Source organism: Rhizobium sp. Root274 (assembly GCF_001429245.1).
GTDB lineage: Bacteria > Pseudomonadota > Alphaproteobacteria > Rhizobiales > Rhizobiaceae > Allorhizobium.
Map to the genome: position 1 here is coordinate 57515 of NZ_LMJE01000010.1, position 85386 is coordinate 142900.

An 85386-nucleotide genomic window follows, 5' to 3' on the forward strand; every position below is an offset into this window, starting at 1 on the left:
CAGTTGGGGCACTCGTAATGATCGCACTTGGGCTTATCGAGCGGGACGGACTGGTGATCATGATGGGGCTCGCTCTCGCAGTGATTGCGCTCATAGCTTCCGCCGGCCTTGTCTTCGCTGCCATGCAGGGCGTGGGCTGGCTAATCACACCGTGAAAATATTTCGCCGACCTGTGGAATAAACCCCGGGCCTGCTCCGTATATGGGGCATGACGACGAAAGCGAACCCGTTCAACGTGATTGGCCAGCTTGCAGCTCTGCGACGCTACGCCCGTTCGCTCGTCCGCAATCCAGACGAGGCGGAAGACCTCGTGCATGACGCTCTCGTCCGCGCGCTGGAGCGCAAGTCGACCTTCCGCAGCAGCGGCAGCCTGCTCACCTGGCTGATGTCGATCCTGCACAACACCCATATCGACCGGCTCCGCAGCGACCGTGCGAGCGATCGCAGGCATGCGGCGGCAGCTGAACTCACTGACCTCGTCACACCCGCAGGCCAGGAACACTCGGTGCGCCTCGCCCAGATTCGTGACGCATTTCTCGCTTTGCCGGAAGACCAGCGCGAGGCGCTTCATCTCGTGGCCATCGAGGAGCTGTCCTATCAGGAAGCTGCCGATGTGCTGAAAATTCCCGTGGGGACACTGATGTCCCGCATCTCAAGGGCCCGGGCGCGGTTGCGCGCCATGGAGCGCGGCGATGTGGAAGGCCCGGTACCCCATCTCCGAATCGTTGGAGGATCTCCCGATGACCAGCAATGATCCCGTACTCGAAGCGGACCTGCATGCCTATGTCGATGATCAGCTCGACGTCGCCCGCCGGATCGAGGTCGAGGCCTATCTGTCGGAAAACCCCGTCACCGCTGCAAAGGTAATGGCCGATCTACGCGTTCGCGATGAACTTCGGCTGGCACTGGCCGGCCTGCCGATCACGGCACGGCAGGAAACGCGCGAGGTCGCCCGGCGGCTGGAGAATGCGCTCAACGGCCGGCGGACCCTCGAATTCGTCCGCCGCGCTGCGGCCATTCTCGTGCTGGTCGGCGCCGGATGGGCAGCCCATGGCTGGATCGCGCCGGGCGGCGTCGGTGAAGTCGTCGCCTCCGTACCACCGCCGCAATTCGTAGAGGAAGCCATCCGCGCCCACCAGACGGCGGAACTGCGCGGACAGATGAAGTCTCAAACCGAAACCCGCATCTTCAACGCTGCCGAGATCCGCTCGGCGACCGCCATTGTGCTGCCCGAGATGCCTGAGGTGTGGGCGATCCGCGATGCCCAGATCTTCCCCTCGGCCTACGGCCCGAGCGTCGAGCTCGAAGTCGAGCCGGAAGCCGGCAAGCGGCTATCGCTCTTTGCCGTGCGCCCCGGAAGCTTTTCGGTGCAGCAGGTCCTGGTGAAGCAGGACGGCGACACGCAGGCCGCCTACTGGCAGATCGGCGACGTCGCTTATGCGCTGATTTCAGAAACCACCAATCCGGAAAGGCTGGCCGAACAGGCGCGCCAGCTTGCCCGTACCCTTTACTGATCCAAGCAAGGAGGAAAGATCCATGGATCCCATCCAGAACCGCTTCGGCTACGGGGCTCAGGCCCAGTCCGCGGCACTTTTTGACGAAGGCCTTCGCCAGCACATGCTGCGCGTCTACAACTATATGGGCCTCGGCCTTGTGATCACCGGCATCGTCGCCTTCGTCGTCAGCCAGACGCCGGCGCTCTACGTGCCGATCTTCCAGACCCCGCTGAAGTGGGTGGTGATGCTGGCGCCGCTCGCCTTCGTCTTCTTCTTCTCGTTCCGCATCCAGACCATGTCGGCCTCGACCGCACAGATCGCCTTCTGGGCCTTCTGCGCCGTGATGGGCCTGTCGCTCGCATCGGTCTTTCTGGTCTTCACCGGGACATCGATCGCACGCACCTTCTTCATAACAGCCACCATGTTCGGTGCGATGAGCCTCTACGGCTACACAACGAAGCGTGACTTGTCGAAGTTCGGTTCGTTCCTGATGATGGGTCTGATCGGCGTCGTGATCGCGTCTGTCGTCAACATCTTCATGGGATCGAGCGCCCTGCAGTTCGCGATCTCCGTGATCGGCGTCTTCGTCTTCGTCGGCCTCACCGCCTGGGACACGCAGAACATCAAGGAGCAGTATGCTGAGAACATGGATCAGGAAAGCCAGCAGAAGCTCGCCGTCTTCGGCGCACTCTCGCTCTACCTGAACTTCGTCAACCTGTTCCAGCTGCTGCTGAGCCTGACCGGTCAGCGCGAAGAATAAGATAACATTGCGTCGGGAGACCGCTCCAACAGGAAACGCCCGGGTTTTCCCCCGGGCGTTTTATATTCAGGTCGGTGGCCTTGTCTCAGACGATGCCGCCCGAGCCGCCCTTGACCGCCGGACGTTCCGCCGAAACCTTGGCGCGATAACCGCTGGCCCGATAGGTTGCCACTGGATCGATGGCACCGCCCGCGCGGCGGCGGGCTTCCGCCAGGATCGGCTCGACATCGGTGCGGTAGGCGCGCTTCAGCGTCTCGGTTGCCATCAGCGCATCATTGCCATCCTGATAACCGGAAAGGGCGGCGCGATCGACCAGCAGCGCCTGAGCGTAAGCACGACGGATCTCATTGGCGCTGGAGATCAGGCTTTCGATCGGATCGGTCACGTTGTGGCTCTGATCGATCATGTGCGCGGGGTGGAAACCCTTCACCCCACGGTACTCGGCATCGACCAGTTCATTGAACACCAGGAAGAGACGGTAGGGCTCGATCGAGCCCGCATCGAGATCATCGTCGCCATATTTGCTATCGTTGAAGTGGAAGCCACCGAGCTTGCCGAACTGGATCAGACGCGCGACGATCATCTCGATATTCGTATTCGGAGCATGATGCCCAAGGTCGACAAGGCACTGCGCCTTCGGGCCCAGCGTCTGGGCGATGAGATAGTTCGTGCCCCAGTCCTGCACCACCGTCGAATAGAAGGCCGGCTCGTACATCTTGTGCTCGGAGAACAGCCGCCAGTCTTCCGGCAGCGCCTTGTAGATCTCCGCCATGGCGGCGAGGTAACGCTCGAAGCTCTTGGTGAAATTGGTCTGGCCTGGGAAGTTGGAGCCGTCTCCGACCCAGACGGTCAGCGCTTTCGAGCCAAGAGCGGCACCCAGTTCGATACATTCGATGTTGTGGTCGACAGCTTGCGCCCGCGTCGCCGCGTCGACATGGCTCAGCGAACCGTATTTGTAAGAATGCGCCTGGTCAGCCGCATCCGAAAACGTATTGGAGTTCATCGCATCAAAGCCGAGACCGAGCGTTTCGGCCTTTGCCTTGAGTTCATTCGGATCGGCCTTGTCCCAAGGTATATGCAGCGAGACCGTCGGCGTCGCGCGCGTCAACTGCTGGATCACACCGCAATCATCGAGCTTGTCGAAGATGTGCCGTGGTTCGCCCTGCCCCGGGAAACGTGCAAAGCGCGTACCGCCTGTGCCAACACCCCAGGACGGGACGGCGACGAAGAACTCCGACACCTTGTCGGTGATCGCACCGATGTCGACGCCGCCCCGCGCGAGCTTCTCGCCCAGCGCCGCATAATCGGCATCAAGCGCTGCCGCACGCCGGTCGTTCTCGGCAGCGACGATACCGGCTGCAATCCTGATATTGCTCATCTTTTCCTCCACCTCGCGCGAACGATTATGTTCCAAGCGCGTTTATCTGCAAACCCAATGACAACCGGAGTTATCATGGACGTTCTTCGCATTCTGATTGCCATTCTCCTGCCGCCGCTCGGCGTTTTCCTCCAGGTCGGCATCGGCCTGCACTTCTGGCTGAATATTCTGCTCACCCTGTTCGGCTACATCCCCGGTATCATACACGCCATCTGGGTGATCGTGCGCAAATAGGATCCCGCTGCGGCATTCGCGCCGCAGCGGCTTGGGAGATCAGCGGGTAAAGCTCTGAGCGTTCCCGGCATCCACATTGATGATGTTGCCGGTAGACTTGGCCGAGAGGTCGGAGGCGAGGAAGTATATCGCCTCCGCAATGTCTTCCGGGAAAACATTCAGCTTCAGCATCGAACGCTTGCGGTAATGCTCTTCGAGATCGTCCACTTCGATCTTCGAGGACGCCGCGCGTTGTTCGCGCCATTCGCCATTCCAGATTTTCGATCCGCGCAGGACCGCATCTGGATTGACGGTGTTGACCCGAATTCCTTCGTCCGCCCCTTCGAGCGCCAGGCAACGGGCGAGATGGATCTCGGCCGCCTTGGCAGTGCAATAGGCGGACGCATTCGGCGAGGATGCCAGTCCGTTCTTCGAGGCGACGAAGACGACGTTCCCGCCAAGCTTCTGCCGGCGGAACAGCCGGAAGGCTTCACGCGACACCAGAAAATAACCCGTGGCGAGAATGCTGATATTCTTGTCCCACATAGCAAGCGTCGTCTCTTCGACCGGAGCCGAGGACGCGATACCGGCATTCGACACCAGGATATCGACACCGCCGAACTCGACGCAGGCTTCCGAAAACGCCTTGATCACGGCATCCTCGCGCGTCACGTCGAGTTGGCATGAACGCACGACATCGCCGCCATGGCGCTTGCCGAAGTCTGTCGAAGTCTGCTCAAGAGCGCTCGCATCGATGTCCGCCAGCACCACGCATGCGCCTTCGGCGAGCAGCCGTTCCGCCGTCGCGCGACCAATTCCACCAGCACCGCCAGTGACGAAAGCCACGCGCCCGGCCAGGCTCTTCGGCTTCGGCATACGCTGCAGCTTGGCCTCTTCGAGCAGCCAGTATTCAATGTCGAAGGCTTCCTGCTCCGGCAGGCCCTGATACTCGGAAACCGTCGAGGCGCCCTTCATCACGTTGATTGCGTTGACGTAGAACTCACCGGCGATGCGGGCCGTCGCCTTGTCCTTGGCAAAGGACAGCATGCCGACGCCCGGCACCAGGAAAATCACCGGATTGGGATCGCGGATCTTGGGCGAGTTGTCGTGACGGCAAGCTTCGTAGTAGCGCGTGTAGTCAACGCGGTAGGCCTCGAGTGCGGCGTCGAGACCTGCCAGGACACCGTCCACATCCGGATTCGCCGGATCGAAGTCGACGATCAGCGGGCGGATCTTGGTCCGCAGGAAATGATCAGGGCACGACGTGCCGAGCGCACCGAGCGAACGCAGGTCCTTGGAATTGACGAATTCGAGTACCGCATCCTGGTCATCGAAATGCCCAAGCTTGCGTTCCGCCTTGCCGATGCGGCCGCGGATCTCCGGCATCAGCCGTGCCACGATCGCACGACGCTCGTCCGCTGGCAGGCTGTGGACCAAGGCACCGCCGAAAATGGTCTTGCCCGCCGTCTCCTTGGCAAACCAGGAAATCGCCTTGTTGATGATCTCGAGTGTCAGCAGATAGCAGTCCTTGGCATCATCGGCCCAGGTGAAAAGGCCGTGGCTTTCCAGCACGACGCCCTTGGCCGTGGGGTTTGCTTTGACGAAGGCCTCGAGATCCAGACCCAGCTGGAAGCCGGGGCGGCGCCAGGGCAGCCAGCCAATCTCCGAGCCGAAGATCGTTTGCGTCAGCTCCTTTGAGTTCTTCGAAGCCGCAATCGCAATGATCGCGTCCGGATGCATGTGATCGACATGCGTGAACGGCACGAACCCGTGCAAGGGCGTATCAATTGAGGCGGCACGCGGATTGAGGTTGAAGGTGCAATGCGGCAGAAAGCCGACCATGCGGTCCTCGTCATGCACACCCTTGTAGATGCCCTTCAGGGCATCCAGCTTGTACTGGTAAAGCGTGGCGAAACCGTCGAGCTTGATCGTGCCGACATCGCCGCCCGACCCTTTCACCCACAGCACCTTGATCTGCTCACCCGTGAGCGGATCGATTTCCATCACTTTGGCAGAGGTATTGCCGCCGCCGTAATTCGTGATGCGCTTGTCGGCACCCAGCAGGTTCGACCGGTAGAGTAGTTTGCCTGGCTCATCGAGCTTGGCCGCATAAGCATCGTCCCAACGGCTTTCGAGAAGGCTGGTTTGGCCCGACATGACATCCTCCCTGGTATTGACTCACGGTCCGCGCTCCGACGACCCGTCTCCTTGTTGTTGGCAGGTATCGCGCATGCCCTCGCCAATTGTCAATCAGTTTCGATCATATCTTTTCATGTTGCGGTGCAATATTATCTATTTTGATCGTTTGTGATTGACATCGTAAAAACATTGCGAATAAATCAGCCTCAGGGAGGAAGCCATGCACGAACGTGAACGCCATCGCATTATCTTGAGCGCGATCCAGGAAAAGCCTGTGGTCACAGTTCAGGATATTGCCGAATTGACGGAGGCTTCCGAGGCCACGATCCGGCGTGACATTGCATCGCTCCACGTCCAGGGAAAGCTGCGCCGAGTGCGCGGCGGCGCCGAGGCGGTGCACCCGCCACAGCTTGGCAACTTGGCTGCCCGCCCATTTCGCGTCTCCGAATCGGTCAACATCGACAAGAAACGCGCAATTGCGCGCGCCGCCGTCGAGATGTGCGCGGAAGGCGATTCCGTCATCATCAATGGCGGCACCACGACCTTCCAGATGGTGCATTTCATGTCGGCCCGCCGCCTGCAGGTCATGACGAATTCTTTCGCGATCGCCGAGCATCTGGTGAAACACTCGAAATGCACGGTGTCGATCCCCGGCGGCGCGATCTATCGCGACCAGAGCCTGATCCTCTCGCCCTTCGAGAACGACGCGATCCGCAACTTCTATGCACAGCGCATCTTCATCGGCGCGCAGGGCATCAACGCACTCGGCGTGATGGAATCGGATGCACTGGTGATCCAGAGCGAACAGAAGCTGGTGCGTCAGGCAGAAGAACTGATCGTGATGGTCGACTCCAGCAAGTTCGCCAAACGCTCCAGTCTGATCCTGTGCGCGCTCGACAAGGTCTCGACGATCATCACGGACGACGGAATTTCCGACGAGGCGGCCGCCATGGTCACCGACGCCGGCGTAAAGCTCATAACCGTGAAGCCACTGGCTTCATCGGCAAGGGAGGATACCTCGTCGGTCGCCTAGAGGAGGCGGCCGGGAGGGAGGGATACACAGTTCATCAACCTGGGAGGAAAACATGAAACTGACGAAAATCTTGCTGGCCGGCGCCGCTATCGCGCTCGCGACCATGGGCACTGCCGCACAGGCCGCCGACATGAAGATCGCGCTCGTGGTCAAGTCGCTCGGCATCGGCTTCTTCGAAGCCGCCAACAAGGGTGCGCAGGAAGCCGCCAAGGAACTCGGCGGCGTGGAAGTGATCTACACCGGCCCGACCTCGACCACGGCTGAAGGCCAGATCGAAGTCATCAACTCGCTGATCGCCCAGGGGGTCGACGCCATCGCGATCTCGGCGAATGATCCAGATGCAGTCGTCCCGGCCCTGAAGAAGGCTATGGACCGCGGCATCAAGGTCATCTCCTGGGATTCGGGCGTCGCCCCCGAAGGCCGCATCATGCATCTCAACCCCTCGTCCAACGCCCTGATCGGTAAGATGTGCCTGCAGCTTGCTGCGGACCACCTGCCTGACGGCAAGGGTGACTTCGCCATCCTGTCCGCCACCACCACCTCGACCAATCAGAACATTTGGATCGAGGAAATGAAGAAGCAACTGACGGACTTCCCCGGCCTGAACCTCGTCACGACAGTCTATGGTGACGACCTGGCCGACAAGAGCTACCGCGAAGCCAACGGCCTCCTGACCTCGCAGACCAACGTCAAGGTCATCGTCGCTCCGACCACCGTCGGCGTTCTCGCAGCTTCCCAGGCCGTCAAGGATGCCGGCAAGATCGGCGACGTCTACGTCACCGGCCTCGGCCTCCCCTCTGAAATGGCAGGCGCCATCCAGTCGGGTGCAACGAAGGAATTTGCCATCTGGAACCCGATCGACCTTGGTTACTCGGCAACCCAGATCGCCTATCGCCTCGTCAAGGGCGAAACGGATGCCGCACCCGGTTCGGAAATCGAAGCTGGCCGCATGGGCAAGATCAAGGTGGGTGACGGTGGCGAAGCTGCCATGGCCGACCCCTTCGTCTACGACAAGTCGAACATCGAAGAGTTCTCCAAGATCTTCTGATCCAGGACATCTCTCCCCCGGCGGCACGAGTCGCCGGGGACTTCATTTCATTTCGGTAAGCACATGATGACCGTTCAAGCCAGCACGCTCGCCGCGGGCGCAACTCCTGTCGGCACGCCTCTACTCGAGATGCGCGGCATCTCCCAGATCTTTCCGGGCGTGAAGGCGCTCGATCGTGTCGACATCGCCCTTTATCCGGGCAAGGTCACAGCGCTGATCGGCGAGAACGGTGCTGGCAAATCGACACTGGTGAAGATTCTGACCGGCATTTACCGCCCGAACGAGGGCGAAATCCTCATCGACGGTAAGCCCACGACCTTTGCCGATGCCCAGGATGCCATTGATGCCGGTGTGACGGCCATCCATCAGGAAACGGTCCTGTTCGACGAGTTGACCGTTGGCGAAAACATCTTCCTCGGCCATGCGCCGCGCACCCGTTTCGGCCTGATCGACTGGCGCCAAATCAACGAACGGTCCCGTGCGCTGATGAAGGCGCTGGAAAGCGACATGGACCCGACGACGAAGCTCAAGGACTTCTCGATCGCCCAGCGCCACCTCGTCGCCATCGCCCGCGCGCTCTCCGTCGATGCTCGCATCGTCATCATGGACGAACCGACGGCCGCCCTTTCCCGCAAGGAGATCGACGATCTTTTCCGCATTGTCGAAGGCCTGAAGCGCCAGGGCAAGGCGATCCTCTTCATCAGCCACAAGTTCGATGAACTCTATGAAATCGCCGATAACTACGCGGTCTTTCGCGATGGCCGCATGGTCGGCTCCGGCATCCTCAAGGACACGCCGCAGGATGAGATCGTCCGCCAGATGGTCGGCCGCGACGTGCATGACATCTTTCCCAAGACGGACGTTGCGATCGGCGGTTCGGTGCTCAAAGTCAGCGGCTACAGCCACGCGACAGAATTCCGTGACATTTCATTCGACCTTCGCAAGGGCGAAATCCTCGGCGTCTACGGCCTGATCGGCGCCGGCCGCTCCGAACTCTGCCAGTCTCTGTTCGGCATCACCCGCCCTGCCTCCGGCACCGTTCACCTCGAGGGCCGCGAGATCCGCATCGACACGCCGGCAGATGCAATCACGGCCGGCATCGTCTACGTGCCGGAAGAACGCGGTCGCCATGGTCTGGCGCTGGACCTGCCGATCTACCAGAACATGTCGCTGCCCTCGCTGGTACGTACATCCGTCTCCGGCTTCCTCAAAGCCGCCAACGAGTTGAAGCTCGCACGGCGTTATGCAGAGCGGCTCGACCTGCGCGCAGCAGCCCTCTCGGTTCCTGTCGGCACGCTCTCGGGCGGCAACCAGCAGAAGGTCGTCATTGGCAAGTGGCTGGCGACAGCCCCGAAGGTCATCATTCTCGATGAACCCACCAAGGGCATCGACATCGGCTCCAAGGCCGCCGTTCATGCCTTCATCTCCGAGCTCGCCTCCGAAGGCCTGTCGATCATCATGATCTCCTCCGAACTGCCCGAAATCCTCGGCATGTCCGACCGGGTCTTGGTCATGCGCGAGGGCCTGCAGGCGGGCATCTTTGATCGCAAAGACATGACCGCAGAACTGCTGGTCCGCGCCGCGACCGGCAATGCGTAAGGAATGACCATGCAGAACCTGCTCAAGAACCGCGAAATGCTGCTGGCCCTGATCATCGTCGGCATGATCCTCGCCTTCACCACGCGTGCGCCCAATTTGGCCTCGCCCGGCAATCTCGCGACCATCTTCAACGACACATCGATCCTGATCATCCTGGCGCTGGGCCAGATGGTAGTCATCCTGACCAAGTCGATCGATCTGTCCGTCGCCGCCAACCTCGCCTTCACCGGCATGGCGGTCGCCATGCTCGACAGCACCTATCCCGGCCTCCCGCTAGCCCTGCTCGTGGTGCTCGCCATCGGCATCGGCGCTTCGCTCGGTGCCATCAACGGTTTCCTCGTCTGGGCGCTGCGCATCCCGCCGATCGTTGTCACGCTCGGAACCCTCACAATCTATCGCGGCATGAGCTTTGTTCTGTCCGGTGGCGCCTGGGTCAATGCGCACCAGATGCAGCCGGATTTCCTCGGCGTGCCGCGCCTTCCCGTCCTCGGCCTGCCGATTCTCTCCTGGATCGCCATCGCCGTCGTCATCCTCGTCGGCTTCATCCTCGCCCGCACCCCCTTCGGGCGCTCAACCTATGCGGCTGGCGGCAATCCGGTCGCCGCCGTGTATGCCGGCATCGATGTCGGTCGCGCCCGCTTTCTCGCCTTCGTCCTGTCAGGCGCGCTCGCCGGCCTCTCCGGTTACCTCTGGGTTTCGCGCTATGCCGTTGCCTATGTCGATATCGCCTCGGGCTTCGAACTCGATAGCGTCGCGGCCTGCGTCATCGGCGGCATCTCGATCGCGGGCGGCATAGGCACCGTCATTGGCACGGTTCTGGGAGCGCTCTTCCTCGGCGTCATTAAAAACGCGCTACCGGTCATCGGCATTTCGCCCTTCGCCCAGATGGCCATCTCCGGCATCGTCATCGTGCTCGCCGTCGTCTTCAACGCCCGCGCCGAGCGCAAGAAGGGCCGCATCATCCTGCGTGATCGCGCAGCCAAGACGGAGGTGACGGCATGAGCACGTTATCCAAGCAGACACACGAAACCCGCGTCATTCCCGAGCGCCTTGAAACACCCTTTCGTCGGCTGCTCGGCAGCTGGGAAGTCCTGCTCTTTGGCGTGGCGGTCGCCATCTTCATCGCCAATTCGCTGGCCTCGCCTTACTTCCTCAACGCCTGGAACCTGTCGGACGCTACCTTCAACTTCACCGAAAAGGCCCTGATCGCCTTTGCCATGGCACTGCTGATCATTGCCGGTGAAATAGACCTGTCCGTCGCCGCCATCATCGCGCTCGCCTCGACCGCCATGGGTTATGCCGTGCAGCTGGGTGTGGGCACGCCGGGCTTGGTCGCGATCGGCATCACCGTGGGCCTCGCCTGCGGTGCCTTCAACGGCCTGCTTGTCGCTGGCCTGAAATTGCCCTCCATCGTGGTTACCATTGGCACGATGAGCCTCTTCCGCGGCATTTCCTACATTGTGCTGGGCGACCAGGCCTTCGGCAAATACCCGGCAGATTTCTCGTATTTTGGCCAGGGTTACGTCGTCTGGGTCTTCTCTTTCGAATTCGTCCTCTTCCTCGTCATGGCTGTCGTCTTCGGCATCCTTCTCCACCGGACCAATTTCGGCCGCCATGTCTATGTGATCGGCACCAATCCGCTGGCCGCGCGCTTCTCCGGCATTCCGGTCGAACGGGTGAAGTTCATCCTCTTCCTGCTGACCGGCCTGATGAGTGGGATCGCTGCAGTCTGCCTGACATCGCGCCTCGGCTCCACCCGTCCGTCGATTGCGCAGGGCTTCGAGCTTGAAGTCGTCACCATGGTCGTGCTCGGCGGCGTCTCGATCCTCGGCGGATCGGGCACCATTGCCGGCGTCGTCATCGCCGCCTTCGTCATGGGCCTCGTCACCTTCGGCCTTGGCCTGCTCAATGTGCCCGGCATTGTGATGTCGATCTTCATCGGCCTGCTGCTGATCGTCACCATCGCTTTGCCGATCGTCGCCCGCCGCCTTCGCCAGGCCAGGAGTTCCGCATGAGCACCGAACGCTACGCCTTCAAGATGAAGCTCAATCCCGGCATGGAAGCCGAGTATCGCAAGCGCCATGACGAGATCTGGCCCGAGCTTGTCACGCTCCTCCATGAGGCGGGCATCAGCGATTATTCCATCCATCTCGACCCGGAAACCAACATCCTCTTCGGCGTCCTGTCGAGACCGGCAGATCACAAGATGGCCGACCTGCCACACCATCCGGTCATGAAACGTTGGTGGGCACACATGGCCGACATCATGCAATCCAATCCGGACAATTCGCCCGTCGCCGTCGATCTGGTTCCGGTCTTCCATCTCCCATGAAGACGCAACCCCTTCGACGCATCGCCGTCATTGATATAGGCAAGACGAACGCCAAGGTCGTTCTGGTGGATGCCCTCTCCGGGCGCGAGATCGCCGTGCGCAAATGCACCAACACCGTCCTGCCGGGTCCTCCTTATCCCCATTTCGACATCGAGAGCCTCTGGGCCTTTATCATCGACACCTTGAAGGAGTTTGCAGGCAATCCCGGCTTCGACGCCTTGTCGATTACCACCCACGGCGCCTCGGGCGTGCTGTTGAACAAGCGTGGGGAGCTTGCCCTGCCTGTGCTCGATTATGAGTATCTCTATCCGCAGGAAGTTCAGGCCTCCTATGAAGCACTTCGCCCGGATTTTGCTGAAACGTCGTCTCCCTTGCTATCGGGCGGCTTGAACTGGGGCGCGCAGCTGCATTTCCAGAAAGAGCTGTTCCCTGAAGCCTTCGCCAGTGTCGCCACGATCCTCACCTATCCGCAGTACTGGTCCTATCGCCTGACGGGTGTGGCCGCAAACGAAGCGACTTCGCTCGGCTGCCATACCGATCTGTGGCTGCCCTTTGAAGGCACCTATTCGCCGCTTGTCGACCGGCTCGGCATCCGCACGCTGATGGCGCCCATCCGCTCTGCCTTCGATGCGCTCGGTGTGATCCGCCCCGAGATCTCGGCGGAACTGGGCCTCTCCGGAGCCGTGCCCGTCTATTGCGGCATTCACGATTCCAACGCCTCGCTGCTACCGCATCTGATCGGCTTCGGCACGCCCTGCACGGTGGTCTCCACCGGAACCTGGGTGATCAGCTTCGCCGTCGGCGCGAAGCCAGCACATCTGGATGCAGCACGTGACACGCTCGTCAATGTCGACGCAAACGGCAATCCCGTTCCCTCCGCCCGTTTCATGGGAGGACGCGAATGGGATTTGCTGACGCATGACCTCCCACCGACCACCGAGGACGAAGAGAGGGCGGCCCTGCGTTCAGTGCTTGATAAAGAGCTGATGATGCTGCCGAGCGTCGTCAAAGGCACGGGACCTTATCCTGGTCACACCGCACGCTGGACGAAAGAGCCGGCATCGCCCGCTGAACATCGTGTGGCCGCCAGCCTCTACGAAGCGCTGATGACACTGACTTGCCTGGATCTCATCGCCTCCGCTGGGCCGATCGTCGTGGAGGGTCCCTTCGCTGGCAATCCGGTTTATCTCGCGGCACTCCATACGCTGGCTGAGCGCGCCGTACACGCCTCTGAGGCCTCCACCGGAACCGCAATAGGCGCCGCCCTGCTCACGGGCATCCGCTTGGAGGTGCCCATGCACGAGGTCAGGGACACCATCGACGGCCTGCAGGCTTATGCCGAAACCTGGCGATGCCTGACACACACAGCGTGAAAAGCCCAAAGTTCAGCGCAATCCGGCCGCCCTGCCACAAACGTGAACGGGCCGCGTTTCCGGACATGGAACAAAATCGCACCCTTCCCTGTTGCGCCCCAAGTTATGGGAACAATTCGGAGCGGACATGCCGGGCGCGACATGGCGATACACAACTGACCTAGGCAAAAGCCGGCCGGCATATGCCTTGAGACGCAGCATTCCGCCCCGTCTGCGGCTGAGCGAAGTCCTGTCGAGATCGCGGCGGGTCAAGTGATGGATCTCAACATCTATTGCGGTCCTCCGCCCCTGCCGGACAACCTGATGCTCCAGTGGAATTTCGACCCCGTTCTTCTGAGTGTGCTGGCAGCCGGCTTTTTCATCCTCCTGATGACGAGCGAGACATCAAGAGAGCGCAATGCTGCAATTGCGGCGCTCGTGGTGGCCCTAATCGCATTCGTGTCCCCACTCTGTGCGCTGGCCTCGGCGCTGTTCTCCGTCCGGGTGCTGCATCATATCCTGCTGGTCGCGGTCATGGCGCCGCTCATCATTCTGGCTTTGCCTCGAAGAAGGCGCGGATCAACGTTGCTCCCAGCGCAACTGTCCTTTCTGGCGCATACGGGATTGATGTGGCTGTGGCATGCCCCGGGCCCGTATCTCTTTGCGCTCGGCTCACCCGCTGCCTACTGGCTGATGGAACTGTCGCTGATTGGCTCAGCCGTCTGGCTCTGGAGCGACATACTCGCGCCGGGTAGGACCGTTGGTGCAGCCCTTGCCCTGCTGCTCGGAACGACGCTGCAAATGGGCATGCTCGGCGCATTATTAACGTTCGCGCGCGATCCACTTTTCGTCGCACATCTGGAGACGACACAGCCCTATGGCATGCTGCCGCTTGCGGACCAGCAGCTCTCCGGCCTCCTGATGTGGGTTCCCGCCGCCCTTCCCTATCTGCTCGTCGCTCTGCTCGTGCTCTCCCGCCTGTTCACACCGAAAGACACTGAGAGGCGGGCGGTGCGTTCATGATTGTCATTCTGAAATTCCTGCACATCGCCGCCATTTCCATCTGGACCGCCGGACTGATCAGCCTGCCGAGCCTCTACGTCCAGCGGGCGCACGTGACGAGCGACGAATCCCTCTACCGCATGCAGCGCATGGTCCGCTTCGCCTATGTCGCAATCATCTCGCCTGCCGCCTTCATTGCAGTGTCGAGTGGTGTTGCTCTCAGTTTTCTGCGAGAGGTCTTCGCCCCATGGTTTTCGTGGAAGCTCGCCTTCGTCGCCTTGCTTGCGATGTTTCACGTCTTTTCCGGCCTGGTCATCATCCGACTGTTCCGGGAAGGCGAGATCTATCCACCCTGGCGATTCGTGATGGCGACCGCCAGCTGCTGCGCCGTTGTCACGGCCATTCTTTTCCTCGTGCTCGCCAAGGAAGCACCGGATTTCACCCTTCCGCGGGTTCTCAGTGAACCTGGCGGCCTGAAGCGCTTGCTGGATCCGATCAATCCTTGGGCGACACCATGAGGCCGATACCGTGATCGAAGATCAGCTTTCCACCATGCCAGCCGGCCACGCCCGTGAGGATGCCTGCCAGCACCGACAGCAGCAGGCCGTGTGGCAAGACTGCCGAGGGTTCCAGCAAGCGGATTCCCCAGTTTGCACCCGCGACGGAAATCAGAGTGACAGCGGCAATCGCATGCGCCCAGCTGGCGACACGCGCGCGGATGCCGGGCACGAGGATGAGCTCCGCAGTCCCGACAATACCCGCTGCGATACCGGCAACGAAAGCGGTTCCAGAGGTCCAAAGACCGACACGCAGCCAGAAGGGATCCGCCGACCACCAGTAGAAGACGTCCACAGCAAGCGTGCCGAAGACAAGGGCAATCGGAAAATGCACGCTCATTGCGTGAAGGGGATGACCGGCAACCGCAATCGCCGAGCTCGTGTCCTTCTGCTCAAGCTTCTCGATGACAGGATTCTGGCTGCTGCTCGTCTCTGCTTCGCTCATGGAACATCTCCGTTTGACACGAGAAAGCGCGATGGCGGTCGATGGTTCCCTCGCAGCGCTTTCGGTCTTTGTCTGCCACTAACCTTGGCTGGCTGTTCAGGAGATCTCTCGGCGCTCGATCCAGCCGGGCCTTACGCCGGCGCGATTGCCAATCTCTGGTGGGTCATGCTGGGAGGCGCGGCCCTGATCTTTGCGTTGGTTATGACCCTTTTCCTGCTCGTGATCTATCGCCCCGGCTTCGGCAGCAGCCTGTCTCAGAAACGCTGGATGGTCCTCGGGGGGCTGGCCCTGCCCATTCCCGTGCTCCTAGCTCTGATGGCCTACGGCATGGCGAAAGGGGAATTCCTGCTCGGCGCCTGGCAGAACGAGCCGGTCGGTGCACGCATCGAGGCACGTGGCAGCATGTGGCACTGGGACTTCCGCTATCCGGACATGGCCACAGCACCAGACAGCAGTGGCACCTTGCATATTCCGGCCGGTGTCGTGGTCGAACTGAGCGTTACCAGCACGGATGTGATCCACAGTTTCTGGATCCCGCGTCTAGCCGGCAAGATCGACGCGATACCGGGTCACACGACGCGGTTGCGGATCAAGGCTGACACTCCCGGGCGCTATGGCGGGATATGCGCCGAATACTGCGGTACCGGCCACACCAGCATGCGTTTCACCGTCGAGGCTCACCCCCAGGAAAGCTATCGGCAGCGCCTTACAGAGTTGACCATGACGACGGCAGAGGCAGAAGAATGAGCGAGACACGCTACGAAACCCGCGCCGCTGCTGCCAGCTCGCCGATCCAGCTGCATCACCAGCTTGATGCCGTCTGGGAGTCAGGATCAGGCCTGAAGCGCTTCTCCGCCGTCAACCACAACGTTATTGGCAGACGCTTCATGGTGACCGCGCTCGTCTTCTTCGCCATCGGCGGCGTCCTCGCCATGCTGATCCGCACGCAGCTTGCCTCCAGCAACAGCGCCTTCCTCGACGCCGAGCAATACGCCCAGGTTTTCACGATGCACGGCGTGATCATGATGTTCCTCTTCGCCATACCCTTCTTCGAAGGCCTGGCGATCTACCTTCTCCCCAAGATGCTCGGGGCCCGCGATCTCGCCTTCCCGCGCATGTCTGCCTACGGATACTGGTGTTACCTGTTCGGCGGCTCTTTTCTGATCGCCGCCCTCGTCTTCGGCATCGCGCCCGACGGCGGCTGGTTCATGTATACGCCCCTCTCGTCCAAGCCCTATTCGCCCGGCATCAATGCCGACGTCTGGCTTCTCGGCATCACCTTCGTCGAGATATCGGCCCTATCGGCTGCGATCGAGTTGATGGTAACGATCCTCAGGCTGAGGGCACCCGGCATGTCGCTCACGCGCATGCCGATCTTTGCCTGGTACATGCTCGTTGTCGCGGCGATGATGTTGATCGGCTTTCCGCCCCTGATCCTCGGCTCGATCCTGCTCGAAGTGGAACGCGCATTCGATCTGCCGTTCTTCGACCCGACGCGGGGCGGCGATCCGCTGCTTTGGCAGCACCTGTTCTGGCTCTTCGGCCACCCAGAGGTCTACATCATCTTCCTGCCGGCGGCAGGCGCGCTTTCCACCATCATCCCGGTCCTTAGCCGGCGCACGCTGGAAGGCTACAACCTGATCGTGGCCGCCATCGTCGCCATGGCCTTCCTCTCCTTCGGCCTCTGGGTCCACCACATGTACACCGTCGGCATACCCCATGTGGCGCTCTCCTTCTTCTCCGCCGCAAGCGCTCTGGTCGCGATCCCGACCGGCATCCAGATCTTCGCATGGCTGGCAACCTTGGCGCATGGGAGGCCTCGGCTCTCGATCCCCATGCTGCATGTCTTTGGCTTCTTCTTCGTCTTCGTGCTCGGCGGCCTGACCGGGGTCATGCTCGCCATGGTCCCCTTCGACTGGCAAGCGCATGACAGCCACTTCGTCGTCGCCCATCTGCACTATGTTCTGGTGGGTGGCTTCGTCTTCCCGATGATGGCGGCCGCCTACTACTGGCTTCCTCACATCACCGGCCGCCAGCCGGTCCAGCATTTGTCGAAGCCCGCATTCTGGCTGGTCTTTATCGGTTTCAACACGACCTTCTTCGCCATGCACCTGACAGGTCTGAGAGGCATGCCGCGCCGGGTCTTCGAATACCCTCAGGAATCGGGATGGGAGGTCCTGAACTTCGTGTCCTCAATGGGCAGCTTCGTCATGACGATTGGCTTTGCGCTGGTCGCCCTCGATCTCATCCTGCTGATCCGCTTCGGTCGCCCCTACCGTCGCGATCCCTGGCAGGCCGGAACATTAGAATGGGCAACGCCCACTCCGCCTCCGTCCTACACGTTCGGATCGTTGCCACGCATCGAGCAGCGCGCGGACGGGTTGGAACCGCAGACACTGGGACCGCACCTTGCCGCCGGACGCGGCTATCTCGGCTTCATGCGCAACGGCTGGATGGAAACCCTCGCCGTCGACATGGTGACGGGTGAGGTCGATCACGTCGTGGTCCTGCCACGTCCAACCTATCTCCCGTTCTGGACTGCAGTGGCGACGGCTCTCTTCTTTGCCAGCCTGCTTGCCAAACTCTACTGGCTGACGCCCATTGCGGTCGTGTTCGTTGTCGGGCTCTTTTTCCGATGGACACCCTCCACCGGACTGAAACAGGATATCCCGCAGCTCGACGTCGGCCTGGGATCGAGCGCGCCACATCACCAGCAGGCAGCGCAGCCGCCATCCTGGTGGGGCGTCGTCTTTGCGCTCGCAGCCAATGCGACGCTCTACACCTCCCTGCTCTTCGGCACTTTCTTCCTCTGGCTTTCCGCCCCCAACTGGCCGCCACCGGACATGGATTTCACCTTCACCGGTCGATCCGCGTTTGCGGCCGCCGGCCTGCTGGTAACAGCGGTCGGCGCGCGTATCGCGACCGGTCAGGCGGGCGGCACCCCGCTCGGCCTAGCCTTCACTCTAGGAGGATATCTGATGGCGTTGGCTGCAATGGCCACGATCCTGTTGGCTATTCCTGCACCGCAGGCGCATGCCGCATCCGCCTCGGCCTTTGCCGTCGCAGTCTATGTTGGGTTGCATGTCATAATCGGTGGGCTCTTGGCCGGCTATGGCCTGTGGCGCTGGTATGCGGGATACATATCGGAAAGCCGATCACTCGATCTGCGCATTGGCAGGCTCTGGCATGACTATACGGCTATAGCCGGACTGATCGGTCTGGCCTTCCCGTTTGCTCTACAGAGCCTGAGCCAAGTGGGAGGCAACGGATGAAACTTCATCCCTTCGCCGGCCTGCTGGCCGGCTTCGTCCTCTGGTCCGTAGCCTTCCTGCTGCTCTATGGCGTCCAGGCAACGGGTTGCAAGCTCGGCTGGCATGAAACGCCGCTCGGGCCGACCTCGCTGCTTCGAGGCATGTTATCCGCTATGGTTTTGACCACCTTAGTGCTGTTCCACCTCATGGAAAGGCACTGGCTAAAGCCAGTCGCGGGCGCGACTGAGGATGAAAGGCGGCGTCTCCTGCATATCTCACGGCTCGCCAACCTTGCCGCTGCGGCAGCCACGCTGGCCACTTTCGCGGGCATATTCTGGCTAACTCTATGCTGAGCGACCAGACCGTCAGCCAAGGGTGCGACTGCCTCAAAGAGCAACAATCAGAACAGCGAGAAAGGCAATCGATGCGCTCGTGGTTGCAATCGCCATGCACCGGCCGCTGGCATCCGTTGGACGGAGATAACGGGGAGTGCTGCTCTTCTTCACGGTCGGTCGCGACATGCTTTCTCCAGTCCGGAGCAGGTGAAGGTCCACGCAGCTCCATCACCTCCCAGTCTGGCCATATTGCGCGGCGGGTCAATATTCCTAAGTAAATCTATATGCTAAAGATACGACCGACGAGAAAACATTCGACCACCGCAGACGCTTTTGGCAAAACAATGCCGAGCAGCAGCTGCGAAGGGTATCGGAAATGGCGCCCCTGCCCTCGCATTTCCCCCTCCGACGTGACAAGACGAGGCACTGACCCACGGCGCGCGGGAGGCCCGCCGAGGAGCTTGAGCTTTGCTCGATACATGAGAATAAGCCGGCCACGCAGCTGCGATCCGAGGATCGCACAGGCGCATGACCGGCAGACTGTTTGGGAGACATCATGACCAGCACCCCTTCCACGACAAAAACGGTATCTGTGTTCGGCGCCTTTACCGGTCCTGCCGTCATGCTTCTCGGCATGCTGCTCTTTGCGCTCAATGACGCCATGGGCAAGTGGCTGGTGGCAAGCTACGGTCTTGGGCAGGTGATCCTGATCCGCAGCGTTGCCGCACTCCTCGTTCTCGCGCCGTTTCTCTGGATGGCAGGACCGAAACCGATCGTGGAAGCGGAGCGCCCCTGGCTTCAGGTCGCGCGCGTCGTTCTTTCCACCCTCGAGCTTTTCTGCTTCTACTATGCGGTCATGTATCTGCCGCTCGCGGACGTCATGACTTACTGGCTCGCTGCCCCCATCTATGTCGCTGCGGCAGCCCCTTTCCTGCTGGGGGAAAAGGTCGGGTGGCGTCGCTGGACAGCCATTGGAGTCGGCTTTGTGGGCGTTATCATCACGCTCGAGCCGTCGAGCGCCATGTTCACGGCACCGGCGCTGATCTCCATCATCGGCACCGCCGCCTTTGCCTTCATGATGCTGTCCGGAAGGAGCCTCCGCGCCACACCCGACAAGACGCTGGTCCTGTTCCAGACTGGCGGCGCCGCCTTGGCCGGCCTGGTCTTCGCCCCGCTCGACTGGACGCCGCTCACCTCGATCACCGAGATCCTGCTGCTGGGCCTGCTAGGCATCGTCGCAATGACCGCGCACATCCTGGTCAATCGAGCACTCAAGATATCGGACGCAGCGACCGTCGCGCCGCTGCAATACACCTTGCTCCTCTGGGCCGTCGTCTTCGGTTGGTGGTTCTTCGGTGAGGTCCCACGGCTCACCATGGTCGTCGGAGCGGCCCTGATCGTCGGCTCCGGACTCTTCATCTTCTTCCGCGAGCAGCAGTTGAAAAAGCGTGATCAGGTTCTTCCGGCCGTACCCGAATAGCTAGGACTAGAATACCGAAGCCCGCAACGGTTTCCCGCTGCGGGCTTCGTCTGGTGCAGCCGCCAAACTGCGACCAGGGAGGTTACTTCCGGATTTCGGCGAGTTCAGCCACGATGGAATCAACGACGTCGGCGCCGATTTCGGCCTTGTGCTTCTCGTAGACCACCATCGACTTTTCGCGGATGCGCTTCTGCTCTTCGGGCGAGAGCGTGTTGACCTCAAGGCCGGCCGCCTTGATCTTCTCCAGCGACTTCTTGTTGAGGTCGGCGATCACGCTGCGCTCGACATCGCGGCCGACGCTGGCGCATTCGCGCAGGGCCGCCTGCTCTTCCGGCGCATAGGTGTCGAAGATGGCCTTGGAGAAGAGGAACAGGAACGGCGTGTAGGCGTGGTTCGTCTCGGTCACATACTTCTGGACCTCGAAGAACTTCGAGGTGTCGATCGTCACATAGGGGTTTTCCTGCGCGTCGATCGTCTTGGTTTCCAGCGCCGAGAAGACCTCACCGAAAGCCATCGGGGTGGCGTTGGCGCCGAGGTTCTGGAAGGTGTCGAGGAAGATGTTGTTCTGCATGACGCGAACCTTCATCCCCTCGAAGTCTTCCCACTTGGTGACCGGCCGAACCGAGTTGGACAGGTTGCGGAAACCGTTTTCCCAATAGCCGAGATTGACGAGACCGACGGCGGCGAGCTTTTCGCTCATCATGTCGCCGAACTTGCCGTCGAGAACCTTGTAGGCTTCCTGGGCATTCGAGAAGAGGAACGGCAGGTCGAAGACGCCGAGTGCAGGCTCGATGCCGACCAGCGGTGAGGACGAGGTGACGACGGCTTCCTGCACGCCCGAACGGAGCGCCTGGGTCGCCTGGAGGTCGCCACCGAGTGCACCGCCCCAGAAGGCCTGCAGCTTCAGCTTGCCGCCCGACTTTTCGTCAAGGCACTTCTGCATGGCTTCGATGCCATTGCCAACGGGATGGTCGGCATTGATGCCATTCGAGACACGGATCGTGCGTTCGGTGAATTCCGCGAATGCCGGTGCGGCACCTGCGGCACAGAAGGCGAGTGCGGTTGTGGTCAGTAGAAGCTTTCTCATTGTATTTCCTCCCTTGGATAAAACGAGACGGTTGAAAAGACTTGTGTCATCGGAGCCATTGCGCCGGGACGATGACGATGTCCGGAAAGACGACCAGCAACATCAGGATCAGAACCTGGGCGAGCAGGAAGGGCGTGATACCGGTCACGACCTTGCCCAAAGGAACCCGGCCCACACCGCTGACGACATTGAGCACGACGCCGACTGGCGGCGTGATCAACCCGATGCAGCAGTTCATGATGAACATCACGCCGAAGTAGACCGGATCGATACCCGCCTGCTTGATGATCGGCATCAGCACCGGGGTAAGGATCAGAATGGTCGGCGTGAGGTCCAGAGCCGTGCCGACTACGAGAACCAGCAGCATGATGACGAACATCAACAGCATGGGACGATCGATGAGCGGCTCGATGTAACGGGTGATCTCTCCCGGAATATTGGCGGCGGTGATCAGCCAGGCCGAGACGAGCGCGGCGCAAACCAGGAACATGATGATGGACGTCGTCTTGGCAGCTTGCAGGACCACGCCGGGCAGATCCCGAGGCTTGAGTTCGCGGTAGATGACCATGCCGACGAACATGGCATAGGCAGCCGCAATGACTGCCGCTTCCGTCGGCGTGACGATACCAGCCTTGATGCCGCCAAGGATAATCACCGGCATGCCCAGCGCCCAAGCCGCACGACCGGTAGCACTGAGGCGCTCCTTGGCAGGCGCCTTGGGCAGGGGTTGAATATTGTCCTTCCGAACCACGATCTGCCAGGCGATCACCAGCCCCAGACCCATCAGAATGCCAGGCACGATGCCGGCCATGAACAGCTGCGTAATCGACACGTTCGCAGCCACACCGAAGACGATAAAGGCCATGGATGGCGGAATGACAGGTGCGATAATGCCGCCCGAAGCGATCAAACCTGCAGAGCGCGGCACGTTGTAGCCGGCTTTCGCCATCATCGGGATGAGGATCGCGGCAAGTGCCGCCGTATCGGCTGCAGCCGAGCCGGAGATCGACGCCATGATCACGGCCGCCATGATCGCCACGATGCCCAGGCCGCCGCGAATATGCCCGACGCAGGCAATGGCAAATTCAATGATACGACGTGACAGACCGCCGGAATTCATCAACTCGCCAGCCAGCACGAAGAACGGAATGGCCAGAAGCGTGAAGGTATCCGCGCCGGCAATCATGTTCTGGGCGATGATCTGACTGTTGAACATCCCCATGTACCACATGAGGGTGACGCCGCAGAACATCAGGGCAAAGGCGACCGGAACGCCGATAGCCATGACACCAAGGAGCGAAACAATAAAGACGACGAGGGTCATCAGGCGCGCTCCACCAGCTTCTCGATACCCATATGCTCACCAGCAAACATCGCGACTTCTTCATCGGTGACGCGACCGGTGAGCAGGCGGAACAACCGTTCCAACGCAATCAGGCTGCAGCCGGCGCCTGTGAAGAAGCCGATGCCGTAGACCCAGCCCATGGAGAGACCCGTAACCGGCGCACTCATGCTGGCATTGATCGGCAGCTGCTTCCATGTGCCCCAGAAGAACAGCGCGGAGACGCCGAGGATGACGAGATTGGACAGGATCATGCAAACGATCCGTCCGCGCCGTCCAAGCAAGGCAACGAGGGATTCAACGCCGAGATGGCCATATTCTCGGAAGCCTACAACTGCACCGATAAAGGTCAGCCAGACGAAGAAGTAGCGCGCCATTTCGTCCGAGACCGTGAGGCCGGAGTTAAAGGCATAGCGAAGGACGACGTTGACGAACACCATGATCGCCATGCCGCCAAGCAGCACGATGAGCAGGAATTCGAGAAAACGGTAGAAGAGATCGACAATCTTGGTCATCAGAACCTCACGCCTGGTCGAGGAGGCCACGGCGGGCCAGATTGGCAAACAGGGCGCGGGTTCCGAAGGTCCATTCGGGACAAGCATCCGTGCGATCGACCCAGTTCACCAGGCGCCCCAGTTTCGGTGTGGAGATTTCGACCCGATCGCCCACCTCATGGGTGAAGCCGAGCCCGGCACCTCGGCGATCCTTGACGGGGGCAAACATCGTGCCGAGGAACAGGACAGCCCCATCGGGATACTGGTGATTACGGTTGCGCAACTGCGCGACAAGGTTTTCCGGCGAGCGGCTGATCGCTTCCATGGGGCTTTCGCCCGTCATCTCGAAACCGTCCTTGCCCCGCACGACAAGCGCGACTCGGACCTTGCGCAGCACGTCGATCGTGAAGCTCTCATCGAAAAGGCGGATGAACGGACCGATGGCACAAGAAGCATTGTTGTCCTTCGCTTTCCCCAGAAGCAGCGCGGAACGTCCTTCGACATCGCGCAGGTTGACGTCGTTGCCGAGCGTCGCCCCCAGAATCCTGCCGTCGGAACGTACGGCCAGAACAATCTCCGGTTCCGGATTGTTCCATTGCGAAATGGGGTGGATACCGACGGTGTCACCACAGGCGACGGACGCCATTGGCTGCGCCTTGGTAAATATCTCCGCTTCAGGGCCGATCCCGACCTCCAGATACTGCGACCAGAGCCCCATCTCCTGCAGCAGCCCCTTCACCTTCGCCGCCTGCTCGGAGCCTGCGACGACACCGCGCAGGCTGTCGCCGAGAACCGGCGCAAGTTGGCCGCGAATGGCCTGAGCACGACCGGAATCGCCTTTGGCCTGTTCCTCGATGACCCGCTCCAGCATGCTGTCGGCAAAGGTGACACCGGCGGCCTTGACCGCCTGCAGATCGATGGGGGCCAGCAGACGGCCTGCTTTTCCCGACAGAAAGTCATCGAGCGAGCCCAGATCGGGAAGATCCGAAGCCTGCGCCAGACGCTTGGCGATGTCGTCGATTTCCAGAAGCCCGGATGAGGTTGCCGAAATGCCTGCCAGATCCAGCACGCGACCGGCGCGCACCAGAACCGGGCAGGGCCCAGCAGCTGCATCGGACCACACGCGACCTACGAGGATCGCGTCTGAGGCGTCCTTGGGAAGAATATCAACGGATCTCAGATTGCGCTCTACCGCCAAGACGGACCTCCTCCTCGTCCTTTGGCGAGACGACACCCCTGTCGCCTTGCCGTATTGTCAGGATGTCTGACAACTCCTCACAGATATTAATAGGGAGCGAATTCGCCCCTGTCTACCCCCGCACCGTTTCATCCCCACGTGCGGGTGGCTCGCGATGCGATACGGGTCAGAATTGCTCCAGGCTCAGTTCGATGCGGCTCGCTGCGCCATGCATGTGCAGCCGCATCGCCTCGCGCGCATCGGTCGGATTGCGGCTGGCGATCGCATCGCGCAGCCTTGTATGCTCTGCAATCGTCGCCTCAACGATTTCTTCCAGAACGGCACGAGACCGGGCCGCATTGATCGCAAGGCTGATGCGCTCGGCAATGAAGCCGATGAACATCGAAAAATACTCATTGTGGGTGGCATCCGCGACCGCCCGGTGAAAGGCAAGATCCGCATCTATGCCCTGATCCGACCACTTCTCCGCCCCCGTCATGCGGTCCAGTGCCGCATCGATGCGAGCAAGATCCGCCGGTGTATGATGAACCGCGGCAAGACCCGCCGCCTCGATTTCAAGAGGCACGCGCAGCTGGAACATGGCGCGAAAGCTGTGCGGATCGAACAACTCTCCATCCTTGATCCGGATGGGACGCAAGGAACGCTCCAAGACAAAGGCGCCGACCCCCTGCCGGGTTTCGACAAGCCCCTCGTTGCGCAATTGCGCGATGGCTTCACGAATAACCGAGCGGCTGACCCCAAGGGTTTTTGCAAGCACATGCTCGGTCGGCAGCTTGTCGCCCGGCGCTAGACGTCCCTCATTGATCTCGGCGGCAAACTGCGCTGCGATCCGCGTCGGCAGATGATCGCTTCGCTTGATCTGCCCGAGGTTGAATTGACCTATATCGATCGCCATGCCCGACTGCTCTCCGTACCACCCCGCCGGTTGTTCACGAATCTTTTGCGAAATTCAATTGGCAACCGGGATTCATGATGATCTGCGGATCAATAGCGTGCTTGATCGCATGCAGCAGATGCGCCTGTGTCTCCGGCAGACCGGAGATGAAATCCGGCTTCTTCAATCGGCCAATCCCGTGTTCGGCGCTGATCGAGCCTCCGAAACCGAGCAGAACCGCATTGATCAGTCCCTTCGCCTGATAGATTAAATGGTCCGTCTTCTCCCGCGTTAGCCCCGCTGGCGGCAGCACATTGAGATGCACATTCCCATCTCCGACATGGCCGTATGATACGCAGAGACAGTCCGGTAACGCCGCCATCACGGCGGCTTCCGCCTGCTGCACGAAATCGGCAAGCTTCGACAAGGGCACTGACACGTCGGTTCGCAGATGCGGGCCGCGCTTGGCCTGCCCCTCGTTCATGCCCTCGCGGAATGCCCAGAGATTGCGCGCCTGCGCCCGCGATCCCGCCACCACGCCGTCAAGAACCAGACCTTCCTCCATTACCCCTTGCAGGAAACGTTGCATCAGATCTTCGATATCCACGAGCCCCGACCCGGAAATCTCCATCAGCACATAGGCCGGGTAATCACCTGGCATCGGCATCGCCAGATCCGGCATTGCCTCGCGGGCAAGCGTGAAGGCGACTGGCGGCATGAACTCGAATGCCGACATCAGGTCGCAACAGTCGCGTCGCGCCCGGCGGTAGAGCGCAATTGCGTCGGACAATGCGTTCAGCCCGAGCAGCGCCGTGGCCACCTGCTCGGCCGGCGGCATGAGCTTCAACGAAACGGCCGTGATGATCCCGAGCGTGCCTTCGGCGCCGATGAACAATTGCTTGAGGTCGATGCCGCGATTGTCCTTGCGAAGCGTCGACAGCCCATCAAAGACCGAGCCATCCGGCAACACCACTTCCAGGCCGAGCACCAACTCGCGTGTCATGCCATAGCGCAAGACATTGATGCCGCCGGCATTGGTCGAAACATTGCCGCCGATCCGGCAAGATCCCTGCGCTCCCAACGCGAGCGGGAAATAGAGCCCAGCCGCCTCCACCTTGTCCTTGAACTCTGAAAGAACAATCCCCGCCTCCACCACGGCAGAGAAGTCATCCACGTCGAGACGCCGGATAGCGGTCATGCGTTCAAGGCTGATCACCACCTGACCTGCCGGATCATCCGGCGTCGCTCCAAGGACGAGGCCCGTATTGCCACCTTGCGGCACGATGGAAAGCCCGAGCGCACCAATTGCCTTGACGGCCGCAGAAACATCAGCCGTGCTTCTCGGCCGGATGACGGCGACAGCACCGGTCGTGATGTCACCATGCCAGTCGCGGCAATAGCGCTCGGTTTCTGGTCCGGACAATACGAGGTCATCGCCGAGTCGGGCCCTCAGCGCCGCTATCCGCGCATCCGCCAACCCTCCACCGGCTCCACTCACATCCCCACGCTCCATCTCATTCCTCCTGCGGACTGCCTCTCTCGATGCGCCAGCGTCAAATATTCGGTTTTCAAGCGTCAAATATAAGGTTATCAGACAACCTTACAAATGCTTTTTTCGGTAGGAGCGCTTGTGCCCGCCGTACGCTCGGCGGATGAATGGAATCGGAGGAGAAAAACATGCATATTGTGATCATCGGCGCTGCAGGAATGGTCGGCCGCAAACTGGCCCAGCGCCTCACAAGGGACGGTACGCTCGGCGGCAAACCTGTCGAAGCCATGACGCTGGTCGACGTCGTCACACCGGATGCACCTGCCGGTTTCCAAGGCCGCGTCGTGCTGGAAACGGCAGACCTGTCGGCGCCGGGAGCTGCTGAAAAGCTTGTCGCCACGCGTCCCGACGTTATATTTCACCTGGCGGCCATCGTATCGGGCGAAGCTGAACTGGATTTCGAAAAGGGCTACCAGATCAATCTTGATGGCACGCGCTACCTCTTCGAGGCGATTCGGCTAGCGCATCTTGAAGACGGCTACCGCCCCCGTGTGGTCTTCACCTCCTCGATCGCCGTTGTCGGCGCCCCCCTGCCTTTCCCCATTCCCGACGAGTTCCACACCACCCCGCTCACCAGTTACGGTACTCAGAAGGCGATCTGCGAATTGCTACTGGCTGACTACTCTCGCAAGGGCTTCTTCGACGGCATCGGCATCCGCCTGCCGACGATCTGCATTCGCCCCGGCAAACCCAATAAGGCCGCGTCCGGTTTCTTCTCCAACATCCTGCGAGAGCCTCTGATCGGCCAGGAAGCCGTGCTTCCGGTGACCGATGACGTTCGCCACTGGCATGCCTCGCCCCGCTCTGCCGTCGGCTTCCTCCTACACGGAGCAACGATCGACGTGGAGAAGGTCGGCCCCCGCCGCAACCTCTCCATGCCGGGCGTCAGCGCCACTGTCGGCGAACAGATCGAGGCGCTGCGCCGTATCGCCGGCGAGAAGACCGTGAAGCTCATTCGCCGCGAACCGGACGAGATGATCATGCGCATCTGCGCCGGCTGGGCACCCGGCTTCGAGGCCAAACGCGCCCGCGAACTCGGCTTCGTCGCTGAAAACTCTTTCGACGACATCATCCGCATTCACATTGAGGATGAATTGGGAGGCAAGCTTTGACTTTGGAAAAAAACAAGCGCATCGCCTTCCTCGGGACCGGACTGATGGGCGCGCCGATGACGCGGCGATTGCTCGCCGCCAGTTTCCCGGTCACCGTCTGGAACCGCGACATCAGCAAGGCGGAAGCACTGGTGGGCAATGGCGCAACCCTTGCCCGCACTGCCGCCGAAGCGGTCAACAATGCTGATGTCGTTATTACCATGCTCTCTGACGGCAATGCCGTCGGAGACGTCCTCTTCGCGGCAGGTGTCGATAAAGCGTTGAAGTCGGGGGCTGTCGTTGTCGACATGTCTTCGATCGCACCACCGATCGCCAAAGAGCATTCAGCCAGATTGAGCGAGCGCGGCATTTCCCATGTCGATGCGCCGGTCTCTGGCGGCGTGGTCGGTGCCGAAGCCGGAACACTGGCGATCATGGCCGGCGGCGACGTCTCAGTGATCTCGGACCTTGCCGACGTGTTTGCAGCGCTCGGCCGCGTCACCCATGTTGGTCCCTCCGGCGCGGGCCAGATCTGCAAGCTCGCCAACCAGCAGATTGTCGCCATCACCATCGGCGCAGTTGCCGAGGCCATGATGCTGGTCGAAGCCGGCGGTGCCTCGCGCGAGAAGTTCCGCGAAGCCATTCGGGGCGGATTCGCCGAAAGCCGCATCCTCGATTTGCACGGTGCCCGCATGGTCGAGCGTCGCTTCGAGCCAGGCGGCCCATCGCGCCTGCAACTGAAGGATCTCAATGCAGTGAGGGCAATGGCCGACAAGTTTTCACTTGATCTTCCGTTGACGGCAGAAGTGCGTGAAGCCTTCGAGGCTTTCGTGGACGACGGCAATGGCGAGAAAGACCACAGCGCATTGCTCCTGCATCTGGAGAAGATAAACAATCGGGAGAAAGATCACCCATGAGCGGATCAGAACAACCCAAACGCCGGCTGCGCTCGCAGGACTGGTTCGACAATCCCGATCATCTCGACATGACCGCCCTCTATCTCGAGCGCTTCATGAACTATGGCACGACGCCCGAAGAGCTTCGTTCCGGCAAACCGATCATCGGGATTGCCCAGTCAGGCAGCGACATCAATCCGTGCAACCGCCACCACCTCGACCTTGCCAAGCGCGTTCGGGACGGTATCCGCGATGCCGGCGGCATCCCGATCGAATTCCCGTCGCACCCTCTCTTCGAAAACTGCAAGCGCCCCACTGCGGCGCTCGACCGCAACCTCGCCTATCTCGGTCTGGTGGAGCTGCTTTACGGCTACCCCTTCGACGGTGTCGTGCTGACGACCGGCTGCGACAAAACCACGCCTTCGGCGCTGATGGCCGCCTCAACGGTGGACATTCCAGCGATCGTGCTCTCAGGCGGACCGATGCTTGACGGCTGGCACGACGGCGAACTCGTCGGCTCCGGCACCGTCATCTGGCGCTCGCGCCGCAAATACGCGGCCGGTGAGATCACCAAGGAAGAATTCCTCGAACGCGCACTCGATTCCGCCCCGTCCGTCGGCCATTGCAACACCATGGGTACCGCCTCCACCATGAATGCCATGGCCGAAGCCCTCGGCATGTCGCTGACCGGCTGCGCTGCGATCCCCGGCGCCTACCGCGAACGCGGCCAGATGGCCTATCGAACCGGTCGCCGGGCGGTGGAACTGGTGCTTCAGGACATCAAGCCATCGGACATTCTCACGCGCGAGGCCTTCCTCAACGCCATCCGCGTCAACTCCGCCATCGGCGGCTCGACGAATGCCCAGCCTCACCTCATGGCCATGGCAAAACATGCCGGCGTCGAACTGCTGCCGGAAGACTGGCAGGTCCATGGGTTTGACATCCCCCTGCTCGCCAATGTCCAGCCGGCCGGCGCCTATCTCGGCGAGCGTTTCCATCGGGCCGGCGGCGTGCCCGCCATCATGTGGGAACTGCTGCAGGCCGGAAAACTCAATGGCAGCTGTCCCACTGTCACCGGCAGCACGATGGCCGAGAACCTGGAGGGCAGGGAAGCGGTCGATCGCGAAGTGATCAAGCCTTACGGCGAACCGATGCGCGAGCGCGCCGGCTTCCTCGTGCTGAAGGGCAATCTGTTCGACTTCGCCATCATGAAAACAAGCGTCATCTCGGAAGGATTTCGCCTGCGGTATCTGAACGAACCGGGACGCGAAGGCATCTTCGAGGGCCGTGCTATCGTCTTTGACGGATCGGAGGATTACCACAAGCGCATCAACGACCCGTCCCTCGAGATCGATGAAAACTGCATTCTGGTCATCCGTGGCGCCGGCCCGCTCGGCTGGCCGGGATCGGCGGAAGTTGTCAACATGCAGCCACCGGACCACTTGATCCAGCGCGGCATCCTGAGCCTGCCGACCATCGGCGACGGTCGTCAGTCCGGCACCGCCGACAGCCCCTCGATCCTCAACGCTTCGCCGGAAAGTGCGGCTGGAGGCGGCCTTGCCTGGATCCGCACCGGCGATACGATCCGCATCGATCTCAACCAGGGCCGCTGCGACATGCTCGTTGCCGATGATGAGATCGCACGGCGCAAGGCCGAGGGCATCCCGGCAGTTCCAGCGGATGCCACACCCTGGCAGATGCTCTACCGCCAGACTGTCACGCAATTGGCCGACGGGGCAACAATCAAGGGAGCCGATGCCTTCCGCCAGCTCTCCAAGACGCCTCCGCGTCACAACCACTGAAGACCTTCGAAGACGCAATCGCAGCCGGGGTGAAGCCCCGTCTGCGTCAACGCGCCGGTTACCAAATTCAGCCCCCATTTCGTTTCAGATGGAACTGAGTGAGCGCCAGAACATTTTCCATCCAAGCAATCGCATGGATGGAGACTATAATGAAAACCGTGGCTTCGCTGCTGGCCGGTACGGCTCTTGCTGTGTCCACCTTGCTGGGTGGTGTCGTCTTGGCATCAGCCGTGCTGGAGCCCCGGGATGACACTCCGCACTTCGCGGGTCTCGACGTCGCCGACCTTTGGACCCTGACCCCTGTTCGGGTAGATCCGGAAAATCAGACGTATGAACGGCTTCCGCCCCGCTATGGCAGCAACGTTGTCATGGCAAGCGCGTCTGCGACGCAGCAGCCTGTCGAGCAGAAAATGGCCTCCGTCGTGCAGAACATTGACATCATTGAAACAAGCGCCGTGACAGACCACGACCAGGGTTCAGAAGCGCCCGTGCTGTCGCCAGCCCATGTCTCCTGGTGCCAGGCGCGCTATCGCTCTTACAGCACTGACGATAACAGCTATATCTCCTACCGTGGCGAGATGCGCAGCTGCGTTTCGCCCTACCTCAATGAATCTCCTGAGGAGACCGCGGAGGCAAGGGCGACACTTGTACAGGATGAAACGGGAAACACGACGCCAGTCGCGGTCAACTCCCTACACGCCAGCAACTGTCTCCAACGCTATCGATCCTATCGCGCCGAGGACAATTCCTACCAGCCCTATGGCGGCGGTCCGCGCAAGCAGTGCGAATTGCGCACCTTCTGAGGGTCTTCACAGACAAGAACCCACCCGCACGACCTGCATCGTGGCGGCTATATCCCCTTGCACTTCAGACGATATATGGCCTGAGTGGCTTACCCCAAGCAAAGTAATTGGATCACTCTGCCAGAATGAGCCCAGGCGGCGGCGTTGAGGGCTGCTGGCCCGACACGCGAGCTGTCAGATAGGTGAGCGCATTCTGAAGACCGTTCATCGTGTAGGGCTTCTCAATCGCACCGATGGCTCCGGCGAAATCATCCGGAATGCGTTTCACATTGCCGGTGACAAAGACAAACGGAATTCCTGTGGAAGCAAGATGGCGTCCGATGTCGATACCAGAGGGGCCATCGCTCAAATGGACATCAACGAAGGCAAATTGCGGCCACGTCTGATCGACGATTTCCAAGGCAGCACAGTGTGAGGCAGCAGTGCCCACCACCTCGTGACCAGCCGCTTCCACTTCCATCTCCAGCTCGAGCGCCAGCAGGGCTTCGTCCTCGACAATCATAATCTTCAAACGTCGGCGTCCTTCATTTCCTCAACCAGCATGGTTACCAGCACATCGGTGCGGTGCCCGTCGACGGTCCGCTCAACATCAGCACGTAGTTGCTTTGCACAGGCCTCCAGCATCAGCTTGCCGAAGGCTTCCTCTTCCGGATTGACGGCCACGGGCATCGTCTTGTCGGTCACCCGGATCACGAAATGCCCATTCGTCCGTTTCACCTGCAGATGAATTTCACCGCCGCCATCGCTCAATCCTCGACGGACGGCGTCCAGCACAAGCTCGTTCACAATCAAAGCAAGCGGCGAAGCCTTGACGGAAGGAACGAGCACGGGGGCGAGATCAGTGGTGACCCGAATGTCATCCCGCTTCAAGGCCCCGACCAGATCTTCGACCAGGTCCTTGGCAAAATCGGCCACATCGAACCGGCCCAGATCACTGTTCTTGAACAGCTTGCGCTGCACAGTGCTGAGAGCTTCAACGCGGTTCAACACGGAAAACAGGGTCCGCTTCACCACATCGTCTTCCGACATCCGCGCCTGCAGCTTGACGATGGAGGCGATGGTCAGAAGGTTGTTCTTGACCCTGTGATCCACCTCATGGACCAGCATGGTCTTTGCCTGAAGCGCTTCACTCAAGTCGCGTGTCCGGCGTGCCACTTCCTCTTCGGCAGAGAGCCGCGCCTGCGCGAGTTGCACCTCCTTGCTCTTGATATTGGTGAAATCGAGCTGCGACGCGAAGAAATAGATGACCTCCCCGCTTGCATCCCGCACTGGACTGACGAAGAGCGCATTCCAGAATGTACTGCCATCCTTGCGATAGTTGAGGATATCAAGCGCCACATCATGCTCGCCGGCCACGGCCTCGCGCAGCTGTGCAACCGCATCTCGATCTGTATCGGGGCCCTGGAGAAGTCGGCAGTTTCGACCGATCAACTCATCCATGCTGTAGCCCGTAAGGGTCGCAAAGGCCTTGTTGCAGAAGATGATCGGATTGTCCGGCTGGCGAGGATCGGTAATCAGCATCGGCATCCGGGTCGCCTTGAAGGCGGCGGCAAATGGATCCTCGGACGGATGCGAAGCCAAAAGCCGGTCGCCGGCGTCACGGGCATCCCGCTGAATGGAATTGTCATCAGTCATATGTAAATTCTGTCCTGAAGCGGGCTGGTGACAAAAATGATCGGCTCCCCCAAAAAGTTCCAAGCGATCAAAAAAAGTCGAAAAGTAAATCGACGTCCCCGGTTTTAGCCTCCCCCGAACTGACACACATCACGAGATGGACTTGTCTCGACCTTTCGCGTATTCGACAGAAGAGTGATGGGCACATCGTGTTCGAGGTAGAGTGACTTGACTTCCACGGACGATGAAAACCCGCTGTCTACCGGATTCCTGAAGCACGGCGGCCAGATGGCCGATCTGATCCGGGACCATGATTGGTCGGATGGCCTGGGGTCCATCGAAAGTTGGCCACCGTCTCTGCGGTCGGCCTTATCAATCTGTTTGAGCTCAACCTTCCCGACCGCGATTTACTGGGGACCCGAGCTTCGCCTTCTCTACAACGACAGCTGGGCACCTATCCCGGGCGAACGGCATCCGGACGCGCTGGGGCGCCCCGCGTCTGAGGTCTGGGCCGACATCTGGGATGTCGTTGGCCCGCAACTCGAAGAGGTGATGACCACGGGCAAAGGTCTGTCGACTTATGACCAGATGCTGCCAATGGTCCGTGCGGGCGTGCAGACGGAGACCTACTGGAACTATAGCTTCACCGCTATCCGCGACGAACACGGCGCCATAGTCGGCATCTTCAACCAGGGCAATGAGACGACGGCTGCCGTTCTCGCGCGCCGTCAGGCGCAACAGGAGATCTTCAGGCTCGGACGTATGTTCGCCCAGACCCCTGCCGCAATCGCCATCCTGGAAGGACCGACCCACGTCTTCACGCTCGTGAACGCGGCCTACGAGTTGCTGGTCCAGCGCAGCGGCCTGGTCGGCAAGACGGTTGCCGAAGCGCTGCCAGAAGTTCAAGACCAGGGCTTCATCGACCTCCTCGATACGGTTTACGCATCGGCAGAGCCCTATATCGGCCGTGCGGTGCTCATCGACTTCATCCTCGCCGACGGGCAAGTCGAGCAGAAGCATGTCGACTTCATCTTCCAGCCAATGATCAACGCCGAAGGGGAGACGCTTGGAATATTCGTCCAGGCAACAGATGTCTCCGAAGCCGCGACTGCCATGGCGGCCCTTCGCGAAAGCGAAGAGCGCTTCGAAGCAATCGTCAATTCCATCGACCAGATGATCTGGTCGACCACGCCGGACGGCCATCACGACTACTTCAATCAGCGTTGGTATGAATATACCGGGCTGAAAGAAGGCGAGACCAACGGCCTCGCCTGGGAAGACCCGTTTCATCCGGATGATCGTGCGCATGCTTGGAAAGTCTGGCAACACAGCCTTGCAACAGGCGAGCCATATCACGTCGAATACCGCCTGCGGCACCACTCCGGCGAATATCGCTGGGTGATCGGCAGAGCCCAGTGTGTGCGCGACGAAGACGGACGGATCATCCGCTGGTACGGCACCTGCACCGATATTCACGATCTGAAGATCGCAGAGGAGGCGCGCCAGTTGCTGCTGCGAGAACTGAACCACCGGGTCAAGAATCTCTTCTCGATCACCTCCGGTATGATCAACATGACGGCACGAACGGCACCGACCGTCCCGGCCATGGCGGAGACCCTTCAAGGGCGACTGCGGGCTTTGGCGAAGGCCCATGAACTGGTCCAGCCGGCGATATCGGCCGGTCCCCAGGCGCCGGAAACCGGATCGCTGGGCTCTTTGATCGAAGACATCCTGAGCCCGCATGTCGAAGATCGCTCGCGCGTTTCCTTGTCCGGACCACCTGTCGAGATCGGATTGAAGGCGTCGACCAGCCTTGCCCTGATTTTCCACGAACTGGCGACCAATGCTGCCAAATACGGTGCTTTCGCTGGCCCCGAAGGCAAGCTCGACGTTCGCTGGGCCATCATCGACCAAAACCTGCACCTCGATTGGAGCGAAGCACTCGTCGGCCGACAGATCAACGCCCCATCCAGTCTGGGTTTCGGCAGCAAACTGGCTAGAACGAGCGCGACGCAGCAGTTGGGCGGAGAAATTGCTTTCAACTGGGCACCGGATGGTCTGCAGATCAGCATGCGCGTCGCCGAAAATCGGCTCGACCGATAAGACCTGCTGAAGAAAGGATCGAGCGGCCAATCATGCGGTAGGGGCGCCGACCGCTAAAGGTTTAAGCAAAGATTTACGGCACTGTGGTTTGGTCGATCTTCAGTGGCATGTGCGAGGCGCTCCCGCCTGTATCGTGCCAGCCAAGAGAGCGACATGGATTTCGTTTCCATCCTTCTGTTCTGGGTGCTGCTTCTGGCAGCGGTGTTGAGCCGTGGCCCCTACATTTTCTATCTGCTGTTCGGCTCCATGTCCTTCGGCTCCTTTGCCGTCATTCCGCCCGCGCTGACGCAGGGCCTGAGTTTTACACCGCCGCCAATCATCGCGATGGTGATCATCTTCATCTACGCAGGCGGCAGGAACGGCCTGTCGCGGATGCTCAGCATCGCGCTTCGCCCGTCGCAATGCCTGCTCCTGACGCTGTTCTGGATCGTCGCGATCTGGGTCACCCTCTTCATGCCACGCATTTTCGCCGGCATGGTCACCATTATTCCGATGCGCCTGGAGGAGGCGACAAACGGCGTCCCGCTCTATCCAACGCCACAGAACATGTCGCAGATCCTCTATCTCTCCATTTCGGTCATGACCGTTTTTACCTGTGCGCTCGCCTTCCGGGGCCAGAATATCCGCCAGCATGTGCTGGGTGCACTCTGCCTCGGCGGGGCGATGGTTGTGGTGACAGGTCTGCTCGATCTCGCTGGCCTCGGCCCCTACCTCGATATGTTCCGCACGGCGACCTATGTCTATCTCACCGACGTGGAGATCGCCAACGTCAAGCGGGTCGTGGGCCTGATGCCGGAGGCCTCGGCCTTCGGCTCGCTGGCAGTCGCCTTTTTGACTGCAATCTATTTTCTGCGCCGCGCGATATCCCGCCCCTTCCTAAGGCTCATCGTTGCACCCTGCCTCATCGTGCTCCTCGCGCTCTTTGCACTTCTGTCCACCTCCTCGGCGGCCTATGGCGGCCTTGCTGTCTTCGGCTGCGTCGCGGCAGCCGAGTGGTTCTGGCGATTGCTGATGACCGAAAAGGGCAGCAGGGCGCGCGAGGGGCTGGTGCTGGAATTCTGGGCGATCGTCTCGGGGCTCGCTGCGGTTTATCTGCTGGCTCTGTTCAACCCGGCGGTTTTCAATCCCTTCCTCCAGCTCATCGACACCATCATCTTCCAGAAAACCTCGTCTGATTCCTTCGAAGAGCGCAGCATGTGGACTGCGGTTTCGCTGAAGGCGCTCATCGATACCTGGGGCCTGGGCGTCGGAATGGGGGGCACCCGCGCTTCCAACGGCTTGGTCGCCGTCTTCAGCAACACGGGCCTTGTGGGCGGCCTCCTGTATTACGGGTTCCTCACCCAGACCTACCTGCGCCGCGCAGCCAGAGGCGACGAAGAGGCACGGGTCATTCTCACAGCTGTCCGCTTCTACATGCCGCCGGTTTTGATCATGGGCATTCTCGCCGGAACCTCGGCGGATTTTGGCGTCATGAACGCCTGCATTTATGCGCTCAGCGCCGCGATCGCCGCAGATCGCCCGGCGCACGCGGAGAGCCGTCCCGTCACGCGGCACCGGCAACCCGTCGGCGTGCGGAGGACTGCCTGATGACGGAAACCACTGGCGCACCCCTGACAGATCGGACGATCCATGCCGGCCTGTGGACCATCGGCGCCCGGCTGGCATCCCGCGTGGTCGATTTTCTGACACTGCTGGTTCTGGCACGTTTTCTCGGGCCTGCCGATTTCGGCTTGGTCGCCACCGCCATGACGCTGATCTTCATCGTCGAGGCGGTGCTGGAGCTGCCGCTCTCCTCCGCGCTCCTGCGCCTGCCGGAGATGACAACAAGGGCCTTCGAGACGGCCTTCACCCTCGGCCTGCTACGCGGTCTGCTGGTTGCCGGCCTGATGGCAGCAATCGCCTGGCCGATTGCCCGCATCTATGGCGACGACCGCCTCGTCTTGCTTGTCTGTGCACTCGCACTCGCCCCAGCCACACGTGGCCTGATAAGTCCGCGAATGATCCTTTTCGAGAAGGCCCTGGATTTCCGTCGCAAGGGTGCGCTCGAACTCATCGGCAAAACGGTGGCTGCCACGATTGCCATCGGCACTGCTGTGACAACTGGCAGCTATTGGGCTGTCGCCGCAGGGACGGTTGCGACGCCCACGGTCATGATGATCTGCTCCTATGTCATGGCGCCGATGCGCCCACGCCTGACATTGACCGACTGGCCGCTGTTCTCGGACCTCATCGGTTGGAATTTCGTCTCCCAGACGATCACCGCCATAAACTGGCAGATCGACCGCATCCTTCTACCGAGATTCACGGATGTCGCCTCCTTCGGACGCTTTGCCGCCGCCAACGACCTCTCGCAATTGCCGCATCAGGCAGTCATTGCCCCGGCCTCTGCCCCGTTGATGGCGGCCTTCGTTTCCGCTCGTGACAATGGCCGCATTCAGCAGGCCTATCTGAGCAGCAGCAGCAGCCTGATCCTCGTGCTGATGCCGGTCTATGTCTTCATGGCCCTGCTCTCCGGCCCCGTCATCCGGGTGCTCCTCGGCCCCAATTGGGACGGTGCGGCGCCAATCCTTGCGGGGCTGGCCATCGCGAGCCTGCTCGGTCTCCCGTCCACCCCGATGCCGCCTCTGGTAATGGTTCTGAACAAATCCCGTAGCCTTGCCGTTCGATCGGTAATCGAGCTCGTTGTGCGGGTGCCCCTCTCCCTCATTGGCGTCACCTTCTTCGGCGTCGCCGGCGCAGTGGTCGCCAGGGCAGGCGGATCGATTGCCGTCAGCGTCTCATCCATGGCTCTCGTCCGTTCCGTTGCCGGCGTCAGCATTCTGGGCCAGTTGAGGGCGATGATGAGGCCCGTGGCCTCAATCCTCCCGAGCGTGCTCGTGTTGGTCCTGTGCAAACACTGGATGGACTTCGAACAGCACCTATATCTCTCGTTCTTCGCTTCGGGCCTGCTCTTTTGCGCGACTTACGCCGTTTTCGTCCTCATCTTCTGGGTCCTTGCCGGACGCCCTGGCGGCATTGAGGCCAGCGCCGTCAGAATTTTGTCGAAGCTTCTCCGGCGGAAATAGAGGGCAGCTCAGATCTCGCCAGAAATCGGCACGACCCGCTGCTTGAGAAACCGGCTGATGATGTCGGTCGCCTGGGCTCGGGCCGGTAGCGGAGTGAGGTTATGATCGGCGCCAGCAATTACATGCACCTCGACATTGGGATAGCCTCCAAGCTTGGCGGTATCGGCCCCGGCCCAACTGTAGAGATCGTGTAGGCCGGGATCCCCCTCACTGAAGATGAAAGCGACCGGTACGCGTCGGGCCGTCAGCACCTGAAGACGTTCGCGAACGATGCGGATGATGCGGTTATGCCGCGACCGGTCTCCCAGGAGCGGCGAAATCTTCCGTGCAGTAATCGCCAGAAGTGTCTTCGATACCTTGCGCAGGATGGTCGACAGCTTGAGTTCGCCCGCGAGGATCCGCTTGAACTGACGGGTGCTTCGCATGTTCTGCCGATAGGTTTCGATCGGCTCGACCGGTTCGAGAATGGCCTTTAAGATATCCTCGTCCGGCTCCCAATGCAGCTTGCGGACATTGATCATGATGGACGCTGCAACCCGCGTATCGGCCACGGCCGAAATGAGAGCCGGATAGCCACCACTGCAGCGCCCCAGAAGCACTACGCGTTCGATCCCTGCATGCGCCGCCATCCAGTCAATGGCATAACGAACGTCATCATTGGCACGCAGGGAATACATAACTGGCTGCTCCTGCCCGGGCCAGAGCGGCGTTTCCCCGATGCCGGCAAGGTCGATGCGCATCGCAGCAAACCCGCTCTGCGCAATATCGCGCGCCAGATCGACGGAGTAACGACCCCACCCGACTGAGTGATCGGCGCCAGCATTCAGAATAAGCACAGCAGTCCTGGGCACTGGCCCCTGTGCCGGTGTGCTGAAGGCAGCGAAGAACATATCCGATGGTCCGAACCGGACCAACTCTTCGGCATAACCCTCACCAACGATGCGGGCCACCGCCGGGTTGGACGCAGGCAGTGCGGGAGCATCCGAACTAAGCGGGAAGTGAGTGTCGACCCACGACACCACCTTCTCAAGCGTATCCAACGGCATGGAGCCGAAGATGGGGCTGGACACGTAGTCGGCATGGTCGACGAAATCGGTGCTGTCGATGGTAAGGCCACCGGCTAAAAACGCCTCGGCCAGTCGGGCATCGCCTGCGTTGTCTGGCCGCCTGGCCAGGAAAACCCGCTCGACGACGGGGGCAAGCGACCCCAGCGGTTTCAGCTGCCGGATCTCATTGACAGTGGCCGCCGACAGCACAAAGCCTGCCGACATGAACCCGTTAAGCGGCCCATCCGCCGAGCCCACCTTGAACTCGCCCTTCGTCATGGCCGTCCAGGCCGCAACCTCGCGCAGGTAACCACGCCCCTGCAACGCCGGCGCCAGCAGCACGAGGCTGGCGACGGGCCGTTCCTGTGCGAGTTCGGCGGCCAGAAGACCACCCAGTCCCTGTCCGACGACGAGGATCTTTTGAGCCCCAGTAAGGTGGCGCAGATGATCATAAGCAGCACGGGTTGCTTTGCACCAGGCGCCTTCGTCGTCGATCGCGGAGCTGGCATGGGCGGAATGTCCAGTCCCCGGCAGATCAAAGCGCAGGCACGGATAACCGAGCGCAGCCAGACGCTCTCCAAGGACCCGATAGGTGATCCGTGAACACAGTTCCTCGAAGCCCCAGGGCGAAATCATCAGCACCGCGATCTCGCCCGAGGCGGCGTGATACATGCCGGCCAGTCCGTCGAAGCTGACGGGACGGGCAGGCGCCGCGCTTCCTGTAACCGCCTCCGTCTTCTGGAGATCGCTGGTGCCCACGCGCATCAAGCTGCCTGCCTCGACTCCGAGGTAGCGTCTCCCACCTTGGCGCGATAGGCGCCGCTCCGCCGGCCGCTTAGATAACCTTCAATACGTCCGGTTGCGACGTGAAGGTAATACAGCGCTCTCGGGAAGTTTAGACGCAGGCAGGAAAGCGCGGCTCCGCCTGCGGACCTGACGACGGCACGCGCGAAGTATCCGAAGGAATAGCCGTGGCGGCCCAGCACATACCCCATGCCGCGGGCATAACCCCGCGCCTTTCTGCGCATGCGCGCATCGGGGCTGAAGACATTCAGTTCCGGATGATGTGCGTAGAGAGCGGGATCGTACCAGCCGCGATAACCACGCGCGAGCATGCGCAAGACGATGTCCTGCCCTTCATTCGCCTGCCAGGGCGTCGAGGCACCCACGCCGACATCTTCGTCGAAACCGGATACGCCCTCGAATGCCGAACGCGTGAAGAAAAGCATCCATTCGATCTGAGTTGAAAAGACATTGGTGGCAGTCACCGGCTGCGCCTGCTGTTCATAGCGTCCGTTGATGTCGCGGCCAGTCTCGTCGGCAGCACGGCCACAGACAATATCGCTCCCCTTTTTGGCAAACAGCGCGAGCGCATCGTCGAGGACGCGCGGCGGGTAGAGACAATCATCATCGGGGAAGCAGACATAGTCCCCCTCCGCCAGTTCGAAGCCGAGATTGCGGCCCCGGCTCGCTCCGCGAACCCCCGGCACATGCCGGTACTTGAGCGGAAAGGCGGGACTCAAGGTCTGCACCGCATTGGCCAGTACATCGTCGTCGTTCTGATCGACGATAATGAGCTCGAAGTCGCGGCAAGTCTGCGCCTCGATTGTCCGGATGAATTCCAGCACATCCGCCGGTCGCCCCAGGGTCGATATGATCAGCGAGAATTTCATCTGTGTCCCTTCCTCGAATGCTGCCGACTGGGGCGCATTCACAGATCCAGTATTTTCCGGGGATCGAGCCTGCCTGTCACGAGATCCCTGAACGCGAGGAGATTGCCCAACAACCGGCCCCGCCGATCCACCCAGGGCTCAGGACTGAAGCTTTTGATCAGGTTGGCACTGAAATTGCGTAGATTGCCGTCCCAGGTCTGGAAGAAATTCATGTTGCCCTTCCGCTGGATATAAATGCGGTTGGCGATCTGCGAATAGCCGAGGCGACGGCCGGGACTGCGGCCCGCCTTCTTGGTCCCGAGATGCACCCCGCGCAACTGCGTGGCATGCACCACAATTCCGTGAGCAGCCATCTGTCGGGAGAAATCGACATCTTCCAGCCAGGCATAGAGCGGCAGGTTCTCGTCGAAGCGGATGCCGTGGCGCCGCGCTGGCTCAAGCCGGATCGCCATGTTGCAGCCATAGCCGTTGAAGGTTGGGCTAACCGAAAAGGGGCCCTGGAAGCGGTCCCCCGCAAGAATGGCCTGCCCCTGCTCCAAGTCGAGCCCTGGCCCCAGCGCGCCATCCTCGATCACATGGCCGGTCGCGACCATGACCCGTGGATCGCCGGCAAACAGCGCTTCCACCTCGGCCAGATATGAGGCGGATGGCAGAAAATCGTCATCGAAGAACACCATGACATCGGCCTTGGACGCTGCGATCATCGCGTTGCGCTGATGCGACGAGCCCACCGATCCCTCGACGATCCGGACCGCGCCATTGCAGCCCCGAAGCCCCTCCATATCGACGTCATCGGCGCGCGCCGGGCAAATCAGAAACTCGTTCGGCTTGCGCTTCTGGTTGTTCATGAACGCAACCGTCTGCGTGAGGATGTCACGTCTCCCCGCTGTCGCGATCGCAACCGCCAGAGTGAGCCTTTCCTTGGCCATCAGCACCATTCCCCGGAGCGGCATCGCCGCTGATTGTTGTTCATTTGGCCTGGAAGCTGCAGACGATTCTATCCCGGCCATTCTTCACTCGGCTAGACGAAGCGTCCGCCGCTCGCTGCATTCCACCTCTCGATTGCAGAAGGCAGACGACCTTCCCTCGACAAACCGCTCGAGGAGAGCCAGCCGGGTATGACATCCGTCGACTTGACCAGCTTCGTCACGCGGTCCGGATGGATCCCGAGGCCCATGGCCGAAAACGGCTTCAACAAAGCGGCGGCTGCAGTCACGATTGCGCGCGGCACCATGAATGTCTTCACGGCCGGCATGGGGCCGGCACGGAAGGTCTCGACAATCTGCTCAAGCGTGTAGCGGTCGGGATAGCAGCCATTGAACAGCACGAAACGCTCCGGTCGATCGACGGCAAACTGCAGCGCCTCAAGCAAGTCATCAACGTAGAAGCACGCCTTGATCGTATCTTTGCGGCCCGGATAGACGAAAAAGCCTTTTTTCATGAGGGTGGCCATGCGCGTGAAATTGCCCCCTTCACCAGGACCGAAAATTACGGCAGGGCGGCAGATTACGAGCCTGCGGCTGTCATCTTCCTCAAGCCAGGCCATCTGGATGCGCTCGGCCATGAACTTGGACCAGCCATAGGGAGACACGGGCGCCGGCGGGGAAGTCTCGCTCTTCGTTTCCTCTCCTGGCCCATAGACGGAAATGGAACTGGTAAAGACGATCTCCTTGACACGGAGACGTCGCGCAAGCGCGGTGATTACCGTGGCGCCAAGGATATTGGTTTCGTAATACTGGTGATCCGGATGCCCAGGGGTCGTGTGAACGGCTGCAAGATTGTAGATCCGGTGGATCTGCATCCCGGGATCGAAGTTGGACAGATCTCTCACATCCGCGTTGAGATAGACAACGCCGTCCAGCCGGATGCGCGGCCGCTTGATGTCGACAGAGACGACATGATGGCCCTCGGCAGACAGCCTCGCGACCAGATGCGTTCCGATGAAACCGGAGCCTCCGAACACCAAAACATTTTTCGAGCCTTCATTTTGCATGCACTAAGCCTTCCTACATCGGAGGTCGTTTGCCGGGACACGGCCTGTTGGCAGCATGATCGCAACGCACAGCCGGCCGGCAGCGTCCGCCATAGACAAAGACTTTGAGGGCCCATTCTTGCGCGAACAAGCTGCCCGCCAGAGGGCAGACCGCATCCATCACCGTTAGGATAGAACGCCCGTTGGTATATTTTCTGTACGAATTCGGGACCGCCGGGTCCGATAATGATAAGAATGGTTAATCCTTGGTCTCGACGATGACCCCGTCAAAGCCAGAAGCAACACAAACGAAATGCCCTTCGAATACACGCGAGGTGTGGTCCGATGGCAATGGCAGACCAGCGAATGTGAGACGATGTTAACCAGTTTCATCTTTTTCTGTCGCTTCTATTCCGGAATCGTACAGAAATTACGCGATCGCCGGGATTTTAACCGAAGGCGCACGTTTTTGTTCACCGCATTTCTATAGATGCTGCTGCCTATGACTGATCGTTGTCCGCGTTCGGATGCTCAATCGCTTCCATGGAGTCTCTGTTGAAGGTCGCACTAGTTCATTACTGGCTCGTGGGAATGCGCGGAGGCGAGAAAGTCCTTGAAGCTTTCTGTGACCTCTTCCCTGACGCAGATATCTTCACGCTGGTCGCAGATCCCGAACGCCTGTCGCCGAAGATCCGGCGGCACAACATCACCACGTCATTCCTGCAGAAAATTGGCGGTCGCAAGCACTATCAGAAAATGCTGCCTCTGATGCCACATGCATTGGAATCGCTCGATCTCACGGCCTATGATCTCGTGATCTCCAGCGAAGCCGGTCCCGCCAAGGGGGTCATCACCCGCCCCGATGCACTGCACATCTGCTACTGCCATTCCCCGATGCGCTACATCTGGGATCTCTACCCGCAATACATGGCCGAATCCGGCCTGCTGGCCCGCGCGGTGCTTTTTATGGCGGCACCGGGCCTGCGGCAATGGGATGTGACGACCGCACATCGTGTCGACCACTTCATCGCCAACTCCGATTACGTCGCCAAACGCATCCGCAAATTTTACCGCCGTGAAGCGGAAGTGATCCATCCGCCGGTCGAGGTCAGCCGGTTCAAAATCTCCGACGGGCCGAAGGACTTTTACCTCTGCGCCGGCCAGATCACGCCCTACAAGAAGATCGAGCTGGCCGTTGCCGCCTGCACGCGCCTGAACCTGCCACTGGTGGTCATCGGCGATGGCGCATCCGCCAAGCTCAAGCAGTCGGCGGGCCCAACCGTCAGCTTCCTCGGCGCCGTCCCGGATGCCGAGATGGAACGCTGTTTCTCGGGCTGCCGCGCCCTCTTGTACCCCGGCGTAGAGGATTTCGGGATCGTGCCGCTGGAAGTCATGGCGAGCGGCCGACCTGTGATTGCCTTTGCGCGGGGTGGCGCTCTGGAAACCGTTGTAGAGGGAAAAACAGGCCTCTTTTTCCACGAACAGACCGTCGAAGCGCTGTGCGCAGCCCTCACACGTTTCGAGGCCGACAGCGGCAGGTTCGATCCGGCAACCGTGCGCGCGCATGCCATGAGTTTCGAGCCGGACCGCTTCCGCGCCGAGCTGAAAAAGTCCATAACAGACTGCATCAGCCGCCAGAACCAGAGGAGCGCGGTAAAGCCGCAGGTTTGGGACAAGAGCGCGTGAAACCGATTGTCTTCAATGGCAAATTCCTGACCGTCGCACCGACCGGCGTTCACCGTGTCGCAGAAGAACTCATTCAGGCCTTCGAGCGCCTGATGGTGAACCGTCAGCTTTCCGGAGAGCTTCCTGAGGTCACGGTCGCAGCCCCGACGACCGCCGAGCGCAAACCGGGACTCTCCTTGATCCGTTTCATAAGACAAGGCTTCGCCAGTGGTCTGCCGCGGGAATATCCGTGGGAGCAGATCAACCTTCCCTGGATTGCCCGCAATGCCCTGCTGATCAATCTCTGCAACATGGGTCCGATCTTCCACCCAGATTCGCTGACCATGATCCATGACGCGCAGGTGTATCTGACGCCCGCTTCCTATTCTCTGGGCTTCAGGCTCTGGTATCGTCTGATCCAGCCACTGCTTGGCCGGACCAACCGCTGCATCCTGACGGTCTCGGAATATTCCAAGGTTCAGCTGGTTCGCCACGGCATTGCCCCCGCGGAGAAAATCACAGTCATCTACAACGGCTGCGACCACGTTCTGACGCATACGCCGGCCCCTGATTTTGTCACGGAAAGGGGGCTTGAACGCGGTGGATATGTCGTGGCTCTGTCGAGCACGCAGGCGCACAAGAATATCCAGGTGCTGTTCAAGGCCTTCGCCGACCAGCGCCTTTCGCATCTGACCCTTGTTCTGTTCGGCGCGACAAGTCGTGAAACATTCGAGAACCTCGGCTTCGAAGTCCCGGCCAATGTCCGCTTTGTCGGGCGTATCAATGATGCGGAACTGTCCGCCCTCATGGTAGAGGCATTGGCCTTCGCCTGCCCCTCGACGACGGAAGGCTTCGGCCTGCCGCCGCTTGAGGCGATGATCCTCGGCTGCCCGTCCATCGTTGCGCCTTGCGGAGCGCTGCCGGAAGTGTGCGGCGATGCGGCGTTGCAGGCTGATCCCCACATGCCGGATCAATGGGTTGAGCAGGTGCTGCGCCTGGCTGACGATCAGGGCTTGCAAGCACGATTGCGCGAAAAAGGCCGGCAACGAGCGGGTCTTTTCACCTGGGATACCGCAGCCCGCAAGCTGGCCGAGGTGATCGGGCTCAAGGTGCTCGACCCATCCGTCGAGGCGTCAGCCTCGGCGACCAAATCACGGTAAACAATATCTTAAGACATCGCCCATAGGCTTCGCTCGGATCAGTGGTGATTCCGAACATTCAGCCAACCTTTGAGCGGTACGTAGCATGGTCGATAATTCGATCCCTCCGGTGGAGCGCGAAGAGACGCAGAGTTCAGGCTCGATCCCGCAGATTGACCTGGCGCATTTCTTTTCCGTGCTGCGTGGCGGCCTGCTGGGCATTATCGTCATAACCGTGCTCTTTGCCGCAGCGGCAGTGGGCTTTTCGCTGTTGCTGAAGAACTATTATGTCTCGACGGTCAGCATCCTCGTTGATCCGGAAGGCTCACGCATCGTTGAAGGCGAGATCTACGGCGACAGCCGCGCAACCGAAGCCCGGGCTTTGAATCAACAATACATTCTCACCTCCGTGCGTGTCCTGAGCGCCGTGGTGGAAGCACAGTCACTGGTCGATGACCCCGAATTCGGTGCGGCAAAGCCTTTCGAAAGCGATCGCGGCAAGCGCGCCCAGCGTGCGCTCGAAGCCTTGCAGAAGGCCATCGTCGCGGACCTGAACAAGGCGAGCTTTGTCATCGACCTGTCGGTCACGACCGGAGACGCGGCCAAATCGGCACGTCTCGCCAATGCCATTGCGGAAACCTACATCCAGACTCGAATTCAGATGAACAACGGCGTTGTTCGCCAGGCGACGACAGATCTTTCGGCACAGCTTGCGAGCCTGGAAAAGGCAGTCGAAGACGGTGACCGTGCCGTTCAGGCCTACAAGGCCGCACATAACATCGTCGATGTCGGCGGGCGCCCCACATCCGAGCAGCAGATCGCCGAAACCAACAGCGAAATCACCCGAATTTCCGGAACGATTGCCGAAAACGAAGCGCTGATGTCGGAACTGAAGCTTGCGCGTTCCAATCCGGAATACCTGCGTTATACGCCCGACACCTCCCTGACCCCGGCCATTATCGAACTACGCACTCGTTACCACGCAGCGCTGGAGCAACAATCGGTCCTGCAGTCCTCCTTTGGCGATCGCCATCCGGCGCTGCAAAGTGCGCGCGCCCGCACGCAGGCGGTATCGGCTCTTCTCAACACCCAGCTGAAGGATTTCGAGACTTCGCTGGCACGCAATGCCGAGAAACTGAAAAGCCAGCGGCAGTTGCTGCAGAAGAACCTCGCCTCCCTCAAGGCGAACCTGAATGAATCTGACGAATCGATGGTCCAGTTGCGCGAACTCGAACGCAAGCTCGCGAGCGACCGCCTCGTCTACGAATCCTTCCTGCTGCGAACACGTCAGCTTTCGGGCCAGGAGCGGACCGTCAGTGAAAATCCACAGATCATTTCTGCAGGCCAGGTGCCGTTAAGCAAGGCCGGTCCCCGCCGCTCCCTGATCGTCGCCGGTGCAACCATCCTCGGCTTCCTCGTCGGCTGCGGGATTGCGCTGGCACGCGATATGAGGACGTCACCCGAGCCACGCACGGCTTCCGTACCTTCCTCATCACCGATGGCACAGGTGGCGGCAGCGGAGATCGCAGAACCCAAGCGCCGGCGGCGGACGTTCAGGGAATGGCTGCGCCGAGAGACCCAAGACGAGCCCGCGCCCTCGGCAGACAATGACATGCCGGAGCGTGATGAACTCCCTGTTCGCATCAAGAACCGTCGCACACGGGTTACGGGCCCCGCCGCAGATGACGGTGAGCTCTACGCCGTCGCCACGCGTCAGTTGATCCGACTGACCCAGGGGAAGCCCAATCCCATGGTCGTGGTTTACGCATCCGGCCAGCACCGCGATGGCCATCGTACGACCCTGCAGCTTGCCAAGTCCGTGGCCGGCACAGGCAAGAACCTGTTGTTGGTCGACGCCGAGCGCGAGGCCAACCTCACCCGTCAAACGGCGGCCATGGGCAAGCCGGGACTGATGGACGCGATTTCTCTGCAGCGGATCGAGGGTGACTTCGTCAATCCGGACAGGACACCCGGGCTTTGGCTGATGCCGGCCGGTCGCCGGTCGCCGCGCATCTCGACGAAAGGCGTTTCGCAATCACAGACACTGGTTGACTGGCTGGAGGCTGACGGCCTGCTCTTCGATCTCGTCTTGGTCTATGCCGGTCGCTGGACCGAACAGCAGGCAACGCCTGCCATCGAGGCCGCGGCCGATACTTTTGCCGTCATCGGCAACTGGTTCAACCGTCAGGATGTAGAAGAAACGGTTTCCTCGTTGGAAGAGCACGACCTGCGTCCCACCCTTCCCATCTTCCTCGACGAGGAGATGGACAGCGTTCCCCGCGCCGGCTGAGCTTGAACGTCTGCGGCAATTGCAAGCCGAGAGGGCTTGTACATCGTCCCGTTAGGCACATCTTAAGTCTGTCTTGCGAATAACCGGGAAGTTGCAGGCAAGCCTGCGTCTGGTTGCAGACAATTATCATTATCGAGAGAAAAGACATCTATGTCTTTACGCGAAGATAATGAGCTGCTTGCGATCTGGAGCGCGGCGTTGAACGAAACGGGATTGAGCTTGGCCCTTGAAGAAAACCTGCGCGTGAGCTTTGATCGCGGCGGCAGCCACTGCCTGTGCCTGCGCCCCCTCCGCGCTTTGCCGCCGGAGGGCTGCAAGCCGTGAACCAAACGGTCGAGCGTGTCGTCATCATCAACGACTTCTCCATTGCGCGCGGTGGCGCAACGACGCTCGTCCTTCTGCTGCTCAAACTGCTCAGATCTCGCGGCATCCCGGTCACCCTGATCGTTGGGGACGACCGAGAGAACCCGCTCTTTTCCGAGCTCGGATTGGACGTGGTCCCCCTGGGCCAAAAGGAATTGCTCAAGGGCAATCTGTTGAAAACAGCGGTCAGCGGTATCGACAACGTTCCAGCGCGCAAACTTGTCGACGACTGGATTGCGCGGAACGATACGCCCGGCACCGTCTATCACGTGCACATCTGGTCGCAGATCCTATCGCCTTCGATCTTTCTGCCCTTGCGCCGCGTTGCCGAGCGCACGGTGTTTCACGCTCACGATTCCTTTCACGCCTGCCCTAACGGCGCCTATATGAACTACCCGAAGGAAACCCAGTGCATGCTGGTCCCCCTCGGCGGGCGCTGTCTTACGACGAATTGCGATCGCAGGTCTTATGCCCACAAGCTCTGGAGGTCGGCGCGTCAGGCCCGCCTTTTTGCCGCGATGGGCCAGGACATTCCCTGGGGCAGCATCTTGCTCATTCATGAAAAGATGACGGACGGCTTCCAGCGTGCCGGTTACACAACCGACATCTTGCACACCATTCGCAATCCCGCCTCACCTTTCATTGCGTCCCGCGTGCCCGCAGAAGACAACGGCAGCTATTTCTTCATCGGCCGTCTGGAGCAGGAAAAGGGACCGCAAGATGCCCTCGCCGCAGCGCGGGCTGCAGGCGTCAACCTTGAGGTCATTGGCGACGGCCCGTTGCGCGAGACGCTGATGGCGCAGTATCCGGACATGGTCTTTCACGGCTGGCGTCAGGCAGACGAGATCGGCGACCTCATCAAGACCGCCCGCGCGCTCGTGATCCCGTCCCGCCTTCCTGAGCCCTTCGGCCTTGTGGCCGTCGAAGCCGCCGCGAGCGGTATCCCCCTGATCCTGACCGAAATGGCGCTGCTCGCAGACGAAGTGGTGCTTGGCGGTATTGGTCTCACCTGCAACACGCAGGACGTCTCAAGCTTCGCCGCAACCTTGCGCACGTTCGAAGAGATGCCGCGTGAAGATCTGCGTCGGATGAGCGAGCGGGCCTATACGGGCGCAATTGCCATGGCCAACACGCCCGACGGTTGGGCAGACAAACTCCTCCACGTCTACAAAGGCCTGCTGGCGGATACCCACTGACCCTCTTGGTCAAACTCGCGTGCCATACCCTTTAGAAACCTTCAGCGCTTTCCACGCAGCGATCCGATCACACGGTCGAGCGCCACCAACAGCGTGCGCTTGGAGCGCCGAAGAACCCTGTGCCAGATCGGCAGATGCCCGTCGATCAAGAGCATGTTCATTGGGAGCGACGCCATGGGGCCTCGCACCGGACGCAGGGGCGCATCCACGGCAGTGACCTCGTAGAACAGCTCCTGGTCAGGCCACACATAGCCGTCATCCCAGGTCCAGCTGTCATGCTTCTGATAGTGCTGCTTCAAGGACAGCGCGAGGCTCTTGTCGGTCGGCAACGTAATAGAGTGCCCGAGCCGAGGCATGTTCATTTCCATGAAGGAGAGGACCCGGTCACCTGCATATCCGGTCACGACAAGCCGGAAATCGCGTTCTTTCCTCAGAGCCGACACGGCACGGTAGACCTGCACATGCTCCTCGTGGCCATACTCGCCCCAGGGATTGTGGGTGACCACCAGATCACCCTCCCCGACATGCTCGGCAATGGCGGCTGCCACAAGTTCGAAATTGCGCGCATAGCCGTCACGGTCCAGGCCACACTGAATGCCATAGGCCGTCTCGATCGGACGGTCCCAGTTCGTTGTCAGAAAGCTGCGTGATTCCCGGATGTTGAGACCCATGACGGATGTCAGAGGAAAATCCCGCAGGAGTGCAGCACGGCCCCGGCTAACGGCAGCGTCGGCCGTGTCTCCGTAACACAATACAACCTTCTTGGCGGCAGCCAGGATGGAGCTCGCCCAAAGGATCTCGTCGTCCGGGTGCGCCATGATGATGACGCAGTGATGGAAATCGCCGGGTTGCAGCATGGCGCCTGTCGTCGTTTCAGTGCCGACACACTGCCCGCCTTGACCGCCCGGCGCAACCGGAAGAGGCTATCCGGCTCTCGTTAAGGTTAAACCGCCTTCGCTGCTGCGCATGCACCGCGCAAGTCGCACGCCCCGGCGCGGTTAGGATCCCGAGCGGAAGATGCGCCACTTCGTCGGACTGAAACGAACTTTCGAACCGATGGAAACCTCGGCGGAAAGCGGCAGCTCGATCTCGATATGGTGGGCAGGCCCCTCCCCCGATGTATCAAGTTCCGCGATACGCGTTCCAGCCAGGCGCCGCTGCGCGGTCACCGTCCCTTGAATGCTCTCCGGACCATCGGACAGCACGATATCCTGGGGGCGGAAGTAGAGATGGCCAGGTCCGTCGGCTTCGCCGGCCGCGAGTGCCACTTCGGCACCCTGGAAGACAACATGTCCGTCCTTGACCGTGACCGGCAGATGCGAGGACTCGCCAATGAACGAGAAGACAAAGGACGAATTTGGCCGATCGTAAACATCGTCGGCCGTTCCGACCTGCTCCACCTTGCCCTGGCTCATAACCACGACACGGTCGGCCAGTTCCAGCGCCTCTTCCTGGTCATGCGTGACGAAGAAGGTGGTATGGCCGGTACGGTCGTGAAATTCGCGCAGCCAGCGCCGCAGATCTTTGCGCACCTTGGCGTCCAGCGCGCCGAATGGCTCGTCGAGCAGAAGAACCGACGGCTCGATGGCCATGGCACGCGCCAGCGCCACGCGCTGCCGCTGACCGCCCGACAACTGAGCGGGATAACGCTTGTCCAGACCCTCGAGCTGCACCATCGCCAGAAGATCGGCAACACGCGCCTTGATCTCCGCCTTGCTCGGCCGCGTGCCGCTCGGGCGCACTCGAAGACCAAAGGAGATGTTCTCGGCGACCGTCATGTGCTTGAACAGGGCATAGTGCTGGAACACGAAACCGACGTGACGTTCCTGCACGGACTTGAACGAGGCATCCTCGTTTCCGAAGAAGATCTGCCCTTCTGTCGGCTGTTCGAGGCCAGCAATCAGGCGCAGCAGCGTCGTTTTCCCGGAGCCGGAAGGTCCGAGCAGCGCGATGAGTTCGCCCTTCTGGACAGAAAGGGAAACATCGTGAAGCGCCGGAAACTGGCCGAACTCCTTCCTGATGTTCTTGATGGCGACTTCCATGGGACCCCTTTCAGTGCTTCCGCGTGCCGGAGAGTTCAGCACTGTACCGGATTTCGAGGATCGTCTTCAGCGCAAGGGTTACAAGCGCGAGGACGGCCAGGAGCGTCGATACGGCGAACGCCGCGACGAAGTTATATTCGTTGTAAAGAACCTCGACATGCAGAGGCATTGTTTCCGTCAAGCCGCGAATATGGCCTGAGACCACCGAGACTGCCCCGAACTCGCCCATGGCGCGCGCGTTGCAAAGCAGCACGCCATAGAGAAGGCCCCATTTGATATTGGGCAGCGTCACATACCAGAAGGTCTGCCAGCCGTTGGCACCGAGAGACAGTGCCGCCTCCTCGTCACCGGTGCCCTGCTCCTGCATCAGCGGAATAAGCTCGCGCGCAACGAAGGGAAAGGTGACGAAGATGGTGGCGAGAACAATGCCCGGGATCGCAAACAGGATTTCGATGCCATACGACTTGAGCCAGGGCCCGAGCACGCTGTTTGCGCCGAACAGAAGGACATAGACCAGCCCCGAGATGACCGGCGAGATCGAAAACGGCAGGTCGATCAACGTCGTCAGGAAGGCCTTGCCGCGAAACTCGAACTTGGCAATGGCCCAGGCCGCAGCGACCCCGAAGACCAGGTTGAGCGGAACGGCAATCACAGCGACCGTAAGAGTGAGGCGGATGGCCGAGAAAGTATCGGGTTCGGCCAGCGCTTCGAAGAAAGCCGGCACACCCTTGCGAAAGGCTTCAATGAAGACCAGGAGCAGGGGCAGCAGGAGGATGATCGCCATGAAGCCCACGGCAATCGCGATCAACACAACGCGCGCCAGAGGGGTTTCAGTCGCAGGATCGTGAAAACGCACGTGACGCTCAGCGGACATTGGCGAACCTCCGGCGGCTCCAGGCCTGAAGCAGATTGATCAGCAGAAGCATGGAGAAGGAAATGACCAGCATGATTGCGGCGATGGCGGTCGCGCCGGCGTAGTTGAATTCTTCGAGCCGGATAACGATCAAAAGCGGCGCGATTTCGGACACATAGGGAATATTGCCTGCAATGAAGATGACCGAGCCATATTCACCGACCGCACGAGCAAAGGCCAGCGCAAATCCGGTGAGGATGGCAGGCGACAGGCTGGGCAGAACAACCATGCGCACGGTCTGGAAACGGGTGGCGCCAAGCGTTGCCGCCGCCTCTTCCACTTCGCGGTCCACTTCTTCCATGACCGGTTGCACGGTGCGCACCACAAAAGGAAGTCCGATGAAGATGAGGGCCACCACGATACCGGCCGGCGTGAAGGCAATCTTGATGCCGAGAGGAGCAAAGAGTGCGCCGATCCAGCCGTTCTGCGCATAGAGAGCAGCAAGTGCGATACCAGCGACCGCCGTCGGCAAGGCAAAGGGCAGGTCGACGATGGCGTCGAGCAAGCGTCTGCCGGGAAAATCATAGCGCACCAGGACCCAGGCGACGATCACGCCGAAGATCACATTGACGATTGCCGCGATGAGTGCGGCGCCGAAGGAGATCCTAAGGGCGAGCAGCGTGCGTTCGTCGGAGAGAATATCGAGGAAGCCACCAATCCCGAGCGAACTTGCCCGCACGACAAGGGCTACAAGCGGAATGAGGATGATCAGGGTGAGGTAGGAAAGCGTATAGCCCAGCGTCAGCCCGAAGCCGGGCAGAATGCTCGGCTGGCGCCATGTTCGCTTCCTCGCTGTACTCATCAATATGCTCCCGGCCTGCTCCGCGCAGACCGCGGTGTGTCGCCATTCATAGCGAGGCTAATCGCCGAAGAAAGGAAAATCCTTCCATTCCGCGCCGTCTCAGTAGAAATTCAGGTATGTCGCGTCCATGGCGATCATGAGAGCGTGCTGCAAATGGCAGAGGAGTTCACGCAAAACAGGTGGAATGCCGCGTCTGCAGCTTGTGAAACAAACACTCAAAAACTATTTACGAACTGGGAAATGTTTGTCTATGTGCACACCGGCACGTGGCACGGGACAGCAGGCACAGACATGCTGACGAAAAAGGGCAAATACGGACTGAAGGCTTTGGTCGATCTTGCGCGACTGGGCCCGGGCGAAACTGCGTTCGTCTCCGAGATTGCAATTCGCAACAATATCCCGAAAAAATTCCTCGACACCATCCTGCTGGAACTGCGCAACACCGGCATCCTGCGGTCTAAGAAAGGCCCGAACGGCGGCTATTCGTTGTCGAAGCCGTCCGAGGACATCATGATTGGACAGGTGATCCGGGCCCTGGATGGTCCGCTCGCGCCGATCCGCTGTGCCAGTCGAACCGCTTTCGAAACCTGCGACGACTGTCAGGATCCTGAAACCTGCCAGGTGCGCGTTTCGATGACCGAAGTCCGCGATGCCATTGCCTTGATCCTCGACAACATGTCGCTATCAGAGTTCGTCGCCAAGGAAAATGCGGCGGCGGAGACGTTTGTCGCCGGCGAGTGAGCCTGTATTCGTCGGCCCGGGAGAACACCCGGATGATCGCTTCAGAATGTATCCGTTGCCCAGAAAAGCGGGCAACGGCGCGTTCGACGGTCAGAGTACCACGATGATCATCGCCACGAAGAGGATCGAGGCGACCAGAGCGGCTCTGCCAAGAAACCCATGAAGGCCCCAGCGTTTCTCTGCTTCCGGGTGGCTGACACTCTTTGGCGGATATCCAACATAAGCCATGGTCGACCTCATAGAACCGGGAAGTAGCCAAGGCCCCAGAAGGCCCGATCGGCAGCCTGGCGACGGTCGTCTTCCGCGCCCGGTTGATCATCGCCCGCGCGGCTCACCACCGTATCGCGATCATCGTCGCGAGTAGCCTCATCGCCTTGGGCGCGGCGGAATGCTTCGAAGAAATCAAACGAGAACAGGTTGAAGCCATTGGGCATGTCATGTGCCTCCTTCTTCGCGGTTACAGACACAGTTTTGCCGTAATCCCCACTCCAGTCAACACAATCTACCAAATTACTATTCTATATTCTCGGGACTTTCAGCAAATTCCGTTTCAGCTCCCACATCTTCAAAACATCCGGTGCCCGTTAAAAGATCCGGCTACGCGAAAGAAAACAGCCAGCGTCCCGGTCCATCCCCTGGCCGGCATCCGTTCAACAAAAAACCCGAATCGGAAGGTCCGATGCGGGTCCTTTAATTCACACTGCGAAGAGGTCAGCGCGGCTTGTAGATCTGGTCGAAGATGCCGCCATCGCCGAAGTGTTCAGGCTGCGCCTTTGCCCAGCCGCCAAACAGCGGATCGTCGATCGAGACAAGCTTGATCTCCGGAAGCTGCTTGAGGAGTTCCGGCTTCACCAGTTCCGGCTTTGAAGGGCGATAGAAGTGCTTGGCCGCCAGGTTCTGGCCTTCTTCCGAGTAGAGATAGGCAAGATAGGCTTCAGCCTGCTTGCGCGAGCCCTTGGCATCGACATTGGCATCGACGACCGTGACCGGCGGCTCGGCCAGAATGGAAATCGGCGGAACCACGATATCGAAGGAGTCGGGTCCGAATTCCTGACCGGCAAGATAGGCTTCGTTTTCCCAGGCAAGCAGGACGTCGCCGATCTGGCGCTGCGCAAAACTCGTCAATGCACCCCGTGCGCCTGTATCGAGAACCGGCGCCCGCTTGTAGAGCTCACCGATATAGTCCTTGATCTTCCCCTGATCGCCGCCGAACTCTTCGTTAGCCCAGGCCCATGCAGCGAGGTAGTTCCACCGCGCACCGCCCGAGGTCTTCGGGTTCGGCGTCACGATCTGGACGTCACCTTTCACCAGGTCGCCCCAGTTCTTGATGCCCTTGGGATTGCCCTTGCGAACCAGGAAGACGATGGTCGAGGTATAGGGCGAGGAATTGTTCTCCAGACGGCCACGCCAGTCGGGCTTGATCTTGCCGGTCTCCTTGACGATGGCATTGATATCGCCTTCCAGAGCAAGGGTAACGACGTCGGCATCAAGGCCGTCGATAACAGCGCGCGCCTGCTTTCCGGAACCGCCATGCGACTGCTGGACGCTCACATCCTCACCGGTCTCCGCCTTCCAGTGCTTGGCAAAGGCCGCGTTATATTCCTTGTAGAATTCGCGCGTCGGATCATAGGACACGTTGAGCAGGGTCGTCTGGGCAAAAGTCGACGTGGCGCCAGAAAGCGTCAGAGCAAGACCGAGCGCGGCCACGAGGCTCTTGGATATGAGAGACATCAGTTCCTCCGTAGTTGGACGAGAGAAAGCCTACCGAATGAATAGACTTAGTCAATTGCCTGTCTGAGAAAGGGAAAACTGGTTTCTTTTCAGCTCTCAGCTTAGCACGATCTCGGGAAACGGCAGGTCCGCTCAGGCGACCGATCTACGTAGATATTGATCCATGGAAAACCATTTCTCGCCTTACAGAACTGAACTGCGTTGCGGGCAGAAATTTTAGGGATGCCAGCACAACCAGCCGCGGCGCAAGGTGCTGAGTGGTGAATACCGGATCATGAAGACAAGGACGGGCGGACGCCCAAGGCGATCACGCCCCGCAGCATTGATGCGCCACGGAGCGATGGAAGAGACGCAGGTCTGTCGGGGAGGACCGCCTCGGTTGTCGCGAGGATCGAATAATGGCCGATGCTCAAACCGGCATGCCACGCCCGCCTCCACCGACATGAGTGATGGAGACGGGCGACGTTTCTGCTTGGGAGGGATCTTCAGGCAGCCGGTTGCTTGGTCTTGCGCAGGTAAGGCAGAACCGTATCGAAGGACCCGAAGCGCGTCAGCGCATCTTCGTTCGACACAGCCGCCGTGATGATGACATCATCCCCCTGCTTCCAGTTTGCCGGCGTTGCCACCTGGTGTTTGGCTGTCAGCTGGATCGAATCGATCGTGCGCAGGATCTCGTCGAAGTTACGACCCGTGGTCATGGGATAGGTCAGGATCAGCTTGATCTTCTTGTCCGGCCCGATCACGTAGACCGACCGCACCGTTGCGTTGTCGGCCGGGGTGCGACCTTCCGAGCTGTCGCCTGCATCTTCCGGCAGCATGTCGTAGAGCTTCGCCACCTTCAGCTCCTTGTCGCCGATCAACGGGTAGTCAACCTCGAAACCGGTTGCGACCATGATGTCCTGCTTCCATTTGGAGTGGCTCTCGACAGGATCGACAGAGATGCCGATGACCTTGACATTGCGCTTGGCAAATTCGTCTGCGAGACCGGCCATGGCACCCAGTTCCGTGGTGCAGACAGGCGTGAAATTCTTTGGGTGCGAGAACAGAACAGCCCAGCTGTCGCCGATCCAGTCGTGAAACGTGATGGTGCCCTGGGTCGTCTCCGCAGTGAAGTCAGGGGCAGTCTGGTTGATACGCAAGGTCATGGAAAATCCTCCTGAGGTTGGCAACAGTCAAACCCAAAATCGGCAACCAAGGAAGCGCGTGCATGTCAATTCCTCCCCCTGAACCGATGGATCTTTGCAGCAAAGGGGTGTCTGCGAGTTGATTTTTCCATTTGGGTCGATTGGCCAAGGGCAACCGGATAGGGAGCACCGCGAAACGCAAATGGCGGCCCATGCCAAGGCCGCCATTCAAATAGAGTGAAGGGGAGTGCTGCCCCCCCGTTGAGAGAGGATCGCTCAGATCTCGGCCGTCACTACGTCTGCTTGGGCATCCGTGCGGTCCTCGGCCGAGGGACGTTTGACCCGGAACCACACCACATAGAGCGCGGGCAGGAAGAGCAGCGTCAGCACCGTCCCGACGATGATGCCGCCCATCATGGCATAGGCCATCGGCCCCCAGAAGATCTCGCGCGAGATCGGAATGAGCGCCAGACTGGCGGCCGCAGCCGTCAGCATGATCGGCCGCATCCGGTGTTCGGTGGCTTCTTGGACAGCCTCCCAGGCATGCTTGCCGGCTTTCCGCAGGGTATCGATCTGCACCACCAGAATGACCGAGTTACGGATCAGGATCCCGATAAGCGCGAGAACCCCGAGGATGGCGACGAAGCCGAGCGGTGCACCGCTGGGCAGGAGCGCGGCGACCACACCGATCAGCCCGAGCGGCGCCACGATGATGACCATGAACAGGCGCTGGAAGCTCTGCAGCTGGAACATCAGGATGGTCGTCATCGTCAGGAGCATGAGCGGCACGACGGCAACGATCGGCGCCTGGCTCTTGGCGCTACTTTCGACCGAGCCACCTGCTTCTACCGTATAGCCGTCCGGCAGCTTTTCACTGAAGGCTGCAATCGCGGTCTTCAGCTGCTGGTCAATAGTCGCCGGCTGGGTCGCATCCACGATTGCTGCTTTCAAAGTGATCGTCGCCATACGGTCGCGACGCCAGATGATCGGCTGTTCGAGCTCGTAGTGGAAGTTGGCGATCGCAGCGAGCGGCACGGCCTCGCCGTTGCTACCGGGCAGCTGCAGATTGCGCAGCGTCTCGATCGACTCCCGCTCCGCCTTCGGCGCCCGTCCGACGACATCGACGAGATAGATGCTGTCGCGGATCTGAGTGATTGTCGAACCACCCGTGAGGTTGTTGAGTGCCGAGGCTATGTCGGAGGAGCTGACACCCAACTGACGGGCCTTGTCCTGCAGCAGATCGACCTTCACGACGCGCGCAGGCTCATTCCAGTCAGAGACGATCCGGCCGAGACGAGAATCCCTGCCAATAACGGTGCTGAGCTCCGATGCCAGGGTACGAACCTTCTGCGGATCAGGCCCCGAAACGCGATACTGGATGGGACGGCCGACCGGCGGTCCAAGTTCCATTTTTTTCACGAAGACGTCGGTGCCCGGATATTCGACGACAGCTGCTTTCGACAACGCGTCGATTAGCCGGTCGCGCGCTTCCACGTCCTTGGCAACGATGACCATTTCGCCGAAATTGTTGGAGTTCGGCTGGACGTCGAAGGAGAGCACGAAGCGCTTGGCACCCTGGCCCACATAGGACGTCCAGTGCTCGATGTCTTCGTTACCCACGAGATGCGCCTGTTCGAACGCGTCCATCTCTGCCTTGGTCTGCGCCAGCGTGTAGTTCTGCCGGGCAGTCCAGTCGACGATCAACTCGGGCCTGTCGGATGACGGAAAGAACTGCTGCTGCACGAAGCCCATGCCATAGATCGAGGCCGCAAACATCGCCATGGTCGCAAGGATCGTCAGCTTCGGCCAGGTCATGCATGTCTGCAACAGACCACCGAAGACCCGCGTGACGATCCCCTTGTGGTCGCCATGCTTCTTCATGGTCTTCGGCAGGATCAATACGCCGAGCAATGGCGCGAAAAGGACAGCGACGATCCAGGACACGATCAAGGAGACGCCAATGACGACAAAGAGAGTGAAGGTGAATTCACCGGCCGCGCTGTCATTGAGCCCGACGGGAATGAAGCTTGCAACCGTCACCAGGGTGCCGGTCAACATCGGAAACGCCGTGGAGGTCCAGACTGCCGTTGCCGCCTTGGTAAGAGGCTCACCCTCCTCAAGCTTGGACACCATCATTTCGATCGCGATCATGGCGTCGTCCACGAGCAGGCCAAGCGCGATAATCAGCGCGCCGAGCGAAATGCGCTGCAGCGAAATGCCCAGATATTCCATGAAGACGAAGGTGATGGCGAGAACGAGCGGAATGGAGACAGCAACCACCAGGCCCGCGCGCATGCCAAGGCTGATGAAGCTGACAACCAACACGATCACGATGGCTTCGAACAGTGCCTTGGTGAACCCGCCAACGGCCTCATCGACCACGACGGCCTGATCGGCCACATGATGCACGCCGATACCAACGGGCAGATCAGCAATGACCTTGTCCATCTTCTCTGTCAGAGCTTCACCGAAATGCAGAAGGTTGGCACCTGGCTTCATCCCGATCGCAAGCCCGATCGCTGGCTGGCCGTTCACACGGAACAAGGGCTGCTGCGGATCGGAGTAGCCGCGTGTGATCGTCGCTACGTCACTGAGGCGGAAAAATCGGTCGTTCACGCGCAAATTTATGTTACGCAACGCATCGTCGGACGCGAATTGACCTGAGACACGCAGATTGATGGTTTCGGCGCCGGTCCTCAGCGTACCCGAGGCGACAACCGCGTTCTGATTCTGGAGAGTTTCGAGGATCTGCTGCTGCGTGATCCCGAGAGCTGCCATCTGCTTCGTCGACAGGTCGAGATAAACAACCTCATCCTGTGCCCCGATCAGATCGACCTTGCCGACATTCGGCACGGCGAGGATCTGCTGGCGGGCCGCTTCGAGATAATCGCGCAGCTGGCGCTGCGTCAGCCCATCCGCAGTGAAGGCATAAATGTTGCCATAGACGTCACCGAAACTGTCGATGTAGGCCGGACCTTGAACACCCGACGGCAGATCTGCCGAGATGTCGTTGATCATGTTGCGGACCTTCACCCAGGTCGGCTTCACATCCGCAGCCTTGGTGTTTTCCCGCAGATTGACATAGATCGTCGTCTGGCCCGGAGTGTTGATGCTCTTGGTATAGTCGAGCGATTCCAGTTCCTGCAGCTTCTTCTCGATCCGGTCAGTCACCTGACTGGTCATTTCGTCGACCGACGCACCCGGCCAGGAGGCCTGGATCAGCATCGTCTTGATGCTGAAGTCGGGATCTTCTTCGCGACCCAGATTGATGTAGGACAAGACGCCCGCCACCATCGACAGGATCATGAAGTACCAGACGAGCGACTTGTGCTGCAGCGCCCATTCCGAAAGATTGAATGACTTGATCATAGCGAGTTCTCGTTCGAAATGCGGATGGGCTGGTTGTCGGTGAGCGAATTGACGCCGGCCGAAACAATGCGGTCTCCTCGGCTAATACCGCTGATGACGTCGAAGCCGCCGCCGGAAGATGGCTTCACCTCGACAGTCCGCTTGGAGACGATGTGCTTGTCCGCGTCGATAACCCAGACGAACGGTGTTTCCGCAGAACCACCGACAGCGCTCTGCGGCAACCACAGATGATCATCCGTGCCGGCAACCGGCGATGCGGAGACGGTGCTTCCCAAACGATAGCTGTCGGGTGGTGCGTCGAGCGCAATCTTCGTCCGACGGCTGCGGGTGGCAGCATCGGCCTGTGGCGCAGTCTCGCGCACCGTCCCGCGTACCTTCTGTGCCGGATTCGCCTGTAGCGTGATCTCGAACGGAGTACCGATCGTCGTCAGCGCGTCGTAACGGTCCGGAATATCGACGACTGCATCGCGCGCCTCCAGCCGTGCGACCGTCACCACGGTCGTTCCGGCCGAGACTACCTGTCCGACTTCGGCCGAGACTGCAGAAACCACACCATCCGTATCGGCGGTGAGCGTGGCATAGCTCAGTTGTTCGCGCACCTTGTCGAGGCTCGCCTGCAGCTGCACGACGGTCGCTTCTGCCGCTTCGCGGGACTGAACGGCCTCGTCCAACTGCTCGCGCGTGCTGGCATTCGACGCGACCAGCGTCTTCTGCCTCTGTTCGTTGACCCGTGCGAGGTCGAGTTTGGCGACGGCAGAGGCGAGGTCCGCATCCGCTTGCTTCACGCTCAGCTGCAAGGCCGTGGAATCCAGGTTTGCCAGAACCTGGCCCTTCTTCACGAGATCACCGACATTGACGTGACGCGCGGTGATGCGGCCGAGAACCTGGAAGCCGAGATCCGCGCTAAACTTGGCCTCTACGGTTCCGGTGAAGCCGGCGATGACAGCCGCGCGTGGTTCGGCCACGACAAAAAGAACCGGACGAACGGGCTCGGCGGCCTCTGGCGCCTCCTCTGAACACGAGGAGAGAACCGTAGCAATCAGCATGAGCGGGAGAATGATGGGAGCTCTCATTGAGCCGCTCCTTTCGAAATGGCGACTTTCTGTTGCTCTCTCAGAAACTGGACGCCGTCGACAACAACGAGTTCACCGGGTTCGAGACCGGATGCGAGGACGACCCGGTCAGCATCATAGCGCTCGACCTGGACCGGCTTGAGTGTCGTCGTAAGGGCATCCTTGTCGACGACCCACACGGCAGATTTGCCCTCTTTCGAGAACATCGACTGCCACGGGATTGAGATGCGATCCTGCTGCGCCATCACCACATCGGCAACAATGGCCGCACCGAGCGTCATCTCCGGCGGCGGGTTCTCGATCGAGAGCTTGACGCGCACCGTTCCAAGCGAGCGATCGAGAGTAGGACTGATTTCGCGAACCTTCGCCGGCACCGAAATCTCCGGCCGCGACAGCAGGCTGACCGTCAGGGAAATCGGATTGGCGCCGGTGCTCAAGGCGTTTTCCTGCACATTGAACACCGCATCGCGAGCGCCGTCATGAGCAAGCGTGAACACGGTGCTGGAAGCCTGGACCACCTGCCCGACTTCCACGTCACGCGCGGTGATGGTGCCGTCAGCATCGGCCTTCAGCTCTGTCTGCTCCAGAGCTTCCTGCGAAGTCTCAAGAGCAGCCTTGGCGGCATCCAGATCCTTCTGCGCCGAAAGGAATTCTTGCTGGGCGCTGTCGACTTCCTGCTGCGACAGCGCGCCCGTCTGAATGAGTGTCTTCCGCCGGTTCAACACGGAACTGGATTTGCGCAAGGTGGCTTCCTGAGCCGCAACGCCCGCCTTGGCGGATTCGATGTCTGCCAGCTGCTCTGTCGGATCCAGAGTGGCGAGCACCTGCCCCGCCTTTACCCGGTCTCCAACGCTGACGTGACGCTCGATCACCCGACCGCTGACCTTGAAGGACAGGTCGCTCTGGACCCGAGCCTTGATTTCTCCGGTTCCAGCGGCACGTATGACATCATGGTCCACCTTGGCGACTTCGACTGTCACAAGGGGAACCTCGGCTTCGGCTTTTTTCGACTGATCCTCACAAGAGGAGAGCGTGAGCATGGACAGGGTCGCCAGCAACGACACTTTCCATAATCTGCCGGTGTGGCGCAGGCCTTTGGATGGGTTGAGCATAGGGGTTTCCGAAGTGAGGTGGCAGACGGGTGGTCTTTTATTCATCATCCATTGAATATATGTCGAACAATTGGACTAAAGTCAATTCGGAGGAAATTTTACAAATGACACCAACGGAGCGACAGAGAGGACGCCCTAGAAAGGGCGACGAACACGGTACCGAGAGTATTCTGGAAGCGGCATTGGCAAGCTTTGCCGAGCATGGCTTCGACAAAACGCCGCTTCGGCTGATAGCCACCAAGGCCGGAGTCGACGTCGCATTGATATCTTACCGGTACGGCTCAAAGTTCGGACTTTGGAAAGCCGTCGTAACCTCTGTCGCCGAAGAATCGCTCCAGCAAATCGAAGACTTCTTGCGTCATGCAGAAACGCTGCCGATGGACCAGCGGCTTCAGTTCATCTGTACCAGGCTGGTCGCCAACATCTTTCAGCGGCCCGCATTTTCAAAGGTTCTGCTTTCAGAGGTTGTCGCTAATATAAGCATAGAGCGTAAAGAACTGATTAGTGGGACTCTTATGAAGCCAACACATGATCTAATCATGTCGTCGCTGCGGAAAATGGGGCTGATCAGAGATGCAGACAGCCAACCCGATCCCGGATTGTCACTCACCATGGCAATTGCGTCCACCGGCCTGATATCCTCGACTGGCGACTTTGCGACCCGGTTTACGGAAATTGGCGACGATCAGGAAAAGCTGCGCGCGCATCTCGCCAAGCTGCTCTGCCGAATTCTGAAACAGAACTGACCAGCCCCATGCGCCATTGCTGCGGAGCGCGACTGATATCGCGACCAGGCGACAACTATGGCGTCAGCTTGTGGTAACGTTTCCACATGGGGAGTTGACTGCAATGAAATGCTCCACTAGCCTGTGTGGAAACGTTACCACATTGGGAGGAAAATCGATGAAACTGGCGCGGTTCAACCGCCTTTTCGGCACGTCTGGAAACTGCTTCGACGTGGCCATCGACCACGGGATGTTCAACGAGCGCACTTTCCTCGCCGGCATCGAGAACATGCGCACGGCGATCGACATCATTGCAGCGGCGGCCCCCGACGCAATCCAGCTGCCACCGGGCACTGCCCCCATGCTGCAATCGATCCCTGGCAAGACCCGTCCAGCCCTCGTGCTGCGCACCGATATTGCCAATATCTACGGCAATCCGCTGCCAAGCGCCCTCTTCTCGGAAGTCATCGACCGCCCGGTTGAACAGGCAATCGCGCTCGATGCGGCTTGCGTGGTCGTCAACCTGCTGATGCTGCCGAACCAGCCGGAAGTCTACCGCGCCTGCGTGCGCAACGTGAACAGCCTGAAGCGTGAATGCGAGATCTACGGCATGCCACTGATGGTCGAGCCGCTGGTCATGCAGGACAATTCCAAGGGTGCCTATATGGTGGACGGCGCGATCGACAAGATCCTACCGCTGGTCCGCCAGGCTGCCGAACTGGGTGCCGACATCATCAAGGCCGATCCCTGCGACGACGTGACGGAATACCACCGCGTGATCGAGATCGCTCAGGGGCTGCCAGTCCTCGTTCGCGGCGGTGGCAGGGTCTCCGACCAGGAAATCCTCTCGCGCACCAAAGTGCTGATGGAGCAGGGGGCACGCGGCATCGTCTATGGCCGCAACGTCATCCAGCACGCCAATCCGGGCGGCATGACCCGTGCCTTGATGGCGATCGTCCATGACGGCGCAACCGCCGAGGAGGCGTCGCGCCACCTTAGCTAAGGCAGCGTGACGGGAGGAGGAAAGACATGAAGACATTTCGTTTCGGCGTCATCGGCTGTGGCCTGATGGGACGCGAATTCGCCAGCGCCGCCGCGCGCTGGATGCATCTGACGGACGCCAAGGCCCGGCCGGAGATCGTCGCGGTCTGCGACACCAATCCGGACCTGATGGCATGGTTTCAAACCCATGTCCCCTCGGTCCGCCAAGCAACCACCGATTACCGCGAACTGCTGGCCAATCCCGATGTCGACGCAATCTACTGCGCAGTTCCCCATGTCCTGCACGCAGAGTTCTACACGGACATTCTGAAGGCCGGAAAACACCTGCTGGGCGAAAAGCCCTTTGGTATGGACCGCGAGCAGAACCGGGCGATCATGGCAGTGTTCGCTGAACATCCGGAGCTTATCGTCCGCTGCTCGTCGGAAATGCCTTACTTCCCCGGCGCCCAGAAGGTGATCGCACTCGCGGCAAGCGGCGAGATGGGCGAGATCCTCGAAGTCGAGGCCGGCTTCCTGCATTCTTCCGACATTGATCCGAATAAGCCGATTAACTGGAAGCGCATGGAGCACATCAACGGCGCGTATGGCTGCATGGGCGATCTCGGCATGCATGTCTTGCACGTGCCGCTCCGCCTCGGCTGGCGGCCGGAAACCCTGCACGCAAACCTCGTGAAGCGAGTGACAGAGCGCCCGGATGGGAAGGGCAACACCGTGCCCTGCACCACCTGGGACAATGCAACGATCAGCAGCCGCGTACGCACCGCCGACCAGGATTTCCCGCTCGTCTTGAAGACCTGGCGCATTGCCCCGGGCGAATCCAACACCTGGTACATCCGCATCCTCGGCATGAAGAAGAGTGCCTTCTTCTCGACCAAGCAACCGCGTCAGTGGCAGTGGATGGACTACAACGGCAGCACACAGTCGTGGAACACCGAGGATCTCGGCTACGGCTCTGTCTTCCCCGCCATCACCGGCAAGATCTTCGAATTCGGTTTCGCCGATGCGATCCAACAGATGTGGGCGGCCTTCGTCGACGAACTGGCCGGCGGCACGGCAAACGGCTTCCCTTGCGCCAGCCCCGCTGAGGCTTCGGCCCACCATGCGGTGCTGACGGCAGCCCTGCAGTCCGGTCTCGAAAACCGCGTCGTCACCGTCGATTACGATTGAGGCGAGGCGATGAAACGCTCTGAAATCAATGAGGCCCTACGCTTCGCCATCGGAATGCTTGAGACCTGGCGTTGGTCGCTGCCGGCCTGGGGCCAGTGGACATCTGCAGACGTCGCGGCCAATCCCAAGGCGGCACACTATCTGCGCAGCCGCCAGCTGGGCTGGGACGTGACCGACTTCGGCTCCGGCCGCTTTACGGAGCAGGGTCTCGTCCTTTTCTGCCTGCGCAACGGCATCCTCGGTATGGACGGCGAACGCTGCTATGCGGAGAAACTGCTCTTCATTCAGGAGGGCCAGCTGACGCCAGCCCATCTGCACAAGGCCAAGCAGGAAGACATCATCAACCGCGCCGGTGGCGATCTTGTCATCGAGTTCTGCGCAGCCGACGCGGCGGATAAGACAACCGCCTCCGACGTCACCGTCCTCGTGGACGGGATCGAACACCAACTCGCCACCTGGGAACCGCTGATCCTCCACCCGGGCCAGAGCGTCACCATCCCGACCGGTCTCTACCACCGCTTCTATGGTGTCAAGGGAACCGGTCCCGTCCTGGTCGGCGAAGTCAGCCAGGTCAACGACGACCGGACCGACAATTACTTCCTGGAGCCGATCGGTCGCTTCGCCGATATCGAGGAGGACGAACCGCCCCTGCGGCCCCTCTGGAACGAGGGGAGCGTCTGATGAGAGCCGGGGAGGAGGTTCGCAACGGACATAACAGAGAACAGCGCGGCGGCATCGTTTGTGTCGGCAACTTCATCGTCGATCGCATTCACACCCTGTCCTATTGGCCGGAGCAAGGAAGCCTTGCCCACATCCTGCATCAGGACATGGGCGTCGGGGGCGGTGCAGCCAATGTGGTCACGGACCTTGCCTCTCTCGGCTTCCCGGGTCACCTTTCGGTCGCTGGCGCCCTGGGCGATGATCGGGACGGCGACTATGTGCGTGATCGCCATGCAGCCCTCGGTATCGACATCACTGGCCTTCGCACCCTGCCCGGTCATGCCACGGCCCATACCCATGTGATGAACGTACCGGGCCAGAGCCGCACCTTCTTCTATCATGGCGGCTCCAACGATCTGTTGACCGACGGCGCTATCGATCCCACGACCTATGCAGCAAGCGGTCACAGGATCTTTTACCTGGGTTACTTAATGCTCCTGCCGGCGCTTGACCGGAAGGACGAGCACGGTTCATCCGGCGCGGCCCGCTTACTGAAGGCTGCTCGGGAGGCGGGACTCATGACCTGCGTCGACTTCGTCTCCAGCGAAGACCCCGCCTTCGCCGAACAGGTGGCCGTCGCCTTGCCGCATTGCGACTATGTCATTGTCAACGAGACCGAGGCAGGCCGCGCAACCGGCATCACGGTTCGCGACGAGGCAGGATCACTGCTGATGTCCGAGGTGGAAACGGCAGGACAGAAACTGCTGGACGGCGGCGTCGCCAAGGGCGTTGTCATCCATGCGCCCGAGCTTTCCATCTGGTTTACCCCTGGCAACGCGCCGGTCAGAACACCGGCCTTTCCCGTTGATCCCAAAGCGATCGTCAGCCCCGTCGGCGCCGGAGATGCCTTCTGCGCCGCCGTGCTCTACGGCCTGCACGAGGGCTGGTCGATCGACACCATTTCCGCTGTCGCCCATCGCGCAGCGGTCCATTGTCTCGGCGGCGCGACTGCCACCGACGGCATACCCGACATGTCGGTCCTGCTCGCCGAAATCGGCGACAGCGTTCCGGCAGCCGGATAGCAGCCCGATCCCGGCGAGGAGGCCGTGATCACCCATCGAAACCTTAGGGAGGAAAGACCATGAAGAAGATCATTATCGCAGCAACGCTCGGTCTCGCGGCCAGCACAGGCATCGCCACAGCCGAAGACAAGCCGGTCATCGCCAGCATCGTCTTTCAGGGCGACCAGTTCATGAAGTCGCAGCAGGCCGGCATGCGCGATGCCGGTGAGAAGGCCGGCGCCGAAGTGCTGGAAATCAACATCGACGGCGACCAGGCCAAGGAAAGCCAGGCGATCGACACCTATATCGCCCGCAAGGTCAACGCGATCGTCATCGCCCCCGTCTCCGCCAAGAACTCGGCAGCGGCCCTGAAGCGCGCCCGTGATGCCGGTATCGTTGTCGTCGCCGTCAATGGCGGCCTGACGGAAACGGGCATCGCACAGGCAACCTTCTCGACATCGAACAAGGATCTCGGCGCAACCACCGGTAAGGCGGCCGCGAGCTTCATCAAGGAAACCCTGGGCGGCAAGGCCAAGGTTGCGATCCTCGGCTTCAAGTCTCTCCTGCCGGAACAGAGCGGCGAGCGCACCGAGGGCTTCAAGGAAGCGGCCGCTGAAGGCAACAGCATCGACGTCGTGACCGAACAAGATGCATGGCTGCCGGAAAAAGCCGTCTCGGTCGCAACCGACATCCTGACGGCCAATGCCGATGTCAACGTCATCTATGCGGCCAATGAAGGCGGCACCATCGGTGCCATGCAGGCCGTACGCAATGCCGGCAAGGCTGGCTCCGTCTACGTCTTCGGCATCGACGGTTCGGAGCAGCTGGCCAAGGGCCTGCTCTCCTCCGACAACGTGCTGCAGGCCGTAACTGCCCAGTCGCCGTTCGACATGGGTGCCAGCGGTGTGAACGCTGCGCTCGCAATCCTGAAGGGCGAAAAGGTGGAAGAACAGACTTCCGTCCCGACGCTGCTCCTGTCGCGCACAGAGCCTGATGCGGTCAAGGCCTTCGCAGAGTCGCTGAAGTAAGGCCGGCGGAGAGACCTCCATCCCGCTGGAACGGGTGCAGAGCACGACCGTGCTTTGCACCCCACTCCCCCGATTGCACGCTGGAATGCACGGAGCAACGATGGCAAACGCGCTTGAACTGCGGCACCTGACGAAACACTACGGGGCCGTCAAGGCACTGAACGACTTCAGCCATTCCTTCGCGAAAGGCCAAGTCCATGCGCTGCTCGGCAAGAACGGCTCGGGCAAGAGCACCTTCATCAAGATGCTCGCCGGTGCCGTCCAACCCACTACTGGCGAGATCCTTGTCGACGGGCGCCCCTGCAGCTTCGCCCACCCCTCGGATGCACTGAAGGCCGGCATCGTCACGGTCTATCAGGAGCTTAGTCTCGTCCCGCATCTGTCGGTCGCCGAGAACATCTATCTCGGCCGCCTGCCCCGGCACGCGAACACGCCATTCATCGACTGGCCGGGGCTCTTGCGCCAGGCCAAGACGCTGCTCCACGAAATGGGAGCCGGCGACATCGATCCGGCCCAACCGGTGTCGTGCCTCTCGATCGGCCGCCAGCAACTCGTCGAAATCGTCAAGGCGATGTCCCTCAATCCGAGCGTCCTGCAGCTGGACGAGCCGACCTCGGCGCTCGCCCAGGCAGAGGTACAGCAACTGTTCGGCCTCGTCCGGCGCCTGCGCGACCGGGGTGTGACGATCATCTACATTTCCCATCGGCTCGCCGAACTGAGCGAAATCGCCGATACCGTGACGGCCCTGCGCGACGGTCACTTCACCGGCTCGTGCCCCATGGCAGACGCGACCCCTGCCGTCATTCTCGAAATGATGTTCGGCGACATCACCCCGGTGTCACGCCCCCCTCGTCCGATCGCCGCCGGAGAACCTATCCTCAGCGTCCGCGACCTCAAGATAGAGCCGATGGTCCAAAGCGTGAGCTTCGATCTGCATCGGGGTGAAGTCTTGGGCATTGCCGGCATGCTTGGCTCCGGCCGTACAGAATTGCTGCGCGCCATTTATGGTGCCGGGCCAATCGCCGGTGGTGAAATCCGAGTGGATGGCAAGAGGGTGGAGACTGTCTCGATCCCGACCATGAAGCGCCTCGGGATCGGCTACACCTCCGAGGACCGCAAGGAGAGTGGGCTGGTCCAGATCCTCTCGATCCACGCCAATCTCTGCCTCGCCGCCATGCAGCGTTTCAGCCATCGCGGCTTCGTCACGCAGCAACGGGAACGCCCCGCTGTCGAGCGCCAGATAAAGGACCTGTCGATTAAGATCGGCAGTCCAATGCTGCCCGTCTCCAGCCTCTCCGGCGGCAACCAGCAGAAGGTCGTGGTCGGAAACTGGCTCAACAACGCCCCGCGCGTCCTGCTCTTCGACGAACCCGGCCGCGGCGTCGATGTCCAGGCCAAGCAGCAGATTTACCAGATCATCTGGTCAAAGGCCCTCGAAGGCCTGTCGAGCATCGTCGTTTCCACCGAACTGGAAGACCTCGTCGAATGCTGCGACCGGATCCTGATCCTGCGCGACGGCCACATCACCGAGGAATTCGTCAATGACGGCCTCGACCCCAAGACACTCTATGCCGCCTGCATGGCGCGGCAGATAACCCCCTGATTTCGGAGAGACCGATGACCCGCTCGGGCACCACTTTCGCGACCTTCGCACGACGCAACTCGATGCTGATCATCCTGATCGCCCTCTACATCCTCGTCGCCTTCACCGCGCGTGGTTTCATGAGCATCGACAACCAATTGAACATCCTGCGCACCATCGCGGTGCCCGGCATGATCGCCTTCGGCATGACGCTGCTGATCATCGTCGGCGAGATCGACCTCTCGGTCGGCTCGATGGTCGCAGCCTCGGCCTGCGTGCTGGCATGGCTGGTCAGCCTGATCTCCGGCGGCGCCTTCGAGCCTGATATCTGGCATGTGGTCGCGGCTGGTATACTGACGCTCGCCTTCGGCGCCTCGATCGGCATCTTCAATGGCTGGCTGCGCAATCGCTTCATGGTGCCGACCTTCATTTCGTCACTCGCAATGATGGCGACGCTTGCCGGTCTCGCCAACCTGATCACCGACGGCACGCCGATCGAATCCTTCCCCTCTTGGTATTATTTCATCGGCAGCGGCCGCATCTTCCACATCCCCTTCCCGGTCTATCTGCTGCTCCTCGCCTTTATCGTCACCCATGTGCTCGCCAACTACACGAGCTTCGGTCGATCGGTTTACGCGATCGGCGGCAATGCGGAAGCCGCGCGCCTCTCGGGTCTGCATGTCAACCGCACCCGGACCTGGTGCTTGGTCATCACCAGCCTCTTTGCGGTCGTCGGCGGCATCGTCTATTCCTCGCTTCTGAACTCCGGCAATCCGACCATCGCCAAGGGCATGGAGCTGGAAGTGATCTCCGCCGTCATCATCGGCGGTGTCAGCCTCTTCGGCGGTAAGGGCTCGATCTGGGGCGCCTTTGTCGGCGTTCTCTTCCTCGGCGTCCTGCTCAACGCCATGACGCTCTGGGGCTTCAATCCCTATGCCCAGCAGGTCGTGCGCGGCATCCTGATCCTCGGCGCCGTCTTTATCAACCTGATCATCGATCGACCGGCGGCATCCCATGGCTGAGGAAGAACATATAGAGCGCAAATCGATGCGCTGGGATCGCGGCGAAGCAACGCTGCAGAGCCTCGGCGGCATGCTCGCGCCTGTCCAGTTCAAGCTCGATGACGGACGCTCCGTCTGCCCCTTCCATGTCGCGCCATGGCACGATGAGGACATGTCCGACCAACCCGGCATCTTGCGCCGACTGCGTGGGGACTGGCCCTGCGTCCCCTTCGGCTCTCCGCCAGCGAAGTCTTTGCCGGCCCCTTGGCCCACCAAGACCACCCGCGCTGTCGACGGCGCTCTATTGCACGATCGTCATCCTCACGGTTACGGCGCGAACCACCACTGGGACCTGGATACGCCCGCCGAAAATCGCCTATCGGCAACGATCCGCTACCCAGACGATCACCCGATCGAAACGCTGGAGAGACATGTCGAGGGCGTGGCCGGACGACCGGTGATTGCCTGCAGCCTCACCATCACGCCGCGCCGGGACACCCGCCTGCCGATCGGCCTCCATCCGGTCTTTCGACTGCCAGAGCAGGAAGGCGGCGCCATTCTCGATGTTGGTCCACACGGTACGGTGTGGTCACATCCTCTGGACGAAGAAGCGCCCAGATCTCTGGTCCAGCCAAACCGCCACTTCGAAGGCCTCGATGGACTATGGAGCAGGCAGGATCGACCGCTGTCACTCACCCGCCTCCCCCTCGCAGAGCCCTCCGAGACCCTGTTGCTGTTGACGGATATTTGCGGCCGGGCAGTTCTGACCAACCACGCGGAACGGTATCGGGTGACGCTTCAGTGGGACCCGCTGATCTTCCCAAGCCTCATGCTGTGGATATCAAATCGCGGCCGAACCCACCGCCCCTGGAACGGCCGCCACTTGGCGCTCGGCATTGAACCTGTACGGGCAGCCTTCGATCTCGGCGCACGCATATCGGCCAATCCCAATCCGCTGCAGCAGGCAGGAGTAGAGACCTGCTACCCGTTTAAGGCAGGATCTCCCCTCACAACCCATTACCGGATCGGTGTCGAAGCCGTCTGAAGGTCTCAGCCCTGGCGGCCCCCCGCAGCAGGCCCCGTCGACTCCCGCTCGATCAGACGAACAGGCAACCGGACCCGGCTGACGGGACGGCGTTCCAGCCCCTGCTGCCGATCGACCAGACGTTCTTCAAGCCTTCTTGTGGCTTCGAGCGCAACCTCGCGAATGGGCTGTGCGACGGTCGTCAGCCGCGGCAGGACATAACTTGCTTCCGGCAGATCATCAAACCCGATCACTGAGCAGTCGTCCGGCACGGTCCGGCCCATGTCACGGGCCGCATGGATGGCCGCGACGGCGGCGATATCGGTGGTGCCGATGATCGCGGTCACCTCAGGGCGTTGCTCAAGGACCATACGCGCCAGCCCATAGGTCGCGGCGAAACTGTGCTCTTCACCGATCGCCTCGAATGCGGGCGGAGAGCCGCTCTCCTGCAGCACATCGCGAATGCCGCTGAGACGCAACTGAATCGGCTGGCTGTGTCCCGGAGCGCCGACGACGGCGATATGCCGGTGCCCGAGACCCGTCAGATGTCGTGCCATGATGCGCCCGCCCTCGGCGTGATCGGCCATGAACACATCGTCAGAGATCCCAACGAGCTCTCGGTCGATGGCAATAATCGGGATGCCGGAATCGACCAGCGGCTGCAGATGCGCCGTTCCACCATAGGCACTGGCGACGATGACCCCTTCCACGCGCTGCGCCCGGAGCATGGCGACGTAACGTGCTTCATGATCTTCGTTTTCGGCCGAACTGCAGATCAGTGTATGATAGCCACGCTCGAACAGTTCCCGCTCGATCGTGTTGGCCAGAATGCCGAAAAACGGTACGTCGACGGAGGGAAGCATGAGGCCAATCATCTGGCTTGCCTCGCCCCGCAGCATGCGCGCGCCCTTGCTCGGCGCATAGTTCAAATCCTTGATCGCCGCCTCGACGCGCTGGCGCACATCCGGCGAAACATAGCCGCTATTGTTGAGGACACGCGAGACCGAAGAGACCGAGGTCTCAGCAACCTTGGCAATCGTCCGAATACTGGTTGTCACGCCCCGCCTTCCCGCATCGCTTCACGAGACACTGGAGTACGCACAATTCCCGCTCCAGACAAGTTGCACGGTAAGCACACAACACCGACTTAAGGCCTACGAACCGGGGATGTCGTAACATTGCTCGCTCAGTCAGCGGACATGTCGCGCAAAGCTCGGGGCAGAGCGTTCATACATTCCACACCCGATGCCGTGACCAGGAACTGGTCCTCGATCATCAGCGCTCCGAAATTCTGGCCGTAGAAAGGCGCCTCGAGCGCCACCACCATATCGACTGCAATGAGTTCCGGATTGTTGGCCGAGAAGAAGGGCCATTCCTCGATGCCGACACTGCCGCCGACGGAATGACCGAAATGGCCACGAAAATACTCGCCAAAACCATCCCGCCGCATCGAAGACAACATGGCTGCGTGAACGGCACCGAACGTGTTGCCGGGCCGGATCTGCTCCAGCCCGGCCGCGAAAGCGGCCTCCAGCGCCTTGAACACGTCCCGCGCCAGATCCGGGACGGGGCCGTAACTGAAGGTCCGCGCACCATCCGAGGAATAGCCGTCGACAAGGGTCCCGACATCAGCCTTGATCAGGGCACCGGGTGAGACGACAGCGGCCATGTTGGAGAGATCAGGTCCGACCGAGATAAAATCCCAGTGGCCGCTGAGCGAAAACCCGTTGGCTGTCGCCGAATCCTGGGCACCGGCCTTCCAGGCAGCCGAAAGATCTGCGAGGCGAACCCCTGGGCGAATCGATTCCGCCATGCGAACCAAGCCGCCTTCAGCCGCCTGAGCGGCACGACGCAGCCGTTGAATTTCGTTTGGCGTCTTGATCGCACGCAACCGGCGCAAAACGTCAGAGCCATCCACCCAGCTGACTGTCGGCAACGCACGGCGCAACGCCTCGAAATCCGCAGCCGGCATGAATTCCAGGTCCACACCCACCCTAACATGGGAGAGCCCCCGTGCGGCAAGAAGGTCCCCCAGCAAATCAAAACACCGGCTTCTGTCGAAGGTTTCGGGTCTCGGCCCGCCGGCACCCGAACGTTGGTAACACGCGTCGATGTCGGCAAGACAAGTAGCCCCCTGAAGGTCAACACCGTCAATCCAGATTCGGTGCGTACGCAGGTCGACAGCGGGCGCCGCCAGGCGAATTGCAGGTGCTGCGTGATCGCTGGCAACGGCAGCAAGAGGAAGCGCAGCATCGGCCGGCATAAGGGCTGCGGCAGCGCCGGCCCGACCCCACATCGTGGCGACGCCCGCGGGTGCACCGATCGCATACCGGAACGCTTCCGGCTGAAACAGGACTAGGGCGTCGAGACCCGCCGCCTGCATCAGCCCCTGTGCTCTGGATCTGTCCAAATCGCTCATCGCTCGCTCCGACGTTTTCCCTGAAGCCACTTAGCCCCAGTCGACCGCAGGCGCCAGTATCGGGTGATGTCGGCGTCTCGCAACAGCTTTGAGAAATTCGTTAAACCGCCCGCGCGGATGCGCTTGGAACTTGATGACACTCCGCCACTCGAATACACCAGCAATTCTGGCGCCTGCAAAACTTGCGGCTGATCGGAAGCGCGCATGCGCAAGGCGGGTTCGGGGTTCGGGAGTTTGACATGGAGCGGCAATCCTCGGCTTCCGCACAGAGGTTCGCCACAAGAGCCACCTTCATCGCCTGGATTGGCTTTGTAGCCCTGGCGGTCACCTGGGGCGTGCAATCCTACCACAACACGGTTCGCTCTGCCGAAGACCGCGTCGCCACCTCCACCCACATCGTCGCCACCCATGCCACCTGGGTTTACGAACTGGGTGTCCAGGCCACCCGACGCATCGCCGATGCGGTGAAGGAACCCCGTGATCCGGGTAACGGCGGCACCACCGTACGGGATATCAGCGACGCCGTCGAAGGCTTGCCCGGGGCGGTCAAAGCTTATGTGGTCGACGCAGAGGGGCATACGCTCTATTCGACCGATCCGGACGTAAAGCCGATTGACATCACCGACAGGGACTACTTCTTGGCACTGAAGGAGGGCCGGACGGAATATGTATCCTCGCTCCTCATCAGCCGACTGAACAATGACCGCATCTTCGTCTTCAGCCGTCGTCTGGAGCGCGACGGAGTCTTTGCCGGGGCGGTGACTGTCTCTCTCTCCGGTGACATCATGAAGCCGATCTGGGAATCTGTCGATCTTGGAGGCAGCTTTTCGGTCGGCTTTATCCGTAACGACGGCATGCTCGTTGCCCGCTATCCGAAGCCGGATCGCGAACTCGACATGAGCAATCATCCTCTCTTCACGCGCTATCTCAAAACGGCAGAGGAAGGCACCTACCTTTCCGAGGTATCTCCGATGGACGGCGTGCGCCGTCTGGTCGGTTATCGCAAAGTCGACGGAACGCCGTTTATCGCGATCGCCGCCGCCGATTACGGTCTGCTGATGCAGCCTTTCTGGCGGGACATGGCGGTTTTGGCCTCGGTCACGATTCTTGCCTGCCTTGGATCACTTGCCGCCGCCTGGCGGACTCGCCAACTGCTGAGAGATCAGGATCATCAATCCGCCGCCCTTCAGGTCGCGCTCGAGAACAATGAATTCCTGCTGCGGGAAGTCCACCATCGAGTGAAGAACAACCTGCAGTCTGTCATGTCGCTGATCCGCCTTCACATGAAGGGGAATGAGAAATCCGAAGCCCTCGGCAATCGGATCAAGGCTATGGTGGCCGTGCATGAGCAGATTTACCAACGTGATTCCTTCAGCGAGCTGGACGCGGCAGAGCTCGTTGAAACAGTAACCCACAACGTCGTTGCAGCCCATGGCGCGGACGTTCAGGTCGAGTTCGATCTGGCGCCGATGATGGTCTCCAATGATCGCGCAACCTCGCTGGCGCTCCTCGTCAACGAGTTAGTGACCAACAGTTTGAAATACGCCTTCGCCGAAGGCGAAAAAGGCAAGCTGACGCTCATTCTCCAGGCTTCTGGCGATGAGGGCTTCTGCAATCTGGAAGTGATCGACAATGGCAGGGGGTTTGACCAGGCCAATTTGTCCAAAGGCACTGGGACCCGACTTATCGAGGGATCCATCCGTCAGTTGGACGGCAGCTTCGAACTCGACGGCAGTGCGGGAACGCGTTTCAAGGCGCGGATCAAGCTGGTCTGACGGTCAGAACATCTCAGCAAAAACGCTGCTGACCTCTTCGAAACACGACCATCTGGACGAAATCCAATTAAAGCCAAGTCAACCACTGGTAGCCGGTCCGCCGAGCGTCTAAATTGGACGCCTGTAAAACATTTTCAACCTAACACTGTTGTTCGACCCGTCCATGTCCGACTTGAGAAAGCACAAGATTTGGTCCGAAGACCATCTTGAGATGCAGACATTCAGCGAGGCGGTCTTTCGCCCCTCTCTGTTTGAACGCCTGGAAAAACCAGGTCCCTTCGATATTACTGCAAATATCGCGGCAATTCAGGAAATGACGATCTGGCAGATCCAGTCCAGGTCCGGCTACAGAGTACGCTACGGGTGCCCGCAACAGCATCAGGTTGAAATTCATTTCATCGAAACAGGGCAGTTCGTCTTTCGTGCGGCCGGTGAAGAAATCGTGGCGACGGCCGGAAACGCCGTACTTCTGAAAGACACCCGCAAGGTGGAAACGGTTGCAAGCCCAGATTCGGCCAAACTAGCCATGGTCTTTCCGTTCAATCAGGTCGCCCATAATCTCAACCGCAGCCATGGCAGCGCCGGCCGGGGCTTGAGCGAATTCCGCTCGCTTATCGGACCCGACGTCACGGGCATCGATATCATCCAAAGAATTGCCACCCACCTCCTCTACGGCATCGATCCGGCAGACGACCCAGCCGACGCGGAAGGCGCGCCCGCACTGGTGCATGACGCCCTGATCATGATGTTTGCAAGCCTTTGGCCACGGACGGCTTCCGGAGAGCGAACAACATTGCCGCGTCCCCTGGAGCGCGCCATCAACTGGCTCGATCAACATGCAGACGAAGACATCTCCATCGAACAGCTCGCCCGGCGCGCCGGGGCAAGCATCCGCACCTTGCAGAATTCATTCCGGCAACATCTGTCGACGACCCCGAATGCCTATCTGCTGCAGTTACGCCTGAGCCGCGTCCACGACGATCTCCTCCATGGCCCTGCCGACCAGACGATCGAAGCGATCGCCTCCCGGTGGGGGTTTAAGCACATGGGATACTTCGCTTCTCGCTATCGTGAATTGTACGGAACATCGCCTTCGGACACCCGAAAAGCTCGCTAAAGCGACGAATAAGAATATCCTAAAGTCTCGCAGGCGCAAAAAGATCACGAAAACGCATAATTATGCGGAAGTGTGTGCAATGAATACACGCTTAAGTCTGCGTTAACACGCTGACGGCAGTGTTGCAGCATATAGAGCCTCCGTTGCGAGTCTCCAGCGTCCACCGCATGATGCGGAAATCAACAAATCCCAATATAAAACTGTCCCGCTCAACAGCTACACCCTGTTTGACCGAGGGAAAACCATGCGTATATTTGCGATAGACGATAGCCCCTCAATCTTATCTTTTATCAAGCACGCCATCGCGGCCATCGACTCGTGCGAAATCCTGCCGTTTCTGGACCCTTCCCACGCACTCGCTGTTCTCAGGAGCCAACAAGCCGACCTGATCCTAGTCGACTACAACATGCCTGGCATGAACGGCATCGAGCTGATTTTGCAATTCCGGCAGTTGCCCAAAGCAAAGGACGTTCCGGTTATCATGCTGACCTCGGAGACGGACCCGACAATCAAGCTCGCGGCCATCGAAGCCGGGGTCACCGAGTTCTTGAACAAGCCGATCGACCAAGCAGAATTCGGCATCCGGGTTCGCAATCTTCTGTCACTGCGATTGGCTCAGCAAGCGCTTGCCGAGCGCGCAGAGGCGCTAGAAAAGGATATTGCCGCAGCCAGGGCGCGCATCGCAGCCCAGGAAAAGGAAATCATCTGGCGGCTGTCGAAAGCCATGGCCTGTCGCGACGGCGAGACGGCACTTCATCTCGAACGGGTTGCCGTGATCGCCAGAATGGTCGCGGAAGAACTCGGCATCGACGCAGCCACATGCGAAAAGATCTATCTCGCCAGCCCTCTGCACGATGTCGGAAAGATCGGCGTTTCCGATTCGATCCTGCTCAAATCCGGCCCTCTCGACGCAAGAGAAATGGACGAAATGCGCGCGCATGCCGCCTTCGGAGCCGAAATCCTCGAAGGCAGCGATAGCGACATCATACGCATTGCAGCCACGATCGCCGGCAGCCATCACGAGAAATGGGACGGCACAGGTTACCCGCAAAAGCTTGCCGCCGACAGGATCCCGATCGAAGGCCGAATCGTGGCGATCGCAGATGTTTTCGACGCCCTCTGCTCGGAACGTCCTTACAAAAAGGCCTGGCCGGTCGATGAAGCGCACCGTGAAATCCTGAGAGGCAGTGGCACCCACTTCGATCCCGACTGCGTCGCCGCTTTCGATCGCAGATGGGCCTCCATTCGCCCCCTCTATGCGAAGACGAGTGCACAAACGCCGCTCGCTCCTCCCGACACAGACAGCGCATCCACCGCTGTCGCTCAAGCCGAAACCACACTGGAAACAGCAGCATGACCGAGAATTTGAAGACGCTCCGCCTCGACGGCGCACTGACGATAAAGACGGCCGCCGAAACCCGCGAAGCCATGCTGGCCGCCTTTGGTGAGGCAAAGGCAAGCAAGAGCCCAGTGGAAATCGACATTTCCGAGAATTGCGACTGTGACCTGACGTTGCCGCAGCTTCTCCTGTCTGCGCAAGCGACAGCTGCAAGGGATGGCATCGTCCTGCGCATCCGCGCCCCTCACCGGGGACCGTTTCTCACCACGCTAGAACGGGCAGGCCTCGCTGCGGCGTTCGATGGTGATTCACTGACAATCATGAATGGAGACCAGAGATGAGCGCAAACATTCTCACCGTAGACGATTCCGCCAGCATCCGGATGACGACCCGGATCGCGCTCACCAACGCGGGCTACAATGTGACCGAGGCGGTTGATGGCGCAGACGGACTGCAGAAGTTGAAATCCGGCAACTTCGATCTGATCGTGACGGACCTCAACATGCCGAACATGGACGGGCTGACGATGATCCGCAACCTGCGCCAGTTGCCGGCCTATATGGGCACGCCCGTTATCTTCCTCACCACCGAATCGGATGGCGACATCAAGCAGCAGGCCAAGGCCGCAGGTGCCACGGGCTGGCTCACCAAGCCTTTCGACGCAGACAACCTCACCAAGATTGCACGCAAGGTCCTCGGCCGATGAACAATCTCGATCCCATAGCAGTCTTCCGCACGGAAGCAGCGGAGCAACTGGAGGTCATCGAAGCGGGCCTACTCGACCTGACCCGAGACCTCAATGACAAGGCGCAGATTGATGCAGTCTTCCGCGGCCTGCATACCCTCAAGGGATCGGGCTCGATGTTCGGTTTCGACCAGCTCGCCGCGTTTACCCATCACTGCGAAACAGCCTTCGACCGCGTCCGCAAGGGCGAAGCCCCGGCAACCAGCGAACTGATCGCCGCCGTTCTCGATGCGCAGGGCCACATGCAAGCCCTGCTTGACCAGCCCAATGGCGATCATGATGCCATGAGCACCAGACTGCTGGAGCAGTTGCACAAGGCTGTCGGCCGCGAGGTCTCGAGCGCAAGCCACGCGACCGCCGGCAAACCGCAAGCAGCAGCTGCCGAGCCGACTATGCGCACCTGGCAACTCGACTTCCGCCTGCCCGCCGATTCCATGGTCAACGGCACCAATCCGCTCGGCCTTATCGACGAACTGCGCGAGTTGGGCGAATGCAGGCTGAGCGTCACCTCCGATCAACTGCCATCCCTCGATGCCATGGATCCGACCCAGCTCTATCTCGGCTGGAATGCGACCATCATCACCGACAAGCCGCGTTCCGAGATCGAGGATGTCTTCATCTTCGTCATGGACGAAATGGTGATGGACCTGAAGGATGTGACGCCGCCATCAGCGTCTGTCGCTTCGGCATCAATGCTGGCACAACCAGCAGAAACCCACCCGAACGAGACGCCTGCGGCCCGCGCGGAACAGCGCGCAGCGGCAGCCGATGCCAAGTCCCAGCGGCAGTCGGACAATGTCCGCGTCCCGGCCCTGCGCCTCGACGAAATGATGGACCGCGTCGGCGAGCTGGTGATTGCGCAATCACGACTGAGCCAGATGGCCGGGTCTCTCGTCGACCTGGGACTGCGTTCCGTGTCGGAGGAAATCGAACGGCTCGCAGGCGAACTGCGCGACACGATGATGGTGCTGCGCATGATGCCGGTTGCGAGCCTTTTCAGCCGCTTCCGTCGCCTCGTTCACGATCTCGCCCGCGAGACCGGCAAGGAAATCGAGCTGGTCACGACAGGCGAAACCACGGAAGTGGACAAGACGGTCATCGACCGGCTTGCAGATCCGCTAGTCCACTTGGTGCGCAACTCCATCGACCACGGACTGGAACTGCCGCAGGATCGCATCGCTGCCGGAAAACCGGCCGTCGGTCAGGTCGTCCTCTCTGCCCATCAGACCGGCAGTGAAGTGGTGATCACCATCAAGGACGACGGCCGTGGCATCGACCGTGCCCGCGTTCGGGCAAAAGCCGAGGCCAATGGGTTGATCCAGCCTGGACAGTCCCTGTCGGACCAGGAATTGCTGCAGCAGATCTTCCAGCCCGGCTTCTCCACCGCAGAGAAGGTGACCAACCTCTCCGGTCGCGGCGTCGGCATGGACGTGGTCAAGAAGACCATTGAGGCGCTGCGCGGCTCGATCGACGTCAAGAGCGACGAAGGCTTCGGCTCGGAGATTGCGCTGCGCATTCCTCTGACACTCGCCATCATCGATGGTCTCCTCGTGCGGGTCGGCAATGGCAATTACGTCATCCCACTGTCAGCGGTTGAGGAGTGCCTCGAACTCTCCCTCGAAGAAGACCTCCGCTCGCGCGGGCGCAGCTTCATCTCGCTGCGGGACGATCTCGTTCCATTTCTTCGTCTCCGCGAGCTCTTCCGGACCGGCAGCCAGCCAGATCCCTATCAGAAAGTGGTCGTCATCACGACCGGGCGCGAGCGCGTCGGTCTCGTCGTCGACCAGATCATCGGTGACCACCAGACGGTTATCAAATCCATGTCCAAGCTGCATGACCAGGTGACGTCCTTCTCCGGCGCCACGATCCTCGGCGATGGCAATGTCGCCCTGATCCTCGACGTCGCCCATCTGATCGCGGCCGGACAGCAACAGGAGGCGCAATTGCGGGCTGCAGGATGAGCGAACAACACGCAAAATCAGACCACCGCGCGGTCTTCATGGGCGCGGACGATCTCTCGGTTCTGACCTTCACGCTGAATGGCGAGACCTTTGCCATCGAAGCAACGATCGTCCAGGAAATCCTCGACCTGCTGCCCGAGACCAGCGTGCCAGGCAGCCTGCCCTTCGTCGGCAGCGTCATCAATTTCCGTGGCAAGGTCATTCCGCTGGCCGACATTCGTGTCGCCTTCGGCATGGAAGCCGGAGAAGTGACGATCGATAGCCGGATCGTGGTGACGGAACTCGCTCTCGACGGTGAGCTCTCTTTGATCGGCATTCGCACCGACAAGGTCCACGAAGTGACCCGCCTGCCGGCTTCGGCGAGCGAGCCACCGCCGATCGTGGGGATGCGCTGGCGCCCGGATTACATTCATGCCCTCGTCAAGAGGGAAGGCGAATTCATCATTCTTCCGAACCTGCAGGCGATCTTCGCCTCGCAGCGCGGATCCACCATCTCAGCGACAGCTTGATAGAAAGCGAGGGGACCATGCGCTTCACGATCAAACTTAAACTTCTTCTGGCATTCGGCTTCATCATCACCATGCTCGTGGGTACCGCGATTTACAGCGTGCAGAGCATTGCCGATGTAAACACCCATTGGAGCAACACGCTTGACGGCCCGGCGTCGCGGTTGAGTGCCGCTCAGGACCTCAACATTGCCCAGCTGCAGCAGGTTCGCCAGCAGAAGAACATGCTGGTTTCGACCTCGATCGAGGAAACCGAGAAATACATCGTCAACAGCGACAAGGCGCGCGCCGAATATGATGAGACTTTCGGCATCATTCTCGGCAAGGCGACTGAACAGGGCATGGTCCTCTGGAACAAGCTGAAGGGCCTTACTGCCGAATTCCGCAAGCAGGACGACCAGATCCGCAGCTTCGTCCTTGCTGGTAACATCGAAGCCGCTTCGCGCATCTCAACCACCACGGCCCGCGCCGCGACATCCCAGATCGACGAACTTCTGGCCGAAGTGTTCCAGCTGGAGCGCGAGCGCCTTGCTGCAGCCAGCAAGAATGCGTCGGATGAATATGTGAACATCCGCTCGGTTGTCATCGGCCTCGCCGCCGTCGCCTCGGTTGCCGCACTCGCAGCCGCACTGTGGATCATCATCTCGATCAGCCGCGGTATCGGCACGGCCGTAACCACGGTGCAGCGCGTGTCTGAGGGTGACCTGACCAAACTCGCGGAGATCCGGACAAGCGACGAAATCGGCATGCTGCTGGGTCATGTGAATTCGATGGTCGAACGTCTGCGAGCCGTCGTCGGCGATGCTCTCTCCGCYTCGGAAAACGTCTCCKCCGGCAGCCAGCAGCTGTCTTCCGGCTCTGAACAGCTCTCGCAAGGCGCGACCGAACAGGCCTCGTCTGCCGAAGAGGCCTCGGCTTCCATGGAAGAAATGGCGGCCAACATCATCTCGCGTCTTCGGCCGAAATCTGTCGTGGTGAGCCTTCACCCTGGCTCGGNCCGGCAGCCAGCAGCTGTCTTCCGGCTCTGAACAGCTCTCGCAAGGCGCGACCGAACAGGCCTCGTCTGCCGAAGAGGCCTCGGCTTCCATGGAAGAAATGGCGGCCAACATCAAGCAGAACGCCGACAACGCCGCACAGACCGAGAAGATCGCCCGCCAGTCTGCAGCCCACGCGGAGGAAAGCGGCAAGGCTGTCGACAAGGCTGTCAGCGCCATGCGCACGATCGCAGAGAAGATCTCGATCGTCCAGGAGATCGCCCGCCAGACCGACCTGCTCGCTCTCAACGCTGCAGTTGAAGCGGCCCGTGCCGGCGAACATGGTCGCGGCTTTGCCGTCGTCGCTTCGGAAGTGCGCAAGCTTGCCGAGCGCAGCCAGGCGGCAGCGGCCGAAATCTCCGGCCTCTCCAGCGAAACCTGCCGCGAGCAGGACATCGGATCGAGCCAGATCAACGAGGCGATCCAGCAGCTCGATAAGGTGACCCAGCAGAATGCCGGCGCGTCCGAAGAAATGTCGGCAACATCTGAAGAACTGGCAGCACAGGCAGAAGAACTCCAGGCCTCGATCGCCTTCTTCAAGGTGGATGGCGCGAGCAAGACGGCAGGTGGAAATGGTTCGCAGCAGGTCAAGCAGCTGAAGGCCGTCGCAGCCAAAATGGCGAGCCACGCCCCGGCCAAGCGCCCGGCGGCCCGCCCAAGCGCCGGACCATCGAAGAGCCAGGGCTTCGCGCTCGACATGAGCATGGGCGGCCCTGACAGCGACGACGCCGATTTCCGGCAAAGTGCCTGAAAACCAGGCCAAACGCCTCCATCCTGCCTGCTGAGGCAAGCATGGAACGGCGCGCAATGATGTCGCGCCACAAGCATCGGGGACGCTCTCCGATGTCAGCAAAGCGGGGAAACCGGGTCGCGTGCGAGTGCGTGTATCGGTCTTCGCGAAGAAAAAATTCAAAGGTCGTTTTAGACCAATATTGTTGATAGATCACACTTTCGGGGACGACATGCGCTTCACAATTAAACTTAAGCTCGCCCTTTCATTCGGGTTCATGGTCACGCTGTTGGCAGTTCTCTCAGCCTACAGCCTCGTCAGCCTGAGCACGGTCAATGATAATCTTGCAGGCATGGCAGAAGGCCCGGCAAAGCGGCTGGAATATGCGCTGACGATTGACGGGAACTTTTCCGAAATCATCCGGCAACAAAAAAATGCCCTGCTGGCGAAATCCACCGACGAATCCCAAAAATTCCTCAAGGTCTCGGAAGAGTTGACTGCGGACGGCATTGAAGTCGCTAAGAACGGCCTTGCCATCGCAACGGTCGAAGATCAGCAGACGTGGCTCACCATCGGTGAAGACATGAACAATTTCGCCTCGAAGGCCGTCGAGTTGAGAACGCTCGTCACCTCGGGGGATATTGTCGGCGCCATCGACTACTCGAACGGCGACCTCCGGTCGATCAACAAGTCTGTCACAGCATCGCTAGACAAGCTCGTTGGCATTCAGAAGCAGCAGATGGAGAATACCAAAAGCGAATCGGCCGAGAATTACCGTGACGTTCGTTCCACGATGATTGTCGCTGTTAGCGTTGCAGTTCTCTTTGGCATCGGTGTCGCGATCTGGATTGCCCTCAGCATCATTTCGGGCCTTAAGAAGATCCAGGTGGTCGCAGAAGCCATTTCGATCGGCGATCTTGATCAGGACGTAGAGCTTAAGAACAACGACGAAATCAAGGATCTGGTCGATACGATCAACGTCATGACCAGCAACCTGCGAAAGACCGCAAATGTGGCCGACCAGATCTCCAATGGCGACCTGACAGTCACGCCTGCCCCCGCATCCGAAAAGGACACGCTGGGCATCGCTCTCCGCAACATGGTGGAACGCCTGCGGGCCGTTGTGAGCGACGCGATTGCAGCATCGGAAAATGTTTCGACCGGAAGCCAGCAGCTGTCCTCAGGCTCTGAACAGCTCTCGCAGGGCGCGACCGAACAGGCCTCGTCTGCCGAAGAGGCCTCGGCTTCCATGGAAGARATGGCGGCCAACATCAAGCAGAACGCCGACAACGCCGCACAGACCGAGAAGATCGCCCGTCAGTCTGCCGCCGACGCTGAAGAAAGCGGCAAGGCCGTCGACAAGGCTGTCAGCGCCATGCGCACGATCGCCGAGAAGATCTCGATCGTCCAGGAGATCGCCCGCCAGACCGACCTGCTCGCTCTGAACGCTGCTGTTGAAGCAGCCCGCGCCGGTGAACATGGTCGCGGCTTTGCCGTCGTCGCTTCGGAAGTGCGCAAGCTTGCCGAGCGCAGCCAGGCGGCAGCGGCCGAAATCTCCGGCCTCTCCAGCGAAACCCGGGGAAAACATCGGGCGAAGGCAGATGGCAATGCCACAGCCCCACGATTGATTNGAACATGGTCGCGGCTTTGCCGTCGTCGCTTCGGAAGTGCGCAAGCTTGCCGAGCGCAGCCAGGCGGCAGCGGCCGAAATCTCCGGCCTCTCCAGCGAAACCGTCTCGGTTGCCACCCAGGCCGGCGAGATGCTGACGCGCCTCGTGCCCGATATTCGCAAGACTGCCGAACTGGTCTCGGAAATCTCGGCCGCCTGCCGCGAGCAGGACATCGGATCGAGCCAGATCAACGAGGCGATCCAGCAGCTCGATAAGGTGACCCAGCAGAATGCCGGCGCTTCGGAAGAAAT

The 85386-nt window shown here is 60.5% G+C and carries 77 protein-coding genes and 2 pseudogenes (1 of these 79 running past the window's edge); 51 read left to right on the plus strand and 28 right to left on the minus strand.

Going from position 1 to position 85386, the window contains the following annotated elements:
- The 4 genes in view from ASE36_RS20035 to ASE36_RS20050 are tightly spaced (at most 53 nt apart) and all read left to right on the plus strand, a layout consistent with a single transcriptional unit that may run on beyond the window.
- A protein-coding gene (locus ASE36_RS20035) for an exopolysaccharide biosynthesis protein (protein WP_062284077.1) crosses the window boundary here: on the plus strand, positions 1-155 show its 3' portion. Its footprint begins 469 nt before the window's first position; only the last 155 of its 624 coding nucleotides appear in the window; the start codon falls outside the window, past its left edge; the stop codon is at positions 153-155.
- Positions 156-208: 53 nt separating this feature from the next.
- On the plus strand, positions 209-754 hold the full coding sequence (locus ASE36_RS20040; RefSeq protein ID WP_062284081.1) for a sigma-70 family RNA polymerase sigma factor: 546 nt from the start codon (positions 209-211) through the stop codon (positions 752-754).
- Positions 741-1514: an anti-sigma factor family protein gene (locus ASE36_RS20045; RefSeq protein ID WP_062284084.1), complete on the plus strand. Its 774-nt coding sequence runs from the start codon at positions 741-743 to the stop codon at positions 1512-1514. The genes ASE36_RS20040 and ASE36_RS20045 overlap by 14 nt, the downstream gene beginning before the upstream one ends.
- A gap of 22 nt (positions 1515-1536) precedes the next feature.
- A complete protein-coding gene (locus ASE36_RS20050) occupies positions 1537-2256 on the plus strand; it encodes a Bax inhibitor-1/YccA family protein (protein ID WP_062284088.1) in 720 nt (239 codons plus the stop codon).
- Between the two features lie 85 nt (positions 2257-2341).
- On the opposite strand, the gene rhaI is transcribed toward ASE36_RS20050, so the two are convergent.
- Positions 2342-3634, minus strand: coding sequence for an L-rhamnose catabolism isomerase (gene rhaI, locus ASE36_RS20055; protein ID WP_062284283.1), 1293 nt, complete (start codon positions 3632-3634; stop codon positions 2342-2344).
- A gap of 75 nt (positions 3635-3709) precedes the next feature.
- Between rhaI and ASE36_RS22320 the strand changes: the two genes are divergently transcribed.
- Complete coding sequence (locus ASE36_RS22320; RefSeq protein ID WP_082511264.1) at positions 3710-3868, plus strand: YqaE/Pmp3 family membrane protein; 159 nt, start codon at positions 3710-3712, stop codon at positions 3866-3868.
- Between the two features lie 39 nt (positions 3869-3907).
- On the opposite strand, the gene ASE36_RS20060 is transcribed toward ASE36_RS22320, so the two are convergent.
- A complete protein-coding gene (locus ASE36_RS20060) occupies positions 3908-6004 on the minus strand; it encodes a bifunctional rhamnulose-1-phosphate aldolase/short-chain dehydrogenase (protein ID WP_062284092.1) in 2097 nt (698 codons plus the stop codon).
- Positions 6005-6206: 202 nt separating this feature from the next.
- On the opposite strand from ASE36_RS20060, the gene ASE36_RS20065 reads away from it, so the two are divergent.
- From ASE36_RS20065 to ASE36_RS20105, 9 genes are all read left to right on the plus strand, one after another.
- The gene (locus tag ASE36_RS20065; protein ID WP_062284096.1) at positions 6207-7019 is read left to right on the plus strand and encodes a DeoR/GlpR family DNA-binding transcription regulator; all 813 of its coding nucleotides are present in this window, start codon (positions 6207-6209) and stop codon (positions 7017-7019) included.
- A 52-nt stretch (positions 7020-7071) separates the two neighbouring features.
- Positions 7072-8067 (plus strand): rhamnose ABC transporter substrate-binding protein, encoded by a 996-nt coding sequence (rhaS, locus tag ASE36_RS20070; protein ID WP_062284099.1) that lies wholly within the window; start codon positions 7072-7074, stop codon positions 8065-8067.
- Positions 8068-8130: 63 nt separating this feature from the next.
- Positions 8131-9666: a sugar ABC transporter ATP-binding protein gene (locus tag ASE36_RS20075; RefSeq protein WP_062284103.1), complete on the plus strand. Its 1536-nt coding sequence runs from the start codon at positions 8131-8133 to the stop codon at positions 9664-9666.
- A 9-nt stretch (positions 9667-9675) separates the two neighbouring features.
- Positions 9676-10668: an ABC transporter permease gene (locus ASE36_RS20080; RefSeq protein ID WP_062284106.1), complete on the plus strand. Its 993-nt coding sequence runs from the start codon at positions 9676-9678 to the stop codon at positions 10666-10668.
- On the plus strand, positions 10665-11681 hold the full coding sequence (locus ASE36_RS20085) for an ABC transporter permease (RefSeq protein ID WP_062284109.1): 1017 nt from the start codon (positions 10665-10667) through the stop codon (positions 11679-11681). Before ASE36_RS20080 ends, ASE36_RS20085 begins: the two co-directional genes overlap by 4 nt.
- Positions 11678-11998, plus strand: coding sequence for an L-rhamnose mutarotase (gene rhaM / locus ASE36_RS20090; protein ID WP_062284113.1), 321 nt, complete (start codon positions 11678-11680; stop codon positions 11996-11998). Before ASE36_RS20085 ends, rhaM begins: the two co-directional genes overlap by 4 nt.
- A complete protein-coding gene (locus ASE36_RS20095) occupies positions 11995-13371 on the plus strand; it encodes an FGGY-family carbohydrate kinase (RefSeq protein ID WP_062284117.1) in 1377 nt (458 codons plus the stop codon). The genes rhaM and ASE36_RS20095 overlap by 4 nt, the downstream gene beginning before the upstream one ends.
- 255 nt (positions 13372-13626) lie before the next feature.
- Positions 13627-14373: a cytochrome c oxidase assembly protein gene (locus ASE36_RS20100; protein WP_062284121.1), complete on the plus strand. Its 747-nt coding sequence runs from the start codon at positions 13627-13629 to the stop codon at positions 14371-14373.
- The gene (locus ASE36_RS20105; RefSeq protein WP_062284126.1) at positions 14370-14870 is read left to right on the plus strand and encodes a CopD family protein; all 501 of its coding nucleotides are present in this window, start codon (positions 14370-14372) and stop codon (positions 14868-14870) included. The genes ASE36_RS20100 and ASE36_RS20105 overlap by 4 nt, the downstream gene beginning before the upstream one ends.
- Here the strand turns inward: ASE36_RS20105 and ASE36_RS20110 are convergent.
- Complete coding sequence (locus ASE36_RS20110; RefSeq protein WP_062284129.1) at positions 14848-15354, minus strand: DUF2231 domain-containing protein; 507 nt, start codon at positions 15352-15354, stop codon at positions 14848-14850. The genes ASE36_RS20105 and ASE36_RS20110 overlap by 23 nt on opposite strands.
- Before the next feature lie 84 nt (positions 15355-15438).
- Here ASE36_RS20110 and coxB point away from each other — a divergent pair, with 84 nt between their 5' ends.
- From coxB to ASE36_RS20130, 4 genes are all read left to right on the plus strand, one after another.
- Positions 15439-16101 carry a cytochrome c oxidase subunit II gene (gene coxB / locus ASE36_RS20115; protein WP_244474810.1) on the plus strand — a complete coding sequence of 221 codons (663 nt, stop codon included), beginning with the start codon at positions 15439-15441 and terminating at the stop codon, positions 16099-16101.
- The gene (gene ctaD / locus ASE36_RS20120) at positions 16098-18626 is read left to right on the plus strand and encodes a cytochrome c oxidase subunit I (RefSeq protein WP_062284132.1); all 2529 of its coding nucleotides are present in this window, start codon (positions 16098-16100) and stop codon (positions 18624-18626) included. Before coxB ends, ctaD begins: the two co-directional genes overlap by 4 nt.
- Positions 18623-18958 carry a hypothetical protein gene (locus tag ASE36_RS20125; protein ID WP_062284136.1) on the plus strand — a complete coding sequence of 112 codons (336 nt, stop codon included), beginning with the start codon at positions 18623-18625 and terminating at the stop codon, positions 18956-18958. Before ctaD ends, ASE36_RS20125 begins: the two co-directional genes overlap by 4 nt.
- Positions 18959-19496: 538 nt before the next feature.
- Positions 19497-20420: a DMT family transporter gene (locus ASE36_RS20130; RefSeq protein ID WP_200945195.1), complete on the plus strand. Its 924-nt coding sequence runs from the start codon at positions 19497-19499 to the stop codon at positions 20418-20420.
- A gap of 82 nt (positions 20421-20502) precedes the next feature.
- Here the strand turns inward: ASE36_RS20130 and ASE36_RS20135 are convergent, their stop codons facing one another.
- From ASE36_RS20135 to ASE36_RS20160, 6 genes are all read right to left on the minus strand, one after another.
- A complete protein-coding gene (locus ASE36_RS20135) occupies positions 20503-21507 on the minus strand; it encodes a TRAP transporter substrate-binding protein (RefSeq protein WP_062284140.1) in 1005 nt (334 codons plus the stop codon).
- Positions 21508-21553: 46 nt separating this feature from the next.
- The gene (locus ASE36_RS20140) at positions 21554-22831 is read right to left on the minus strand and encodes a TRAP transporter large permease (RefSeq protein WP_062284144.1); all 1278 of its coding nucleotides are present in this window, start codon (positions 22829-22831) and stop codon (positions 21554-21556) included.
- Entirely contained in the window at positions 22831-23364 is a 534-nt protein-coding gene (locus tag ASE36_RS20145; protein WP_062284148.1) for a TRAP transporter small permease, read from the minus strand. Before ASE36_RS20145 ends, ASE36_RS20140 begins: the two co-directional genes overlap by 1 nt.
- Before the next feature lie 7 nt (positions 23365-23371).
- Positions 23372-24541 (minus strand): fumarylacetoacetate hydrolase family protein, encoded by a 1170-nt coding sequence (locus tag ASE36_RS20150; protein ID WP_062284151.1) that lies wholly within the window; start codon positions 24539-24541, stop codon positions 23372-23374.
- Between the two features lie 166 nt (positions 24542-24707).
- Positions 24708-25424: a FadR/GntR family transcriptional regulator gene (locus ASE36_RS20155; RefSeq protein ID WP_162244233.1), complete on the minus strand. Its 717-nt coding sequence runs from the start codon at positions 25422-25424 to the stop codon at positions 24708-24710.
- A 46-nt stretch (positions 25425-25470) separates the two neighbouring features.
- Positions 25471-26928 carry an FAD-binding oxidoreductase gene (locus ASE36_RS20160; RefSeq protein ID WP_062284157.1) on the minus strand — a complete coding sequence of 486 codons (1458 nt, stop codon included), beginning with the start codon at positions 26926-26928 and terminating at the stop codon, positions 25471-25473.
- Positions 26929-27092: 164 nt separating this feature from the next.
- Here ASE36_RS20160 and denD point away from each other — a divergent pair, with 164 nt between their 5' ends.
- From denD to ASE36_RS20180, 4 genes are all read left to right on the plus strand, one after another.
- On the plus strand, positions 27093-28076 hold the full coding sequence (gene denD, locus ASE36_RS20165; protein ID WP_062284290.1) for a D-erythronate dehydrogenase: 984 nt from the start codon (positions 27093-27095) through the stop codon (positions 28074-28076).
- A gap of 2 nt (positions 28077-28078) precedes the next feature.
- Positions 28079-28972 carry an NAD(P)-dependent oxidoreductase gene (locus ASE36_RS20170; protein ID WP_413813674.1) on the plus strand — a complete coding sequence of 298 codons (894 nt, stop codon included), beginning with the start codon at positions 28079-28081 and terminating at the stop codon, positions 28970-28972.
- A complete protein-coding gene (locus tag ASE36_RS20175; protein WP_062284163.1) occupies positions 28969-30753 on the plus strand; it encodes an IlvD/Edd family dehydratase in 1785 nt (594 codons plus the stop codon). Before ASE36_RS20170 ends, ASE36_RS20175 begins: the two co-directional genes overlap by 4 nt.
- Positions 30754-30902: 149 nt before the next feature.
- Positions 30903-31556, plus strand: coding sequence for a BA14K family protein (locus ASE36_RS20180; RefSeq protein WP_062284167.1), 654 nt, complete (start codon positions 30903-30905; stop codon positions 31554-31556).
- Positions 31557-31668: 112 nt separating this feature from the next.
- On the opposite strand, the gene ASE36_RS20185 is transcribed toward ASE36_RS20180, so the two are convergent.
- Both ASE36_RS20185 and ASE36_RS20190 read right to left on the minus strand, forming a co-directional pair.
- Entirely contained in the window at positions 31669-32067 is a 399-nt protein-coding gene (locus tag ASE36_RS20185; protein WP_062284171.1) for a response regulator, read from the minus strand.
- Positions 32064-33191, minus strand: a complete 1128-nt coding sequence (locus ASE36_RS20190; protein ID WP_062284174.1) for a PAS domain-containing protein — start codon at positions 33189-33191, stop codon at positions 32064-32066. The genes ASE36_RS20185 and ASE36_RS20190 overlap by 4 nt, the downstream gene beginning before the upstream one ends.
- 360 nt (positions 33192-33551) lie before the next feature.
- On the opposite strand from ASE36_RS20190, the gene ASE36_RS20195 reads away from it, so the two are divergent.
- The 3 genes from ASE36_RS20195 to ASE36_RS20205 all read left to right on the plus strand — a co-directional run bounded on the left by ASE36_RS20195 (position 33552) and on the right by ASE36_RS20205 (position 38338).
- Positions 33552-35273 carry a sensor histidine kinase gene (locus ASE36_RS20195; RefSeq protein WP_244474811.1) on the plus strand — a complete coding sequence of 574 codons (1722 nt, stop codon included), beginning with the start codon at positions 33552-33554 and terminating at the stop codon, positions 35271-35273.
- 153 nt (positions 35274-35426) lie between these two features.
- The gene (locus ASE36_RS20200; RefSeq protein WP_062284177.1) at positions 35427-36860 is read left to right on the plus strand and encodes a hypothetical protein; all 1434 of its coding nucleotides are present in this window, start codon (positions 35427-35429) and stop codon (positions 36858-36860) included.
- Positions 36860-38338: an oligosaccharide flippase family protein gene (locus ASE36_RS20205; protein WP_062284180.1), complete on the plus strand. Its 1479-nt coding sequence runs from the start codon at positions 36860-36862 to the stop codon at positions 38336-38338. The genes ASE36_RS20200 and ASE36_RS20205 overlap by 1 nt, the downstream gene beginning before the upstream one ends.
- A gap of 8 nt (positions 38339-38346) precedes the next feature.
- Here the strand turns inward: ASE36_RS20205 and ASE36_RS20210 are convergent, their stop codons facing one another.
- The 4 genes from ASE36_RS20210 to ASE36_RS20225 all read right to left on the minus strand — a co-directional run bounded on the left by ASE36_RS20210 (position 38347) and on the right by ASE36_RS20225 (position 43050).
- Positions 38347-40149 (minus strand): alpha/beta fold hydrolase, encoded by a 1803-nt coding sequence (locus tag ASE36_RS20210; protein ID WP_062284183.1) that lies wholly within the window; start codon positions 40147-40149, stop codon positions 38347-38349.
- Entirely contained in the window at positions 40149-41057 is a 909-nt protein-coding gene (locus tag ASE36_RS20215; RefSeq protein WP_062284187.1) for a glycosyltransferase family 2 protein, read from the minus strand. The genes ASE36_RS20210 and ASE36_RS20215 overlap by 1 nt, the downstream gene beginning before the upstream one ends.
- Positions 41058-41095: 38 nt before the next feature.
- Positions 41096-41986 carry a glycosyltransferase family 2 protein gene (locus ASE36_RS20220; protein WP_082511268.1) on the minus strand — a complete coding sequence of 297 codons (891 nt, stop codon included), beginning with the start codon at positions 41984-41986 and terminating at the stop codon, positions 41096-41098.
- A gap of 92 nt (positions 41987-42078) precedes the next feature.
- Positions 42079-43050 carry an NAD-dependent epimerase/dehydratase family protein gene (locus ASE36_RS20225; RefSeq protein WP_062284193.1) on the minus strand — a complete coding sequence of 324 codons (972 nt, stop codon included), beginning with the start codon at positions 43048-43050 and terminating at the stop codon, positions 42079-42081.
- Between the two features lie 534 nt (positions 43051-43584).
- Between ASE36_RS20225 and ASE36_RS20230 the strand changes: the two genes are divergently transcribed.
- The 5 genes from ASE36_RS20230 (at position 43585) to ASE36_RS20245 (ending at position 49682) form a co-directional block, all read left to right on the plus strand.
- On the plus strand, positions 43585-44715 hold the full coding sequence (locus ASE36_RS20230; protein ID WP_082511256.1) for a glycosyltransferase: 1131 nt from the start codon (positions 43585-43587) through the stop codon (positions 44713-44715).
- Positions 44712-45854: a glycosyltransferase family 4 protein gene (locus ASE36_RS20235; protein ID WP_062284197.1), complete on the plus strand. Its 1143-nt coding sequence runs from the start codon at positions 44712-44714 to the stop codon at positions 45852-45854. Before ASE36_RS20230 ends, ASE36_RS20235 begins: the two co-directional genes overlap by 4 nt.
- A gap of 85 nt (positions 45855-45939) precedes the next feature.
- On the plus strand, positions 45940-48123 hold the full coding sequence (locus tag ASE36_RS20240; protein WP_062284200.1) for an exopolysaccharide transport family protein: 2184 nt from the start codon (positions 45940-45942) through the stop codon (positions 48121-48123).
- Positions 48124-48273: 150 nt separating this feature from the next.
- Positions 48274-48447: a hypothetical protein gene (locus ASE36_RS22670; protein ID WP_156378722.1), complete on the plus strand. Its 174-nt coding sequence runs from the start codon at positions 48274-48276 to the stop codon at positions 48445-48447.
- Positions 48444-49682, plus strand: coding sequence for a glycosyltransferase family 4 protein (locus ASE36_RS20245; protein WP_062284203.1), 1239 nt, complete (start codon positions 48444-48446; stop codon positions 49680-49682). The genes ASE36_RS22670 and ASE36_RS20245 overlap by 4 nt, the downstream gene beginning before the upstream one ends.
- Positions 49683-49723: 41 nt before the next feature.
- Here the strand turns inward: ASE36_RS20245 and ASE36_RS20250 are convergent, their stop codons facing one another.
- The 4 genes from ASE36_RS20250 to cysT form a co-directional block, all read right to left on the minus strand.
- The gene (locus ASE36_RS20250) at positions 49724-50539 is read right to left on the minus strand and encodes a PIG-L family deacetylase (protein WP_062284205.1); all 816 of its coding nucleotides are present in this window, start codon (positions 50537-50539) and stop codon (positions 49724-49726) included.
- Positions 50540-50680: 141 nt separating this feature from the next.
- Positions 50681-51724, minus strand: a complete 1044-nt coding sequence (locus tag ASE36_RS20255; RefSeq protein WP_062284207.1) for a sulfate/molybdate ABC transporter ATP-binding protein — start codon at positions 51722-51724, stop codon at positions 50681-50683.
- Between the two features lie 10 nt (positions 51725-51734).
- Complete coding sequence (cysW, locus tag ASE36_RS20260) at positions 51735-52598, minus strand: sulfate ABC transporter permease subunit CysW (protein WP_062284211.1); 864 nt, start codon at positions 52596-52598, stop codon at positions 51735-51737.
- A complete protein-coding gene (gene cysT / locus ASE36_RS20265) occupies positions 52588-53439 on the minus strand; it encodes a sulfate ABC transporter permease subunit CysT (RefSeq protein WP_062284213.1) in 852 nt (283 codons plus the stop codon). The genes cysW and cysT overlap by 11 nt, the downstream gene beginning before the upstream one ends.
- A 291-nt stretch (positions 53440-53730) precedes the next feature.
- Between cysT and ASE36_RS20270 the strand changes: the two genes are divergently transcribed.
- Positions 53731-54180 carry an RrF2 family transcriptional regulator gene (locus ASE36_RS20270; protein ID WP_062284296.1) on the plus strand — a complete coding sequence of 150 codons (450 nt, stop codon included), beginning with the start codon at positions 53731-53733 and terminating at the stop codon, positions 54178-54180.
- 90 nt (positions 54181-54270) lie between these two features.
- On the opposite strand, the gene ASE36_RS22675 is transcribed toward ASE36_RS20270, so the two are convergent.
- The 7 genes from ASE36_RS22675 to ASE36_RS20300 form a co-directional block, all read right to left on the minus strand.
- Positions 54271-54408, minus strand: coding sequence for a hypothetical protein (locus ASE36_RS22675; protein ID WP_156378723.1), 138 nt, complete (start codon positions 54406-54408; stop codon positions 54271-54273).
- An 8-nt stretch (positions 54409-54416) separates the two neighbouring features.
- Positions 54417-54614, minus strand: a complete 198-nt coding sequence (locus ASE36_RS20275) for a hypothetical protein (RefSeq protein WP_062284215.1) — start codon at positions 54612-54614, stop codon at positions 54417-54419.
- Positions 54615-54891: 277 nt separating this feature from the next.
- Positions 54892-55911 (minus strand): sulfate ABC transporter substrate-binding protein, encoded by a 1020-nt coding sequence (locus tag ASE36_RS20280; RefSeq protein WP_062284218.1) that lies wholly within the window; start codon positions 55909-55911, stop codon positions 54892-54894.
- Positions 55912-56396: 485 nt separating this feature from the next.
- Complete coding sequence (locus ASE36_RS20285) at positions 56397-57056, minus strand: peroxiredoxin (RefSeq protein ID WP_062284220.1); 660 nt, start codon at positions 57054-57056, stop codon at positions 56397-56399.
- A gap of 255 nt (positions 57057-57311) precedes the next feature.
- The gene (locus ASE36_RS20290; RefSeq protein ID WP_062284299.1) at positions 57312-60401 is read right to left on the minus strand and encodes an efflux RND transporter permease subunit; all 3090 of its coding nucleotides are present in this window, start codon (positions 60399-60401) and stop codon (positions 57312-57314) included.
- Positions 60401-61477, minus strand: coding sequence for an efflux RND transporter periplasmic adaptor subunit (locus ASE36_RS20295; protein ID WP_062284222.1), 1077 nt, complete (start codon positions 61475-61477; stop codon positions 60401-60403). Before ASE36_RS20295 ends, ASE36_RS20290 begins: the two co-directional genes overlap by 1 nt.
- A complete protein-coding gene (locus ASE36_RS20300) occupies positions 61474-62589 on the minus strand; it encodes an efflux RND transporter periplasmic adaptor subunit (RefSeq protein ID WP_162244231.1) in 1116 nt (371 codons plus the stop codon). The genes ASE36_RS20295 and ASE36_RS20300 overlap by 4 nt, the downstream gene beginning before the upstream one ends.
- A 104-nt stretch (positions 62590-62693) precedes the next feature.
- Here ASE36_RS20300 and ASE36_RS20305 point away from each other — a divergent pair, with 104 nt between their 5' ends.
- From ASE36_RS20305 to ASE36_RS20345, 9 genes are all read left to right on the plus strand, one after another.
- Positions 62694-63335 carry a TetR/AcrR family transcriptional regulator gene (locus ASE36_RS20305; RefSeq protein WP_062284226.1) on the plus strand — a complete coding sequence of 214 codons (642 nt, stop codon included), beginning with the start codon at positions 62694-62696 and terminating at the stop codon, positions 63333-63335.
- 157 nt (positions 63336-63492) lie between these two features.
- Entirely contained in the window at positions 63493-64317 is an 825-nt protein-coding gene (locus ASE36_RS20310) for a class I fructose-bisphosphate aldolase (RefSeq protein ID WP_062284228.1), read from the plus strand.
- 26 nt (positions 64318-64343) lie between these two features.
- The gene (locus tag ASE36_RS20315; RefSeq protein ID WP_062284231.1) at positions 64344-65483 is read left to right on the plus strand and encodes a Gfo/Idh/MocA family protein; all 1140 of its coding nucleotides are present in this window, start codon (positions 64344-64346) and stop codon (positions 65481-65483) included.
- A 9-nt stretch (positions 65484-65492) separates the two neighbouring features.
- On the plus strand, positions 65493-66164 hold the full coding sequence (locus ASE36_RS20320) for a D-lyxose/D-mannose family sugar isomerase (protein WP_062284233.1): 672 nt from the start codon (positions 65493-65495) through the stop codon (positions 66162-66164).
- Entirely contained in the window at positions 66164-67225 is a 1062-nt protein-coding gene (locus tag ASE36_RS20325; protein ID WP_062284235.1) for a carbohydrate kinase family protein, read from the plus strand. The genes ASE36_RS20320 and ASE36_RS20325 overlap by 1 nt, the downstream gene beginning before the upstream one ends.
- 59 nt (positions 67226-67284) lie before the next feature.
- Positions 67285-68232 (plus strand): substrate-binding domain-containing protein, encoded by a 948-nt coding sequence (locus tag ASE36_RS20330; protein ID WP_062284238.1) that lies wholly within the window; start codon positions 67285-67287, stop codon positions 68230-68232.
- Positions 68233-68332: 100 nt separating this feature from the next.
- The gene (locus ASE36_RS20335) at positions 68333-69835 is read left to right on the plus strand and encodes a sugar ABC transporter ATP-binding protein (RefSeq protein WP_062284240.1); all 1503 of its coding nucleotides are present in this window, start codon (positions 68333-68335) and stop codon (positions 69833-69835) included.
- Between the two features lie 14 nt (positions 69836-69849).
- Positions 69850-70836 (plus strand): ABC transporter permease, encoded by a 987-nt coding sequence (locus ASE36_RS20340; RefSeq protein ID WP_062284242.1) that lies wholly within the window; start codon positions 69850-69852, stop codon positions 70834-70836.
- Complete coding sequence (locus ASE36_RS20345) at positions 70829-71860, plus strand: hypothetical protein (protein ID WP_062611369.1); 1032 nt, start codon at positions 70829-70831, stop codon at positions 71858-71860. Before ASE36_RS20340 ends, ASE36_RS20345 begins: the two co-directional genes overlap by 8 nt.
- Before the next feature lie 5 nt (positions 71861-71865).
- Here ASE36_RS20345 and ASE36_RS20350 read toward each other — a convergent pair whose 3' ends face one another.
- A complete protein-coding gene (locus tag ASE36_RS20350; protein ID WP_062284245.1) occupies positions 71866-72897 on the minus strand; it encodes a LacI family DNA-binding transcriptional regulator in 1032 nt (343 codons plus the stop codon).
- A gap of 128 nt (positions 72898-73025) precedes the next feature.
- Positions 73026-74258, minus strand: a complete 1233-nt coding sequence (locus ASE36_RS20355) for a M24 family metallopeptidase (RefSeq protein WP_062284247.1) — start codon at positions 74256-74258, stop codon at positions 73026-73028.
- Between the two features lie 239 nt (positions 74259-74497).
- On the opposite strand from ASE36_RS20355, the gene ASE36_RS20360 reads away from it, so the two are divergent.
- From ASE36_RS20360 to ASE36_RS22695, 11 genes and pseudogenes are all read left to right on the plus strand, one after another.
- Positions 74498-76033 carry a sensor histidine kinase gene (locus ASE36_RS20360; protein WP_062284249.1) on the plus strand — a complete coding sequence of 512 codons (1536 nt, stop codon included), beginning with the start codon at positions 74498-74500 and terminating at the stop codon, positions 76031-76033.
- 163 nt (positions 76034-76196) lie between these two features.
- The gene (locus ASE36_RS20365; protein ID WP_062284252.1) at positions 76197-77150 is read left to right on the plus strand and encodes a helix-turn-helix domain-containing protein; all 954 of its coding nucleotides are present in this window, start codon (positions 76197-76199) and stop codon (positions 77148-77150) included.
- Positions 77151-77394: 244 nt separating this feature from the next.
- On the plus strand, positions 77395-78507 hold the full coding sequence (locus ASE36_RS20370) for an HD-GYP domain-containing protein (protein WP_062284254.1): 1113 nt from the start codon (positions 77395-77397) through the stop codon (positions 78505-78507).
- Positions 78504-78830, plus strand: coding sequence for an STAS domain-containing protein (locus ASE36_RS20375; RefSeq protein WP_062284256.1), 327 nt, complete (start codon positions 78504-78506; stop codon positions 78828-78830). The genes ASE36_RS20370 and ASE36_RS20375 overlap by 4 nt, the downstream gene beginning before the upstream one ends.
- Positions 78827-79195 carry a response regulator gene (locus tag ASE36_RS20380; RefSeq protein WP_062284258.1) on the plus strand — a complete coding sequence of 123 codons (369 nt, stop codon included), beginning with the start codon at positions 78827-78829 and terminating at the stop codon, positions 79193-79195. The genes ASE36_RS20375 and ASE36_RS20380 overlap by 4 nt, the downstream gene beginning before the upstream one ends.
- Complete coding sequence (locus tag ASE36_RS20385) at positions 79192-81195, plus strand: chemotaxis protein CheA (RefSeq protein ID WP_062284260.1); 2004 nt, start codon at positions 79192-79194, stop codon at positions 81193-81195. Before ASE36_RS20380 ends, ASE36_RS20385 begins: the two co-directional genes overlap by 4 nt.
- Entirely contained in the window at positions 81192-81704 is a 513-nt protein-coding gene (locus ASE36_RS20390) for a chemotaxis protein CheW (protein WP_062284263.1), read from the plus strand. Before ASE36_RS20385 ends, ASE36_RS20390 begins: the two co-directional genes overlap by 4 nt.
- 17 nt (positions 81705-81721) lie before the next feature.
- The coding region (locus ASE36_RS22950) for a methyl-accepting chemotaxis protein (protein ID WP_156669301.1) at positions 81722-82697 on the plus strand (976 nt) is incomplete at its 3' end.
- A 1-nt stretch (position 82698) separates the two neighbouring features.
- A pseudogene (locus ASE36_RS22955) lies at positions 82699-83486 on the plus strand (methyl-accepting chemotaxis protein); the annotation flags it as partial.
- A gap of 211 nt (positions 83487-83697) precedes the next feature.
- Positions 83698-85095 (plus strand): methyl-accepting chemotaxis protein (locus tag ASE36_RS22690; RefSeq protein WP_156669302.1); only part of this gene is annotated, 1398 nt, incomplete at its 3' end.
- A gap of 1 nt (position 85096) precedes the next feature.
- A pseudogene (locus ASE36_RS22695) lies at positions 85097-85386 on the plus strand (methyl-accepting chemotaxis protein); the annotation flags it as partial.

Coding starts and splice junctions, on each gene's coding strand:
- ASE36_RS20040 (WP_062284081.1), top strand. CDS start 209: ATGACGACGAAAGCGAACCCGTTCAACGTGATTGGCCAGCTTGCAGCT.
- ASE36_RS20045 (WP_062284084.1), top strand. CDS start 741: ATGACCAGCAATGATCCCGTACTCGAAGCGGACCTGCATGCCTATGTC.
- ASE36_RS20050 (WP_062284088.1), top strand. CDS start 1,537: ATGGATCCCATCCAGAACCGCTTCGGCTACGGGGCTCAGGCCCAGTCC.
- rhaI (WP_062284283.1), bottom strand. CDS start 3,634: ATGAGCAATATCAGGATTGCAGCCGGTATCGTCGCTGCCGAGAACGAC.
- ASE36_RS22320 (WP_082511264.1), top strand. CDS start 3,710: ATGGACGTTCTTCGCATTCTGATTGCCATTCTCCTGCCGCCGCTCGGC.
- ASE36_RS20060 (WP_062284092.1), bottom strand. CDS start 6,004: ATGTCGGGCCAAACCAGCCTTCTCGAAAGCCGTTGGGACGATGCTTAT.
- ASE36_RS20065 (WP_062284096.1), top strand. CDS start 6,207: ATGCACGAACGTGAACGCCATCGCATTATCTTGAGCGCGATCCAGGAA.
- rhaS (WP_062284099.1), top strand. CDS start 7,072: ATGAAACTGACGAAAATCTTGCTGGCCGGCGCCGCTATCGCGCTCGCG.
- ASE36_RS20075 (WP_062284103.1), top strand. CDS start 8,131: ATGATGACCGTTCAAGCCAGCACGCTCGCCGCGGGCGCAACTCCTGTC.
- ASE36_RS20080 (WP_062284106.1), top strand. CDS start 9,676: ATGCAGAACCTGCTCAAGAACCGCGAAATGCTGCTGGCCCTGATCATC.
- ASE36_RS20085 (WP_062284109.1), top strand. CDS start 10,665: ATGAGCACGTTATCCAAGCAGACACACGAAACCCGCGTCATTCCCGAG.
- rhaM (WP_062284113.1), top strand. CDS start 11,678: ATGAGCACCGAACGCTACGCCTTCAAGATGAAGCTCAATCCCGGCATG.
- ASE36_RS20095 (WP_062284117.1), top strand. CDS start 11,995: ATGAAGACGCAACCCCTTCGACGCATCGCCGTCATTGATATAGGCAAG.
- ASE36_RS20100 (WP_062284121.1), top strand. CDS start 13,627: ATGGATCTCAACATCTATTGCGGTCCTCCGCCCCTGCCGGACAACCTG.
- ASE36_RS20105 (WP_062284126.1), top strand. CDS start 14,370: ATGATTGTCATTCTGAAATTCCTGCACATCGCCGCCATTTCCATCTGG.
- ASE36_RS20110 (WP_062284129.1), bottom strand. CDS start 15,354: ATGAGCGAAGCAGAGACGAGCAGCAGCCAGAATCCTGTCATCGAGAAG.
- ctaD (WP_062284132.1), top strand. CDS start 16,098: ATGAGCGAGACACGCTACGAAACCCGCGCCGCTGCTGCCAGCTCGCCG.
- ASE36_RS20125 (WP_062284136.1), top strand. CDS start 18,623: ATGAAACTTCATCCCTTCGCCGGCCTGCTGGCCGGCTTCGTCCTCTGG.
- ASE36_RS20130 (WP_200945195.1), top strand. CDS start 19,497: ATGACCAGCACCCCTTCCACGACAAAAACGGTATCTGTGTTCGGCGCC.
- ASE36_RS20135 (WP_062284140.1), bottom strand. CDS start 21,507: ATGAGAAAGCTTCTACTGACCACAACCGCACTCGCCTTCTGTGCCGCA.
- ASE36_RS20140 (WP_062284144.1), bottom strand. CDS start 22,831: ATGACCCTCGTCGTCTTTATTGTTTCGCTCCTTGGTGTCATGGCTATC.
- ASE36_RS20145 (WP_062284148.1), bottom strand. CDS start 23,364: ATGACCAAGATTGTCGATCTCTTCTACCGTTTTCTCGAATTCCTGCTC.
- ASE36_RS20160 (WP_062284157.1), bottom strand. CDS start 26,928: ATGGAGCGTGGGGATGTGAGTGGAGCCGGTGGAGGGTTGGCGGATGCG.
- denD (WP_062284290.1), top strand. CDS start 27,093: ATGCATATTGTGATCATCGGCGCTGCAGGAATGGTCGGCCGCAAACTG.
- ASE36_RS20175 (WP_062284163.1), top strand. CDS start 28,969: ATGAGCGGATCAGAACAACCCAAACGCCGGCTGCGCTCGCAGGACTGG.
- ASE36_RS20180 (WP_062284167.1), top strand. CDS start 30,903: ATGAAAACCGTGGCTTCGCTGCTGGCCGGTACGGCTCTTGCTGTGTCC.
- ASE36_RS20190 (WP_062284174.1), bottom strand. CDS start 33,191: ATGACTGATGACAATTCCATTCAGCGGGATGCCCGTGACGCCGGCGAC.
- ASE36_RS20200 (WP_062284177.1), top strand. CDS start 35,427: ATGGATTTCGTTTCCATCCTTCTGTTCTGGGTGCTGCTTCTGGCAGCG.
- ASE36_RS20205 (WP_062284180.1), top strand. CDS start 36,860: ATGACGGAAACCACTGGCGCACCCCTGACAGATCGGACGATCCATGCC.
- ASE36_RS20210 (WP_062284183.1), bottom strand. CDS start 40,149: ATGCGCGTGGGCACCAGCGATCTCCAGAAGACGGAGGCGGTTACAGGA.
- ASE36_RS20215 (WP_062284187.1), bottom strand. CDS start 41,057: ATGAAATTCTCGCTGATCATATCGACCCTGGGGCGACCGGCGGATGTG.
- ASE36_RS20220 (WP_082511268.1), bottom strand. CDS start 41,986: ATGGCCAAGGAAAGGCTCACTCTGGCGGTTGCGATCGCGACAGCGGGG.
- ASE36_RS20225 (WP_062284193.1), bottom strand. CDS start 43,050: ATGCAAAATGAAGGCTCGAAAAATGTTTTGGTGTTCGGAGGCTCCGGT.
- ASE36_RS20240 (WP_062284200.1), top strand. CDS start 45,940: ATGGTCGATAATTCGATCCCTCCGGTGGAGCGCGAAGAGACGCAGAGT.
- ASE36_RS22670 (WP_156378722.1), top strand. CDS start 48,274: ATGTCTTTACGCGAAGATAATGAGCTGCTTGCGATCTGGAGCGCGGCG.
- ASE36_RS20250 (WP_062284205.1), bottom strand. CDS start 50,539: ATGCTGCAACCCGGCGATTTCCATCACTGCGTCATCATCATGGCGCAC.
- ASE36_RS20255 (WP_062284207.1), bottom strand. CDS start 51,724: ATGGAAGTCGCCATCAAGAACATCAGGAAGGAGTTCGGCCAGTTTCCG.
- cysW (WP_062284211.1), bottom strand. CDS start 52,598: ATGTCCGCTGAGCGTCACGTGCGTTTTCACGATCCTGCGACTGAAACC.
- cysT (WP_062284213.1), bottom strand. CDS start 53,439: ATGAGTACAGCGAGGAAGCGAACATGGCGCCAGCCGAGCATTCTGCCC.
- ASE36_RS20270 (WP_062284296.1), top strand. CDS start 53,731: ATGCTGACGAAAAAGGGCAAATACGGACTGAAGGCTTTGGTCGATCTT.
- ASE36_RS22675 (WP_156378723.1), bottom strand. CDS start 54,408: ATGGCTTATGTTGGATATCCGCCAAAGAGTGTCAGCCACCCGGAAGCA.
- ASE36_RS20275 (WP_062284215.1), bottom strand. CDS start 54,614: ATGCCCAATGGCTTCAACCTGTTCTCGTTTGATTTCTTCGAAGCATTC.
- ASE36_RS20280 (WP_062284218.1), bottom strand. CDS start 55,911: ATGTCTCTCATATCCAAGAGCCTCGTGGCCGCGCTCGGTCTTGCTCTG.
- ASE36_RS20285 (WP_062284220.1), bottom strand. CDS start 57,056: ATGACCTTGCGTATCAACCAGACTGCCCCTGACTTCACTGCGGAGACG.
- ASE36_RS20295 (WP_062284222.1), bottom strand. CDS start 61,477: ATGAGAGCTCCCATCATTCTCCCGCTCATGCTGATTGCTACGGTTCTC.
- ASE36_RS20300 (WP_162244231.1), bottom strand. CDS start 62,589: ATGCTCAACCCATCCAAAGGCCTGCGCCACACCGGCAGATTATGGAAA.
- ASE36_RS20305 (WP_062284226.1), top strand. CDS start 62,694: ATGACACCAACGGAGCGACAGAGAGGACGCCCTAGAAAGGGCGACGAA.
- ASE36_RS20310 (WP_062284228.1), top strand. CDS start 63,493: ATGAAACTGGCGCGGTTCAACCGCCTTTTCGGCACGTCTGGAAACTGC.
- ASE36_RS20315 (WP_062284231.1), top strand. CDS start 64,344: ATGAAGACATTTCGTTTCGGCGTCATCGGCTGTGGCCTGATGGGACGC.
- ASE36_RS20320 (WP_062284233.1), top strand. CDS start 65,493: ATGAAACGCTCTGAAATCAATGAGGCCCTACGCTTCGCCATCGGAATG.
- ASE36_RS20325 (WP_062284235.1), top strand. CDS start 66,164: ATGAGAGCCGGGGAGGAGGTTCGCAACGGACATAACAGAGAACAGCGC.
- ASE36_RS20330 (WP_062284238.1), top strand. CDS start 67,285: ATGAAGAAGATCATTATCGCAGCAACGCTCGGTCTCGCGGCCAGCACA.
- ASE36_RS20335 (WP_062284240.1), top strand. CDS start 68,333: ATGGCAAACGCGCTTGAACTGCGGCACCTGACGAAACACTACGGGGCC.
- ASE36_RS20340 (WP_062284242.1), top strand. CDS start 69,850: ATGACCCGCTCGGGCACCACTTTCGCGACCTTCGCACGACGCAACTCG.
- ASE36_RS20345 (WP_062611369.1), top strand. CDS start 70,829: ATGGCTGAGGAAGAACATATAGAGCGCAAATCGATGCGCTGGGATCGC.
- ASE36_RS20355 (WP_062284247.1), bottom strand. CDS start 74,258: ATGAGCGATTTGGACAGATCCAGAGCACAGGGGCTGATGCAGGCGGCG.
- ASE36_RS20360 (WP_062284249.1), top strand. CDS start 74,498: ATGGAGCGGCAATCCTCGGCTTCCGCACAGAGGTTCGCCACAAGAGCC.
- ASE36_RS20365 (WP_062284252.1), top strand. CDS start 76,197: ATGTCCGACTTGAGAAAGCACAAGATTTGGTCCGAAGACCATCTTGAG.
- ASE36_RS20370 (WP_062284254.1), top strand. CDS start 77,395: ATGCGTATATTTGCGATAGACGATAGCCCCTCAATCTTATCTTTTATC.
- ASE36_RS20375 (WP_062284256.1), top strand. CDS start 78,504: ATGACCGAGAATTTGAAGACGCTCCGCCTCGACGGCGCACTGACGATA.
- ASE36_RS20380 (WP_062284258.1), top strand. CDS start 78,827: ATGAGCGCAAACATTCTCACCGTAGACGATTCCGCCAGCATCCGGATG.
- ASE36_RS20385 (WP_062284260.1), top strand. CDS start 79,192: ATGAACAATCTCGATCCCATAGCAGTCTTCCGCACGGAAGCAGCGGAG.
- ASE36_RS20390 (WP_062284263.1), top strand. CDS start 81,192: ATGAGCGAACAACACGCAAAATCAGACCACCGCGCGGTCTTCATGGGC.